The 115,343-nt window shown below is 56.8% G+C and carries 104 protein-coding genes, 3 tRNA genes, 1 pseudogene and 1 other annotated feature (2 of these 109 cut by a window edge); of the genes and pseudogenes, 55 read left to right on the forward strand and 53 right to left on the reverse strand.

From position 1 onward, the window contains the following. Both thiP and thiQ read left to right on the forward strand, forming a co-directional pair. Window positions 1-700, forward strand: partial view of a thiamine/thiamine pyrophosphate ABC transporter permease ThiP gene (gene thiP / locus PU624_RS19470; protein ID WP_283546272.1) — the end only. It extends 908 nt beyond the left edge of the window; the window shows 700 of its 1,608 coding nt (coding positions 909-1,608); the start codon falls outside the window, past its left edge; its stop codon occupies window positions 698-700. Continuing rightward, entirely contained in the window at window positions 687-1,388 is a 702-nt protein-coding gene (gene thiQ, locus PU624_RS19475) for a thiamine ABC transporter ATP-binding protein ThiQ (RefSeq protein WP_283546273.1), read from the forward strand. The genes thiP and thiQ overlap by 14 nt, the downstream gene beginning before the upstream one ends. Window positions 1,389-1,391: 3 nt before the next feature. Here thiQ and PU624_RS19480 read toward each other — a convergent pair whose 3' ends face one another. Further along, on the reverse strand, window positions 1,392-2,156 hold the full coding sequence (locus PU624_RS19480) for a DedA family protein (RefSeq protein ID WP_283546274.1): 765 nt from the start codon (window positions 2,154-2,156) through the stop codon (window positions 1,392-1,394). Window positions 2,157-2,325: 169 nt separating this feature from the next. On the opposite strand from PU624_RS19480, the gene polB reads away from it, so the two are divergent. The 3 genes from polB to rluA all read left to right on the forward strand — a co-directional run bounded on the left by polB (window position 2,326) and on the right by rluA (window position 8,439). Continuing rightward, on the forward strand, window positions 2,326-4,686 hold the full coding sequence (gene polB / locus PU624_RS19485; protein WP_283548033.1) for a DNA polymerase II: 2,361 nt from the start codon (window positions 2,326-2,328) through the stop codon (window positions 4,684-4,686). Between the two features lie 152 nt (window positions 4,687-4,838). Further along, on the forward strand, window positions 4,839-7,745 hold the full coding sequence (gene rapA, locus PU624_RS19490; RefSeq protein ID WP_283546275.1) for an RNA polymerase-associated protein RapA: 2,907 nt from the start codon (window positions 4,839-4,841) through the stop codon (window positions 7,743-7,745). Between the two features lie 40 nt (window positions 7,746-7,785). After that, the gene (gene rluA / locus PU624_RS19495; RefSeq protein ID WP_283546276.1) at window positions 7,786-8,439 is read left to right on the forward strand and encodes a bifunctional tRNA pseudouridine(32) synthase/23S rRNA pseudouridine(746) synthase RluA; all 654 of its coding nucleotides are present in this window, start codon (window positions 7,786-7,788) and stop codon (window positions 8,437-8,439) included. A gap of 63 nt (window positions 8,440-8,502) precedes the next feature. Here the strand turns inward: rluA and djlA are convergent, their stop codons facing one another. Continuing rightward, window positions 8,503-9,312, reverse strand: coding sequence for a co-chaperone DjlA (djlA, locus tag PU624_RS19500; protein WP_283546277.1), 810 nt, complete (start codon window positions 9,310-9,312; stop codon window positions 8,503-8,505). Between the two features lie 182 nt (window positions 9,313-9,494). Here djlA and lptD point away from each other — a divergent pair, with 182 nt between their 5' ends. Genes lptD through apaH form a run of 6 tightly spaced genes read left to right on the forward strand, consistent with a single transcriptional unit; the run spans window position 9,495 to window position 16,305 of the window. Next, a complete protein-coding gene (gene lptD / locus PU624_RS19505; protein WP_283546278.1) occupies window positions 9,495-11,867 on the forward strand; it encodes an LPS assembly protein LptD in 2,373 nt (790 codons plus the stop codon). Between the two features lie 54 nt (window positions 11,868-11,921). Next, window positions 11,922-13,217 carry a peptidylprolyl isomerase SurA gene (gene surA / locus PU624_RS19510; protein ID WP_283546279.1) on the forward strand — a complete coding sequence of 432 codons (1,296 nt, stop codon included), beginning with the start codon at window positions 11,922-11,924 and terminating at the stop codon, window positions 13,215-13,217. Continuing rightward, a complete protein-coding gene (gene pdxA, locus PU624_RS19515; protein WP_283546280.1) occupies window positions 13,207-14,199 on the forward strand; it encodes a 4-hydroxythreonine-4-phosphate dehydrogenase PdxA in 993 nt (330 codons plus the stop codon). The genes surA and pdxA overlap by 11 nt, the downstream gene beginning before the upstream one ends. After that, the gene (gene rsmA, locus PU624_RS19520) at window positions 14,192-15,013 is read left to right on the forward strand and encodes a 16S rRNA (adenine(1518)-N(6)/adenine(1519)-N(6))-dimethyltransferase RsmA (protein WP_003854805.1); all 822 of its coding nucleotides are present in this window, start codon (window positions 14,192-14,194) and stop codon (window positions 15,011-15,013) included. Before pdxA ends, rsmA begins: the two co-directional genes overlap by 8 nt. A 3-nt stretch (window positions 15,014-15,016) precedes the next feature. Further along, a complete protein-coding gene (gene apaG / locus PU624_RS19525) occupies window positions 15,017-15,394 on the forward strand; it encodes a Co2+/Mg2+ efflux facilitator ApaG/CorD (protein ID WP_283546281.1) in 378 nt (125 codons plus the stop codon). A gap of 53 nt (window positions 15,395-15,447) precedes the next feature. Next, window positions 15,448-16,305 (forward strand): bis(5'-nucleosyl)-tetraphosphatase (symmetrical) ApaH, encoded by an 858-nt coding sequence (gene apaH / locus PU624_RS19530; protein WP_283546282.1) that lies wholly within the window; start codon window positions 15,448-15,450, stop codon window positions 16,303-16,305. A 34-nt stretch (window positions 16,306-16,339) separates the two neighbouring features. Here apaH and PU624_RS19535 read toward each other — a convergent pair whose 3' ends face one another. The 5 genes from PU624_RS19535 to carA form a co-directional block, all read right to left on the reverse strand. Next, a complete protein-coding gene (locus PU624_RS19535; protein WP_283546283.1) occupies window positions 16,340-18,223 on the reverse strand; it encodes a PhoX family protein in 1,884 nt (627 codons plus the stop codon). Window positions 18,224-18,313: 90 nt separating this feature from the next. After that, the gene (gene folA, locus PU624_RS19540) at window positions 18,314-18,796 is read right to left on the reverse strand and encodes a type 3 dihydrofolate reductase (RefSeq protein WP_283546284.1); all 483 of its coding nucleotides are present in this window, start codon (window positions 18,794-18,796) and stop codon (window positions 18,314-18,316) included. 233 nt (window positions 18,797-19,029) lie between these two features. After that, the gene (locus tag PU624_RS19545; RefSeq protein WP_283546285.1) at window positions 19,030-20,169 is read right to left on the reverse strand and encodes a porin; all 1,140 of its coding nucleotides are present in this window, start codon (window positions 20,167-20,169) and stop codon (window positions 19,030-19,032) included. Between the two features lie 253 nt (window positions 20,170-20,422). Next, entirely contained in the window at window positions 20,423-23,650 is a 3,228-nt protein-coding gene (gene carB, locus PU624_RS19550; RefSeq protein ID WP_283546286.1) for a carbamoyl-phosphate synthase large subunit, read from the reverse strand. Between the two features lie 14 nt (window positions 23,651-23,664). Next, the gene (gene carA, locus PU624_RS19555; RefSeq protein WP_283546287.1) at window positions 23,665-24,813 is read right to left on the reverse strand and encodes a glutamine-hydrolyzing carbamoyl-phosphate synthase small subunit; all 1,149 of its coding nucleotides are present in this window, start codon (window positions 24,811-24,813) and stop codon (window positions 23,665-23,667) included. A 115-nt stretch (window positions 24,814-24,928) separates the two neighbouring features. On the opposite strand from carA, the gene PU624_RS19560 reads away from it, so the two are divergent. After that, on the forward strand, window positions 24,929-25,096 hold the full coding sequence (locus PU624_RS19560; protein WP_283546288.1) for a hypothetical protein: 168 nt from the start codon (window positions 24,929-24,931) through the stop codon (window positions 25,094-25,096). Window positions 25,097-25,282: 186 nt separating this feature from the next. Here PU624_RS19560 and dapB read toward each other — a convergent pair whose 3' ends face one another. The 6 genes from dapB to ribF all read right to left on the reverse strand — a co-directional run bounded on the left by dapB (window position 25,283) and on the right by ribF (window position 32,010). Beyond that, window positions 25,283-26,098: a 4-hydroxy-tetrahydrodipicolinate reductase gene (gene dapB / locus PU624_RS19565; RefSeq protein WP_283546289.1), complete on the reverse strand. Its 816-nt coding sequence runs from the start codon at window positions 26,096-26,098 to the stop codon at window positions 25,283-25,285. Window positions 26,099-26,320: 222 nt separating this feature from the next. Beyond that, window positions 26,321-27,274, reverse strand: coding sequence for a 4-hydroxy-3-methylbut-2-enyl diphosphate reductase (gene ispH / locus PU624_RS19570; protein WP_003854823.1), 954 nt, complete (start codon window positions 27,272-27,274; stop codon window positions 26,321-26,323). Continuing rightward, complete coding sequence (gene fkpB / locus PU624_RS19575; protein WP_283546290.1) at window positions 27,255-27,725, reverse strand: FKBP-type peptidyl-prolyl cis-trans isomerase; 471 nt, start codon at window positions 27,723-27,725, stop codon at window positions 27,255-27,257. Before fkpB ends, ispH begins: the two co-directional genes overlap by 20 nt. Window positions 27,726-27,728: 3 nt before the next feature. After that, window positions 27,729-28,235 (reverse strand): signal peptidase II, encoded by a 507-nt coding sequence (lspA, locus tag PU624_RS19580; protein ID WP_090964192.1) that lies wholly within the window; start codon window positions 28,233-28,235, stop codon window positions 27,729-27,731. After that, window positions 28,235-31,051: an isoleucine--tRNA ligase gene (gene ileS / locus PU624_RS19585; RefSeq protein WP_283546291.1), complete on the reverse strand. Its 2,817-nt coding sequence runs from the start codon at window positions 31,049-31,051 to the stop codon at window positions 28,235-28,237. Before ileS ends, lspA begins: the two co-directional genes overlap by 1 nt. A gap of 29 nt (window positions 31,052-31,080) precedes the next feature. Continuing rightward, complete coding sequence (gene ribF / locus PU624_RS19590; protein ID WP_283546292.1) at window positions 31,081-32,010, reverse strand: bifunctional riboflavin kinase/FAD synthetase; 930 nt, start codon at window positions 32,008-32,010, stop codon at window positions 31,081-31,083. Between the two features lie 306 nt (window positions 32,011-32,316). Here ribF and rpsT point away from each other — a divergent pair, with 306 nt between their 5' ends. Further along, the gene (rpsT, locus tag PU624_RS19595; protein WP_008925553.1) at window positions 32,317-32,580 is read left to right on the forward strand and encodes a 30S ribosomal protein S20; all 264 of its coding nucleotides are present in this window, start codon (window positions 32,317-32,319) and stop codon (window positions 32,578-32,580) included. A gap of 36 nt (window positions 32,581-32,616) precedes the next feature. Here rpsT and nhaR read toward each other — a convergent pair whose 3' ends face one another. The 4 genes from nhaR to dnaK form a co-directional block, all read right to left on the reverse strand. Further along, on the reverse strand, window positions 32,617-33,525 hold the full coding sequence (nhaR, locus tag PU624_RS19600) for a transcriptional activator NhaR (protein WP_283546293.1): 909 nt from the start codon (window positions 33,523-33,525) through the stop codon (window positions 32,617-32,619). 8 nt (window positions 33,526-33,533) lie between these two features. Then, a complete protein-coding gene (nhaA, locus tag PU624_RS19605) occupies window positions 33,534-34,706 on the reverse strand; it encodes a Na+/H+ antiporter NhaA (RefSeq protein WP_283546294.1) in 1,173 nt (390 codons plus the stop codon). Window positions 34,707-34,870: 164 nt separating this feature from the next. Further along, the gene (dnaJ, locus tag PU624_RS19610) at window positions 34,871-36,016 is read right to left on the reverse strand and encodes a molecular chaperone DnaJ (protein WP_283546295.1); all 1,146 of its coding nucleotides are present in this window, start codon (window positions 36,014-36,016) and stop codon (window positions 34,871-34,873) included. Between the two features lie 104 nt (window positions 36,017-36,120). Beyond that, the gene (dnaK, locus tag PU624_RS19615; RefSeq protein WP_031593939.1) at window positions 36,121-38,031 is read right to left on the reverse strand and encodes a molecular chaperone DnaK; all 1,911 of its coding nucleotides are present in this window, start codon (window positions 38,029-38,031) and stop codon (window positions 36,121-36,123) included. Between the two features lie 301 nt (window positions 38,032-38,332). Between dnaK and satP the strand changes: the two genes are divergently transcribed. After that, the gene (satP, locus tag PU624_RS19620; RefSeq protein WP_283546296.1) at window positions 38,333-38,902 is read left to right on the forward strand and encodes an acetate uptake transporter; all 570 of its coding nucleotides are present in this window, start codon (window positions 38,333-38,335) and stop codon (window positions 38,900-38,902) included. A 54-nt stretch (window positions 38,903-38,956) separates the two neighbouring features. Here satP and PU624_RS19625 read toward each other — a convergent pair whose 3' ends face one another. The 3 genes from PU624_RS19625 to tal form a co-directional block, all read right to left on the reverse strand. Continuing rightward, entirely contained in the window at window positions 38,957-40,264 is a 1,308-nt protein-coding gene (locus PU624_RS19625) for an MFS transporter (RefSeq protein ID WP_283546297.1), read from the reverse strand. A gap of 106 nt (window positions 40,265-40,370) precedes the next feature. Further along, window positions 40,371-40,958, reverse strand: coding sequence for a molybdopterin adenylyltransferase (mog, locus tag PU624_RS19630; RefSeq protein ID WP_283546298.1), 588 nt, complete (start codon window positions 40,956-40,958; stop codon window positions 40,371-40,373). Between the two features lie 125 nt (window positions 40,959-41,083). Further along, on the reverse strand, window positions 41,084-42,037 hold the full coding sequence (gene tal, locus PU624_RS19635; protein ID WP_013356716.1) for a transaldolase: 954 nt from the start codon (window positions 42,035-42,037) through the stop codon (window positions 41,084-41,086). A gap of 209 nt (window positions 42,038-42,246) precedes the next feature. Here tal and yaaA point away from each other — a divergent pair, with 209 nt between their 5' ends. Further along, a complete protein-coding gene (gene yaaA / locus PU624_RS19640) occupies window positions 42,247-43,020 on the forward strand; it encodes a peroxide stress protein YaaA (RefSeq protein WP_283546299.1) in 774 nt (257 codons plus the stop codon). 67 nt (window positions 43,021-43,087) lie between these two features. On the opposite strand, the gene thrC is transcribed toward yaaA, so the two are convergent. From thrC to PU624_RS19665, 5 genes are all read right to left on the reverse strand, one after another. Further along, entirely contained in the window at window positions 43,088-44,371 is a 1,284-nt protein-coding gene (thrC, locus tag PU624_RS19645; protein WP_283546300.1) for a threonine synthase, read from the reverse strand. Between the two features lie 3 nt (window positions 44,372-44,374). Further along, window positions 44,375-45,304, reverse strand: coding sequence for a homoserine kinase (gene thrB / locus PU624_RS19650; protein ID WP_283546301.1), 930 nt, complete (start codon window positions 45,302-45,304; stop codon window positions 44,375-44,377). 2 nt (window positions 45,305-45,306) lie between these two features. Continuing rightward, the gene (gene thrA, locus PU624_RS19655) at window positions 45,307-47,769 is read right to left on the reverse strand and encodes a bifunctional aspartate kinase/homoserine dehydrogenase I (RefSeq protein WP_283546302.1); all 2,463 of its coding nucleotides are present in this window, start codon (window positions 47,767-47,769) and stop codon (window positions 45,307-45,309) included. Window positions 47,770-47,795: 26 nt separating this feature from the next. Continuing rightward, window positions 47,796-47,914: a sequence feature (Thr leader region), on the reverse strand. After that, window positions 47,853-47,921: a thr operon leader peptide gene (gene thrL, locus PU624_RS19660; protein ID WP_090964490.1), complete on the reverse strand. Its 69-nt coding sequence runs from the start codon at window positions 47,919-47,921 to the stop codon at window positions 47,853-47,855. (Overlaps the previous feature by 62 nt.) 188 nt (window positions 47,922-48,109) lie before the next feature. Next, window positions 48,110-48,814: a tRNA/rRNA methyltransferase gene (locus PU624_RS19665; protein ID WP_283546303.1), complete on the reverse strand. Its 705-nt coding sequence runs from the start codon at window positions 48,812-48,814 to the stop codon at window positions 48,110-48,112. A 608-nt stretch (window positions 48,815-49,422) separates the two neighbouring features. Here PU624_RS19665 and arcA point away from each other — a divergent pair. Beyond that, window positions 49,423-50,139, forward strand: a complete 717-nt coding sequence (arcA, locus tag PU624_RS19670) for a two-component system response regulator ArcA (RefSeq protein WP_283546304.1) — start codon at window positions 49,423-49,425, stop codon at window positions 50,137-50,139. 72 nt (window positions 50,140-50,211) lie between these two features. On the opposite strand, the gene creA is transcribed toward arcA, so the two are convergent. Next, window positions 50,212-50,685: a protein CreA gene (gene creA, locus PU624_RS19675; protein WP_090964162.1), complete on the reverse strand. Its 474-nt coding sequence runs from the start codon at window positions 50,683-50,685 to the stop codon at window positions 50,212-50,214. 193 nt (window positions 50,686-50,878) lie between these two features. Between creA and robA the strand changes: the two genes are divergently transcribed. Then, entirely contained in the window at window positions 50,879-51,763 is an 885-nt protein-coding gene (gene robA / locus PU624_RS19680; RefSeq protein ID WP_283546305.1) for an MDR efflux pump AcrAB transcriptional activator RobA, read from the forward strand. A 40-nt stretch (window positions 51,764-51,803) separates the two neighbouring features. Here robA and gpmB read toward each other — a convergent pair whose 3' ends face one another. Further along, window positions 51,804-52,451 carry a 2,3-diphosphoglycerate-dependent phosphoglycerate mutase GpmB gene (gene gpmB / locus PU624_RS19685; protein ID WP_283546306.1) on the reverse strand — a complete coding sequence of 216 codons (648 nt, stop codon included), beginning with the start codon at window positions 52,449-52,451 and terminating at the stop codon, window positions 51,804-51,806. Window positions 52,452-52,580: 129 nt separating this feature from the next. On the opposite strand from gpmB, the gene yjjX reads away from it, so the two are divergent. Then, entirely contained in the window at window positions 52,581-53,099 is a 519-nt protein-coding gene (gene yjjX / locus PU624_RS19690) for an inosine/xanthosine triphosphatase (RefSeq protein WP_283546307.1), read from the forward strand. Here yjjX and trpR read toward each other — a convergent pair whose 3' ends face one another. After that, window positions 53,100-53,420 (reverse strand): trp operon repressor, encoded by a 321-nt coding sequence (trpR, locus tag PU624_RS19695; protein ID WP_283546308.1) that lies wholly within the window; start codon window positions 53,418-53,420, stop codon window positions 53,100-53,102. 45 nt (window positions 53,421-53,465) lie between these two features. Then, a complete protein-coding gene (gene sltY / locus PU624_RS19700) occupies window positions 53,466-55,385 on the reverse strand; it encodes a murein transglycosylase (RefSeq protein WP_283546309.1) in 1,920 nt (639 codons plus the stop codon). 269 nt (window positions 55,386-55,654) lie between these two features. On the opposite strand from sltY, the gene atzF reads away from it, so the two are divergent. The 8 genes from atzF to urtE all read left to right on the forward strand — a co-directional run bounded on the left by atzF (window position 55,655) and on the right by urtE (window position 67,302). Next, window positions 55,655-57,451 (forward strand): allophanate hydrolase, encoded by a 1,797-nt coding sequence (atzF, locus tag PU624_RS19705; RefSeq protein WP_283546310.1) that lies wholly within the window; start codon window positions 55,655-55,657, stop codon window positions 57,449-57,451. 2 nt (window positions 57,452-57,453) lie between these two features. Continuing rightward, complete coding sequence (uca, locus tag PU624_RS19710) at window positions 57,454-61,071, forward strand: urea carboxylase (RefSeq protein ID WP_283546311.1); 3,618 nt, start codon at window positions 57,454-57,456, stop codon at window positions 61,069-61,071. Window positions 61,072-61,080: 9 nt separating this feature from the next. Beyond that, the gene (locus tag PU624_RS19715) at window positions 61,081-61,782 is read left to right on the forward strand and encodes a GntR family transcriptional regulator (protein ID WP_283546312.1); all 702 of its coding nucleotides are present in this window, start codon (window positions 61,081-61,083) and stop codon (window positions 61,780-61,782) included. Between the two features lie 27 nt (window positions 61,783-61,809). Further along, window positions 61,810-63,078, forward strand: a complete 1,269-nt coding sequence (urtA, locus tag PU624_RS19720) for an urea ABC transporter substrate-binding protein (RefSeq protein WP_283548034.1) — start codon at window positions 61,810-61,812, stop codon at window positions 63,076-63,078. A gap of 97 nt (window positions 63,079-63,175) precedes the next feature. After that, window positions 63,176-64,741, forward strand: coding sequence for an urea ABC transporter permease subunit UrtB (urtB, locus tag PU624_RS19725; RefSeq protein ID WP_283546313.1), 1,566 nt, complete (start codon window positions 63,176-63,178; stop codon window positions 64,739-64,741). Beyond that, window positions 64,741-65,814, forward strand: a complete 1,074-nt coding sequence (urtC, locus tag PU624_RS19730) for an urea ABC transporter permease subunit UrtC (protein WP_283546314.1) — start codon at window positions 64,741-64,743, stop codon at window positions 65,812-65,814. The genes urtB and urtC overlap by 1 nt, the downstream gene beginning before the upstream one ends. Further along, on the forward strand, window positions 65,811-66,602 hold the full coding sequence (gene urtD, locus PU624_RS19735) for an urea ABC transporter ATP-binding protein UrtD (RefSeq protein WP_283546315.1): 792 nt from the start codon (window positions 65,811-65,813) through the stop codon (window positions 66,600-66,602). The genes urtC and urtD overlap by 4 nt, the downstream gene beginning before the upstream one ends. Window position 66,603: 1 nt before the next feature. Then, on the forward strand, window positions 66,604-67,302 hold the full coding sequence (urtE, locus tag PU624_RS19740) for an urea ABC transporter ATP-binding subunit UrtE (protein ID WP_283546316.1): 699 nt from the start codon (window positions 66,604-66,606) through the stop codon (window positions 67,300-67,302). Window positions 67,303-67,309: 7 nt separating this feature from the next. Here the strand turns inward: urtE and PU624_RS19745 are convergent, their stop codons facing one another. The 3 genes from PU624_RS19745 to rbsK are packed head-to-tail and all read right to left on the reverse strand — an operon-like array spanning window position 67,310 to window position 70,572. Beyond that, on the reverse strand, window positions 67,310-68,323 hold the full coding sequence (locus PU624_RS19745) for an aldose 1-epimerase family protein (protein ID WP_283546317.1): 1,014 nt from the start codon (window positions 68,321-68,323) through the stop codon (window positions 67,310-67,312). Then, window positions 68,320-69,645, reverse strand: a complete 1,326-nt coding sequence (gene fucP, locus PU624_RS19750) for an L-fucose:H+ symporter permease (protein WP_283546318.1) — start codon at window positions 69,643-69,645, stop codon at window positions 68,320-68,322. The genes PU624_RS19745 and fucP overlap by 4 nt, the downstream gene beginning before the upstream one ends. Window positions 69,646-69,654: 9 nt before the next feature. After that, a complete protein-coding gene (gene rbsK, locus PU624_RS19755; RefSeq protein WP_283546319.1) occupies window positions 69,655-70,572 on the reverse strand; it encodes a ribokinase in 918 nt (305 codons plus the stop codon). A 380-nt stretch (window positions 70,573-70,952) separates the two neighbouring features. Here rbsK and deoR point away from each other — a divergent pair, with 380 nt between their 5' ends. The 4 genes from deoR to PU624_RS19775 all read left to right on the forward strand — a co-directional run bounded on the left by deoR (window position 70,953) and on the right by PU624_RS19775 (window position 74,448). Further along, a complete protein-coding gene (gene deoR, locus PU624_RS19760) occupies window positions 70,953-71,717 on the forward strand; it encodes a DNA-binding transcriptional repressor DeoR (RefSeq protein WP_283548035.1) in 765 nt (254 codons plus the stop codon). A 190-nt stretch (window positions 71,718-71,907) separates the two neighbouring features. Beyond that, the gene (gene ettA / locus PU624_RS19765) at window positions 71,908-73,575 is read left to right on the forward strand and encodes an energy-dependent translational throttle protein EttA (protein WP_283546320.1); all 1,668 of its coding nucleotides are present in this window, start codon (window positions 71,908-71,910) and stop codon (window positions 73,573-73,575) included. A 63-nt stretch (window positions 73,576-73,638) separates the two neighbouring features. Beyond that, a complete protein-coding gene (locus tag PU624_RS19770; protein WP_283546321.1) occupies window positions 73,639-73,803 on the forward strand; it encodes a YhfG family protein in 165 nt (54 codons plus the stop codon). Window positions 73,804-73,815: 12 nt separating this feature from the next. Beyond that, a complete protein-coding gene (locus PU624_RS19775; protein ID WP_283546322.1) occupies window positions 73,816-74,448 on the forward strand; it encodes a Fic/DOC family protein in 633 nt (210 codons plus the stop codon). Here PU624_RS19775 and PU624_RS19780 read toward each other — a convergent pair. Beyond that, window positions 74,399-75,295 (reverse strand): LysR family transcriptional regulator, encoded by an 897-nt coding sequence (locus PU624_RS19780; RefSeq protein WP_283546323.1) that lies wholly within the window; start codon window positions 75,293-75,295, stop codon window positions 74,399-74,401. The genes PU624_RS19775 and PU624_RS19780 overlap by 50 nt on opposite strands. Before the next feature lie 95 nt (window positions 75,296-75,390). On the opposite strand from PU624_RS19780, the gene PU624_RS19785 reads away from it, so the two are divergent. Beyond that, window positions 75,391-76,392 (forward strand): zinc-binding alcohol dehydrogenase family protein, encoded by a 1,002-nt coding sequence (locus PU624_RS19785; RefSeq protein WP_161735974.1) that lies wholly within the window; start codon window positions 75,391-75,393, stop codon window positions 76,390-76,392. A gap of 45 nt (window positions 76,393-76,437) precedes the next feature. On the opposite strand, the gene nadR is transcribed toward PU624_RS19785, so the two are convergent. From nadR to serB, 3 genes are all read right to left on the reverse strand, one after another. After that, window positions 76,438-77,679, reverse strand: coding sequence for a multifunctional transcriptional regulator/nicotinamide-nucleotide adenylyltransferase/ribosylnicotinamide kinase NadR (gene nadR, locus PU624_RS19790; RefSeq protein ID WP_283546324.1), 1,242 nt, complete (start codon window positions 77,677-77,679; stop codon window positions 76,438-76,440). Between the two features lie 75 nt (window positions 77,680-77,754). Continuing rightward, entirely contained in the window at window positions 77,755-79,137 is a 1,383-nt protein-coding gene (gene radA / locus PU624_RS19795; RefSeq protein WP_003854897.1) for a DNA repair protein RadA, read from the reverse strand. Between the two features lie 13 nt (window positions 79,138-79,150). Further along, window positions 79,151-80,128: a phosphoserine phosphatase gene (gene serB / locus PU624_RS19800; RefSeq protein ID WP_283546325.1), complete on the reverse strand. Its 978-nt coding sequence runs from the start codon at window positions 80,126-80,128 to the stop codon at window positions 79,151-79,153. Window positions 80,129-80,235: 107 nt separating this feature from the next. Here serB and PU624_RS19805 point away from each other — a divergent pair, with 107 nt between their 5' ends. Beyond that, the gene (locus tag PU624_RS19805; protein WP_283546326.1) at window positions 80,236-80,886 is read left to right on the forward strand and encodes a YtjB family periplasmic protein; all 651 of its coding nucleotides are present in this window, start codon (window positions 80,236-80,238) and stop codon (window positions 80,884-80,886) included. 91 nt (window positions 80,887-80,977) lie between these two features. On the opposite strand, the gene yjjG is transcribed toward PU624_RS19805, so the two are convergent. Genes yjjG through PU624_RS19820 form a run of 3 tightly spaced genes read right to left on the reverse strand, consistent with a single transcriptional unit; the run spans window position 80,978 to window position 82,499 of the window. Continuing rightward, entirely contained in the window at window positions 80,978-81,658 is a 681-nt protein-coding gene (gene yjjG, locus PU624_RS19810; RefSeq protein WP_283546327.1) for a pyrimidine 5'-nucleotidase, read from the reverse strand. 18 nt (window positions 81,659-81,676) lie between these two features. After that, entirely contained in the window at window positions 81,677-82,117 is a 441-nt protein-coding gene (gene rimI / locus PU624_RS19815; protein WP_283546328.1) for a ribosomal protein S18-alanine N-acetyltransferase, read from the reverse strand. Then, entirely contained in the window at window positions 82,089-82,499 is a 411-nt protein-coding gene (locus PU624_RS19820; protein WP_283546329.1) for a DNA polymerase III subunit psi, read from the reverse strand. Before PU624_RS19820 ends, rimI begins: the two co-directional genes overlap by 29 nt. Window positions 82,500-82,605: 106 nt before the next feature. Between PU624_RS19820 and rsmC the strand changes: the two genes are divergently transcribed. The 4 genes from rsmC to PU624_RS19840 all read left to right on the forward strand — a co-directional run bounded on the left by rsmC (window position 82,606) and on the right by PU624_RS19840 (window position 84,107). Continuing rightward, window positions 82,606-83,637 carry a 16S rRNA (guanine(1207)-N(2))-methyltransferase RsmC gene (gene rsmC, locus PU624_RS19825; RefSeq protein ID WP_283546330.1) on the forward strand — a complete coding sequence of 344 codons (1,032 nt, stop codon included), beginning with the start codon at window positions 82,606-82,608 and terminating at the stop codon, window positions 83,635-83,637. Between the two features lie 151 nt (window positions 83,638-83,788). Beyond that, a tRNA-Leu gene (locus PU624_RS19830) sits at window positions 83,789-83,875 on the forward strand. Between the two features lie 30 nt (window positions 83,876-83,905). Next, window positions 83,906-83,992, forward strand: a tRNA-Leu gene (locus PU624_RS19835). Between the two features lie 28 nt (window positions 83,993-84,020). After that, a tRNA-Leu gene (locus PU624_RS19840) sits at window positions 84,021-84,107 on the forward strand. A 141-nt stretch (window positions 84,108-84,248) separates the two neighbouring features. Here PU624_RS19840 and PU624_RS19845 read toward each other — a convergent pair. Both PU624_RS19845 and PU624_RS19850 read right to left on the reverse strand, forming a co-directional pair. Then, window positions 84,249-84,533, reverse strand: a complete 285-nt coding sequence (locus tag PU624_RS19845; protein WP_283546331.1) for a DUF1435 domain-containing protein — start codon at window positions 84,531-84,533, stop codon at window positions 84,249-84,251. A 46-nt stretch (window positions 84,534-84,579) separates the two neighbouring features. Beyond that, window positions 84,580-84,753, reverse strand: a complete 174-nt coding sequence (locus PU624_RS19850) for a hypothetical protein (protein WP_283546332.1) — start codon at window positions 84,751-84,753, stop codon at window positions 84,580-84,582. An 11-nt stretch (window positions 84,754-84,764) separates the two neighbouring features. On the opposite strand from PU624_RS19850, the gene PU624_RS19855 reads away from it, so the two are divergent. From PU624_RS19855 to PU624_RS19865, 3 genes are all read left to right on the forward strand, one after another. Further along, the gene (locus PU624_RS19855; protein WP_283546333.1) at window positions 84,765-85,862 is read left to right on the forward strand and encodes a GGDEF domain-containing protein; all 1,098 of its coding nucleotides are present in this window, start codon (window positions 84,765-84,767) and stop codon (window positions 85,860-85,862) included. Window positions 85,863-86,046: 184 nt separating this feature from the next. Further along, window positions 86,047-86,841, forward strand: a complete 795-nt coding sequence (gene fhuF, locus PU624_RS19860) for a siderophore-iron reductase FhuF (RefSeq protein ID WP_283546334.1) — start codon at window positions 86,047-86,049, stop codon at window positions 86,839-86,841. A gap of 94 nt (window positions 86,842-86,935) precedes the next feature. Continuing rightward, window positions 86,936-87,400 (forward strand): YbaK/EbsC family protein, encoded by a 465-nt coding sequence (locus PU624_RS19865; protein ID WP_283548036.1) that lies wholly within the window; start codon window positions 86,936-86,938, stop codon window positions 87,398-87,400. A gap of 80 nt (window positions 87,401-87,480) precedes the next feature. Here the strand turns inward: PU624_RS19865 and PU624_RS19870 are convergent, their stop codons facing one another. The 3 genes from PU624_RS19870 to PU624_RS19880 form a co-directional block, all read right to left on the reverse strand. Continuing rightward, the gene (locus PU624_RS19870; protein WP_283546335.1) at window positions 87,481-88,467 is read right to left on the reverse strand and encodes a nucleoside hydrolase; all 987 of its coding nucleotides are present in this window, start codon (window positions 88,465-88,467) and stop codon (window positions 87,481-87,483) included. 11 nt (window positions 88,468-88,478) lie between these two features. Next, window positions 88,479-89,501 (reverse strand): LacI family DNA-binding transcriptional regulator, encoded by a 1,023-nt coding sequence (locus tag PU624_RS19875; RefSeq protein ID WP_283546336.1) that lies wholly within the window; start codon window positions 89,499-89,501, stop codon window positions 88,479-88,481. Between the two features lie 83 nt (window positions 89,502-89,584). Beyond that, the gene (locus PU624_RS19880) at window positions 89,585-90,973 is read right to left on the reverse strand and encodes an MFS transporter (protein WP_283546337.1); all 1,389 of its coding nucleotides are present in this window, start codon (window positions 90,971-90,973) and stop codon (window positions 89,585-89,587) included. A 583-nt stretch (window positions 90,974-91,556) separates the two neighbouring features. On the opposite strand from PU624_RS19880, the gene PU624_RS19885 reads away from it, so the two are divergent. Continuing rightward, a complete protein-coding gene (locus PU624_RS19885; RefSeq protein ID WP_283546338.1) occupies window positions 91,557-92,111 on the forward strand; it encodes a histidine phosphatase family protein in 555 nt (184 codons plus the stop codon). Here the strand turns inward: PU624_RS19885 and PU624_RS19890 are convergent. Then, window positions 92,093-93,058, reverse strand: coding sequence for a beta-propeller fold lactonase family protein (locus PU624_RS19890; RefSeq protein WP_283546339.1), 966 nt, complete (start codon window positions 93,056-93,058; stop codon window positions 92,093-92,095). The genes PU624_RS19885 and PU624_RS19890 overlap by 19 nt on opposite strands. Before the next feature lie 504 nt (window positions 93,059-93,562). Between PU624_RS19890 and PU624_RS19895 the strand changes: the two genes are divergently transcribed. Beyond that, on the forward strand, window positions 93,563-94,576 hold the full coding sequence (locus PU624_RS19895) for a glycosyltransferase family 32 protein (RefSeq protein WP_283546340.1): 1,014 nt from the start codon (window positions 93,563-93,565) through the stop codon (window positions 94,574-94,576). Here the strand turns inward: PU624_RS19895 and PU624_RS19900 are convergent. After that, window positions 94,553-95,470: a LysR family transcriptional regulator gene (locus PU624_RS19900; RefSeq protein ID WP_283548037.1), complete on the reverse strand. Its 918-nt coding sequence runs from the start codon at window positions 95,468-95,470 to the stop codon at window positions 94,553-94,555. The genes PU624_RS19895 and PU624_RS19900 overlap by 24 nt on opposite strands. A 102-nt stretch (window positions 95,471-95,572) precedes the next feature. Here PU624_RS19900 and PU624_RS19905 point away from each other — a divergent pair, with 102 nt between their 5' ends. The 3 genes from PU624_RS19905 (at window position 95,573) to PU624_RS19915 (ending at window position 99,153) form a co-directional block, all read left to right on the forward strand. Continuing rightward, the gene (locus tag PU624_RS19905) at window positions 95,573-95,962 is read left to right on the forward strand and encodes a tautomerase family protein (protein ID WP_283546341.1); all 390 of its coding nucleotides are present in this window, start codon (window positions 95,573-95,575) and stop codon (window positions 95,960-95,962) included. Between the two features lie 221 nt (window positions 95,963-96,183). Then, window positions 96,184-98,475 carry a phosphatidylglycerol--membrane-oligosaccharide glycerophosphotransferase gene (gene opgB, locus PU624_RS19910; protein WP_283546342.1) on the forward strand — a complete coding sequence of 764 codons (2,292 nt, stop codon included), beginning with the start codon at window positions 96,184-96,186 and terminating at the stop codon, window positions 98,473-98,475. A gap of 213 nt (window positions 98,476-98,688) precedes the next feature. Next, on the forward strand, window positions 98,689-99,153 hold the full coding sequence (locus tag PU624_RS19915) for a hypothetical protein (protein ID WP_283546343.1): 465 nt from the start codon (window positions 98,689-98,691) through the stop codon (window positions 99,151-99,153). A 13-nt stretch (window positions 99,154-99,166) separates the two neighbouring features. Here the strand turns inward: PU624_RS19915 and PU624_RS19920 are convergent, their stop codons facing one another. Further along, window positions 99,167-99,880: a GNAT family N-acetyltransferase gene (locus tag PU624_RS19920; protein WP_283546344.1), complete on the reverse strand. Its 714-nt coding sequence runs from the start codon at window positions 99,878-99,880 to the stop codon at window positions 99,167-99,169. Between the two features lie 100 nt (window positions 99,881-99,980). Between PU624_RS19920 and pdxR the strand changes: the two genes are divergently transcribed. Next, window positions 99,981-101,429 carry a MocR-like pyridoxine biosynthesis transcription factor PdxR gene (pdxR, locus tag PU624_RS19925; protein ID WP_283546345.1) on the forward strand — a complete coding sequence of 483 codons (1,449 nt, stop codon included), beginning with the start codon at window positions 99,981-99,983 and terminating at the stop codon, window positions 101,427-101,429. 5 nt (window positions 101,430-101,434) lie between these two features. Here the strand turns inward: pdxR and PU624_RS19930 are convergent, their stop codons facing one another. After that, a complete protein-coding gene (locus PU624_RS19930; RefSeq protein ID WP_283546346.1) occupies window positions 101,435-102,520 on the reverse strand; it encodes a LacI family DNA-binding transcriptional regulator in 1,086 nt (361 codons plus the stop codon). Between the two features lie 193 nt (window positions 102,521-102,713). Here PU624_RS19930 and PU624_RS19935 point away from each other — a divergent pair, with 193 nt between their 5' ends. The 4 genes from PU624_RS19935 to PU624_RS19950 all read left to right on the forward strand — a co-directional run bounded on the left by PU624_RS19935 (window position 102,714) and on the right by PU624_RS19950 (window position 106,280). Further along, the gene (locus PU624_RS19935; protein ID WP_283546347.1) at window positions 102,714-103,526 is read left to right on the forward strand and encodes an ABC transporter substrate-binding protein; all 813 of its coding nucleotides are present in this window, start codon (window positions 102,714-102,716) and stop codon (window positions 103,524-103,526) included. Between the two features lie 61 nt (window positions 103,527-103,587). Then, window positions 103,588-104,394 carry an amino acid ABC transporter permease gene (locus PU624_RS19940; RefSeq protein ID WP_283546348.1) on the forward strand — a complete coding sequence of 269 codons (807 nt, stop codon included), beginning with the start codon at window positions 103,588-103,590 and terminating at the stop codon, window positions 104,392-104,394. Next, entirely contained in the window at window positions 104,387-105,148 is a 762-nt protein-coding gene (locus tag PU624_RS19945; RefSeq protein WP_283546349.1) for an amino acid ABC transporter ATP-binding protein, read from the forward strand. Before PU624_RS19940 ends, PU624_RS19945 begins: the two co-directional genes overlap by 8 nt. 19 nt (window positions 105,149-105,167) lie before the next feature. Next, the gene (locus PU624_RS19950) at window positions 105,168-106,280 is read left to right on the forward strand and encodes an NAD(P)/FAD-dependent oxidoreductase (RefSeq protein WP_283546350.1); all 1,113 of its coding nucleotides are present in this window, start codon (window positions 105,168-105,170) and stop codon (window positions 106,278-106,280) included. Between the two features lie 45 nt (window positions 106,281-106,325). On the opposite strand, the gene PU624_RS19955 is transcribed toward PU624_RS19950, so the two are convergent. Together PU624_RS19955 and PU624_RS19960 are read right to left on the reverse strand one after the other, a co-directional pair. After that, on the reverse strand, window positions 106,326-106,841 hold the full coding sequence (locus tag PU624_RS19955) for an RcnB family protein (protein WP_283546351.1): 516 nt from the start codon (window positions 106,839-106,841) through the stop codon (window positions 106,326-106,328). Between the two features lie 132 nt (window positions 106,842-106,973). Then, complete coding sequence (locus tag PU624_RS19960; RefSeq protein WP_283546352.1) at window positions 106,974-108,227, reverse strand: serine hydrolase domain-containing protein; 1,254 nt, start codon at window positions 108,225-108,227, stop codon at window positions 106,974-106,976. Window positions 108,228-108,468: 241 nt separating this feature from the next. Here PU624_RS19960 and PU624_RS19965 point away from each other — a divergent pair, with 241 nt between their 5' ends. From PU624_RS19965 to PU624_RS19990, 6 genes and pseudogenes are all read left to right on the forward strand, one after another. Next, entirely contained in the window at window positions 108,469-109,137 is a 669-nt protein-coding gene (locus PU624_RS19965; protein ID WP_283546353.1) for a YecA/YgfB family protein, read from the forward strand. A gap of 336 nt (window positions 109,138-109,473) precedes the next feature. Beyond that, window positions 109,474-109,572, forward strand: a pseudogene (locus PU624_RS19970) (HTH domain-containing protein); the annotation flags it as partial. Between the two features lie 174 nt (window positions 109,573-109,746). Further along, a complete protein-coding gene (locus PU624_RS19975) occupies window positions 109,747-110,952 on the forward strand; it encodes a BglG family transcription antiterminator (RefSeq protein WP_283548038.1) in 1,206 nt (401 codons plus the stop codon). 15 nt (window positions 110,953-110,967) lie between these two features. Next, entirely contained in the window at window positions 110,968-111,441 is a 474-nt protein-coding gene (locus PU624_RS19980) for a PTS sugar transporter subunit IIA (RefSeq protein ID WP_283546354.1), read from the forward strand. 108 nt (window positions 111,442-111,549) lie between these two features. After that, complete coding sequence (locus PU624_RS19985; protein WP_283546355.1) at window positions 111,550-112,974, forward strand: PTS fructose transporter subunit IIC; 1,425 nt, start codon at window positions 111,550-111,552, stop codon at window positions 112,972-112,974. Window positions 112,975-112,979: 5 nt separating this feature from the next. Next, window positions 112,980-113,840, forward strand: a complete 861-nt coding sequence (locus tag PU624_RS19990) for a ketose-bisphosphate aldolase (RefSeq protein ID WP_283546356.1) — start codon at window positions 112,980-112,982, stop codon at window positions 113,838-113,840. Between the two features lie 127 nt (window positions 113,841-113,967). On the opposite strand, the gene PU624_RS19995 is transcribed toward PU624_RS19990, so the two are convergent. The 3 genes from PU624_RS19995 to PU624_RS20005 all read right to left on the reverse strand — a co-directional run. Beyond that, a complete protein-coding gene (locus PU624_RS19995; RefSeq protein ID WP_283546357.1) occupies window positions 113,968-114,243 on the reverse strand; it encodes a type II toxin-antitoxin system RelE/ParE family toxin in 276 nt (91 codons plus the stop codon). Window positions 114,244-114,246: 3 nt separating this feature from the next. Next, entirely contained in the window at window positions 114,247-114,495 is a 249-nt protein-coding gene (locus tag PU624_RS20000; RefSeq protein ID WP_283546358.1) for a CopG family ribbon-helix-helix protein, read from the reverse strand. 305 nt (window positions 114,496-114,800) lie between these two features. Continuing rightward, window positions 114,801-115,343, reverse strand: the 3' portion of a protein-coding gene (locus PU624_RS20005; protein WP_283546359.1) for a CDP-diacylglycerol pyrophosphatase. 276 nt of this gene lie beyond the right edge of the window; the window shows 543 of its 819 coding nt (coding positions 277-819); its start codon lies beyond the right edge, outside the window; the stop codon is at window positions 114,801-114,803.

Raw genomic sequence — 115,343 nt, forward strand, 5'->3', positions numbered from 1 at the left:
GCCCCCGCTGGCGGCAGTCATCGTTGATGGTCTGCACGGCGGACTGCGTGGCGCGCTGGCCCAGCCCGCCCTGTGGCAGGCCACCTTTACGTCATTGCGCATCGCCATCGGTGCCGGTCTGATCTGCGTGGTGCTGACCATGATGCTGCTGTGGAGCAGTCGCGAGCTGCGTCTGCGTCAGCGTCCGGTGGCGGCACAGTTAATCGACACCAGCGGCATGCTGATTCTGGCGATGCCTGGCATCGTGCTCGCCACCGGCTTTTTCCTGCTGTTCAACGCCACCATCGGGCTGCCCGATTCGGCTGAGGGGCTGGTGGTCTTTACCAACGCGCTGATCGCCATTCCCTATGCGCTGAAAGTGCTGGAAAACCCGATGCGGGATGTCGCAGAGCGCTACGGCAGACTCTGCGATTCACTGGAACTCCACGGCTGGAACCGGCTGCGGCTGATCGAGCTGCGGGCGCTGAAACGTCCGCTTGCCCAGGCGCTGGCCTTTGCCTGCGTGCTGTCGATTGGCGATTTCGGCGTGGTGGCGCTGTTTGGCAATGCCGACTTCCGCACACTGCCGTTCTACCTTTATCAGCAGATTGGCGCCTATCGCGGCGCAGATGGCGCGGTTACCGCCCTGCTGCTGCTGATGCTCTGCTTATTGCTGTTCACGCTAATGGAAAAATTACCGGGCCGCCATGCTGACTCTTGATAACCTCACTTACCTCTATCAGCATCTGCCGATGCGCTTCAGCCTCACAGCCACGCGCGGTGAGCGCATCGCGATTCTCGGCCCCAGCGGAGCCGGAAAAAGCACCCTGCTGAGTCTGATTGCCGGTTTTCTGCCGGTGAAACAGGGCACTCTGATGATTGACGGCCAGGTGCACACCCACAGCGTCCCGGCCAGACGACCGGTATCGATGCTGTTTCAGGAGAACAACCTGTTTCCGCACCTCAGCGTGCAGCAGAACATGGCGCTGGGGCTGCATCCGGGATTAAAACTCAGCGCTGAGCAGCGTCAGCAGCTGACCGCGCTGGCCGATCAGGTGGGATTAGGCGATCTGCTGACCCGTCTGCCCGGCGAGCTGTCGGGCGGACAGCGACAGCGCGTGGCGCTGGCACGTTGTCTGCTGCGTGACCGGCCGGTGCTGCTGCTGGATGAGCCTTTTTCTGCGCTGGACCCCGCGCTGCGCGGAGAGATGCTGCAACTGGTGCGTTCGGTGTGCGAAGCGCGCAGCATCACGCTGCTGATGGTGTCGCACAGTCTGGAAGATGCACAGCAGATTGCGCCGCGCAGCGTGGTGATTGTGGATGGACGGGTCTACTGGGATGGCGAAACCCGACAGCTGCTGTCGGGCGATACGCGGGAGGCCGAAGTGCTCGGCATCCCGCGTCGTTAAGCGTCAGGCGAAGAAAACCTGCCACAGCAGATGACGGAAAACGGGCATCATCGGATGGAACTGAATGCCGACAAACGCCGCGACGGCGATCACCAGCCCCAGCGGTCCTGCCCAGCGCAGGCGTTCAGGTGGCAGCCAGGCGGTCGCCCAGTCGCGGCTCTTGCCGCTGCGCCACCAGCGCCAGCATAACCACCCACCCAGCCAGATCAGCAGTGCTGCGCCGAGTAACAGCCATTTAAAGCTGCCGCCCTGCGCGGCCTTCGGCACATCGATCGCTACACCCGCCAGAATACCGGGCAGCAGATAGAGCGGCGGCCAGAGGATGCAGCCGATAAGGTTCGGCGGCAGGAACTTACGCACCGGCAGCTCCAGCATACCCGCCGCCAGCGGGATCAGCGGACGCGTAGGACCCACAAAGCGCCCGACCAGAATCGTAAACATGCTGTGCTGATGCAGGGCGTGCTCGGTTTTATCCAGCAGGCCTTTATACTTTTGCAGATACTTCCAGCGGTGCAGCGGCCCCTGGAATTTCCAGCCAATGCCATAGGAGACCCAGTCACCAATCAGGCAGCCCGCAAAGCCCGCTGCCCAGGCCGGGTAAAGGCCAAGCTCGCCACTGCCGATCAGCGCGCCCAGACTGGCCATCATCACTGTACCTGGCAGCAACAGCCCGACCAGCGCCAGCGACTCCAGAAACGTCACCAGCGCAACGGCAAACAGCGCCCATTCCAGGGACTGTGTAATCAGTTGTTGAATCCAGGCTTCCATAATCATCCTAAGTAAAAGCAGAAGGCTGGATTGTCCAGAGCCAGCCACACACCGTCAAGGCAAGAATTGTAGGACAATGTTGACAAAACGCAGCGGCGGGAACTGTATAAATATCCATGATATACTTAAGCAGTTTTCTCACCCCTGAATTGCTGAGTCCGGAGAACATCTGAATATGCCCCGCGCAGGTTTTCTGCTCACCCGCCACTGGCGCGACAGCCCGCATGGCACCGAAATTATCCTCTGGCTGGCCACCGATGCCGGCGCGCAGCGCGTGGTGCTGCCGGTGCAGGAGTCTGTCGCGTTTATTCCCGAGGAATTTCAGGCGCAGGTCAGCGAATTACTTAAAGATGAACGTCAGTTTCGGATTCAGTCGCTGGCGCTGAAAGATTTCCGCCGCCGCCCGGTTTTTGGCCTCTACTGCCCGCAGAATCGTCAGCTACAGCGCATCGAAAAACGGCTGCGCGAACAGGGCATCCCGGTCTATGAGGCAGATATCCGTCCGCCGGAGCGCTACCTGATGGAGCGTTTTATTACCGCACCGGTCTGGTTTGACGGCGAGCAGCGCGGCGACAGCGTGGTCAACGCGCGGCTCAAACCCCATCCCGACTATCGCCCGCCGCTGAAATGGGTCTCGCTGGACATTGAAACCACACAGCATGGCGAGCTCTACTGCATCGGGCTGGAGGGCTGCGGTCAGCGTCAGGTCTATATGCTCGGCCCCGCCAACGGTGATGCCAGCACGCTGGATTTCGAGCTGATCTATCTCGACAGCCGTCCTCAGCTGCTTGAAGCGCTGAACCAGTGGTTTGAGGAACATGACCCGGATGTCTTAATTGGCTGGAACGTGGTGCAGTTTGACCTGCGCGTTCTGCAAAAGCATGCCGATCGCTACGGTATCCCGCTTCGTCTTGGCCGCCAGCAGGCCGCGCTGGAGTGGCGTGAACATGGCTTCAAGCCCGGCGTTTTTTTCGCTCAGGCCAGTGGCCGGTTAATCATCGATGGCATCGACGCACTGAAATCGGCCTTCTGGGATTTCCCGTCGTTCAGCCTGGAGTCGGTGTCGCAACAGCTGCTGGGTGAAGGGAAAGCGATCGACAATCCGTGGCATCGCATGGAAGAGATTAACTGGCGCTTTGCCAACGATAAACCGGCGCTGGCACGCTACAACCTGAAAGACTGCGAGCTGGTGACGCGCATTTTTCACAAAACGGCGATTATGCCGTTTCTGCTGGAACGCGCGGCGGTCAATGGCCTGGCCGTCGATCGCCACGGCGGATCGGTGGCGGCCTTTGGTCATCTCTATATTCCGCGGATGCATCGCGCCGGGTTTGTCGCCCCGAACATGGGTGATGTGGCCCCGGAAGCCAGTCCGGGCGGCTATGTGATGGATTCGCGCCCCGGCCTGTATGACTCGGTGCTGGTGCTGGATTACAAAAGCCTCTATCCGTCTATTATCCGCACCTTCCTGATCGATCCAGTCGGTCTGGTTGAGGGACTGGCCCATCCGGATGATGCCGATTCGGTCGAGGGTTTCCGTGAAGCGCGTTTTTCACGGCACACGCACTGCCTGCCCGCGATTGTTGAGCAGATCTGGCTGGGCCGCGAAGCGGCGAAAAAGCAGAAAAACCAGCCGCTGTCCCAGGCGCTGAAGATCATCATGAACGCCTTTTACGGCGTGCTGGGCACCAGCGCCTGCCGCTTCTTCGATCCCCGTCTCGCCTCCTCGATTACCCTGCGCGGTCACGCCATCATGCAGCAGACCCGCACGCTGATTGAGGCGGAAGGTTATGACGTTATCTATGGCGACACCGACTCCACCTTTGTCTGGCTGAAGTCCGCCCACAGCGAAGAGCAGGCCGCCGCGATTGGTCAGCAGCTGGTGCAGAAAGTGAATGCCTGGTGGCGCGACCACCTGCAGCAGACTCACGGGCTGACCAGCGCGCTGGAACTGGAGTATGAAAACCACTTCTGCCGTTTCCTGATGCCGACGATTCGCGGCGCGGAACAGGGCAGCAAGAAACGCTATGCCGGATTGATTCGCGACGCCGACAGTGAACGCATGGTCTTCAAGGGACTGGAGTCGGTACGAACCGACTGGACGCCGCTGGCAAAAGAGTTTCAGCAGCAGCTCTATCATCGAATCTTCCACCGGGAGCCGTGGCAGGATTACATCCGCACCACCGTGGCGCAGCTGCTGGCAGGCGAACTCGACGATAAGCTGATCTATAAAAAGCGCCTGCGACGTCCGCTGAAGGAATATGAACGAAACGTGCCGCCGCACGTGCGCGCCGCCCGGCTGGCCGATGAGCAGAATCGTAAATTAAACCGGCCATTGCAGTATCAGAATGGTGGCCGGATTCGTTACGTCATTGCCACGGCAGGCCCTGAGCCACTGGAGGCACGCAGCACACCGCTGGACTATGACCACTATGTTACGAAGCAGCTTCAGCCGGTTGCAGAGGGGATTCTGCCCTTTGTTGAAGGGGACTTTGCTACACTTATTACCGGACAGCTGGGGCTTTTTTGACAGGTGACGAACGCCCTGCCATCCAGTACCATAGCGCCCTTCCTGAAACTCACCGCTCTTACACCCGCTCCAGACCTCGTTGTCTGGCGGTAACGCTATTGCCTGAGCTTTGGGAACACCTCTAAAAACGTTAAAATTCGAGCAAAAAATATATGGTTTTTACATTAGGTCAGCGCTGGATTAGTGATACGGAAAGTGAACTGGGACTGGGCACCGTGGTGGCGATCGATACCCGCATGATCACCCTGCTGTTTCCGGCCACGGGGGAAAACCGCCTCTACGCCCGCAACGATTCGCCTGTTACCCGCGTCATCTTTAATCCGGGTGATACCATCACCAGCCACGAAGGCTGGCAGATGCGCGTCGATGAAGTACGCAACGAAAATGACCTGATGACCTATATCGGTACCCGTCTGGATACCGAAGAAAGTGAAGTGATGCTGCGCGAAGTGATGCTCGACAGCAAGCTGGTGTTCAGTAAGCCGCAGGATCGTCTGTTTGCCGGCCAGCTCGACCGGATGGATCGTTTTGCCCTGCGCTTCCGCGCCCGTAAATACCAGAGTGAGCAGTACCGCCTGCCGATCAGCGGCTTACGCGGTATGCGCACCAACCTGATCCCTCACCAGCTGCATATCGCCCACGATGTGGGTCGTCGCCACGCGCCACGCGTGTTGCTGGCCGATGAAGTTGGCCTGGGTAAAACGATTGAAGCCGGGATGATCATCCAGCAGCAGCTGCTGGCAGGCCGTGCCGATCGCGTCCTGATCGTGGTGCCAGAAACCCTGCAGCACCAGTGGCTGGTCGAAATGCTGCGTCGCTTCAACCTGCGCTTTGCGCTGTTTGATGACGATCGTTATACCGAAGCGCAGCACGACAGCGATAACCCGTTTGAAACGGAGCAGCTGATTATCTGCTCACTCGACTTCGTGCGCCGCAACAAGCAGCGCCTTGAGATGCTGGCCGATGCCGAATGGGATCTGCTGGTCGTCGACGAAGCGCACCATCTGGCCTGGTCAGAAGGCGAGCCAAGCCGTGAATATCAGGTTATCGAACAGCTGGCTGAGAAAACCGCCGGCGTTCTGCTGCTGACCGCAACGCCGGAGCAGCTGGGCATGGAGAGTCATTTCGCCCGTCTGCGTCTGCTCGATCCTAATCGTTTCCATGACTTCGCGGCCTTTGTGGAAGAGCAGCAGCATTTCCGCCCAATAGCTGATGCCGTCACGGCGCTGCTGGCCGATAAAGCGATCTCCCAGGAGGAGATGAACCGGATCAACGATCTGGTCGGCGAGCAGGACATCGAGCCACTGCTGCAGGTTGCTAACAGCGACCGTGACGGCAAGCTGGAGGCGCGTCAGGAGCTGATCTCCATGCTGATGGATCGCCACGGCACCAGCCGCGTGCTGTTCCGTAACACCCGTAATGGGGTGAAAGGCTTCCCGAAACGCGAACTGCACCAGATCCGCCTGCCGCTGCCTGCGCAGTATCAGACGGCGATCAAAGTCTCCGGCATTATGGGTGCGCGCAAAAGCGCAGAAGAGCGGGCGCGTGACCTGCTCTATCCGGAGCAGATTTATCAGGAATTTGAAGGCGAAAGCGGCACCTGGTGGAACTTCGATCCGCGTGTGGAATGGCTGATGGGCTATCTCACCAGCAACCGTAAAGAGAAAGTGCTGGTAATCTGCGCCAAAGCCGCCACCGCGCTGCAGCTGGAGCAGGTACTGCGCGAGCGCGAAGGCATCCGCGCTGCCGTGTTCCACGAAGGGCTGTCGATCATTGAACGTGACCGTGCTGCCGCCTGGTTCGCCTCAGAAGAGAATGGCGCGCAGGTGCTGTTGTGCTCCGAAATCGGTTCTGAGGGCCGTAACTTCCAGTTTGCCAGCCGTCTGGTGATGTTCGACCTGCCGTTTAACCCGGACCTGCTGGAGCAGCGTATCGGTCGTCTGGATCGTATCGGTCAGGCGCACGATATTCAGATTCTGGTGCCGTGGCTGGAGCAGACCGCCCAGGCCGTGCTGCTGCGCTGGTATCACGAAGGGCTGGACGCGTTTGAACACACCTGCCCGACCGGCCGCACTATTTATGACAGCGTCCATTCGCAGCTGATCGGCTATCTGGCCGCGCCGGAAAACAGCGAAGGCTTCGATACGTTTATCACCGACTGCCGCAAACAGCACGACGCGCTGAAACTGCAGCTGGAACAGGGTCGCGATCGCCTGCTGGAGCTGAACTCCAACGGCGGTGAATCGGCTCAGCTGCTGGCGAATGCGATCAGCGAGCAGGATAACGACACCGGCCTGGTGAACTTCGCGCTTAACCTGTTTGATATCGTGGGTATCAACCAGGAAGATCGCAGCGATAACCTGATCGTGCTGACGCCTTCCGACCACATGCTGGTGCCCGATTTCCCTGGCCTGCCGGAAGATGGCTGCACCATCACCTTTAACCGCGAGCAGGCGCTGTCACGCGAAGATACCCAGTTCATTACCTGGGAACATCCGCTGATCCGCAACGGTCTGGATCTGATTCTGTCGGGTGATACCGGTAGCAGCGCCCTGTCACTGCTGAAGAACAAGGCGCTGCCGGTGGGAACGCTGCTGGTTGAGCTGATCTATGTGGTTGAAGCGCAGGCACCGAAACATCTGCAGCTGACCCGCTTCCTGCCGCCAACGCCAATCCGTCTGCTGATGGACACCAAAGGCACTAATCTGGCGGGCAAAGTGGAGTTCGAAAGCTTCAACCGTCAGCTGAATGCCGTTAACCGTCATACCGCCAGCAAACTGGTGAATGCGGTACAGCAGGATGTGCATGCGATTCTGACTCAGGGCGAACAGAGCGTCGTCAGCGAAGCGCGTGCGGTGATTGACGCGGCGCGTGCCGAAGCGAACGAGAAGCTGGGTGCAGAACTCTCGCGCCTGAATGCGCTGAAAGCCGTCAACCCGAACATCCGTGAAGATGAAATCGAAGCGCTGGAAAGCAACCGTGAACAGGTGCTGGAAAGTCTTGATGAGGCCAACTGGCGTCTCGACGCGCTGCGCCTGATTGTGGTGACACACCAGTAAGCTCAGGGGCCGCATGGCCCCTTAATTTTTGGAAAGCCCCATGGAACCTTACAATCCACCGCGTGAACCCTGGCTGCACATCCTTTATCAGGATGCGCACATCATGGTCGTGAATAAACCCAGCGGTCTGCTCTCGGTACCCGGTCGGCTGGACGAGCACAAAGACAGCGTGATGACGCGGATTCAGCGTGATTTTCCGCAGGCGGAATCTGTCCACCGGCTGGATATGGCGACCAGCGGCGTGATGGTGGTAGCACTGACCAAGGCGGCGGAACGCGAGCTGAAACGACAGTTTCGTGAGCGCGAGCCGTCCAAAACCTACGTGGCCTGCATCTGGGGTCATCCGGAGAAGGAAGAGGGGCTGGTTGATCTGCCGCTGATTTGCGACTGGCCAAACCGGCCGAAGCAGATGGTCTGCTTCGAGACCGGCAAAGCCGCGCAGACAGAGTATCAGGTGCTGGAGTATCGGGCGGATAATAGTGCACGTGTTTCGCTGAAACCGATTACCGGCCGCTCACACCAGCTGCGGGTGCATATGCTGGCGCTGGGCCATCCGATTCTGGGAGATAACTTCTATGCGCATCCGGAGGCCAAAGCGATGGCACCCCGTTTGTTGCTGCATGCGGAGTCACTGACCATAACCCATCCGGCATTTGCTAATGCCATGACGTTTCGTCAGCCTGCCGATTTTTAAGGTTTATTACAGGAGTGTCGCCGTGGCCTCCTCTGTTGCAGAAGAGGCCACAGGACCGGGTGATTACTTGAAGCCTTTCTCTTTGCGAATCAGATCGTACGCCGCCTGAATTTCCTGCGCTTTCTGCTTCGCCATCTCCATCATCTCTGGCGGCAGCCCTTTCGCCACCAGCTTGTCAGGATGATGCTCGCTCATGAGTTTACGGTAAGCGCGTTTGATCGTGGTGGCGTCATCGCTGCTCTTCACACCCAGCACGCTACAGGCATCTTCCAGCGTTGGGCCACGTTGCGCCTGCTGAAAACCGCCTGAACCGCGCTGACCGCCGCCAAACTGCTGGCCGCCTTCCATCATGCGCAGGAACTGATCGAACTGACCGCGCGAAATGCCCAGCTCTTCGGCAATCACATAGAGCACCTGGCGCTCGTTGGGATGCAGTGAACCGTCGGCAAAGGCCGCCTGAATCTGGATCTCCAGGAACATCCGGATGAGATCGAACCGGCCAAAGCAGGCGCTGCGCAGTTCACGCAGTTTACTGCGTAACGGGTAATCCGCCTGCTTGCCTTCGCGGAATGCGCGCTGAGCAGCCGTGCGGGAGTCACCGTGCAGCTGCATCCTTTCCATTAACAGCGAAGCAATCTGAATATCTGCTTCTGTGACGCGCCCTTTTGACTTGGTCAGATGGCCCATCACCTGAAAGGTAGTGCTGAAAAACAGTGTCTGTCGGGTCTGATTATTTGAGAAGTAAGCCTTGCCTTGTGCGCCGCGTACTTTGTCAATCATATGGCCAATGATCAAACCGATCACAATACCCCAAAAGCCTGCGCCGGAAAGTAATCCCACCGCCAGACCCATAACTTTTCCCCAGTAGCGCATAAACTCCTCAATTCGCCATGCTTGCGGCTGAAAATTGCATTATCATACCTGTCATTTATCTCAGCGCCTAACGGCAACGCTGACAGACCAGGATTAACACTGGCGCAACGCCGGGCAGTAAGTTAGTCTCTGACCCGATTGTCGGCATGATGCCAGTTTTCATGGAATTCTCGATACCGCGTATGAAAAAACATATACCTACCCTGCTGGCCACACTGATCGGCGCAGCCATTAGCCAGCAAGCCTTTGCCGACGATTTGATGTCGCAGTGTATGTTAGGCGTGCCGAGTTATAACCGCCCGCTGGTTAACGGCGATACCAACCAGATGCCTGTCACTATTCACTCCGACGCCGCTAAAGGGAACTATCCCAATGACGCGGTCTTTACCGGCAATGTGAATATTGAGCAGGGCAACAGCCGTATGCAGGCTGATGAAGTTCAGCTTCATCAGCGTCAGCAGGAAGGTCAGACCGCGCCAGTACGTACCGTCGATGCCCTGGGTAATGTGCACTACGATGACAACCAGGTCATCCTGAAAGGTCCGAAAGCCTGGTCAAACCTCAACAGCAAAGATACCAACGTCTGGAATGGTCAGTACCTGATGGTAGATCGTCAGGGACGCGGCACCGCCGATCAGATGAAGCTGCGCGGTGATAACCGCTACACCATTCTGGAAAACGGCACCTTTACCTCCTGTCTGCCCGGCTCCAACAGCTGGAGCGTGGTCGGTTCAGAAGTGATCCAGGATCGCGAAGAAGAAGTGGCGGAGATCTGGAACGCCCGCTTTAAGATCGGTTCGGTTCCGGTGTTCTACAGTCCCTATCTGCAGTTACCGATTGGCGATCGTCGTCGATCCGGTTTCCTGATCCCGAATGCAAAATATGGCAGCAACAACGGCTTTGAGTTCATGCTGCCTTATTACTGGAACATCGCGCCGCAGGCCGATGCGACCATCACGCCGCACTACATGAGTAAGCGCGGCATGCAGTTCCAGAACGAATTCCGTTATCTGACGACAGTGGGTGCCGGTCTGGTCGAATTCGACTACCTCGGCTCCGATAAACAGTACGATAACGACAAATCCGTACGCGGCATCGCCGAAAGTGCCAACTCCGATCGCTGGCTGTTCTACTGGCGTCATGCCGGTGTCTATGACCAGAACTGGCGTTTCAACGCGGACTACACCAAAGTCAGCGATCAGTACTACTTCAACGATCTCGACTCGAAGTACTACAGCTCGACCGATAACTATGCCACGCAGAAATTCAGCGTTGGCTATGCGGACACCAACTGGGACGCCACGCTTTCCACCAAAGATTTCCAGGTGTTTGGCAATAACACCAGCAATAACGTCTACCGCGCAATGCCGCAGCTGGATGTTAATCTCTATCAGAACGATATCGGTCCGTTTGATGGCCGGGTTTATGCCCAGGCGGTGAAATTCACCAACGTCAACAGCCGCTATCCTGAAGCGACCCGCTTACACGTTGAGCCAACGCTGAACCTGCCGCTGTCCAACGGCTGGGCCAGCCTGGATACCGAAGCGAAGTTCCTGGCGACCCACTATCAGCAGACTGACGTTGATTATTACAATAATAATCTGGCGAACCAAAACGGGAAAAGTGGCGAACTGGATGAGTCCGTGAACCGCACCCTGCCGCAGTTTAAAGTGGATGGTCGTCTGGTGTTTGACCGCGATATGGACTCTGCGGCGGGTTACACCCAGACGCTGGAACCGCGCGTGCAGTACCTTTATATCCCCTATCGCAACCAGAGCAATATCTATCCGTACGACTCAACGCAGCTGCAAACCGACTACACCGGTCTGTTCCGCGATCGGACTTATAGCGGCCTGGATCGCATCGCTTCCGCCAATGAAGTGGCAACCGGCGTCACCTCGCGTATTTATGATAACGATCTGGTTGAACGTTTTAACGTTTCTGTAGGTCAAATCTACTCGTTTACCCCTTCTCGTACTGGTGTGAATGAAACCAGTAAAGAAGATGATACCGGCAGCCTGATCTGGGCTGGCGATACATACTGGAAAATCAGCGATCGCTGGGGCGTCCGGGGTGGGCTGCAGTATGACACCAAACTCGACAACGTCTCCCAGGGCAACACCGTACTGGAATACCGTCGTGATGCCGACCGCATGGTGCAGCTGAGCTACCGTTACAGCAGCCCGGAATATGTGGCGACCGCGCTGAACGATAGCACCCTGGTGACTAATCCTATTTATAAAAATGGGATTTCACAGGTGGGTACTACGGCCAGCTGGCCGATTGCCGATGCATGGTCTGTGGTAGGCGCTTACTACTACGACACCCGCAACAGACGTCCGGCGTCGCAGCTGGTTGGCCTGCAATACAGCTCATGCTGTTACGCTGTCCGGGTCGGTTACGAGCGCAAAATTAACGGTTGGGAAAACAACGACAGTAAGTACGACAACCAAATCTCATTCAACATTGAGCTGCGTGGTCTGAGTCCGAACTATGGCTTAGGCACCAACGATATGCTGCGTCAGGGCATTATCCCTTACCAGCCTGCTTTCTGATGTTGTGATGTTTGACAGGCAATCCCGCAGTGCGGAACCAACAATGGATAAAGTATGAAGAACTGGAGAATGCTGATTCTTGGTGTGGCAATCAGTGCCAACACCGCGTTCGCAGCACCACAAGTCGTTGATAAAGTTGCAGCCGTGGTCAATAACGGCGTGGTTCTTGAGAGTGACGTGGACGGCATGATGAGCACCGTTAAATCTCAGGCCCAGCAGGCAGGTCAGCAGTTGCCGGATGATAAAACGTTGCGCCATCAGATTCTGGAACGTCAGATCATGGACAACATCATTCTGCAGATGGGTGATAAAGCGGGAATTCAGATCAGCGACGAGCAACTGGATCAGGCTATTCAGAACATCGCTGCGCAGAACAAGATGAGCCTTGATCAGCTGCGTAGCCGTCTGGCTTATGACGGTATGAACTACAGCGTGTATCGTTCTCAGATCCGTAAAGAGATGACCATTGCTGAAGTGCGCAACAACGAAGTCCGTCGTCGCGTGACTATTCTGCCGCAGGAAGTCGATACGCTTGCTGCTCAGATTGGCTCTCAGAACAGCCAGGGCACCGAGCTGAACGTCAGTCATATTCTGCTGCCGCTGCCGGAAAACCCGACGCAACAGCAGGTTGATGAACAGGAAACGCTGGCGAAACAGTTGGTTGGCGAACTGAAAAATGGCGCGGACTTCGGCAAGATGGCCGTGACCTACTCTGCCGACTCCCAGGCGCTGAAAGGCGGCAACATGGGCTGGGGTAAAATTGAAGAGTTACCGACCCTGTTTGCTCAGGCACTGTCGAGCGCCAAAAAAGGCGATATCGTCGGTCCGATCCGCTCGGGTGTAGGCTTCCACATTCTGAAAGTGAACGACCTGCGTGGCGAGAGCAAAAATGTCTCGGTCACCGAAGTCCATTCGCGTCACATCCTGCTGAAGCCCTCGCCGATTCTGACAGACGAGCAGGCACGTGCACAGCTGGAGCAGATTGCTAACGATATCCGCAGTGGCAAAACCACCTTTGCGGCGGCGGCTAAACAGTACTCTGATGACCCGGGTTCAGCGAACCAGGGCGGCGACCTCGGCTGGACCTCTCCGGAAGTCTTTGATCCGGCCTTCCGTGATGCGCTGCTGCGCCTGAAAAAAGGCCAGACCAGCCAGCCGGTTCACTCCTCTTTCGGCTGGCATCTGATCCAGTTGCTGGATACCCGCCAGGTGGATAAAACCGATGCGGCCCAGAAAGAGCGCGCTTACCGTATGCTGTTTAACCGTAAGTTCGCGGAAGAAGCACAGACCTGGATGCAGGAACAACGCGCCAGCGCCTACGTGAAGATTCTGGATGGCAATGCGCAGTAATGCCCGTGTGGTGATCACGCCCGGCGAACCTGCCGGGATTGGTCCCGATCTTACCGTTCAGCTGGCCCAGCAGTCGTGGCCGGTTGAACTGGTGGTCTGCGCCTCGCCTGCTCTGTTACAGCAGCGTGCGGCGCAACTTGGTCTGCCGCTGACGCTGCGCCCTTACCAGCCTGGCGCAGCAGCCGAGCCGCAGCAGGCGGGTACGCTGACAGTCCTGCCCGTTGAAACGGCAGCGCCGGTCACGCCCGGTGAGCTGTGCGTCGCCAACAGCGACTATGTGCTGGCCACGCTGGCGCGCGCCTGTGATGGGTGTCTCGACGGTGAATTCGCCGCCCTGATTACCGGCCCGGTGCACAAAGGCGTCATCAACGATGCCGGCATCGCCTTTACCGGCCATACCGAATTCTTCGCCGATCGCGCAGGCGGGCATCGTGTTGTTATGATGCTGGCGACGGAAGAGTTACGCGTCGCGCTGGCTACCACCCATCTGCCGCTAAAAGATGTCCCCGCTGCGGTGACCCGCGACTGTCTGCATGAAGTGATCACGATTCTTCATCGCGATCTGCAGCAGAAGTTTGCCATTGCCGAGCCGCATATTTACGTCTGTGGTCTTAACCCTCATGCGGGCGAAAGCGGCCACATGGGTCGCGAAGAGATCGAGACCATCACACCAGCACTCAATGAACTGCGTCAGCAGGGCATTAACCTGACCGGCCCGCTGCCTGCGGATACCCTTTTCCAGCCTAAATATCTGCAATATGCCGATGCGGTGCTGGCGATGTATCACGACCAGGGTCTGCCGGTACTCAAATTTCAGGGGTTTGGCCGGGCGGTTAATATCACCCTGGGCCTGCCCTTTATCCGGACTTCAGTTGACCACGGCACCGCGCTTGAACTCGCCGGTCTGGGTCAGGCTGAACCGGGCAGCTTCATCACGGCGCTTAACCTCGCCATCACTATGATCAAGAGCAGTAATGAATAATCGCGTCCATCAGGGGCACTACGCCCGTAAACGTTTCGGGCAGAACTTCCTGAACGATCAGTACATTATCGACAGCATTGTCTCCGCCATCCATCCACAGCGCGATGAAGCGCTGGTAGAGATCGGTCCAGGCCTGGGTGCCTTGACCGAGCCGGTAGGTGAACGCCTCGATAAATTAACGGTGATAGAACTGGACCGCGATCTCGCTGCGCGTCTGGAAACGCATCCGTTCCTTGGCCCGAAACTGACTATCTTCCAGCAGGATGCCATGACCTTCGACTTCGCCGCACTGGCGCAGGAGAGAGGCCAGCCGCTGCGGGTATTCGGTAACCTGCCCTACAATATTTCGACCCCGCTGATGTTCCACCTTTTCAGCTATACTGGTTCGATCAAAGATATGCACTTCATGCTGCAGAAAGAAGTGGTCAATCGTCTGGTCGCCGGTCCGGGTAACAAGACCTACGGTCGTCTGACGGTGATGGCGCAGTACTACTGCCAGATCATTCCGGTGCTGGAAGTGCCTCCGCACTCCTTTACGCCGCCACCGAAAGTGGATTCTGCCGTGGTGCGTCTGGTGCCGTATGCCGAGCCACCGTATCCGGTCAGCGATGTGCGTATCCTGAGCCGCATTACGACTGAAGCGTTTGGCCAGCGTCGTAAAACGCTGCGCAACAGCCTGAGCCACATGGTGGCTGCCGGTGCACTGGAAGAGTTATCCATAGATCCAACCCTGCGTGCCGAGAACGTCTCCGTCGCGCAATATTGTCAGCTGGCAAACTGGCTGGCGAATCATCAGGGAAAATCGCAGGAGTAAGTCATGAGTGAAACGGCCCGCGTCTCCGTCCATGTGCAAAGCCAGTACGTTGCCTCACAATCCTCACCGGATGATGATCGCTACGTCTTCGCCTATACCATTACGATTCGCAATCTGGGCCGTTCCGCAGTGCAACTGCTGGGGCGTTACTGGCTGATTACCAACGGTAACGGCCGGGAAACGGAAGTTCAGGGTGAAGGCGTGGTCGGTGAACAGCCGCTTATTACGCCAGGCAATGAATTTCAGTACACCAGCGGTGCCGTGATTGAAACACCGATGGGCACCATGCAGGGACACTATGTGATGGTCGACGAACAGGGTGACACCTTTAACGTCGAGATCCCGGTGTTCCGCCTCGCCATTCAGACCCACATTCATTGATTTACACGCTTTTTGCCCGTTAACCCGGGCACCTTCCTGATGGATAAAACGTTATGAGCACATACCTGATTGGCGACGTTCACGGCTGCTACGATGAATTACGTGCCTTGCTGCAACAGGTCGATTTCAATCCTGAGCAGGATACGCTGTGGCTGACCGGCGACTTAGTGGCGCGCGGTCCGGGCTCACTTGATGTCCTGCAATACGTGAAATCGCTGGGCGACGCGGTGCGTCTGGTGCTGGGCAATCACGATTTACATCTGCTGGCGGTCTACGCTGGCATCAGCCGTAACAAGCCGAAAGATCGCCTGACACCGCTATTGGAAGCAGACGATGCGGATGAGCTGATCAACTGGCTGCGTCGTCAGCCGCTGTTACAGGTTGATGAAGAGAAAAAGCTGGTGATGGGACACGCCGGTATCACGCCGCAGTGGGATATCGAGACCGCGAAAAAGTGTGCGCGTGAAGTTGAAGCAGTGCTCGCCAGCGACAGCTATCCGCTGTTCCTGGATGCCATGTATGGCGACATGCCGAACAACTGGAGTGAAGATCTGACCGGCCTGGCACGTCTGCGCTTCAGCACCAACGCCCTGACCCGCATGCGTTACTGCTTCCCCAACGGCCAGCTGGACATGATCTGTAAAGATGCCCCTGAATCCGCCCTTCCGCCGCTGAAACCCTGGTTTAACATTGAAGGCCCGGTCGCACGTGACTACACCATCGTGTTTGGTCACTGGGCGTCGCTGGAAGGCAAAGGGACACCAGAGGGCATTATCGGTCTGGATACCGGCTGCTGCTGGGGCGGAACGCTGACCCTGCTGCACTGGGAAACGCAGCGCTATGTGGTGCAGCCTTCCAATCGCGAAAAAGCGCTGGCCTCCAGCGAAAGTCTGGCACCGCCCGCGCTATAACGGTGATGCTGGCCATCAAGGCCAGCATCCTGTTTTATGCGCCGATAATGCCGCCATCTTCGCGGGTGATCATTATCACCGATGACCGTGGACGCGGGCTGTTATTGGGGAAGTGCGAATCACCCTCTTCGCCGGGATGCTGCACGTTCACGAACAGCGTTTTGTAATCCGGCGTGAAGGTGATGCCGGTCAGCTCGCACGATTTGGGGCCAACCATAAACCGGCGGATCTCTCCGCTATCCGGATCCCCCACCAGCATCTGATTGTTCCCCTGTCCCTGATAATCCTCTTTGTTACTGTATTTGCCGTCGGTCAGGATCCATAACCGCCCATGCGCATCAAACCCCAGACCATCCGGGCTGTTAAAGGTGTTCTCAGCGGTGATGTTCGGTGTGCCGCGATAGATCCCCTCAGGATGCGCAATCGGGTTGCCGCACAACGCATAGATATCCCACTCAAATGTCTGCGCAGTGGCATCGCCCTTCTCATCCCAGCGGATAATCTGGCCGTAGATATTTTTAGGTCGTGGGTTTGCCGCATCGACCGGCATGCCTTCATTGCCACGTTTGTTATTGTTGGTCAGCGTGCAGTAAGCACGGCCATCATGCGGGTTAACGGCAATCCACTCCGGCCGGTCCATCCGTGTGGCGTTCACCACATCGGCCGCTGCACGCGCATTAATCAGGATATCGGCCTGACTGTTAAACCCCTTTTCAGCGGTCAGTCCATTTTCGCCCCACTTCAGCGCCAGCCAGCGGCCGGTGCCTTTCAGCGGTGTGCCCTGTGCATCGCCGTTGAACTGCGCCACATAGAGCGTGCCCTTATCCAGCAGTCCGTGATTAGCATTGGCATCATCCGGGATGACCCTGTCGTCTGAGACATATTTATAGATATACTCGCCGCGCTCATCATCACCCATGTAAACCACCAGCTGACCGGTTTTAGCGACCGTCACGGCGGCATTCTCGTGCTTGAAGCGGCCTAAAGCGGTGCGTTTGACCGGGATGGAGTGAGGATCGAAGGGATCGATTTCGACAATCCAGCCGTGGCGGTTAAATTCGTTGGGATTTTTTGCGATATCGAAGCGGGGATCAAAGTCGGCCCAGTTGCGCTCCGGCTCGGCGGCATTCAGGGTATAGCGCTTCTGCTGTGGGGTTGGCGTAAAGTCCGCCTGATGGGTGCCAAAATAGGTGTCGTAGTTCTCTTCACAGGTGAGATAAGTGCCCCACGGCGTTTTACCGTTGGCGCAGTTACCAAAGGTGCCCAGGACATGCATTCCCTGTGGATCGGCGGCGGTCTGCAGTGCTTTATCACCCGCTGCCGGGCCGGAAAAACGCATGGGGGTCGTGGCGGTAATGCGGCGGTTGTAGTCAGAGGGACGGACCACCTGCCAGCGATTGTCGTCGCCCCGCTTCACTTCAACGATGGAGATGCCGTGCGCCGCCTGCGACTTTTTCACATCTTCCAGACTGGTCGCTTTGCTGCCGCCGTGGGCGAACAGCGTCGGCTCATTCACGTATTCATTGTTAATCGCCATCACGCCACGCTGGTCATTGATCGCGAAGAAGCTCATCCCATCGTTGTTGTCACCGAACTGCTTTTCCTGATCTTCCGCGCTGTTGTTGCCGTGCGGATCAAAGGCGACGGCGCCATTCACCAGCGGATCACCCCAGGAGATCAGCACATCGGCGCGATAGCCGGGGGCGACCACAACCTCATCGGCGGTTGACGCGGCAATCGCCTGAAAGCCCAGCAGCGGACTCCCCGCGGGCTTCTCCAGCGCCAGTGCGCTTCCTGAAAGCGTGAGGCCGCCGCTGAGAAAGCCGGTCAGCCCGATAGCGCCGGAACCGGCGAGGAATTTACGACGCAGTGGATCACGCAGGCGGTCAGTGCTTAATGCGGAGAGTTCGGTTTTCATTATTGATTGCTTCCTTTATGACGATCCCAGAAAAGAAGCAATGCTAATGAACAGAGATGACAGCCAGGTTACAACCTGGCAGAGGGAGCGTTAGCGACGGCGGTCGAGGATCTCAAAGCAGTAGCTGTGGGAGTTGTGCTCGTCAGCGTCGTGAAACTCGCTGAACGTGGACTGCCACTCATCCGGCTCGTAGTCCGGGAACTGCGTATCACCTTCAACTTCCGCATCAATGTGCGTCAGATAGAGACGATCGGCACGCTTCAGCATCTGTTCATAGACGCGTCCACCGCCAATCACCATGATCTCTTCAGCATCACCGGCTGCCTGTATCGCCTCATCCAGAGAGGTGACCCAGGTGACGCCTTCCGCGGTGCCCGGCTTGCTGCTGACCACGATGTTCAGTCGGCCAGGTAACGGACGACCAATGGATTCAAAGGTCAGTCGACCCATGATGACCGGTTTCTTCAGCGTATTGCGTTTGAACCACGCCAGATCTGCAGGCAGGTCCCACGGCATGGCGTTCTCCATTCCAATAATGCGATCTGCTGCTAATGCCGCGATAAGACTAATCATGTTAACCACTCACTGAAAAAAATTGGCGCCATGATACGTAAAGGTGAAACTTTCGTCGATAGGGGGAAAGGTCTATTTGCGTAAAGCTTTTCATGATGCCGTTTTTCACGGCCTGTGCAGCGTTTTTCACCGCGTAATCGCGTCAGTTTGCCGCAGCGCGCCAGCGATTGGCCTCAGGCTGGCACAAAAGCGTGCGCAAAAGAAAACGGCTCCCGGAGGAGCCGTCAGGGTTATCAGAAGTCGTAGCGCAGACGCACCAGATTCATATCACCCAGGTTATCAGTGCTGGAGGTGAACACATGTTCGTAATCAACACGGAAACCGTAGTCGAGGAACAGCGTCACACCCAGACCGTTGTCGATGCGCTGGTAATCGCGACCCGTCATGACCTCAATGCGGTCGCCCATAACATAAGGCTGCACCGCTTTCAGACCATACTGCGCCACCGGAATTTTGTAACCGGCGAAATATTCGATGCCCCACGCATCGCCAGCAAAGTAGTCATGCACATCTTTGCGTTTGGTGGTCATGAAGTTCTGATACCAGCCACCACCGGCTGACAGCGTCCAGTTGCCTGGTGTCCAGCTCAGTGCGGTGCCGTAGATGTTCTGGTCGTAATCGCGGCTGTCGCCATTGTTCGGATTACGCATCGCCGCGCGGGTGTAGTTCCACGCCGTGCCCCAGCTCAGATCGTCAGTGATGTGGTAATCCACACCCAGCGAGCCGCCGCCTTTGCGCTTATAGCGCAGGCCGTTGCCTGGCAGATATTCATTATCGTCGAACAGATACGAAGCGTAGATATCCGCATCGCCGAAGGTGTTTTTATACTTCAGCTGCTTACGTGAACGGTAAGATCCGTCATAGTCGCCGTTGATTCCGTTGCCCGGTGCCTGGCCGATCATGTCGTAATCCCAGATATCGGTTTTGGCGCCCACGGTGTCGTAATAAACGCTGTTCTGCTGACCAAAGGTAAGCTGACCCCAGGTTTTGCTTTTCAGACCGGTGTAAAGCTGGCGACGCGAGGTGTTATTGGCACCATCGGCATAATGACGATCCCAGCTGAAGACCGCCGGGACGTTAACGCCCAGCTCGTAGTAGCTGATCCAGCTGACGTCATCAAACAGGTAGTAGTCCGCGCCGAAACGGAAACGGGTGCCGCCATCGAAACCGTCGCGCTTGTAGGATTTGTCATCCACGCCGGTCTGATGATTGACCTGAGCACGAATGCTGCCGCCAACAGTAAAGTTAAGGCGGCTAAGTGGATCGCCTGCCTGCGGATCCTGTTTTAACAGAGTCACTTCCGCCTGGCTGGCGAAAGGAAGAATAGCCATCAGTGCAGCCACTGCACTCAGAGAAAAAGTACGCATTTTCATTTTATATTTATGTCCTGATACGCTCCAGTGATGAGCGGCAGGCATAGTACTGGCGAAAAATCCGTACAGGAAGTGTTTATATTATAAATTTGTGCGAACCGGCCTCATCCGCACCCAAAGCTAAAAAATTAAGCCAAATCAGTGACTTTAACGCAAATGCCAGACTAACCAGCGACATGACTTTCGGATTATCGCCAATGAGCGGGCAAAAAAAAACGGCTCCCGGAGGAGCCGTTTTTCACGTGACATCGCCTTACATAGCCTTTATCTGGGCATGCATTTCCTGAACGGAGATAACCTGTTCCGTCGGGTCAGCATTCAGCGCCATTGCAGTCGCGAAGCCGCCATTCAGCGTGGTGTCGTAGTGCACTTTATACTGCAGTGCGCTGCGGCGAATCAGCTTCGAATCTTCAATCGCCTGACGACCCGCCGTGGTATTGACGATGTAGCTATACTCGCCATTCTTCAGACGGTCCTGAATGTGCGGACGACCCTCATGCACCTTGTTAACCAGGCGCGGATTAATGCCCGCTTCGCCCAGCACAACCGCCGTGCCGTGAGTCGCATCCAGTTCGAAACCAAACTTCTGCAGCTTAGCAGCCAGGTCGACGATACGTTTCTTATCGCCTTCACGCACCGACAGCAGCGCACGACCCGACTTCTTCATGTTGCTCTGTGCGCCCAGCATCGCTTTGGAGAATGCCTCTGCGAACGTACGGCCCACGCCCATGACTTCACCGGTAGAGCGCATTTCTGGCCCCAGAATCGGGTCAACGCCCTGAAACTTGTTGAACGGCAGCACCACTTCTTTAACAGAGTAGTAAGGCGGAATCACCTCTTCAGTGACGCCCTGCTCTGCCAGCGTTTTACCAGCCATCACGCGCGCGGCCACTTTCGCCAGCGGTACACCGGTCGCTTTTGAGACGAACGGAACGGTACGCGCCGCACGTGGGTTCACTTCGATCAGGTAGACTTCGTTGTCTTTCACCGCGAACTGGACGTTCATCAGACCGCGAACGTTCAGCTCGAATGCCAGCTTTTCGACCTGCTGGCGCATCACATTCTGAATCTCCTGATTCAGGGTGTAGGCCGGCAGTGAACAGGCGGAGTCACCGGAGTGAACGCCAGCCTGCTCGATGTGTTCCATGATGCCACCAATCAGCACACGCTCACCGTCGCAAATCGCATCCACATCCACTTCAACCGCATCATCCAGGAAGCGATCCAGCAGCACCGGTGCATCGTTGGAAACCGACACCGCCGTCTGGAAGTAGCGCTTCAGGTCGATCTCGTCGTAGACGATCTCCATGGCACGGCCACCCAGCACATAAGAAGGACGCACTACCAGCGGATAGCCCAGGCCAGCGGCTTTCTCAACGGCCTGCTCCAGCGTAGCGACTGTGGCGTTGGCCGGTTGTTTCAGGTTCAGGCGATCAACCGCCTGCTGGAAACGTTCACGGTCTTCAGCACGGTCAATCGAGTCCGGGCTGGTGCCGATAACCGGTACGCCTGCGGCTTCCAGCGCACGCGCCAGTTTCAGCGGGGTCTGGCCGCCATACTGCACGATCACGCCTTTTGGCTGCTCGATGCGCACAATCTCCAGCACATCTTCCAGCGTGACCGGCTCGAAGTAGAGACGATCGGAGGTGTCGTAATCGGTCGAGACGGTTTCCGGGTTACAGTTGACCATGATGGTCTGGTAACCATCTTCACGTAGCGCCAGGGCGGCGTGAACGCAGCAGTAATCGAATTCGATACCCTGACCAATACGGTTAGGTCCACCACCCAGAATCATGATTTTTTCGCGATCCTGACTTGGGTTGGCTTCGCACTCCTCTTCATACGTGGAGTACATATAGGCAGTATCCGTCGCGAATTCTGCGGCGCAGGTATCTACACGCTTATAAACCGGGTGCAGGTTAAACTGCTGACGCAGCTTGCGGATTTCGCTCTCTGCCACACCCGCCAGCGTCGCCAGCCGTGCATCGGCAAAGCCTTTACGCTTCAGCGTGCGCAGGAAGTTTGCGTCCAGGCTGTTCACGCCTTCGCGGGCCACCTGATCTTCCAGTTTCACCAGCTCTTCAATCTGCACCAGGAACCAGCGATCCACATTGGTCAGATTGAACACGCCATCTACTGACATGCCGGCACGGAAAGCGTCTGCGATGTACCAGATACGGTCGGAACCGGCATCTTTCAGCTCGCGACGGATGCGGGTTAACGCTTCCGGGTCGTCGAGATGCACTTTTGGGTCGAAGCCGTTAGCACCCACTTCCAGGCCACGCAGCGCTTTCTGCATGGACTCCTGGAATGTACGGCCAATCGCCATCACTTCACCGACTGATTTCATCTGCGTCGTCAGGCGATCGTTAGCTCCGGCAAATTTTTCGAAGTTGAAACGTGGGATCTTGGTAACGACGTAGTCGATTGACGGCTCAAACGAGGCCGGTGTTAAACCGCCGGTGATATCGTTCATCAGCTCGTCGAGGGTATAGCCGACTGCCAGCTTGGCCGCGACTTTAGCAATCGGGAAGCCGGTCGCTTTTGACGCCAGCGCCGAGGAGCGCGACACACGTGGGTTCATCTCGATAACAATCAGACGGCCATCTTTCGGGTTAACCGAGAACTGCACGTTGGAGCCGCCAGTCTCAACACCGATCTCACGCAGTACCGCCAGCGAGGCGTTACGCATGATCTGATACTCTTTGTCGGTCAGCGTCTGAGCAGGCGCAACCGTGATGGAGTCACCGGTGTGAATCCCCATTGCGTCGAAGTTTTCGATTGAGCAGACGATGATGCAGTTGTCGTTTTTATCGCGCACCACTTCCATCTCATACTCTTTCCAGCCAATCAGCGACTCATCAATCAGCAGCTCATTAGTCGGAGAGAGGTCGAGACCGCGTTCGCAAATCTCTTCAAACTCTTCACGGTTATAGGCGATGCCGCCACCGGTGCCGCCCATGGTAAAGGAGGGACGGATGATGCACGGGAAGCCAACATCTTCTGCCACGGCCAGCGCTTCTTCCATGGTGTGCGCAATGCCGGAGCGCGCGGTATCCAGACCGATACTTTTCATCGCCACGTCGAAACGACGACGATCTTCTGCTTTGTCGATCGCATCAGCGGTCGCGCCGATCATGGTGACGCCAAACTCTTCCAGCACGCCATGACGTTCCAGCTCCAGCGCACAGTTCAGCGCTGTCTGGCCGCCCATCGTGGGCAGTACCGCATCCGGGCGCTCTTTTTCGATGATTTTGCGCACCACTTCCCAGTGAATCGGCTCGATGTAGGTCGCATCGGCCATTTCCGGGTCGGTCATGATCGTCGCCGGGTTGGAGTTCACCAGAATGACGCGGTAACCCTCTTCACGCAGCGCTTTACACGCCTGCGCACCGGAATAGTCAAATTCGCAGGCCTGGCCGATCACAATCGGACCGGCACCAAGAATCAGGATGGATTTTAGGTCTGTACGTTTTGGCATGAATTAGCTCCTGATTACTTCGCTTGCAGACGGAATGCGTCAATCAATTCAATAAAGTGGTCAAACAGCGGCGCAGCATCACCCGGGCCCGGACTGGCTTCCGGGTGTCCCTGGAAGCTGAATGCAGGCTTGTCAGTGCGATGAATGCCCTGCACGGTTTTATCGAACAACGAAATGTGGGTCACACGCAGGTTCGCGGGCAGATTGTTCTCATCGACCGCAAAACCGTGGTTCTGCGCGGTGATCATCACGCGGTTGTTTTCGAGATCTTTCACCGGATGGTTACCGCCGTGGTGGCCGAGCTTCATCTTCACGGTCTTCGCACCACTGGCCAGCGCCAGCAGCTGATGACCCAGGCAGATACCGAATACCGGAATCTCTGTCTTCAGGAAGGACTGAATCGCGCTGATGGCGTAGTCGCACGGCTCCGGGTCACCGGGACCGTTGGAGAGGAAAATGCCATCCGGATTCAGCTTCAGAACCTCTTCGGCCGGTGTCTGTGCCGGAACCACGGTCAGACGACAGCCACGATCGACCAGCATGCGCAGGATGTTGCGCTTGGCGCCGTAATCGTAAGCCACCACATGGTAAGGCAGCGACTCCGCAGTGGCCTGCTCTGGCAGACCCGCGTCCAGCGTCCAGCTGCCCTGCTGCCAGCTGTAAGTCTCCGTGGTGCAGACCTCTTTCGCCAGATCCATTCCTTTCAGTCCCGGGAACGCCTGGGCTTTTTGCAGCGCCAGCGCGGCATCCGGATTGTCGCCGGCAATAATGCAGCCGTTCTGCGCCCCTTTTTCACGCAGCAGGCGCGTCAGCTTGCGGGTATCAATATCGGCAATCGCCACAATGTTGTTGCGCTGCAGGTAGGCGGATAAGCCCTCTTCACTACGGAAGTTGCTGGCAATCAGCGGCAGGTCACGAATAACGAGGCCCTGCGCATGAATCTGGCTGGATTCTTCGTCGGCGGCGTTGGCACCGACATTACCGATATGGGGATAAGTGAGAGTAACGATTTGGCGGGAATAGGAAGGATCAGTGAGGATTTCTTGATAACCGGTCATTGAAGTGTTGAAAACGACTTCTCCCACTGCCGATCCTGTTGCCCCGATGGCCCGACCGTGGAATTGGGTTCCGTCTTCCAGAACCAGAATTGCTGACTTGATCAAAACATCCTCCAGGGAATAAACAGTCAATATATCTGCATATTAATTCAAAATAGCCGCCTGAATCAATGCAAAAACCGCCTGAATTGTCGATTTTTGGCAAATTGCGCGCATTCTAATGATCGCCCTGGTCATTGTCTACCCTGAAGCGGTATTTTTTCATGCTTATCTGCCTTATGAGGAAAAAAACGGGCATAAGCGGCAAAAAGAGGGGAAAACTCGGCGGAATAATCGTTTGCCAGGCAGCGTAAAAACGAAACCGGCGCAGCAGGACCTTTATTTTTGACCAAATGGTCAAAAATGGCGTTCTGACGGGCTGACAAACCCGAAAAACCTGTAAAAATAAGCATCAGAGAGGAGTTTTAAATCAGAATGGCATTTTTCAGATAAAATTAAGGGCAATGAAAACATTGCCCCTTTTCAATCAAGTGATTAGCGATTGAAATAACCACATCACGATGGTTCACAACACTCACAACATCGACAAATCCAGCACATCCCGCATATCAAAAAGGCCAGATTTCTTATCTTTCAGCCATAACGCTGACTTAACCGCACCATTTGCAAAGGTCATACGGCTTGAAGCCTTGTGGGTAATCTCCACCCGCTCGCCGATATCTGCAAACATCGCCGTATGCTCACCCACGATGTCACCCGCGCGTACTGTCGCAAAACCGATGGTCTGCGGCTGGCGTTCACCGGTGTGGCCTTCACGCGTATAAACCGCATGCTCATCCAGTTTCCACTGCATTGCGTCGGCTATCGCCTCACCCATCGCCAGCGCGGTGCCAGAGGGCGCATCCACTTTATGGCGGTGGTGAGCTTCAACGATCTCAATATCCGCGTATTCACCCATCACTTTGGCAGCCTTCTCAAGCAGCTTCAGCACCAGGTTAACTCCCACGCTGAAGTTAGCCGCGAACACAATGGCGATATCTTCCGCCGCCGCGCGAATGGCCGCTTTGCCTGCCTCATCAAAACCGGTGGTGCCAATCACCATCGCTTTGCTGTACTCACGGCAGATCGCCATATACTCCAGCGTGCCTTCCGGGCGGGTGAAATCGATCAGCACATCAAAGTCGTTAATCACCGCGCGTAAATCGTCTGCGATGATGATGCCATTCTTCCCGATGCCCGCTAATTCACCAGCGTCGCTGCCGGTCAGCGATGAGCCCGGACGGGCCAGTGCCGCCCCCAGTTCAACGCCTTCTGCCTGCTGCGTCGCCTGAATCAGATTACGGCCCATTCGGCCCGGCGCGCCCACAATAGCAATGCGGATAGTGCTCATATTTATTCATTCCTAAAACAAAACTATGCATCCAAAGCGTCATCAGGTTAACGAGGAGTTAACAGTCACGCCACTATTAATCCGTGATAATAAGAATTTTATGCCAGCCGCCCGTGATTATCAGTAAAAGCAATCATCGCAGCAAACCAGGGCATTTCTGACAGACTAAAAAAACAAAAAAGGCCGAACAGAGTCGGCCTTTTTATCAGTCATATCGAAGCGTTACTGCACGTTGCGCACGTCAACGCGCAGTTCTTTAGGCACTTCGAAGACAATATTCTCTTCACGGCCAATCAGCTCAATCGCCGCTTCGCCGCCCAGCTCACGCAGCCGCTGGATCACCTGCTGCACCAGAATATCGGGGGCTGAGGCACCGGCGGTAACGCCGATACAGGCCACGCCTTTTACCCACTCTTCCTGAATATCATCAGCAGAGTCGATCAGCTTCGCCAGCTTACCGGCACGCTGTGCCAGTTCGGCCAGACGGTTGGAGTTGGAGGAGTTCTTCGACCCCACCACCAGCACCACTTCCGCATCTTTCGCCAGCGTACGAACGGCTTCCTGACGGTTGGTGGTGGCGTAGCAGATATCATCTTTACGCGGCCCGATGATCGCCGGGAAACGCTGACGCAGGGCATCAATGATGTCAGAGGTGTCATCCACCGACAGCGTAGTCTGCGTCATGAAGCTCAGATTGTTTTCGTCTTTGACGGTCAGTCTGAAGACATCTTCCGGTGACTCCACCAGATACATGCCGCCATTAGGGTTGTTGTACTGCCCCATGGTGCCTTCAACTTCCGGATGCCCTGCATGACCAATCAGTATCGCCTCCACGCCCTTACGGCTGGCACGCGCCACTTCCATATGTACTTTGGTCACCAGCGGACAGGTGGCGTCGAACAGCATCGTCAGATTGCGCGCTTTAGCTTCGGCACGTACGGCCTGTGAAACGCCGTGCGCGGAGAAGATCAGAATCGCGTTATCCGGCACTTCGCTGATCTCTTCGATGAAGATAGCGCCCCGCTCACGCAGGCTGTTCACCACGTAGCGGTTATGCACCACTTCGTGACGGACGTAGATAGGCGCGCCATACATCTCCAGCGCGCGCTCGACAATACTGATGGCGCGATCAACGCCAGCGCAGAAACCGCGCGGATTAGCTAACAGGATTTGCATCGTTCGCCTCCAGTGCCGGATCAATTTCCAGCACCTCTACATCAAACTGAATACGACGACCTGCCAGCGGGTGGTTGAAATCCACGGTGATTGAGTCACCGGAGACTTCACGGATCACGCCTGGCATTTCACTGCCGCCCATGCCGCTGAACAGCATGATGGCACCCACTTCCGGTTCACCGGCATCGATAAAGTCCCGACGCGAGAAATACTGGATCAGGTCAGGGCTGACGCCGCCAAAAGCATCTTCCGGCTCAAGGGTGAACTGCTTAGTCTCACCCGCTGTCAGCCCCAGCAGTGCCTCCTCAAGTGCCGCAGAGAGGCTGCCATCACCGAGACGGAACAGCGCGGGCTTGCCGTTTGCACGGGTCGATTCCGCCGTCGAGCCATCTTCCAGCTTCAGCGTAAAATGCACCAACACCGCGCTTTCGCGCTGTACGGACTCAGTCATCACTTACCCTTTCTGTTTAGCCTGTTTGCCGTTCGGGCTGAAAAAGCCCTCCAGCACCACCAGTGCGGCACCAATACAGATGCCGCAGTCAGCGATATTAAATGTAGCGAAGTGCCAGTTACCGACATAGAAATCGATAAAATCGACCACAAAGCCATGATATGAGCGATCGAACAGATTGCCGATCGCGCCGCCAATGATCAGGGCATAGGCGATGTTAGCCATCTTCTGACTGGCATGATTGCGATACATCATCACCATCAGAGAGATCACGATAGCCAGCGCAATACCGGCAAAGAACCAGCGCTGCCAGCCGCCTTTGTCTGCCAGGAAACTGAACGCCGCGCCATAGTTATGCGCGTAGAACAGATTCAGATAAGGCATCAGCGGCTGGGTTTCATGCAGCATCATGTTGTTCATCACCCACTGCTTACTGGCGAAGTCGACAACAATCACCACCAGCACCAGCCACAGCCAGCGCAATCCGGTTGATAAAATAGGTTTACGCATCAGGCAAATTCACGCTGTTCGCCGTCACCGGCTACGTTAGTGTAACAACGACCACAGACCTCAGCATGCTCAGGATTCTGTCCGACGTCGGTAGTGTAATGCCAGCAGCGCTGACATTTCTCGCCTTCCGCCTTGTGCAGCGCGATTTTCAGACCTTTCAGCCCTTCACTCTGCTGCGCTTCGTCGTTCGCCAGAGCGTAATCCGCCACCTGTGCGCCAGAGGTCAGCAGCACAAAGCGCAGTTCATTGCCCAGCGCCTGCAGTTTCGCGGCCAGCTCCGGATCGGCATACAGCGTGACCGTTGCTTCCAGTGCGCCACCGATGCGTTTATCCGCACGCGCCTGCTCGATAACCTTGTTCACTTCGCCACGCACTTTCAGCAGCTCAGCCCAGTAGGCGTCATTCAGCGCTTCATCTTCCGCCAGGCCAAACAGACCCTGATACCACTCTTCGGTGAAGACATACTGCGCACGTTCGCCTGGCAGGTAGCCCCAGATCTCATCCGCGGTAAAGGACATGATCGGTGCCATCCAGCGTACCAGCGCTTCGACGATGTGCCACAGCGCGGTCTGGCAGCTGCGACGTGCCAGGCCATCGCCTTTCGCGGTGTACTGACGATCCTTGATGATGTCGAGATAGAAGCTGCCCATCTCAATCGAGCAGAACTGCATCAGACGCTGGATCACTTCATGGAAATCGTAGTTCTCATAAGAGGCGACGATATCGGCCTGTGCCGCCTGGGCACGACCCACTGCCCAGCGATCCACCACGATCATCTCTTCCGGTTTCACCAGGTCGGTGGCCGGGTTGAAGCCGCTGAGGTTAGCCAGCAGGAAACGTGCGGTGTTACGGATACGGCGATAGGCATCGGCGGAGCGTTTGAGGATCTCATCGGAGACCGCCATTTCACCCGAGTAATCGGTTGAGGCCACCCACAGACGCAGAATATCAGCGCCCAGTTTGTTCATCACATCCTGCGGCGCGACCGTGTTGCCGATTGATTTCGACATCTTGCGGCCCTGACCATCCACGGTGAAACCGTGTGTCAGTACCTGACGGTAAGGCGCTTTGCCCTTCATCGCCGTAGAGATCATCAGCGAGGACATAAACCAGCCACGATGCTGATCGGATCCTTCCAGATAGAGGTCAGGCGCATGTCCGCCAAATTCCGGACGCGCATCAACCACGGAATAACTGGTTGAACCGGAGTCAAACCAGACATCCAGCGTATCCGGCACTTTGACGTAATGATCGGCGTCGTCGCCCATCAGCTCGCGCGGGTCGAGATCCCACCAGGCCTGGATGCCTTCCTGCTCAACGCGCTGCGCCACTTTCTCCATCAGCGCCAGCGTGTCCGGGTGCAGCTCTTCGCTCTCTTTGTGAACGAACAGCGCCATCGGTACGCCCCACGTACGCTGACGGGAGATACACCAGTCAGGACGGTTCGCCACCATCGATTCGATACGCGCCTGGCCCCAGTCCGGGATCCACTGCACGCCTTTGATCTCTTTCAGCGACTGCGCACGCAATCCTTTCTGATCCATGCTGATGAACCACTGCGGCGTAGCGCGGAAGATGATCGGCGTTTTATGACGCCAGCAGTGCGGGTAGCTGTGCAGCAGTTTCTCAACGTGCAGCAGCGCGCCTTTCTCTTTAAGCAGCTCAACGATCATGTCGTTGGCTTTAAAGACGTTGACCCCATCCAGCGTCGGCCAGGTGCCTGGCAGATAGGTGCCATCCGGTCCGACCGGGTTAGCCGTTTCAATGCCATATTTCTGACCGATGACATAGTCATCCGGGCCGTGGCCTGGTGCGGTGTGAACTGCACCGGTACCCGCGTCCAGCGTCACGTGATCGCCCAGTACCACCAGCGACTCCAGCGCCAGGAACGGATGCTGGAACTTCTGCAGCTCCAGCGCTGCGCCCTGACATTCGCCCAGTACCTGCCATTCGCTGACACCGGCGCGCTTCATGACGCTTTCCACCAGCTCTTTCGCCAGGATCAGGGCGCGGCCCTCGATCTGGATCAGCTGATACTCAAATTCAGGATGCAGGGAGATGGCGCGGTTAGCCGGTAATGTCCACGGCGTCGTCGTCCAGATCACCAGTGAAATCGGGCCATTGACCTGTGCCACGCCAAACGCCTGACGCACCGCGTCGGCATCGACAGCGTTAAACATCACATCAATCGATGGAGAGGTTTTGTCGTAATACTCGACTTCCGCTTCTGCCAGGGCAGAACGGCAATCCAGGCACCAGTGCACCGGCTTCGCGCCTTTGTGCAGGTGGCCGTTGCCGATGATTTTACCCAGCGCACGAATGATGTTGGCTTCGGTGCCGAAATCCATAGTCAGGTAAGGACGATCCCAGTCGCCCAGCACGCCCAGACGGATAAAGTCCGCCTTCTGGCCTTCAACCTGTTCAGCGGCGTATTTACGGCACGCTGCACGGAATTCGGCGGCGGTGACTTTCTCGCCTGGCTTGCCGATCATCTGCTCAACTTTGTGTTCGATCGGCAGACCGTGACAGTCCCAGCCCGGCACATACGGCGAGTCATAACCCGCCATGCCTTTCGACTTAACGATAATGTCTTTCAGAATCTTGTTAACGGAGTGACCAATATGAATGCTGCCGTTCGCATACGGAGGGCCATCATGCAGGATAAAGGTTTTTTTCCCTTTTTTGGCTTCGCGGATGATGCCGTACAGGTTGTCGGCATACCAGCGTTGCAACATTCCCGGTTCGCGTTTGGCCAGATCGCCACGCATCGGGAATCCCGTTTCCGGCAAATTCAGGGTAGATTTATAGTCACTCATCAGATTCTCGATTCCGTTTTTCGCTCAGGTTAAAGCAGCCCAAAGAACTGCCGGGCCGTTACCACATCGTTCGCAATTTGTTCTTTCAACGCCTCCAGTGAGGCAAAGCGCTGCTCGTTTCGTATTTTCTGTTTCAGCACCACATCAATGTGACGACCATAGAGATCCATATTGATGTCGAGCAGGTGAACTTCAAGCTGCTGGCGTAAACCTTTTACGGTCGGACGGGTGCCGATATTGGCGACACCCGGCAGTGGCTCGGGCGTCAGACCCTGTACTTCCACCGCATAAACCCCTTTCACCGGCGTGACGCTGCGGCGTAAAGGAAGGTTCGCAGTGGGGAAACCCAGCGTGCGTCCCAGTGCATCACCGTGCACGACGCGGCCGGAAATAGTGAAAGGATGACCTAACAGCGACTCCGCCAGCGCTAAATCATCGGCAGCCAGCGCCTGACGCACGGCGGTGCTGCTGATTCGCTTACCGCCATCACAGAAGGTTTCGGTGCTGACGACCTCAAAGCCATACTCCGCACCGGCTTTCTGTAATAACAGGAAATCCCCCTGGCGACCAGCGCCGAAGCGGAAATCATCGCCGACTGCAAGGTACTTTACGTCCAGCTTGTCGACTAACAGGTCACTGATAAAACGCTGGGCGGACAAGGCCGCAAAGCGACGATCAAACCGCACGCACAACACTTTATCGACGCCGGCTTCCGCCATGTAGCGCAGCTTTTCACGCAGGCGTGTCAGGCGAGCCGGGGCTTTATCACCGGCAAACAGCTCCAGCGGCTGTGGCTCAAACACCATGACCACGACCGGCAGATTACGCTTACGTCCCTCTTCACACAGTCGCGACATCAGCGCCTGATGACCACGGTGCACGCCATCGAAATTACCAATGGTCAGAACGCAGCCGCGATGCTGCTCGTTAAGATTATGAATACCGCGGATAAACTTCATGGCTGGCCCAAACCGGTGGAAATCGGCGGATTATACCCTTGAAAGCGACTCAGGTTAACCCGTCAGCACGCCTTTCATGCTTTAGGCGCTGCATTTCCTGTTGCAGATGCGCATGTTAAGAATTTTGTCGCGAAATACTGTATTCAGCGAGGGGAAGCTGGTAGAATCTTGCGCCATCAAATACGTAACCGAGTGCTGCTCTTAGAGCGACGCTTATTTGCACAAATCCATTGACAAAATCAGGTTAGAAGGGCATAGTCCTCGGCCTTTGATTTGTCTCTATAGAACACATTTGGGAGTTGGACCTTGGCTAATATCAAATCAGCTAAGAAACGCGCCGTAACATCTGAGAAACGCCGCAAGCATAACGCTAGCCGCCGCTCAATGATGCGTACCTTCGTTAAGAAAGTATACGCGGCGATCGCTTCAGGCGACAAAGCTGCTGCGCAGAACGCATTCAATGAAATGCAACCACTCGTGGATCGTCAGGCCGCTAAAGGTCTGATCCACAAAAACAAAGCTGCACGTTATAAATCTAACCTGACTGCACAGATCAACAAACTGGCTTAATCGCCTGTTGTTAATCGCTTTGTTGAAAAAGCCGGCTTACGCCGGTTTTTTTTCGTCTGTACTCTGGCGGGGAAAGAGTCCGCTGAAGTCTGCGTGACAGAGCCGCTGCACCGCCGGATGCTGAATCATCCGCTCCGCGAAGAGGATGTGATATTCCTCTGACACCGCATCAAGCCGCCCGACTTCATAAATGCCGTCCTGCTTACTAATTTCCAGCGCAGGCGCCACAAAAATCGCATTCTGCCGCGCACCAAACGCCTTCATCAGTGCCGCATCATCAAACTCACCGAGAATCTCCACCTGCAGCCCCTGGGCCGTAATCCAGTTGAGGATTTTGCGCCCCAGCATGGAGCGACGGCCCGGAATCAGGAGTGGTCGCGTCTCAAGGCAGGCCGGAAAAGAGCGATCGGTGAGCAGTTGTTTGGACCAGAAACTGATCGGGCACTCCCCCAGCTTTACCGAAAACAGCCCTTCCTGTTGGGTGGGATCGATGGAGCAGTCAGAGATAATCATATCCAGCTTATGCTGACTGAGCTGCTCCAGCAGCAGCTCGTGGGTCGATTCAAAACAGCGCAGATGAATCTTCTCCTCTGCCACCACCGCGGTTTCCAGCACCTTGCTGACCAGCTGCTTAGAGAGCGCATCTGCCACACCAACATCCAGCAGCAGATGGGACTCCTTGCGGTAGTTAACGATATCCAGCATCTCCTGACCCAGCATAAACATGCGGTCAGCGTAGCGGAACACCAGCTGACCCAGTTCGGTCGGCACCAGCCCCCTTCCCTGACGCCGGAACAGCTTGCCCTGCAGGCGCTCCTCAAGTGCCTTAATTTGCCCTGTAATGGTCTGTGGCGTCAGCGAGAGGGCCTCTGCGGCACCCGCAATGGATCCCGCGCGGCAGGCGTGCCAGAAGTAGTAGAGATGATTGTAATTAATATGCGCCATAGGGTGCTCTACGCCGGACGCTGTTTCAGACGCCAGCCAAGGATCACATAGCCCAGCACCGCCGACAGAATCGAGCCTGACAGAATTCCCAGCTTCGCCAGGGTCATCAGTTCAGCACTGATATCGCCATAGGCCAGCGAGGCGATAAATATCGACATAGTGAAACCAATGCCGCACAGCACGCCCACCGCCGCGATATCTCTGATATCGGTGTTTTCCGGCAGCCGGGCTAAGCCGGTTTTGTCTGCCAGCCAGCAAAACAGCGTGATGCCCAGTGGCTTACCGATCAACAGCCCGGCCATGATGCCCAGCGGCAGCAGCGAGAAGAGGCTGCCGAACGAGACCCCCGTCAGCGACACCCCGGCATTGGCAAAGGCAAACAGCGGCAGGATGACCCAGCGCACCCAGGGATGCAGCGCATGCTCAAGATGAATCGCCGGAGAGTGTCCCTCTTTCTTCGCCAGCGGGATCAGGAAGCCGACCACCACACCCGCCAGCGTCGCATGAACCCCCGACTTCAGCACCGCCACCCACAGCACCAGCCCCACCAGCAGATAGAGACCGGTGTTTCGCACGTTGAGCAGGTTCATCAGCGCCAGCACGGCAATGGCGGCAGCGGCAACGCCCAGTGAGGCCATCGAAAGGTGATGCGTGTAGAACAGCGCGATAATGATGATGGCGCCAAGATCGTCGATGATCGCCAGCGCCATCAGGAAAATCTTCAGCGCGGGCGGCACGCGGCTGCCCAGCAGCGCCAGAATCCCCAGCGCAAAGGCGATATCGGTGGCGGTCGGGATCGCCCATCCGCTGCGGGTGCTGAGATCGGCCCCGTTAAACAGCAGGAAGATAAGCGCCGGAGCCATCATGCCACCCAGCGCCGCGATCAACGGGAACAGCGCCTGTTCACGTTTCGCCAGCGCCCCCATCACCAGTTCGCGTTTGACCTCCAGCCCTACCATCAGGAAGAACAGTGCCATCAGCGCATCGTTGATCCACAGCAGCAGGTCTTTACTGATATCGAGAGTGCCAAAGCGGAATTCCACCGGAATGGCCAGCAGATCGCGATAGCCCTGTTGCGTGGCGTCGTTGTTGGCCAGCAGCATCGCCAGTGCGGCAGCGATAATCAGCACCACACCGCCGGTGGCGTCGCTTTCAAGGAGTTTTTTTAGTCTGATGTTCACACGCGTTATCCTTTTCCAGAGGTCAATCAAAGTGCCTAAGAGTACCGGGAATAACAGTTCGAAAAAAACAGTTTATTTAGCGGGAATCCTTCGGAAATAACGAAGCGTGAAGTTCAGGCAAAAAAAAGCCAGCGGCTGAGCGCTGGCTTTTCAGGCGGATGAACTTAACGGGTTAAGTCATCGAAGAATTTTTTCACGCCATCAAAGAAGCTCTTGGAGCGCGGGCTGTTATGCTCGCCGCTTGGGCCGCCAAAACTCTCTTCCAGTTCACGCAGCAGCGCTTTCTGTTTCTCATTCAGGCTGACCGGGGTTTCCACCACGACGCGACATAACAGGTCGCCGACCGCGCCGCCACGCACAGATTTGACGCCACGACCACGCATGCGGAACAGCTTGCCGGTCTGGGTTTCTGACGGCACTTTCAGCTTCACGCGACCATCCAGTGTCGGCACTTCAATCTCACCGCCCAGCGCCGCCATCGCAAAGTTTATCGGCACTTCACAGTAGAGGTTGTTCTCTTCACGCTCGAAGATCGGGTGTTTCTTCACCGATACCTGAACGTAGAGATCGCCGGCTGGTGCGCCCTGCTCGCCCGCTTCGCCTTCGCCACTCAGACGAATGCGATCGCCGGTGTCCACCCCTGCCGGGATTTTCACTGACAGCGTTTTCGACTTCTCAACGCGGCCATGACCATGACAGGCGTTGCACGGATCTTTAATCACCGAGCCACGACCATGACAGGTCGGACAGGCCTGCTGAACGGTGAAGAAGCCCTGGCGCATCTGCACCTGGCCCGCACCGTGACAGGTTGAACAGGTTTGTGGCTGCGTGCCCGCTTTCGCGCCGCTGCCGTGGCAGACATCACACTCTTCCAGCGTTGGAATGCGGATCTCTTTGGTCACGCCGCGTACCGCTTCTTCCAGCGACAGCTCCATGTTGTAGCGTAAATCGGCGCCACGGGATGCGCGCTGACGGCGTCCACCACCAAAGATGTCACCGAACACGTCGCCAAAGATATCGCTGAAGTCTGCACCGCCGCCGCCAAAGCCGCCGCCGCCGAATCCACCGCCACCCATGCCGCCCTGTTCAAAGGCTGCATGACCATACTGATCGTAAGCTGCACGCTTCTGCGCATCGGTCAGGATTTCGTACGCTTCCTTGACCTCTTTAAATTTCGCTTCGGCGTCTTTATCACCGGGATTTCGGTCCGGGTGAAATTTCATTGCCAGGCGTTTGTAAGCCTTTTTGATTTCACGCTCGTCCGCGGATTTGGCGACGCCTAAAATCTCGTAGTAATCACTCTTCGCCATGTTTATTTAGCCCTTAACATGATCGCACGGGCGTGGAGAGATCTCCTACGCCCGTGCTGGTTTCAACAGCTGTCAGGCCAGCCGTCGCGCCCGGTCAGGGGCAATTATTTCTTATTGTCTTTCACTTCTTCGAATTCAGCATCGACAACGTCGTCATCTTTCTTCGCTGACGCGTCACCGGCATCCGCTGCACCCGCCTGAGACTGCTGTGCTGCTTCCATCAGTTTGCCGGACACTTCCATCAGCGCCTGCATTTTGGCGTCGATTTCAGCTTTGTCTTCGCCTCTCAGCGCAGTTTCCAGCGCGGCCAGAGCGGCTTCGATTGGCGCTTTATCATCCGCTGACAGTTTGTCGCCTGCTTCATCCAGCTGCTTACGCGTGCTGTGGGCAATCTGGTCACCCTGGTTACGCGTCTGTACCAGCTCTTCGAACTTGCGGTCAGATTCAGCATTCGCTTCTGCATCACGCACCATTTTCTGGATCTCTTCATCGCTCAGACCTGAAGAGGCTTTGATGGTGATTTTCTGCTCTTTACCGCTGTTCTTGTCTTTCGCAGACACGTGCAGGATACCATCCGCATCGATGTCGAAGGTGACTTCGATCTGCGGCAGACCGCGTGGCGCGTTCTGGATACCGTCGAGGTTGAACTGGCCCAGTGACTTGTTGTCATTGGCGCGCTTACGCTCACCCTGCAGCACGTGAATGGTCACGGCTGACTGGTTATCTTCAGCCGTCGAGAAGACCTGGCTGTGCTTGGTTGGGATCGTGGTGTTCTTGCTGATCAGCGAAGTCATCACGCCACCCATGGTTTCGATACCCAGTGACAGTGGGGTAACGTCCAGCAGCAGCACGTCTTTCACGTCGCCACCAAGTACACCACCCTGAACCGCAGCACCGACAGCAACGGCTTCGTCCGGGTTCACGTCTTTACGTGGCTCTTTACCGAAGAACTCAGTTACTTTGGCCTGAACCAGTGGCATACGAGTCTGACCACCGACCAGGATAACGTCGTTGATGTCTGATACAGACAGGCCCGCATCCTGCAGCGCAACTTTCAGAGGCGCGATAGAGCGTGCAACCAGATCTTCAACCAGTGACTCCAGTTTAGAGCGGGTCACTTTGATGTTCAGGTGCTTAGGACCCGTCGCATCTGCCGTGATGTATGGCAGGTTAACGTCGGTCTGCTGTGCAGAAGAAAGTTCGATTTTCGCTTTCTCTGCCGCTTCTTTCAGACGCTGCATCGCCAGTGGATCGTTGTGCAGATCGATGCCCTGGTCTTTCTTGAACTCAGCAACCAGATAGTTAATCAGGCGGCTATCGAAGTCTTCACCACCCAGGTGGGTATCACCGTTGGTCGCCAGAACTTCAAAGGTTTTTTCGCCGTCAACTTCGTCGATCTCAATGATTGAGATATCGAAGGTACCGCCGCCCAGGTCATAAACCGCGATGGTGCGGTTGCCCTGGCCTTTATCCAGACCGTATGCCAGTGCAGCAGCAGTCGGTTCGTTAATGATACGTTTGACTTCCAGACCTGCGATACGGCCGGCATCTTTAGTCGCCTGACGCTGCGCATCGTTGAAGTAGGCCGGTACGGTAATAACCGCTTCAGTCACTGGCTCACCGAGGTAATCTTCGGCGGTTTTTTTCATTTTCTTCAGCACTTCAGCAGAGATCTGCGGTGGTGCCATTCTCTGACCTTTCACTTCCAGCCATGCGTCGCCGTTGTCAGCGCCGGTGATTTTATACGGCATGATTTTAATATCACGCTGTACTTCTTCGTCCTGGAAGCGACGACCGATCAGACGCTTAATTGCGAACAGGGTATTCTGCGGGTTGGTCACTGCCTGACGTTTAGCCGGTTGACCGACCAGAATTTCGCCATCCTGTGTATACGCAATAATTGAAGGCGTGGTGCGATCGCCCTCGGCATTTTCCAGCACGCGTGCTTTAGTGCCATCCATGATCGCAACACAAGAGTTGGTTGTACCCAGGTCAATACCAATAATCTTACCCATCTAAACATCTCCCACTTAAATTCGTTGCCAATTTGGGTTGTGAACCTTTTATGTGGGCGGGTTGTTTGCATTCAACTGCCAGCACATGCTTTTTTTCCAACGTTCACAACGCTCGATGACAAGTAAATGGGGCCGCTTCGATGCGCATCAAGGGCTAAACCAAAAAAAATTTTTTAACTCTGGCCCTGCCGGGATCAAAGAACGCGGACAGAACGCTGAATATGATGCGCGGGTCCGTTCCCCTCAGGGAGTGAGGCGGCATCCTTTTCTTTCATCAATAATCATTTACTGCCGAGGAACTATGGCAAATTCAACACTGGCTAACCCTGCCCCGCTGGGACTCATGGGATTTGGCATGACAACGATTCTGCTGAACCTGCACAACACAGGCATGTTCGAAATGGACGTGGCGATTTTAGCCATGGGGATTTTTTATGGTGGGATTGCGCAGGTGCTGGCCGGCCTGCTGGAGTTCATCAGGAATAATACCTTTGGACTGACGGCTTTTACCTCTTACGGCATGTTCTGGTTGAGCTTCGTCGCGATCCTGCTGTTACCGGAACTCGGCCTGGCGAAAGCGCCTGACGAACGCTTTCTGGGCACCTGGCTGGCACTGTGGGGCATCTTCACGCTGTTTATGTTTGTCGGCACGCTGAAAGGGGCGCGGATGCTGCAGTTTGTTTTCGGCTCGCTTACCCTGCTGTTTCTGCTGCTGGCCGTGGCGCATCTCATGCCCCTGCCCGCGCTGGTCCCGATCGCGGGCTGGGTCGGGATCGTCTGTGGTGCCAGCGCCTGCTATCTGGCGATGGGTGAAGTGCTGAATGGAACGTTTGGCCGTACCCTTCTGCCGATTGGTGCAAAAGCGCATTAAGCCGGCCTTTACGCCTGAAAAAAAGACGCGGAGCCTGGCTTCGCGTCATTCCCTTTACAACGATTTAATCCCCTGATGCAGGCCCGGCTCGTGGCTGACATCACGCCGCAGCCAGATCCCCGTCAGTAACCCCACCAGCGCCAGCGCCATTACATACCAGCACGGTGCCATCACTGAGACATTCATCAGCAGCGACACAAAGATCGGTGTCAGCCCGCCAAAGATCGCATAGGAGAGGTTGTAGGAGAATGAGAGTCCGGTAAAACGCACTTCTGCCGGAAAGGCGCGCACCATGACAAACGGCACGATGCCGACGACCCCGACGCTGAGCCCCGCCACGCCATAGAGCAGGAAGAGGTGCTGCGGATAGAGGGCGCTCAGGTGATAAAACTGCCAGCTACAGATCGCCAGCAGCACGCTGCCGACACACAGGGTACGACCGGCACCAAAGCGATCGGCAGCGAGTCCGGCAATAATGCAGCCAATGCAGAGCATCACGGTGGCGATGCTGTTGGCCTGCAGGGTCAGCGCGGGCGCAATGCCCTGCTGCTTCTGCAGCCAGACAGGCGACATCAGGATCACCACGACGATGCAGGCAGAGAGCAGCCAGGTCAGCAGCATGGAAATCACAATCGACTTTTTATGCTCCGCCAGGACGGTCTTCAGTGGCAGGGTTTCAGCCAGCGCTTTACGCTGCTGCATCTCAATAAAGACCGGGGTTTCATGCAGCCAGCGGCGCAGGAACATCGCAATCAGCCCAAACACGCCGCCCAGGAAGAATGGAATACGCCAGCCGCCATCATGAATCGCCTGCTGCGACATCGAGGTATTGATCAGCGTTGCCACCAGTGACCCCAGTAAAATGCCGATGGTCAGCCCGGCCGTCAGCGTGCCACAGGCGATGCCGATACGTTTGTAAGGCACGTGCTCCGCGACAAACACCCAGGCACCCGGCACTTCCCCGCCAATCGCCGCACCCTGCAACATCCGCATCAGCAGCATCAGCAATGGCGCGGCAATGCCAATCGTCTGCCAGGTGGGTAAAGCGCCCATCATCAGCGTCGGCAGCGCCATCAGCAGAATGCTCAGGCTGAACATCTTTTTGCGTCCGAGTTTGTCGCCAAAATGCGCCATCACGATGCCGCCCAGCGGACGCGCCAGATAGCCTGCGGCAAAAATGGCAAACGTCTGCAACTGACGCAGCCATTCCGGGATATCTGAGGGGAAGAAGAGTTCGCCAATCACGGTGGCGAAGAAGACAAAGATAATGAAGTCGTAAAATTCCAGCGCGCCGCCCAGCGCGGCCAGCGCCAGGGTTTTGTAATCCTTACCGGTCAGACGCTGCGTATGAGTCGGATTCATAATATTCCAGAGGCAAAAGAGACATGGTTGTAAAGATACCCTTACTATATCGTCAATCTTTTGCCACACCAGCAAGGCTATAGCTTATGCCTGAAATGGGGAATATTTAGTTATTTATCTCACGTATCGCGCTTTTAGGCCGAAATGCTGCTACCACATCGGGATGCGTTTCGACGTAAGGCCCTTCCAGCAGCTGTAAACAATAAGGTACAGAGGCGAAGATGCCGTGCACTTTTACCTTGCCCTGCTCATCCTTCAGCCCCTCCAGCGTCTCTTTGATCGACTTCGGCTGACCGGGCAGATTGAGAATCAGCGACTGTTTGCGGATCACCCCGACCTGACGCGACAGAATCGCGGTCGGCACGAACTGCAGGCTGATCTGGCGCATCTGCTCACCAAAGCCGGGCATTTCCCGATCGGCAACGGCTAAGGTGGCATCGGGCGTAACGTCGCGTCGGGCCGGACCGGTGCCGCCGGTGGTTAACACCAGATGGCAAAAACGTTCATCGACCAGCTCGCAAATCGCGTGTTCAATCATCGGCTGCTCGTCGGGCACCAGACGGGACTCAATCTCAAACGGGCTGCTGATTGCGCGACTCAGCCAGCTCTCCAGCGCGGGAATACCCTCATCCTGATAGATGCCGTTCGCGGCGCGATCCGAGACCGAGATCAGGCCAATGCGTAATGTATTCATGATTAGCTTCGCTGTGATTTACCGCGGTGCGGTGGAGTAAAAGGGGAATAGCAGAGAGGATAATATAAAGTGAAAGGGTCGGAAAAGGGAAAACCGTGGCAGCCTGCGCCGCCACGGTCAGCCGATTACAGCAGTTCTGCCAGCATCTTCTCAAGTTTGCCCTGATCAACGGCAAAATTGCGGATACCTTCAGCCAGCTTGGCAACGGCCATTGGATCCTGGTTGTGCTGCCACAGGAACTCAGACTCGGTCATGCGGGCCGGACGCGCTTTAACTTCGCCGCTGTAGCTCAGTTTACGCTCCAGGGTGCCTTCGCTCTCTGCCAGCTCTTTCAGCAACGCAGGAGAGATAGTCAGACGGTCACAGCCAGCCAGCTCAATGATTTCGCCGACGTTACGGAAGCTCGCGCCCATTACCACGGTTTCATAGCCGTGCTGCTTGTAGTAGTTGTAGATTTCAGAAACAGAAACCACGCCTGGATCTTCGTGCGCGGCATACTCTTTCTTGTCGGTGTTGGCTTTGTACCAGTCGAGGATACGGCCAACAAACGGAGAGATCAGGAACACGCCCGCTTCGGCACAGGCACGCGCCTGAGCAAAGGAGAACAGCAGCGTCAGGTTACAGTTGATCCCCTCTTTTTCCAGCTGCTCTGCAGCACGGATGCCCTGCCAGGTAGAGGCCAGTTTAATCAGGATGCGGTCATTGCTGATACCGGCATCGTTGTAGAGTTTGATCAGGCTGCGGGCTTTAGCGATGCTGCCTTCAGTGTCGTAAGAGAGACGCGCATCGACTTCAGTCGAGATACGGCCTGGGATCAGTTTCAGGATTTCCAGACCAATGTTTACGGCCAGCTTGTCAGAAACCAGCTGCAGCTGCTCTTCTTTGTTGCTGCTCTGCTCACGCGCCCAGCCGATCGCTTCATCGATCAGTTTACGGTATTCAGGGATTTGTGCGGCGTTGAGAATCAGAGAAGGGTTGGTGGTGGCGTCCTGCGGCTGATACAGCTTCATGGCTGCAATATCACCGGTGTCGGCGACTACGGTAGTAAGCTGACGCAGGGAGGTAAGTTTGTCCGTCATGTTCTTTTCTCTTAGTTAACTGTCAGTGTGAAAAAAGGCTGTTGGGATAATATCACGCGGCAACGGTGGCGCAAGGTCAGGGAATGCCGTTTACGATAGCGGGAACAAATAGGTGTGATTCGTCATTCTTTCCGGCTTTTTTGGTACACTGCGAAGCCTGATAAGCCGCCAATACCCTGTTAAACCAGGCATTAACCGAGGAAGCAACTATGTTGATGGTGATCTCTCCCGCCAAAACGCTGGATTATGAAAGTCCGCTGGCGACAACGCGTTTCACCCAGCCTGCGCTGTTAGAAAAGTCACAACAGCTGATTGAGATTGCGCGCGATCTGTCACCTGCCAGCATCGCCTCGTTAATGGGCATCAGCGACAAACTGGCGCACCTCAATGCCGATCGGTTTAACAGCTGGCACCCCGACTTTTCACCGCAGAATGCCCGTCAGGCCATCCTGGCGTTTAAAGGTGATGTCTACACCGGTCTGCAGGCCGAAACCTTCAGCGATCAGGATTTCGACTTTGCACAGCAGCACCTGCGCATGTTGTCAGGTCTGTATGGCGTACTGCGTCCGCTCGATCTCATGCAGCCTTACCGGCTGGAGATGGGCATTCGCCTGGCAAATCCGGCGGGTAAAGATCTCTACACCTTCTGGGGCGATCTCATCACGGATACGCTGAATGCCGCACTGGCGGAACAGGGTGATGAGGTGCTGATCAATCTCGCCTCGGACGAATATTTCAGAGCGGTGAAGCCGAAGAAACTGCAGGCACAGCTGATTAAGCCCGTGTTCCTCGATGAGAAGAACGGCAGCTATAAAGTGATTAGCTTCTATGCCAAAAAGGCGCGTGGATTGATGAGTCGCTATGTGATTCAGCAGCGCCTGACAAAGCCGGAACAGCTTAAGGCGTTTGATGTGGATGGCTATCGTTTTGATGGGGCCAGCAGTAGCGAGAGCGAGCTGGTCTTTAAGCGCGCGGAGCAGTAACGCCCCCGCACGCTGTGCTTTTCACATCACAGACAGGCTTCCCGCAACCGGGAAGCCTTTCACAGCACTACTTCAGCAGGAACGCCCGCAGCGAGGCGAAGTCACCCTTCATCTGATGCGACAGCAGCGGCAGATCGGCGCGCTCCGCTAACTCCGGCGGCAGCGTCAGGGTCTGCTCAAGAATCGCTTCCACGCTTTCACGGAATTTCGCCGGATGCGCCGTGCCGAGGAACAGACCATACTCGCCTTCCTGCAGCTGATCGCGCAGCAGACGCCAGGCGATGGCGGCATGAGGCTCGGAAACGTAGCCAGTCTCTGCCAGTTCACGCATGGCGGCACGCGTGGTCTCATCAGAAACAGCACCACAGGCCAGATCGGTTAAGCGCCAGGTTTTACGGCGGAACAGCTCTTCCACACGTGGCCAGTTGTTCGGCTGGCTGACATCCATCGCGTTCGACAGCGTTGAAACCGTCTGGTTTGGCTGCCATTCGCCGTTGCCGAGGAAGCGCGGCACCGTATCGTTGGCGTTGGTGGCGGCGATAAAGCGTTTGATCGGCAGGCCCAGTGATTTCGCCAGCAGACCCGCCGTCAAATCACCAAAGTTGCCGCTCGGCACAGAGACCACCAGCTGATTGCGTTTTTCCTGTGGCAGCTGTGCGACCGCTTCAAAGTAGTAGCAGATCTGCGCCAGCAGGCGGCTGATGTTGATGGAGTTAGCCGAGTTCAGACCAATCGTCTTTTTCAGTTCTTCATCATCAAACGCCTGTTTCACCAGCGACTGACAGGCATCGAAATCGCCGTCGATCGCGATGGTTTCGATGTTGCCGCCCAGGGTGCAGAAGAGTTTCTCCTGCAGCGGACTGATTTTGCCCTGTGGATAGAGGATCACCACGCGCACGTTCTTCATGCCGTAGAACGCGTGCGCCACGGCCGCACCGGTGTCACCGGAGGTCGCGGTCAGAATGGTGATCTGCTCATCTGAGCCTGAAACATACGACAGCATCTGCGCCATAAAACGGCCGCCGAAATCTTTAAACGCCAGCGTCGGACCGTGGAACAGCTCCAGACAGGCGATATCTTCGCTGACGGCTTTCACCGGGGCCGGGAAGGCAAAAGCGGCTTTAACACGCTCATGCAGCTGCTGGGCCGGAATCTCGTCACCAATGAACGCGGAGAGAATTTTGCTGCTGCGGCTGACAAAATCCATCTCCAGCATCGCGTCGATGTCGGTCAGTTCAAACTCTGGCAGTTCCAGCGGAAAGAACAGACCCTGCTGTGACCCCAGACCCTGTTTCACCGCCTGGGCGAAGCTGACCTGCTCGTTGTGATCCTTCAGATTGTAGAGTTTCATGCGTTATCCCAATTGTCGTGCGCCAGCCGTGTCGAGACGGCAGATATGGACGAAGCCTTCATCATTCTGCAGATAGTGCTGGCTCAGCCAGTCAGCCATCCGCTGTGCCGTTTCCATCTGATTGCAAACGGCGAAAAGTGTCGGACCAGAGCCGGAGATACCGCACGCCAGTGCGCCAATATCTTTAGCGGCCTGCCGCGCCTCAGCGAAGCCTGGCAGCAGCCGGGTCCGGTAAGGTTCGGCAATCACATCCTGCATAAGTTTAGCTGCCAGCTGCGGCTGACGCGTATGACAGGCGTGAATGAAGCCGGCCAGCAAACGGCCATGCTTGATGCAGTCCTCTTTGCGGTACTGCGCCGGTAAAATGGCGCGCGCTTCTGCGGTGGACACTTTAATGCCCGGATAGGCCATCACCCACAGCCAGTCGTCAAAGCCCGGCACCGCCTGGCTGATGATGTCATTCTCCTGCAGCATCAGTTGAATGCCACCGAGGAAGCAGGGGGCGACATTATCATAATGTACGCTGCCGGAGATCCGCCCTTCCAGCTCGCCCATCAGCGTCAGTAACGTGCTGTCGCTGAGCGGCTTACCGCAGAACTCGTTCATCGCCATTAAACCGGCCACCACCGAGCAGGCGCTGGAACCCAGCCCGGAACCGATGGGCATATTCTTCTCCAGGGTCATCGCCACCGGAATCTCTTTGCCCACCGCCTCGCAGAAAAGCTGCCAGCACTGATACACGATATTCTCTTTAGGATCGGCGGGCAGCTTACTGACAAAACGTCCGGCGTTGGTCAGTGAAAACTGCTCTGCCGCTTCCACGGAGACGCAGTCACCCAGCAGGGAGCCATCAACCGGCGATACCGCCGCGCCCAGCACATCGAAGCCGACGCTGACGTTACCTATCGAGGCCGGTGCGTAAATTTTTACCATGATTAAACTCCCAACTTCCATGACAGCGTACGCAGCAGGTCGGCAAAGACACCGGCCGCTGTGACATCATTTCCTGCACCGTATCCGCGCAGCACCAGCGGAATCGGCTGATAGTAGCGGCTGTAAAACGCCAGGGCGTTCTCGCCGTTCTTCACTTTATAGAGCGGATCGTTGCCGTCAACGGCGTCGATCTTCACTTTGCAGATGCCGCCCTCTTCAATCACGCCAACGTAGCGCAGGACTTTGCCCTCATTCTGCGCCTGTGCAACGCGGTCGGCAAAGGCGTTATCCAGCTCGGGCAGACGCTGCATAAACTGCTCAACATCCTGGATTTCGGTCAGGCTGGCAGGCAGCAGCGGCTCGATCTCAATGTCGCTCAGCTCCAGCTGATGGCCCGCTTCACGCGCCAGGATCAGCAGCTTACGCGCCACATCGGTGCCAGCGAGATCGTCACGCGGATCGGGTTCGGTGAAGCCCATCTCACGCGCCATATTCGTGGCCTGCGACAGCGAAACCCCTTCATCCAGCTTGCCAAAGATGAACGACAGCGAGCCAGAAAGGATACCGGAGAAACGCAGCAGTTCATCACCCGCGTTCATCAGGTTCTGCAGGTTTTCGATGACCGGCAGTCCGGCCCCGACGTTGGTATCATAAAGGAATTTACGCCGTGATTTGGCGGCAGCGGCGCGCATCTGCTGATAGTAATTCCAGGAAGAGGTGTTGGCCTTTTTGTTCGGCGTCACCACGTGGAAGCCTTCGCTGAGGAAATCCGCATACTGATCGGCGACCGCCTGGCTGGAAGTACAATCCACAATCACCGGATTGAGCAGATGATACTCTTTCACCAGACGGGTCAGACGGCCCAGATTAAACGGCTCTTTGGCTTCGTCTAATGCCGACTGCCAGTTGCTTAAATCGATGCCGTGGACGTGGGTTAACAGTGCATGCGAATTAGCGATGCCGCAGACCCGCAGGTCGATATGCTTTTTCTTCAGCCACGCCTGCTGACGATGCAACTGATCCAGCAGCGCACCACCGACCCCGCCGACGCCGACGACAAACACTTCGATCACCTGATCGGTGGCGAACAGCATCTGATGCACCACGCGCACGCCGGTGATCACTTCGTCATTGTTCACCACGACCGAGATAGAGCGCTCGGAGGAGCCCTGTGCAATCGCCACGATATTGATATTGGCACGCGCCAGCGCTGAAAAGAATTTCGCTGAGATGCCGCGCAGGGTGCGCATGCCATCGCCCACTACCGAGATTACCGCCAGGTTTTCAATGATATCCAGCGGATCCAGCAGGCCATCTTTCAGCTCCAGATAGAACTCTTCTTCCAGCACATGACGCGCCCGCGCCAGCTCGCTCTGCGGCACGCAGAAACTGATGCTGTATTCGGAAGAGGATTGGGTGATCAGCACGACCGAGATGCCGGTGCGCGACATCGCCGCAAAGACTCTGGCCGCCATCCCGACCATCCCTTTCATGCCGGGACCGGAAACGTTGACCATCGCCATGTTATTCAGGTTGGTGATGCCTTTTACCGGGCTCTCATCCTGCTCGCCTTCGGCACCAATCAGGGTGCCGGGTGCCTGCGGATTAGCGGTATTTTTGATCAGGCAAGGGATCTGGAACTGGGCGATAGGCGCGATGGTGCGGGGATGCAGTACTTTGGCACCGAAATAGGAGAGCTCCATCGCCTCCTGATAGGACATCGACTTCAGCAGACGCGCATCCGGCACCTGACGCGGATCGCAGGTGTAGACGCCATCCACATCGGTCCAGATTTCACAGCAGTCGGCGCGCAGACAGGCGGCCAGCACGGCGGCTGAATAGTCTGAACCGTTGCGGCCCAGTACCACCAGCTCGCCACGCTCGTTACCGGCCGTGAAGCCCGCCATCAGGATCATGTTCTGCGGCGGGATCTGGCTCGCTTCGATGCGGCGGGTTGATTCAGCGATATCGACAGTAGATTCGAGGTAGTGGCCAATCGCCAGCAGCTTCTCCACCGGATCGATCACGCTGACCTCATGGCCGCGCGCCTGCAGCAGCGCTTCCATGATCGCAATCGAGAGCTTCTCACCGCGACAGATAATCGCCGCGTTAACGCTGTCCGGGCACTGTCCCAGCAGGCTGATGCCGTGCAGCACCTGCTTCAGCTGTGCAAACTCCAGGTCAACGCGGGTTTTCAGTCGATCAAATTCAAAGCCCGGCTGTGCGTCAGCCAGTCCCTGCAGCAGCGCGCTGAAGATGCGTTCGGCGTCGCTGATATTCGGCAGAGCATCCTGACCACTGATGGTTTTTTCAATCATCGCCACCAGATGGTTAGTGATCTTTGCTGGCGCAGAGAGCACGGTTGCAACCTGTCCTTGTTGCGCATTACTTTCCAGAATGTCAGCGACGCGAAGAAAACGCTCCGCATTCGCTACCGAGGTCCCGCCGAATTTCAGCACTCGCATGATATAAACTCTCCTGAATTTAAGCCGAAAAAAAAGCCCGCACTGGTTAGGTGCGGGCTTTTTTTCTGTTTTTCCTGTATGCGTCAGCCCGCACCGTTACCTGGGGTAATGGTGGTGGTAATAATTGTGGTGTTCAGGCTGATTTTACGCATTTAGATTTATTTTCTGTCTGTTTTTGTCTGTCCGTCTTGCTTCCAGAAGTAAAGCAAAGCGCACGTTAAGTCAACCCGATTTGTCCGGCGGACAGATTTCAACCACTGCGCACAGCCACCGGTGAAACCGTGAAACGGTGTTCGATCGTTTGCGATGCAGAAATTCCCTGCGATCTGTTGCTATAAAATCAGCTTTTTGCCGAGGATTTATCTGTGAGTTTTTTTTCAATATCGTGCAGCAGACGATGCAGCATCGCACTGTCGCGCTGTTCCAGCAGACCCACCCGCTGATCGATCCAGTCTGACAGCTTCTCATCATCACTGACGTCGAGTTGCGCCAGCAGCTGATGGAATCGCTGACGCAGTGCCTGCAACTGCTGCCCGTCGGCGGCGGACGCTGTTGGCGCTTCCACCTGATTCAGCTTCGACAGCTGATAGCAGTAAACCATGACCGCCTGACCGAGATTCAGTGACGGATAGTCATTCGCCATCGGGATGCCGGTCAGCAGGTCGACCTGCTCCAGCTCTTCATTGGTCAGCCCGCTATCTTCGCGGCCAAACACCAGCGCCATACTGTTGACCCACTGGCGCTTCTCCAGCAGTTGCGTTTCAACCTGCTCCGGTGTGGCGTAGTAGCGAAACTTTGCCCGGCTGCGCGCGGTCGTCGCCACCGAAAAATCGATATCCGCTAACGCATCAGCCAGGGTTGCAAAGGTCTGAACGTTATCGAGGATCTCACCAGCGCCATGCGCCACCCGACGCGCAGCAGGATCCTGCCAGGCGTCGCTGGCAACGATACGCAGCTGGCTGAATCCCATGGTTTTCATGGCACGCGCCGCAGCGCCGATATTTTCTGGCCGCGCAGGCGAGACGAGAATCAGGGGAAAAAGCATATTTAATCCATTGGTTCATTTACATAACGCCATATTAACATGGCTGTTAATAATTCAGCCGCCACAAGGTAATAAGAAAATCGCGTGTTAACGATGTTAAACCGGTTAAAAGTCGTGGCCCGAAACTTTTTATCGCCGAAACCAGCCTTATTAAAGAAAACGCTATTAAGTCATTCAACTTCAATGAGATAGAATGTGATTTCCAGCGGGTTTTATTTTGGCCCGACTGAGTAAAAAATGTAACGAAAATGATGCTTTTTGTGAGCTAACCAGGCAATCTGCGAGAAGTTTTTCACAAAAGTGTTAACGTGCTACAATTGCATTTGATATAAGTCAACGAAGCGTTGTTTTTATGCTTATCGGTTGTAGTTGGTGCTGTTAGGTTGCTGTTAATACAGTTAGGATATGCGCCATTATCATTAACGCCCGGGGCATGCAATTTTCATCCTGACTGGCTGAGCTAATACTGTTGTTGACGTTGATAGATGGCTTATCAAAATATGATTTCGTACAACGGTTCAGCGCGGCCCGCCGCTCTCGATGATGGAGAACGCCATACCGCTGTACGCCCTGTTTTCAATTTGTTGACAAATTTTAGGTAGCTAAACATGCAGACCCCGCACATTCTTATCGTTGAAGACGAACTGGTCACGCGTAATACCCTCAAAAGTATTTTTGAGGCGGAAGGTTATGTGGTGTATGAAGCGACTGATGGTGCTGAAATGCATCAGGTGCTGACCGACAATGACGTTAACCTGGTCATCATGGACATCAACCTGCCCGGTAAAAACGGCCTGTTGCTGGCCCGTGAACTGCGTGAGCAGGCCAATGTTGCTCTGATGTTCCTGACCGGCCGTGACAACGAAGTCGATAAAATTCTTGGTCTGGAAATTGGCGCCGACGACTACATCACCAAACCGTTTAATCCGCGTGAGCTGACGATTCGTGCCCGTAACCTGCTGTCGCGCACCATGAATCTGGCGATGCCAGGTGAAGAGCGCCGTCAGGTAGAAAGCTACAAATTCAATGGCTGGGAGCTGGATATCAACAGCCGCTCACTGATCAATCCAAACGGCGAGCATTACAAACTGCCTCGCAGTGAGTTCCGCGCCATGCTGCACTTCTGCGAAAATCCGGGCAAAATTCAGACCCGTGCCGATCTGCTGAAGAAAATGACCGGCCGCGATCTTAAGCCACACGATCGTACCGTCGATGTCACCATCCGTCGTATCCGTAAGCATTTCGAATCCACGCCGGACACGCCAGAGATCATCGCCACCATTCATGGTGAAGGTTATCGCTTCTGCGGCGACCTGCACGACTAAGCCGTGCCCGATGCAGCAAATAAAAAAACGCCCCTGCGGGCGTTTTTTTTTGTGCTCAGTATGACGACAGCATTAGTGCCACGGCATAATCGGCACGGCGCTGAGCGCATTTTTCGGAGAGCCATCGACCACTTTATCGGAGTAGGTCAGGTAAACCAGAGCGTTGCGCTTTTTGTCGAAGAAGCGTACAACCTGCAGCTTCTTGAAGATCAGAGAGGTGCGCTGGCGGAATACCACCTCACCCTCTGCTTTGCCCTGCGCAATTTTATCACTCAGTTCCACCGGCCCCACCTGCTGACAGGAAATCGCGGCATCAGAGGTATCCTCTGCCAGACCCAGTCCGCCTTTAATACCCCCGGTTTTCGCCCGGCTGATATAACAGGTTACATTTTTAACGTCCGGGTCATCGAAAGCTTCAACGACAATTTTATGGTCAGGCCCGAATATCTTGAACACCGTATCAACAGAGCCAATCTGTTCGGCAAAGAGCGGGCTGGAAAAGGTCAGCGTGGTCAGCGCAGCGATCATGAGACGACTTATTGTCATGGAGTTACCATTGCAAATGGAATAGATGAGAATGTAATGTACTGTTAATTGAATCAATGACCAAACCAAAACGGGTTTCAGCCCGTACTGATTTAGCACAACCTTCCCCGAGAAACGTCCCGCGTCTTTTGAGCAATGAGTGCTAATATTCTTCGAATGCTTTAGCTGTACCACCAGAGTATGAGGATGTTTTATGGACCAAGCCGGTATCATTCGCGATTTGCTTGTCTGGCTGGAGAGCCATCTGGATCAACCCCTTTCACTGGACAACGTTGCCCAGAAAGCCGGTTACTCTAAATGGCATTTACAGAGGATGTTCAAAGACGTGACCGGACACGCAATCGGCGCCTATATCCGTGCCCGTCGTCTGTCTAAGGCCGCCGTGGCGCTGCGCCTGACCAGCCGCCCGATTCTGGACATCGCACTTCAGTATCGTTTTGATTCACAACAGACTTTTACTCGCGCATTCAAGAAACAGTTTGCTCAGACACCGGCCTGGTATCGTCGCTCTTCCGACTGGAACTCCTTCGGTATTCGTCCCCCGATTCGTCTGGATAATGAGACACAGCCGGAACCGGCTTATGTCACCCTGCCGGAAACGGTACTGGTGGGACAGACCCAGAGCTACACCTGTATTCTGGAGCAGATTTCCAGCTACCGCGACGAAATGCGTCTGCACTTCTGGAAGCAGTTCCTGCTGGAAACGGACACGGTGCCGCCGGTGCTGTATGGCCTGCATCAGGTGCGAGCCAGCCAGGAAAAAGAGGATGAGCAGGAGATTCTCTACACCACGGCAGTACCGGCTGACAGCGCGGTCAATCTGCATTCCGGCCAGAACGTTATTCTGGAAGCGGGCGATTACGTGCAGTTCACCTATACCGGTCCGCGCGTCGATCTGCAGGAATTTATCCTGCTGCTCTACGGCACCTGCATGCCAACGCTGGGACTGACCCGCCGTGAGGGACAGGATATCGAACGCTTTTATACCCATGGTGGTAAAAAACGCAGTGAGCCGCCGACTGAGATCCGTTGCGAATATCTGATTCCGATTCGCCGTCAGCAGGCCGAAGCCAGCTAAGTGTCAGACTGCCGTCATCGCGACGGCAGTCTGAGTGCAATCAGCGTTGCAGCTCGTCGAGCGAGGGCGCATCCAGATGGGAAATATCTCCCGCCATCTCCACAATCCAGCCTTTTGCCAGCCAGGCACTCTCCTGATAATCCACCCGTGAGAGTGAGCAGTTGCGCAGACGCAGGCGACGTTCCGCATAGGCGGGCAGACCCAGAATCGTGCTGACCAGCGACCCCAGCGCCATGCCGTGACTGACCAGCAGCGGACGACTTCCGGCAGGCAGATCGAGACAGGCATTCAGCGCGGCGTGCATGCGCGTTGCCATCTCCGTCATCGACTCCCCTTCAGGAATGCGGCCGCCTTCGGTGCCGTTGACCAGCGTGGCGCGCCACGCCTCTTCTTCCGCCGTTAAGCCATCCAGCGGACGCTTCTCAAGCACACCCATATTCAGCTCACGCAACCGCGCATCCAGCGTGACTGAGCAACCGCAGGCATCCGCGATAATCTCGGCGGTGCGACGCGTGCGCCCCAGATCGCTGGCAATAATATGCGTGATGCCCAGATGTTTCACGCGCTCACCCACCTGCCAGGCTTGTTGCTCACCTTTTTCCGTCAGCGGACTGTCGGACTGACCCTGAATGCGGCGTTCCGCATTCCATACCGTTTCACCGTGACGAACAAGATAGACCTGTAACATGTTAGTTTCCGTTATACTGCGACAAAAATCGCTTTAGGCACTGTCCCATCAGGCGTCCTTGTTGCAGGCAGTCCGGACACAGATAGCGCGATGGGCCAGGCTCTTAATCACCTGAGGGTTCAATCAATTATGTACCATGTTGTCGCAGCCACAACCAACCCAGCGAAGATTAACGCGATTGCTCAGGCTTTCAGCGACGTTTTCGGCGAGGGATCCTGCCATATTGAAGGGGTCGGGGTCGATAGCGGCGTTGCAGCACAACCGTTAACCCATCTCGAAACGCGAACTGGCGCACGTCAGCGCGTGATGAATGCCCGGCAGGTCCGGCCTGAAGCGGCGTTTTGGGTGGCCATTGAGGCGGGCATCGAAGATGACAGCGCATTTGCCTGGATGGTGGTGGAAAATCAGAAGCAGCGCGGCGAATCGCGTTCGGCCAGTTTTACCCTGCCGCCGGTGGTGCTGGCGGGTCTGCGCGAGGGCCGCGAACTCGGCGATGAGATGGCGCGGTTAACCGGCATCGACAATATCAAACACAAGGGTGGCGCAATCGGGGCGTTCACCAACGGCCTGCTCACCCGCTCCAGTGTCTATCATCAGGCACTGATTCTGGCGCTCTGCCCGTTCGTCCATCCGCTCTATCAGCAGTAATCAGGCGCGTCCCAGACGCGCTTCCAGCCACCGTTTCAGCTCCGGCGGCGCCTCTTTCAGGCTGTTAGAGCCACGGGTAATCGTCGCAATGCCCACGCCGAGCTCATTTTTAAGCTCACGCTGGCTCATCTCGCCGTTCATTAACTCTTCGATAATTCGCAGACGGGTGCCAAACGCTTCCCGCTCATCGGGCGTCATCATCAGTTGCATCAGGGGCAGCGCATGGCCATCAGCAAAGGCCTGCTGCATCAGCACGACAAAGCGCTGCCAGCTATCTTCTGCCAGATGCGCATCGGTAGAGGGGGAATCAGAATGGGTCATGAAGAGGCTTCCGTACTCACTAAAGAGTACGGAAGCTTAGCACAGCTAGTAACGGCGATTCCACTCAGCATCTGACAGGATCTTGTCAGGCTTGCCCATGAAGTGGCGATAGTAGGCGTCATACGCCAGCACACTCTTCACGTAACCGCGCGTTTCAGAGAACGGAATGGTCTCAATAAACGCCACGGCGTCGAGATTGCCCGCACTGGTTTTCAGCCAGCTACGCACCCGGCCAGGACCGGCGTTGTAGGCCGCAGAGGCGAAAATCCGGTTCTGGTTGAACTGCTGATAGACATACTCCAGATACTGCGTACCGATCTGGATATTGGTCTCCGGATCAAGCAGCTGGCTGGTATTGCTGTAGCCAGGAATGTTGTACATCTTCACGGTATGCGCCGCCGTGGCAGGCATAATCTGCATCAGACCGCTGGCACCGACCGGGGAACGCGCTTTCGGGTTCCAGGCGCTCTCCTGACGCGAAATCGCCATCGCATAGCTTGGCGGGATCTGCTTCACCTCGGTATTGCGTTCATAAACGCTCCGCCACGCCAGCGGGAAACGCTCTTTCAGGCTGTCCCACATTTTAGCGGTGATCGTCGCCTGCACGCTGAGATCCCACCAGTCCTGCTCATTGGCGTAACGCGCCAGCATCTGCTGCTGCGTGTGCGTCCGGCTGCCGATCAGATTGCTCCACTCGCTGCGGGCCAGGTTATCCAGTCCCCAGTACATCAGCTCGCGAACGCGGGCCAGTTCCGGTCCCTGGATAGTCGCGCTGTCAGGCTTCGGCGCTTCATCAATCTGCAACGGGTAGTCAACGCCCAGTCGCTGGGCCGCCACCATCGGATAGAAACCGCGCTCCTTCATCAGCTTGCGCAGGATCTCTTCGGCTTCCTCTTTGCGGTCTTTTTCAAACAGCAGATCGGCCTGCCAGTACTGCCACTCATCTTTCTCTTTGGCTTCCAGCGGCAGACGGGCGATCCAGGTGTTCAGGCCGCGTCGGTCATGCTGAGAGAGCGCCAGTCGCACCCGGCGTTCCACCAGCGCGGTAGATTCACTGTTCATCACCACCGCATCGCGCCAGCGCGACTGCTCAGAGGTGAGATCGCTGCCCATCATCCGCCAGACCACAATCTCCTTCAGCGCCTGCTCATCTTCCGGCCCCATCTTCTGCGCCCGGACCAGAATCGGAATCAGGCTGCGGGCATTTTCCATGTCCTGCCGTGCCACACGCGTAAAGGCGTAAATCGTGGCCTGACGGGTGAAGTCGGTTGGCCCGACGGCGCTGGCAAAGGAGCTGACCGTTAACGGGTCCTGCTGCAGGGTCTGTATCGCGTCAGACATGGTCTGATAATCGGCAGGCAGCGTTTTCGCCAGATAGCTCACCAGACTGTCATTGCCGGCTTTCATCGCCAGCCGGATACGTTCCAGGATAGTAATGGGCGATATCTGACCGGAAGCCTGCCAGACCGAGAAGAGCTTATCGCAGTCCGCGGGCAATGCCGTGCCGCGCAGCCAGATCTGTTTCGCGCCATCAAACGCGGCCTGCTGCTGCCCGGTGGCCCATTTGGCGTAATACCAGTTACAGCGCGCCTGCACCGGTTTGGGTTCGGTCGGGCTGAAGTTCAGCACGCCCTGCCAGTCCTGCCGGTAAGCCAGCACATTGATAAAGCGGGTACTGAGCGATCGCGCCGGTGGCAACGTCGGATACTGGCGAATAAAGTTCTGCACCGCCAGGGTGGTCTCCTGATCGAGATCCTGAGCCAGCAGGCGATACTGCAGATAAGGATAGAGCGGATAGTCCTGTAGCGTGGGCAACAGCTGATCCACGGTAGCCATCTGGTTACTGTCCCAGGCCTGTTTAATTTGTTGATAACGTTGCCGTTGTTGATCAAGCGAATCGGCCCATGCGCTGCTGGCCGAACCGACCAGGCAGATCCCTATCATCCAGTTACGCCACTTCACCACGTAAATCTCCTCTGTTGCTGGGGCCGGCGAGTTGCCAGACAGTCTTCATGCTAACCGGGCCACCGGACTCTTGCCATGTTCTTCACAAAATTTACGCACACAGACATTAAACGCACCGTCATTGCTCAGCGTGCGCGCCGTGATTGTGCAAATTATCATCAGAAAATCTTATCACTGAACGTATTAAACAGTTGAATCATCGCGTTAAAAAAGTGGCACAGCCTTTGCTCTGTTGAATTCCATCTTGTATACCAGCTGGAATTCTTCTTATGACTTCAACCCTCGGCCTGACGCTTCCCGCCTGGCAGCAGCGCTATCAGCAGGCGCCGCAACAGATTAGTTCGCTGCTGAGCGCCCACCTGGCGGCTCTCGATACGCACGATAATGCCTGGATCTATCTGGCGACCCCGGAACAGTTAGCGGCACAGATTGAACCGCTGCTGGCGGACTATCAGCGCGATCCCGGCTCACTGCCGCTGTTTGGTGTCCCCTTCGCCGTTAAAGACAACATCGATGTGGCGGGCTGGCCGACCAGCGCCGCCTGCCCGGCCTTTACCTATACCGCCAGCGAAGATGCGGTCGCCGTCGCCCGGCTGAAAGCCGCTGGTGCCGTCGTCATTGGCAAAACCAACCTCGATCAGTTCGCGACCGGTCTGGTGGGCACCCGCTCGCCGTTTGGCGCGGTCAGTAACACCTTTGACGCTGATTATGTCAGCGGCGGCTCCAGCTCCGGCTCGGCATCAGTGCTGGCGCGCGGGCTGGTCGCCTTTTCACTCGGCACCGATACCGCCGGTTCGGGCCGCGTGCCGGCGGGCTTCAACAATATTGTCGGACTGAAGCCAACCAAGGGCTGGTTCTCTGCACGCGGCGTGGTGCCGGCCTGCCGCCTCAACGACACCATTTCGGTGTTTGCCCTGACGGCAGAAGATGCGTTCAGCGTCGCCAGCGTCATCGGTGGCTACGATGCCGGTGACGCCTATTCGCGCATCAATCCGCGCACCGCCCCGGCTAGCCTGCCGGTTCATCCCCATTTTGCTGTCCCGGCGAATCCGGAGTTCTTTGATGATGCCGCCGCCGAAGCGGCCTGGGATCAGGCACTGGAAGCGCTGCAGGCGGGCGGCGCGACGCTGCACCCCATCGACTTCACCCCATTCCGGAAGCTGGCTGAACAGCTCTATTACGGCGCCTGGGTCGCCGAACGCACGGCGGCGGTGGGCGCTATGCTCGATCGTCCGGCGGAGATGGACCCGGTCGTGTATGAGATCGTTGCAAGCGGCCTGAAATACAGCGCGGTTGATGCCTGGAAAGCCGAATATCTGCGCGCCGAACTGACGCGCCAGATTCAGGAGACGCTGGCAAAGTTTGATGCGCTGGTGGTGCCAACCTCGCCCACCATCCACACCCTGGAAGAGATGAAGCAGGAGCCGATTCACTTCAACTCGCAGTTCGGCACCTACACCAACTTCACAAATCTCGCCGACCTCTCTGCCCTGGCGCTGCCCGCGCCGTTCCGCAACGACGATCTTCCGGCAGGCATCACGCTGATTGCACCGGCCTGGCACGATCGGGCGCTGGCGGAGTTTGGCATTCGCTGGCAGCAGCAGCTCGCTCTGCCGCTGGGCGCGACCGGTCAGCCCTGCCCGGCCCGTCGCGCCACGCTGCCTGCCTCACCTGACCACGTCCGGCTGGCGGTGGTCGGTGCGCATCTCACCGGGATGCCGCTTAATTTCCAGCTCACCGAACGCAATGCCGTCTGGGTTGAAGAGACAAAGACCGCACCACACTACCGCCTCTTCGCCCTGCTGGAGGGCGCGATCAAAAAGCCCGGCCTGATGCGTGATGACCAGGGAGCGGCGATCACCGTGGAGCTGTGGGATATCCCGCTGGCGCGCTTTGGCGAGTTTGTAGCGGAGATCCCTGCACCGCTGGGCATTGGCAGCCTGACACTGGCCGATGGCCGGGTGGTTAAAGGCTTTATCTGCGAAGGCTCAGCGCTGAAGACCGCGCTGGAAATCACTGAAACGGGCGGCTGGCGCAACTGGCTGGCATCACAGGGGAGTCACTGATCATGTTTACCACCGTACTGATTGCCAACCGCGGCGAAATTGCCTGTCGCGCCATCCGCACCCTGAAGCGCCTCGGCGTGAAAAGCGTCGCGGTCTATTCCGACGCTGACCGCAACGCGCAGCACGTTAAGCAGGCGGATATCGCTATCGCGCTGGGCGGCGAGAAAGCCAGCGACAGCTATCTCCGCATCGACAAAATCCTGGCCGCGGCTCAGCAGAGCGGCGCGCAGGCGATCTGGCCCGGCTATGGCTTTCTGTCGGAAAGTCAGCTATTTGCCGAAGCCTGCGACGCGGCGGGCATCGCCTTTATCGGCCCCACCGCGCAGCAGATTGGTGAGTTCGGCCTGAAGCACCGCGCCCGTGAGCTGGCAGCCAGTGCGGGTGTCCCGATGACACCAGGCACACCGCTGCTTGCTTCGCTGGAAGAGGCGCTGCAGGCAGCCGATAAGATTGGCTATCCGGTGATGCTGAAAAGCACGGCGGGCGGCGGTGGCATTGGCCTGACGCGCTGCGCCGACGCCGACGCACTCGCCAGCGCCTGGGAGAGCGTGCGCCGTCTTGGCGAGCAGTTCTTCAGTGATGCAGGCGTGTTTCTGGAGCGCTGTATCGATCGCGCCCGCCACGTTGAGGTGCAGATTTTTGGTGACGGTAAAGGCACCGTGGTGGCGCTGGGCGAGCGTGACTGCTCACTGCAGCGCCGCAATCAGAAGGTGGTGGAAGAGACGCCTGCGCCCGGCCTGTCGCAGGCCACGCGTGATGCCCTGCTCGCCTCGGCAGTGCGGCTCGGCGAGCGGGTGAACTACCGCAGCGCAGGCACCGTGGAGTATATCTACGACGTCAGCCAGCAGGCCTTTTACTTTCTGGAAGTGAACACCCGCCTGCAGGTGGAGCACCCGGTCACCGAATGCGTCACCGGACTCGATCTGGTGGAGTGCATGTTGCAGGTGGCGGCGGGCGATGCGGTGGACTGGTCACGTCTGCAGCAGGCTCCGCAGGGCGCGGCCATTGAAGTGCGGCTCTACGCGGAAGATCCGCTGAAGAACTTTCAGCCCAGCCCCGGCCTGTTAACCGGCGTCACCTTCCCGGACGGCGTGCGTGTCGACAGCGGAATCGAAACCGGCAGCGAGGTCTCCAGCTTCTACGACCCGATGATCGCCAAGCTGATTGTCCATGCCGACACCCGCGATGCGGCGCTGGAAAAACTTCACCATGCGCTGGATGCGACTCAGCTGCATGGCATCGCCACCAACCTCGACTATCTGCGCCAGATTACCTCCAGCGACGCGTTTCGCAGTGGCAATGTCTGGACGCGCTATCTCGACAGCGTCGTCCCTGCCGCCTCCGTGGTGGAAGTGCTGCAACCCGGCACCTTCAGTTCGGTTCAGGACTATCCGGGCCGCCTCGGCTACTGGGATATCGGCGTACCGCCTTCCGGCCCGATGGATGACTTCGCGTTCCGGCTGGCTAACCGCATCGTGGGTAACCACGAGGCCGCCGCAGGCCTGGAATTTACCCTGCAGGGACCGACGCTGCGTTTCCACTGTGATGCTATTGTGGCGCTGACCGGCGCGGACTGCGGCGCCACGCTTGAGGGCGAACCGGTCAGCTACTGGCAGCCGCTGACGGTGAAGGCGGGACAGACACTGGCACTAGGACGCGCCCGGCAGGGCTGCCGCAGCTATCTGGCGGTGCGCAACGGCTTCGACGTGCCGGAGTATCTGGGCAGCCGCAGCACCTTTTCGCTGGGACAGTTTGGCGGTCACGCCGGTCGTACTCTGCGGGTTGCCGATATGCTGGCGATCTCCCGGCCTGAACGGGCAGCCTGCACTACGCCTGCCCCGGTCAGCGCCCCACAGCCGCTCGATGCGGCGCTGATTCCGCACTACGGCACCGAATGGCGCATTGGCGTGCTCTATGGCCCGCACGGCGCGCCGGACTTCTTCACCCAGGCCGCCATCGACGAATTCTTTGCCAGCGACTGGCAGGTGCACTACAACTCCAACCGCCTCGGCGTGCGGCTGGTCGGCCCGAAACCGACCTGGACCCGCGCCAACGGCGGCGAAGCGGGCCTGCATCCCTCTAACGTTCACGACTGTGAATATGCTATCGGCGCGGTCAATTTCACCGGCGACTTCCCGGTGATTCTGACGCATGACGGCCCGAGCCTCGGCGGCTTTGTCTGTCCGGTGACCATCGCCAAAGCCGAGCTGTGGAAAGTGGGCCAGGTCAAACCTGGCGACACCATCCGCTTCCACCCGATTACGGCAGACGATGCGCTGGCGCGGGAAAAAGCGCAGATGCATCTGATTGAAACCCTGCGGCCGGAACATCCACCGACCTTTGCCGTGCCGTCGCTGGCCGAAACCGCCCACGGCTCCGCCACCATTCTGGCCGCCATTGAGGCTACCGGCAGCACGCCGAAAGTGGTCTATCGCCAGGCGGGCGACAAATATGTGCTGATTGAGTATGGCGACAACGTGCTGGATCTGGCGCTGCGTCTGCGCGTGCACCTGCTGATGAATGCGCTGACGGCGCAGGCGGAGCCAGGTGTGGAGGAGCTGTCGCCGGGTGTGCGCTCACTGCAGGTGCGCTACGACAGCCGCATTATTCAGCAGTCCGCTCTGATGTCGCTGCTGCTGACGCTGGAAGCGACACTGGGCGATGTCAGCACGCTGAAAGTCCCGTCGCGCGTGGTGTGGATGCCGATGGCGTTTGAAGACAGCGCCACCCTGGGCGCGGTCAGCCGCTATCAGGAGACGGTGCGTGCCAGCGCGCCCTGGCTGCCGAACAACGTGGACTTCATCCAGCGTATTAACGGCTTAAGCAGCCGCGATGAGGTGCGCGACACCCTGCTCGACGCCAGCTATCTGGTGCTGGGGCTGGGCGATGTCTACCTCGGCGCGCCCTGCGCCGTCCCGATCGATCCGCGCCATCGCCTGCTGAGTTCCAAATACAGTCCGGCACGTACCTTTACTGCCGAAGGCACCGTCGGCATCGGCGGCATGTACATGTGCATCTACGGCATGGATTCGCCCGGCGGTTATCAGCTGGTGGGCCGCACGCTGCCCATCTGGAACACCTTCCTGAAAAATCCGCAGTTCGCGGCCGATGCGCCGTGGCTGCTGCGCTTCTTCGATCAGGTACGCTTCTACCCGGTGAGTGAAACCGAACTTAACCAGCTGCGCGAAGATTTCCGTGAAGGGCGCGCCAGCCTGCGTATTGAAGAAACACAGTTTGATTTTGCCGCCCACCAGCAGTTCCTCGCCGACCACGCCGCTGAGATTGCCGCGTTCCGCCAGCGCCAGGCCACCGCCTTTGAACAGGAAGTGCAGCTCTGGGCGCAGGAAGAACAGAACGCACCGGCGGCGGATGAGGCGCAGGCCAGCGTCAGTGAAGAGGAGGAAGCCGGGCTGGCGGTGCAGGCGGATCTCAATGGCAACATCTGGAAAGTGCTGGTACAGCCGGGCGACGAGGTCAGCGCCGGACAGACGCTGATTATCGTCGAGGCGATGAAGATGGAGCTGGCGATTGTCGCGCCCCAGGCTGGTCGGGTGACGCGTATCGCCTGTCAGGCGGGCCGGCCGGTCAGCCCTGGCGATAACCTGCTGTGGCTGGAATAAGGAGCGCCGATGACAACCCAACCTCAATCCCCTAAAGCGCGCCCGGAAGCGCTGGCCGAACGGGTCTATCAGGCGCTGAAGGCCGATATCTTCGCCTTTCGCCTGATGCCGGGCGACCGGTTCAGTGAAAGCGAAATTGCCGGACGGATGGCGGTCAGCCGCACGCCGGTGCGCCAGGCGCTGTTCCGGCTGGAGCGCGAAGGCTTTGTCGAAGTGTGGTTCCGCAGCGGCTGGCAGATTAAAAACTTCGATTTCGCCTGGTTCGAATCGCTGTATGACCTGCGCACGGTGCTGGAGTGCGAGGCGGTAAAACGCCTCTGCGCCCTGCCCGCGCCGCAGTGTGCCGCACTGTTAAATGAACTCAACCAGTTCTGGTGCGAGGCGGAGGCGCTCACCGAAGGTCTGGTGGTGTCACAGCATGACGAAGCGTTTCACATGACGCTGGTCGCGGCCGCAGGCAACCCGGAGATGGCGCGCATTCACGCCGAACTCACCGAGAAGATCCGCATTATTCGCCGGCTCGACTTCACCCGCGATGACCGCATCTGTGCGACCTATCAGGAACATGCCGAAATTTTACAGGCGATTTTCCAGCAGCAGACAGGCGAGGCGCAACGCATCCTGACCGATCACATCGCCGTCAGTAAGGCGGAGGTCAGGAAGATCACCCTGCACCGCCTCCAGCAGGCCCGGCTCCAGCTCACCGAATAACATAACAACCACTCAGGGGTTTAAATGATGAAAAGACGTTCGTTGATCAAAGCTTTCGCCCTCTCCGCTACCGTTGTCAGTATGGGGTTTGCCTGGAGTGCGCAGGCGGCTGACACCATCAAGGTGGGGATCATGCATTCGCTCTCCGGCACCATGGCGATTTCTGAAACGCCGCTGAAAGATGTGGCGCTGATGACCATAGATGAAATTAACGCCAAAGGCGGCGTGCTGGGGAAAAAGCTGGAGCCGGTGGTGGTCGATCCTGCCTCTAACTGGCCGCTGTTTGCCGAAAAAGCGCGGCAGCTGCTGACGCAGGATAAAGCGGCGGTGGTGTTTGGCTGCTGGACTTCGGTGTCGCGCAAATCGGTGCTGCCGGTGTTTGAAGAGCTGAACGGCCTGCTGTTCTATCCGGTGCAGTATGAAGGGGAAGAGATGTCACCTAACGTCTTCTACACCGGTGCGGCGCCTAACCAGCAGGCGATTCCGGCCGTGGAATACCTGATGAGCGAAGATGGCGGCAGCGCGAAACGCTTCTTCCTGCTGGGCACCGACTACGTCTATCCGCGCACCACCAACAAAATCCTGCGCGCCTTCCTGCACAGCAAAGGCGTGGCCGACAAAGATATCGAAGAGGTCTACACGCCGTTTGGTTACAGCGACTACCAGACCATCGTTTCCAACATCAAAAAATTCGCGGCTGGTGGTAAAACGGCGGTGGTTTCGACCATCAACGGCGACTCCAACGTGCCGTTCTACAAAGAGCTGGCTAACCAGGGCATCAAAGCCACGGACATTCCGGTGGTCGCCTTCTCCGTAGGCGAAGAGGAGCTGCGCGGTATCGACACCAAACCGCTGGTGGGTCAGTTAGCGGCCTGGAACTATTTCGAGTCGATCGATAATCCGACCAACGCGAAATTCGTCGCCGATTATCGCGCATATGCCAAAGCACACAACCTGCCGAACGCCGCCACCGTCGTCACTAACGACCCGATGGAAGCGACTTATGTCGGCATTCATATGTGGGCGCAGGCGGTAGAAAAAGCGGGCACGACCGATGTGGACAAGGTGCGCGCGGCGATGGCCGGTCAGACCTTTAAAGCGCCGGATGGCTTTACCCTGACCATGGACCAGACCAACCACCATCTGCATAAGCCGGTCATGATTGGCGAAGTGGAAGAGAACGGCCAGTTCAGCGTGGTGTGGCAGACCGATAAGCCGGTGCGTGCGCAGCCGTGGAGCCCGTACATTGCCGGTAATGACAAGAAGCCCGATTACCCGGTGAAGACCGCGCAGTAATCGCGCGTTGCTGATGAGACAGCGTCACCCGCTGTGAAGCGGCAGCACGGCAGTTCATCCCACTGCCGTGCTGACCTCCCCAAACGAGGCTCCCTTTATGAATCTATGTCGCTGCTTTTTCAGCCTGCTCCTGCTGATGCCGCTGTTTGCCAGCGCCGGACCGGCGGCGGACTTTGCTGCCGCCAGCCGCAGCCAGCAGGCCACGCTGCTGCAACAGTGGGCCGCCGCGCCGGACAGTCATCGCCTGCCGCTGCTGGAAGCACTGAATGCCGAAACCGTGGTCATCGACCAGAACAAACAGCCGTTCAGCCAGCAGGGTTCAACGCTGCAGCCGCTGGATATGGTGGCAAAGCCCACGGGTAATCTGAAAAAGCTTTTTATGAACAATCGCCTGCGCGTGCTGGTTAACAACGCGCTGGCTGCCCACCAGCTGGTGAGCAGTGATGCCACCCTGCGTCTGCGCGCGGCGCAGCAGTTGCAAAATGAGGGTGCTGCCGACCAGTTGCCACTGCTGGAACAGCGCCTGGCCGCCGAACAGGACAGCCGCGTTCACGCCGCATTAGCGCTGGCGCTGGCGAATCTGCAACTGGCGGATGGCGAGCCGATGGTGCGCCTGCGGGCGGTGAAGCTGCTGGGCGAGTCCAGCGATCCCAACACCCAGGCCAGTCTGCAACGCCTGACCCAGCCCGCGAATGAGCCGGACGCCACGGTGCGGGCAGCCGCGGCGGAGAGCCTGCAACAGATTCAGAAGCGGCTGATGTGGGGCGATCTGCTGGGACAGGCGTTTAGCGGCCTGTCACTGGGCTCCATCCTGCTGCTGGCCGCGCTGGGCCTGGCGATCACCTATGGCCTGCTGGGGGTGATCAACATGGCGCACGGTGAAATGCTGATGCTCGGCGCGTACGCCACCTGGTGGGTTCAGAGCCTGTTTCAGCAGTTTGCACCGGACTATTTAGCCTGGTATCCACTGCTGGCGCTGCCGGTCGCCTTTATGGTTACTGCCGCCATCGGCATGGCGCTGGAGCGCACCATCATCCGTCATCTCTATGGCCGTCCGCTGGAAACGCTGCTCGCCACCTGGGGGATCAGCCTGATGCTGATCCAGCTGGTGCGGGTGCTGTTCGGGGCGCAAAACCTGGAGGTGGCGAATCCGTCATGGCTCTCGGGTGGCTTACAGCTGCTGCCTAATCTGGTGCTGCCGTGGAACCGCATCGCGGTGATCCTGTTTGTGGTATTTGTGCTGGCGCTTACCTGGCTGCTGCTTAACCGGACCCGCCTTGGCATGAACGTGCGCGCCGTGACGCAGAATCGCGCGATGGCAGAGTGCTGTGGCGTGCCGACCGGCCGCGTCGATATGCTGGCGTTTGGCCTTGGCTCGGGCATTGCCGGGCTGGGCGGTGTCGCGCTGTCGCAGCTCGGTAACGTCGGACCGGAGCTGGGTCAGGGCTACATCATCGACTCGTTCCTGGTGGTGGTGCTGGGTGGCGTCGGCCAGCTGGCGGGTACCGTGGTGGCCGCGTTCAGCCTGGGCATTCTGAACAAAGTGCTGGAGCCGCAGATTGGCGCGGTGCTGGGTAAAATCCTGATTCTGGTGATTATCGTGCTGTTTATTCAGAAACGTCCGCAGGGCCTGTTTGCGGTTAAAGGAAGGGTGACTGACTGATGACGCAACCCATCACACTTCGCGTGGCGCGCACGGCGCCGCGCCTGACGATCAGCATCGGCCTGGCGATCACCCTGGCGTTACTGGTGATGCCGTTTCTGGCGCTGCTGCCCGCCACGCATCCGCTGGCGATCTCCACCTATACCCTGACGCTGGTCGGCAAAATCCTCTGCTATGCGGTGGTCGCGGTAGCGCTCGATCTGGTGTGGGGCTATGCCGGATTGCTGTCGCTGGGTCACGGCCTGTTCTTTGCACTGGGCGGTTACACCATGGGCATGTATCTGATGCGCCAGGCCGCCGGTGAGGGCCTGCCCGCCTTTATGTCCTTTCTCTCCTGGCGTGAGCTGCCCTGGTTCTGGACCGGCACGGAATACTTCGCCTGGGCGCTCTGCCTGAGCATGCTGGTGCCGGGCCTGCTGGCGCTGGTGTTTGGCTTCTTCGCCTTTCGCTCGAAGATCAAAGGCGTCTACTTCTCCATCATGACTCAGGCGCTGACCTACGCCGGGATGCTGCTCTTCTTCCGCAACGAAACCGGTTTTGGCGGCAACAATGGCTTTACCGGCTTTACCACCCTGCTCGGCTTTTCGGTGACGGCGACCGGAACCCGCATCGGGCTGTTTATCGCCACGGTATTACTGCTGTTACTGAGCCTGGTAATCGGCTTCGCCCTGGCGCGCAGCAAATTTGGCCGGGTGCTGACCGCCGTACGGGATGCCGAAAACCGTCTGATGTTCTGTGGTTACGACCCGCGCGGCTTCAAGCTGTTTGTCTGGACGGTCTCCGCCGTGCTGTGTGGCCTGGCCGGGGCGCTCTATGTGCCGCAGGTCGGCATTATCAATCCGGGGGAGATGTCACCCGCCAACTCGATTGAAGCGGCGATCTGGGTCGCGCTGGGTGGCCGCGGCACGCTGATAGGCCCGCTGCTGGGCGCCGCGATTGTTAATGGCGCACGCAGCTTCTTCACCGTCGCCTTCCCTGAATACTGGCTCTTCTTCCTGGGACTGATGTTTATTCTGGTGACGCTGTTTCTGCCGCACGGCGTGATTGGCCTGCTGCGCCGGAGGAAAAAATGAGTGATGCCCTGTTTACCCAACCCCAGCTCGCGGATCGCCACCGGGCGCAGCGCGATCCGGTGCTGCAACTGGAGAAAATCAGCGTGTCGTTTGACGGCTTCCGGGCGCTGACCGATCTTTCGCTGCAGATCGGCGTCGGTGAACTGCGCTGCGTGATCGGCCCCAACGGCGCGGGGAAAACCACGCTGATGGATGTGATCACCGGCAAAACCCGGCCCGACGCCGGCCGGGTGATCTACGACCAGAACAGCGATCTGACCCGTCTCTCACCCGTTGAGATCGCCCGCGCCGGCATTGGCCGTAAGTTCCAGAAGCCCACGGTGTTTGAGGCGTTAACCGTGTTCGAGAATCTGGAGATCGCGCTCAAAGCCGATAAGTCGGTCTGGGCCAGCCTGCGCGCCCGCCTCAGCAGCGAACAGCACGATCGGATTGATGAGGTGCTGAAACTGCTGCGGCTGGGCGGCGAACGCCAGCGACGCGCGGGCCTGTTGTCGCACGGCCAGAAGCAGTTTCTGGAGATCGGCATGCTGCTGGTGCAGGAGCCGCATCTGCTGCTGCTGGATGAACCGGCCGCAGGCATGACCGACGCTGAGACGGACTACACCGCCGAGCTGTTCCGCAGCCTGGCGGGCAAACATTCACTGATGGTGGTGGAGCATGACATGGGCTTTGTCGAGACCATCGCCGATCATGTCACCGTGCTGCATCAGGGACAGGTTCTGGCCGAGGGTTCGCTGCGCGAGGTTCAGGCTAATGAGCAGGTTATCGACGTTTATCTGGGGCGCTGAAATGTTACAGGTTACTGAACTGAATCAATATTATGGCGGCAGTCACATTCTGCGCGGCCTGTCATTTGAGGTGAAGATTGGCGAAATCACCTGTCTGCTGGGGCGCAATGGCGTGGGGAAAACTACGTTGCTGAAGTGCCTGATGGGGCTGATTCCGGCGAAGTCAGGCGAGATTCAGTGGCAGCAGCAGCGAATGAATGGTCGCAAGCCGCACCAGCGGGTGCAGGCGGGTATCGCCTATGTGCCACAGGGGCGGGAAATCTTTCCGCGTCTGACGGTGGAAGAGAACCTGCTGATGGGGCTGTCACGCTTTCCGGCTGCGCAGGCGCGTGAAGTACCGGAGGAGATTTATCAGCTCTTTCCGGTGCTGCTGGCGATGAAGTCACGCCGGGGCGGCGATCTCTCTGGCGGTCAGCAGCAGCAGCTGGCGATTGGCCGTGCGCTGGCCTGTCGGCCCCTGCTGTTGATCCTTGATGAACCGACCGAAGGGATCCAGCCCTCGGTGATCAAAGAGATCGGCGCAGTGATCCGTCAGCTGGCGCAGCGCGGCGATATGGCGATCCTGCTGGTGGAGCAGTTTTATGACTTCGCAGCGGAGCTGGCGGACAGCTATCTGGTAATGTCGCGCGGTGAGATCGTGCAGCGTGGCCGCGGCGACACCATGGAAGCAGAGGGTGTGCGCGGCCTGGTGGCGATTTAAACCCGGCTCAGAGCAGGCCGGTCTCGACGGAGAAGTGGCGCTGTTCACCGCTCGCCAGGGTGATCAGCGTACCGGCCTGCTGCGCGGCAAGAAAACCCTCTGGCCGACAGGTGGCGGGCAGAATGTAGGCCGCCACCTGCTGATCGTGGTTATGCAGCAGCCAGCGGGTCGCGTGCGGAAACTGCGCGGTAGAGAAGCGCGTCATCAGCACATAGCCCTGCGGCGAATGCAGCTCAAACTGTACCTCATCACCATACTGCGGCAGATCGTCCGCGAAGAAGACGATCTCCGGATCGCAGAGCTGCGGCTGATTGAGCTGCTGTAACGCCTGCGGATCGCGCGCCAGCTGATCCGTGTAATCCCGCCAGGCGGGCGTGGGTCGCAGGTGCGCCGGGATCGAGCGACGCAGCTGGAATGCCTCTTCGGGGATCGACTGCCGGAACCGTCCCTGATCGACCCATGCGCTGTTGAGGTGACACATATACTGCAACGGCATCGGCGCACCGGCGAGATTAGTCACCGTCATCTCTATCGTCAGACGGGGCCGATCGGCCTGAAGGCGGACGGCAGGGGCCGCAAGATAGTGATGGCCGAAGCCTTTAACATATTCACACTCCCCTTCCAGCGACAGCGTCTGATCCTCCAGCACCAGCCAGGCGCTATCCATGCGGGCGCAGGCCATTTCACCGTGCAGCGGATGATCGTCCTCTGGCGCCGGACAGCCGTTAGCCAGCAGACCCGAATGAAATGCAAAGCAGCCATAGGTGTCGATGATCGAATGTGCGGGCAGCGGCTGTTTAAAACTGTGGCCCATGGTCAGGTTATGATCGTCAAACTGCACGTCCCAGATCATCTGTCCGAGAAACGGCAGCACGGTCACGCTGCCGCGCCGGTTGTGAATCCGCACCGCCTCAATGCCCGCCGGATAGCGAAACAGCTCAACCCGGAAGTCCTCGCTCTCTAACAGCACCCAGGGCGTGGCGTGAAACAGGTCACGCGCTAAGGGTAAACGGGTTTTCATGGTAACTCCCCCACCAGACGACCGGCGGCAACCGGCTGTTTTTTATGGCGCAGTTCGCCATAGAAGTAGAATCCGACCCAGGCGAAACAGAGCAGCGAAACGCCAAACGCCAGCTGCATTGAGCCCAGAGTGTCAGACACCAGCCCCTGCAGCGCCGGGACAAAGGCCGCGCCGACAATCGCCATCACGATAAACGCGCCTGCCACTTCGGTGTATTTATTCTCGACCGTCGCCAGCGTACCGGCGTAGATCGTTGCCCAGCAGGGGCCAAACAGCACGCTGACAAACACGGCGGCGTAGACGGCGGTAAAGTCCGGCACCAGCATCACATAGGCCAGCGTCAGCACGCCCAGCACCGAATAGGCGATCAGCACTTTCTCGGCACGGAAGCGGGTCATCAGGAAGTTCGCCACGAACTTGCCGATAAAGAAGCAGACAAAGCTGTAGATCATAAAGTCAGAGGCGTGACGCTCATTGGCCGCCCCCAGCGTCAGCGCCAGACGAATGGTAAACGACCAGACCGCCACCTGCATGCCGACATAGAGGAACTGGGTCACAATTCCGCGTTTAAAATGACGATTAGCGGCCAGATAGCGGAAAGTCTCGCCCAGCGATGGCCGGGATTTTTCATTACTCTCAGGTTTGCAGCGCGGATAGCGGGTGAACATAAACAGCAGCATCACCACCACCAGCACCATGACCAGATATTTGTAGGGTTCCAGCGTGTGTTCCAGCATCGTCAGGCGGAAGGCATGCGCCTGCTCTGCCGTCATCGTCGCCATCTGACTTTCCAGGCTGTCGCCGTCCTGGAACACCAGATATTTACCCAGCACGATCCCCATCAGCGCACCAATCGGGTAGAAGGTCTGGCTGACGTTGAGGCGCAGCGTGGCATGGTCGCGATGGCCAATCATCGAACTGTAGGTATTGGCCGCAGTTTCCAGGAAGCTCAGGCCGATGGCGATGGCAAAGATCGCCGCGAGGAACATGGTGTAGGTCGCCATGTGCGAAGCGGGATAGAAAGCGATACAGCCAGCAATGTAGAGCGCCAGGCCAGTCATAATCGCCATCTTGTAACTGGTTTTGCGGATCACCAGCGAGGCGGGGATCGCAATCAGAAAATAGCCGCCATAAAAGGCGCTCTGCACCAGCGCACTGGCAAAGTCGCTCAGGGCGAACACGCTTTTAAACTGGGTGATCAGAATATCGTTGAGACTCGCCGCACAGCCCCAGAGCGGAAAGAGGCACGACAGCAGAATGAACGGGAACAGCGGCGTTTTATTCAGATAGCCATCAGATTGCTGAACAATTTTCTGTTGCATAGCAGAACCTCAGTTACGGTTGAGAAAACGCTGGAAAGCCCCGGCGTCGGGATAAGCACACTGCGTGCCGCGCCCGGTGACGCTGCAGGCGGCATAAGCAGAAGCCTGCGTCATGGCGGCGGCCACATCGCCGGTTTTCACCAGCAGATACGCAAAACAGCCGATAAAGGCATCACCCGCACCGCTGGTATCGACCGCCTGAACCGGCGTCGCAGCCACGCGATGCACCTGGTCGCCGCTCATCCAGACCGATCCCCGGCCGCCCAGCGTGATGATCAGATTTTTAAGGCCGCGCTTCAGCAGCGACTGTCCGGCGAGGATCACCTCTTCATCGGTGCTGACCGGCAGGCCGGTGAGGATCTCCAGCTCGGTTTCGTTGGGCATAAAGAAATCGCATTTGCAGGCGTAGTGAATATCGAGCGTGGGGACAGCCGGTGCCGGATTCAGGATCACGTTGATCTGATGCTGGCGGGCAAAATCGATGGCGTAATAGACCGTCTCCAGCGGGATCTCCAGCTGCAGGATGATCAGTTCACAGGCTTTCAGCGCCTCTGCCGCGTCGTCGATATCGGCGGGTTTCAGCTGCTGGTTGGCGCCTTTGATAATCAGAATGCGGTTCTGCGACTGGTCATCGACAAAAATCGGTGCCACGCCGCTGGAGGTGCCCGGTGCGGTGGTGACAAAGCGCGTGTCCACGCCCTGCTGCTGTAAATTAGCCACGGTGTTGGGGGCAAAGAGATCGTCGCCGACCTTGCTGACCATCATCACCCTGCCACCCATTTTCGCCGCCGCAACCGCCTGGTTAGCGCCTTTACCGCCGCAGCCAATGGCAAAGTCGGGTGCTTCAAGGGTTTCGCCCGCTTTCGGCAGGCTGTTGGTATAGGTAATCAGATCGACCATATTTGAGCCGATGACCGCAATTGTCATGAAAAATCTCCCGGATGTTTTTCACACTTTAAATGTTATTAAAGTAACAATAACCTTTCTTAAAGGTTAAATATGTGACAAAAACCACATCCTGAAGCGGCGAGCACTGGCGGGAAACGGCATGGGCGGGGATTTAAAGTGTTACTATTATAACAAGATAACATCATGGACCGTGGCGGCTGAGAGAAAGGATCGCCTGTAGAGATGGGGCGGGATCACCGCACGGTGGAGGTTTGCGGCCTTTACAGATTGCGGGTAAGATTGACTGCCAGCCTGGCGGATGAGACGCAACTCATTCAAATCTGTGAGGTTTGTCGCGTATTGACGTCGATTCCGGCGTTCTTGCTCCGCACTGCAGGATAGGTAACAGAGAAATGACCATGGAAACCCGGCGCGACGAACGCATTCACAAGCTGACGCAGGCGCTGAAACGCACCGACAAACTGCATCTGAAAGATGCGGCCCAGCTGCTGGGTGTCTCAGAGATGACGGTTCGCCGTGATTTAACCGAGCCAGGTTCCAGCGTGGTCCTGCTGGGTGGCTATATCGTCAGCGACCCGAAAAGTCATGCCGGCCACTATTTTGTCAGCGATCAGCATGGGCAGAATGCCGCCAGAAAGCAGCGCCTGGCGCAGGCGGCGGCCAGCCTGATCACCGAGAACGATACGGTCTTCTTCGATTGCGGCACCACCCTGCCCTATATCGTTGATGCTATCCCTGACACGCTGTCATTCACCGCCATCTGCTGCGCCATGAATACCTTTCTGACCCTGAAAGAGAAACCGGCCTGTAACGTCATCCTCAGCGGCGGTGAGTTTCATGCCGACAATGCGCTGTTTACGCCGATTGGCGTGCATACCATCCTTGACGATCTCTGTCCGACGCTGGCCTTTATCTCGGCGGCGGGCATCGACAAAGATCAGGGGGCGACCTGCTACAACACCAATGAACTGATGATGAAACATCACGCCATGCTGCGCGCCCGAAAGTCGGTGCTGGTGGCGGACAGCAGTAAATATGGCAAAGTGCTGCCCGCCCGTATCGCCGGGCTGCAGCGCTTTGATCTGCTGGTGAGTGACAGCGCGCCCGATCAGGCGTTGCAGACCTGGCTGGCACAGCAGGCGATACCGCTGCGCCTGCCCTGAGGCCTGCCTTTGCCCGAGTGTCTGGCCCTGCCAGCGATTGAGCGCGGAAATCAGACAGTTATCCCACATAGTGTCCGGCATCACGTCCTTCAGGGCATTATTCGCCGCCCCCCGGCTGGGATTAAACGGTGAAAAAGGCTAAACTTCGACATCATTCCAACGACCAACAGACCCAGAGGCTCAACCCAACGTGGCTCAATTCGTCTATAGCATGCATCGCGTCGGCAAAGTGGTTCCGCCGAAGCGACATATCCTGAAAAACATCTCCCTCAGCTTCTTCCCTGGCGCAAAAATCGGCGTACTCGGTCTGAATGGCGCGGGTAAATCTACCCTGCTGCGCATCATGGCCGGCATCGATAAAGATATCGAAGGGGAAGCGCGTCCACAGCCAGGCATCAAGATTGGCTACCTGCCGCAGGAGCCGCAGCTTAACCTTGAACACACCGTGCGTGAGTCGGTTGAAGAAGCGCTGTCAGAAGTGGTTGGCGCACTGAAGCGTCTCGACGAAGTCTATGCGCTTTATGCCGAAGAGGGTGCAGATTTCGACAAGCTGGCCGCTGAGCAGGGCCGTCTGGAAGAAATCATCCAGGCGCATGATGGTCACAACCTGAATACTCAGCTGGAACGTGCTGCCGATGCGCTGCGCCTGCCAGACTGGGACGCAAAAATCGCTACCCTTTCTGGTGGTGAACGTCGCCGCGTTGCCCTGTGCCGTCTGCTGCTGGAAAAACCAGACATGCTGCTGCTGGACGAACCGACGAACCACCTGGACGCCGAATCTGTCGCCTGGCTGGAGCGCTTCCTGCATGACTTCGAAGGCACCGTCGTGGCGATTACGCATGACCGTTACTTCCTGGATAACGTGGCAGGCTGGATTCTGGAACTTGACCGCGGTGAGGGTATTCCGTGGGAAGGCAACTACTCCTCCTGGCTGGAGCAGAAAGATGCGCGTCTGGCGCAGGAAGCCTCTTCTGAAGCCGCTCGTCGTAAGTCGATTGAGAAAGAGCTGGAGTGGGTTCGCAAAGGACCAAAAGGCCAGCAGTCTAAAGGCAAAGCCCGTCTGGCACGCTTTGAAGAGCTGAACAACACGGACTACCAGAAGCGTAACGAAACCAACGAACTGTTCATTCCACCAGGTGCCCGTCTGGGTGACAAAGTGCTGGAAGTCAGCAATCTGCGTAAGTCCTATGGCGACCGTGTATTGATTGACGATCTCTCGTTCTCGGTGCCAAAAGGCGCGATTGTCGGGATTATCGGTCCGAACGGCGCGGGTAAATCGACGCTGTTCCGCATAATGTCAGGTCAGGAACAGCCTGACTCCGGCAGCATCGTGCTGGGTGAGACCGTTAAGCTGGCCTCAGTCGATCAGTTCCGCGACAGCATGGATAATTCCAAAACCGTGTGGGAAGAAGTTTCCGGCGGTCAGGACATCATGCGTATCGGCAACACCGAGATGCCAAGCCGCGCCTATGTTGGCCGCTTTAACTTTAAAGGCGTCGATCAGGGCAAACGCGTGGGCGAACTGTCAGGTGGTGAGCGTGGTCGTCTGCACCTCGCGAAGCTGCTGCAGGTTGGCGGCAACATGCTGCTGCTCGATGAGCCAACCAACGACCTGGACATTGAAACCCTGCGCGCGCTGGAAAACGCCCTGCTGGAGTTCCCGGGCTGTGCGATGGTGATCTCGCATGACCGCTGGTTCCTGGACCGTATCGCGACGCACATTCTGGATTACCAGGATGAAGGCAATATCGAATTCTTCGAAGGTAACTTTACCGAATATGAAGAGTACAAGAAGCGTACCCTCGGCGCCGACGCGCTGGAGCCGAAACGCATCAAGTACAAGCGTATGACGAAGTAATCGTGTCAGAGGAGGCTCAGGCCTCCTCTCACTTCACCTGTTACGTTTTGAGGTCTGAACGCAATGAAGAAAAAAGCTGATCGGCCAGTAGCTAAAAAAGCGGAAGCGATTTATGAAGCGACTAAAGTCGCGAACTTTGCCGCAAGTTCACTGCTTGAAGGGATACGTATCTCGACAGATGCTGAATTTTCGACCCTGGAACAGGTTCGACGCCGCTATAAGCAGTAACAGGAGCCGAACGTGAATCGTTATCTTGTCTGGCGAGATCACTACTGCTATCCCGATTCAGATGTTCTGATGAATCGTTACGATATCCGCGATCAAACCCTGCTCGATCAGGCTGAGCGTGATGTTACCGCGCTGACCATTTACACCATTAAGCTCTCTCATCCCCCGTTTTCTCTCCAGTCTCTGTGCCACATTCATTACTGCCTGTTTAACGAGCTATATAGCTGGGCGGGAAAAGTGCGCGATATCTCAATCAGCAAAGGACAGACCCGATTTTGCCAGCCGACTTTTATTGTGAGTGAAGCGGAGAAATTATTTGCAAAACTGGCCTGCGAAAGATGGCTGAAGCAGGCTGACCATGAATCTTTTTGTCATCAGGTTGCCTGGTATTACTGCGAGTTCAACATTCTCCATCCCTTTCGGGAAGGAAATGGTCGGGCATTACGCATTCTGTTCGAACATATTATTCTTAATGCGGGCTATCAGGTGAGCTGGGAAGGCCTGAGCGCCAGCGACTGGTTAGCGGCAAATATTGCGGGTTACCAGAGTGGCCCGGAAAAAATGGCGGCACTGTTCCTGCGCCACATTGTGCCGCTCAGCGATAAAACTCCCGGAATACCGGTGACTGCAGGGCGAACTCAATAAAGCGCGCCAGCGCAGGCGAATTGAGTTTACGGCCTGGATAAACCAGCCACAGCTCATTCCCCTCGATCTCCCATTCCGGCAGCACCGGCACCAGCCGGGGATCCGCCATCGCCCCATCGGTCAGAAAGTGCGGCAGCAGGGTAATGCCCGCATCGCCCAGCGCAGATTCGCGTGCATAGAGTAAATTGTCGGTCAGATGGCCTGGCGGCAGCAGCCAGCGGTAGAACTCGTCATCGCGCTGCAACACCCATTCATTCCAGGCGCGATGCGCAATACAGCGGTGGGCCGAGAGCTGATGTGGATGAAGCAAGGGTGGATGCTGATTAAGATAGTGCTGTGAAGCGACCAGCAGTCGCGGGCAGTTGCCTATCCGGCGGCCAATCAGCGAGGACTCCTGCGGCTGACCGGTGCGCAGCGCCACATCGAAGCCCTCCTGCACCAGATCGCGCATCTCATCGGAGATCGAGACATCCAGCGTCACATCAGGATAGAGGCGTAAAAACTCCGCGTTACAGCGCGCCAGCAGCGTCGCGCCGATCCCTGCCGGGCTGGTGATGCGCAGACGCCCGCTGGGGTTTTCCCGCAGGCTGGCAATCGCCTGATCGGCGCGTTCACTGGCCTGCATCATCTCCTGACAATGCAGCAGATAGCGCTCCCCGGCAAAGGTCAGGTTAAGCTGGCGGGTGGTGCGGTTCAGCAGACGAATCCCCAGCCGCTGTTCCAGCTGGCTGATGCGCTGACTGACACTCGATTTGGGCAGACCTGCGCGTTCCGCCGCACCGGTAAAGCTGCCGCACTCCGCCACCAGCGCAAACAGCGCCATATCCTGCCACTGACGAAATGCCATTGTTCACCTCAGACGAACACTCTATGAAAGATTGTCCATCTTATCACCAGTAAAATCAGGTTCTACACTTAAGTCACTTACAAAGGAGAACCTTTATGTCTATTCGCGCTATCGCAGTTAATCCGGAAAACCCTGAAAACTTCACCGAAATTTTCCCTGAAACCCCAACGCCAGGTGAGTATGACCTGCGGGTTGAAGTCAAAGCCGCATCGGTCAACCCGGTCGATACCAAGGTTCACAAAGGGGCGAAGAAGAATGGCTTACAGCAGCCACGCATCCTCGGCTGGGATGCCAGCGGCGTCGTGCTGGAAGTGGGCAGCTCAGTCAGCAACTTTAAGCCTGGCGATGAAGTCTTCTATGCGGGTGACCTGACGCGTCCCGGCAGTAACAGCACCGAGCAACTGGTGGATTCACGCATCACCGGTCACAAGCCTGAGAGCCTGGACTGGGCGCAGTCAGCCGCGATCCCGCTGACGGCCCTGACCGCCTGGGAAGGATTGTTTGAGCGACTGAATCTTGAGACGGCAACGGAAGATCAGACCCTGCTGATCGTCGGCGGCGCGGGTGGTGTCGGATCGCTGGCGATCCCACTGGCGAAGCTGCGCAGCAAAGTGAAGATCATTGCGACGGCCTCGCGTGAAGATTCCGCCCAGTGGTGCCGCGATCGCGGAGCCGATCTGGTGATCAACTACAAAGATATGATCGGTGAGCTGGAAAAACAGGGCATTAAGCAGGTCGATTATATCTTCTGCCTGAATGATACCGATGGTCACTGGGAGACGATGGCGAAGCTGATTGCCCCACAAGGCCATATCTGCACCATCGTGGAAAACGAACATCCGCTGTCGATGGATCAGCTGAAGCTGAAGAGTGCTGCCCTGCACTTCGAGCTGATGTATACCCGCAGCATGTTCAACACGCCGGATATGGCGCGTCAGGGCGAGATTCTGGATGCGGTATCGGCGTTGCTGGATGAAGGTAAGCTGCAAACCACACTGAGCGAGACGCTGCACGGTCTGAGCGTTGAGACCTTAACCGCCGCCCATCAGCGCGTGCTGGAAGGCCACATGCGCGGCAAAGTGGTGATGGTCTATTAATGCACTGACCCGGCTGCCATCCGGCAGACCGGGTCACAGCATGCTTTACGGCTGGGCGTTTTTCTCGCCCAGCATCGCTTTGACCAGCTCAATGCAGCGCAGGAAACGCGCGTCATAATCATCTTCCTGCACGTGCAGGAATTCGATGTTGTTTTCACGCAGCATCGTCACCAGCATCGACTGAAACTCCCGTCGATCCACTGAACTGCCCAGGCTGCGCAATCCATCCGCGACCCAGGGCACGTTGTTCTCCAGCAGAATCACCAGATCAAAACGATATTCATCGATCAGGGCCTGCACAAAGGGGTGTTCACGCCCTTCATACTTGAGACAAAACGCCTGCGTAGTCACAAAGTCGGTGTCGATAAACGCCACTTTATTGGCATATTTGACGGCGAAATCGATGTACTGCGCCTGACCCAGCGCGATCTTGTCGTAATCAGAATATTGCAGCGCCATTTCGTCACCGCCCAGGTGGGAGAAGACATAGTCGCGGCCATATTCCCAGGCACTGGTGGTGTTGAAGATGTTGGCGAGTTTATTCACCAGCGTCGATTTACCGCTCGATTCTCCGCCGAGGATCGCCACGGTGCGCACAAAGAACGGTTTCACTTCAGTGGGAATGTAATCCCAGAAGCGGAACGGATCCTGACGAATCTGCGCGCCGCTGATGCTCATAAAGGATCGGCTGGGATCGACCAGCACGGTCTGAATGCCAAGATGCTGCTGATACATCTCCGCATCCGGCGCTTCGCTGGTGTAGATGCAGTCCGGTGCAATGCCGTGCTCACTGAGAAACGCGCTGACGCCTTTACTCCAGACATCCCAGCCATGCGGATAGGGCTCGATCCCCTCTTCATCAAAGGCGTGAATGCGGATATTTTTCTGATATTTAAAGGTCTGCAGCAGCCAGCGCAGGCGATCGCTGACCGTGGGCTGCTGTGACATCGCGCTGTTCTCAAACAGTTCGCGATCGCGCGGCTCGTCATAACCCATGATGATATGCAGCTCATCGACCTGGCTACAGGCGCGCTGAATCAGATAGATATGGCCGGTGTGCAGCGGATAGAATTTACCAAAGACCACGCCCACCGTTTTATCGCGGCGCGGAAACTCCAGTCCCAGAAACCGGTGCAGTGCCTCCAGCTTTTGCGCGCTGGGGCTTTTAATTTTGGCATTGAGCAACTGGCTCAGATAGCCTTTGGTCATGCCGCTGGCATCAGCGACCTGTTGCAGCGTATGGCCCTGCTGGCGGATAGCCGTTTTCAGATAATCAAACGACGACATGTCGTGCCTCCTGCATCAATGCGGTTAAGGTGGGCGCGGCCTGCCCGCGACTCAGGCAGACAGGCCGCAGACGCATTACAGATCGTCCAGAATCGCCAGCGCATCGGCCAGCTTCTTCGCGCTGAAAACCTGCATCCCGGCAATCGGTTTTTTCGGTGCATTTCCTGCCGGTACAATGGCGCGTTTGAAGCCATGCTTCGCGGCTTCAGAGATGCGCTCCTGACCGCTGGGCACCGGACGGATCTCACCGGCCAGCCCCACTTCGCCGAAGATCACCAGATCCTGCGGCAACGGACGATCGCGCAGGCTCGATACCATCGACAGCATCAGCGCCAGATCCGCACTGGTTTCGGTAACTTTAACGCCGCCGACCACGTTGACGAACACATCCTGGTCCGCCATCTGCAATCCGCCGTGACGATGTAAAACGGCCAGCAGAATCGCCAGGCGGTTCTGCTCCAGACCCACCGCCACGCGGCGCGGATTGCCCATCATCGAGTGATCGACCAGCGCCTGAATCTCCACCAGCAGCGGACGCGTCCCCTCCCACAGCACCATAACCGAGCTGCCCGAGGTGACCTCTTCGCCACGCGACAGGAAGATAGCGGATGGGTTGCTGACTTCACGCATGCCCTGCTCGGTCATGGCAAAGACACCCAGCTCATTGACCGCGCCAAAGCGGTTCTTATGACTGCGCAGCGTGCGGAAGCGGGAATCGGCATCGCCATCCAGCAGGACTGAGCAGTCGATACAGTGCTCCAGCACCTTCGGCCCGGCCAGCGATCCATCTTTAGTGACGTGACCGACCATGATGATCGCCACACCGCGCGTTTTGGCGAAGCGCGTCAGGTAAGCGGCGGTTTCACGCACCTGAGCGACGCTGCCCGGCGATGACTGGATCTCCGCCATGTGCATCACCTGGATCGAGTCGATCACCATCAGTTGCGGCTGCTCCTGCTCGGCGATCAGGCAGATCTGCTCAATGCTGGTTTCCGACAGCATATTCACATTTTCGGTGGGTAATCCCAGACGATGGGCACGCATTGCCACCTGTTGCAGGGACTCTTCACCGGTGACGTAAAGGGTTTTCATGCCCTCTGACAACCGGCACATCACCTGCAGCAGCAGCGTGGATTTGCCCGCGCCAGGACTGCCGCCAATCAGAATGGCGCTGCCCGGCACCACCCCGCCGCCCAGTACCCGGTCAAACTCTTTGAAGCTGGTGGAGAAGCGCGGTAACGCCTCCAGGCTGATTTCAGAGAGCTTCTGCACCCGGCTGGTTCCGGCGCTGCCGGCATAGCCACTCAGACGCTCGTTACGCGCAGCGGCGGGCGAGGCGGCAATGCGCACCTCGGTGATGGTGTTCCAGGCGTGGCAGGCGCTGCATTGCCCCTGCCAGCGTGGGTAATCTGCGCCACATTCGTTACAGACAAATGCGCGTTTTGCCGCTTTGGCCAAATCAATACCTCAGTTAACGCTCTTCGTGGATCAGGCTGCCGGTGAGGATGCAGAACACCCCCATTAAATCGGCGTGGCGAATGGTGACCGCGGTCTGCTCATTCACCTTAGGTTTAGCATGGAACGCAATGCCCAGCGCTGAGGCTTTGATCATCAGCAGGTCATTGGCACCATCGCCGATCGCCACCGTCTGTTCCGGCGCGATGTCAAAACGCTGCGCCAGCTTCTTCAGGGTATCGGCTTTGTATTGCGCGTCGACTACCGGACCCAGCACGTTGCCGGTCAGTTTGCCGTCGCGAATTTCAAGTTCATTGGCCACCACCGCCGAAAGATGCAGCCTGTCGCGCAGATAGTCGGCGTAGTAGGTAAAGCCGCCGGACGCGATGGCAATCTGCCAGCCCAGCGCCTGCAGCTTCTGCGTCAGCGTCGTTAAGCCTGGCATTAATGGCAGAGCATCACGCACCTGTTTCAGAATATTGGCGTCCGCGCCCTGCAGCGTGGCGACGCGCTGACGCAGGCTGGCGGTGAAGTCGAGTTCGCCGCGCATCGCGCGTTCCGTCACTTCCGCCACCTGCTCGCCGCAGCCCGCCAGTTTAGCGATCTCGTCGATGCATTCGATCTGAATCGCGGTGGAGTCCATATCCATCACCAGCAGGCCTGGCGTTTTGAGATGCGGGATTTTGCCCAGCGGAGCCACGTCCAGCCCGGCATCGTGCGCCAGTCTGGTGGCAAACGGCGTCAGCGATCCTGCCAGGCGAATCACCTGATACTCATCGACGTTCCAGGCGCTGACGATCACCATCGCCGCACCCAGCTGGTGCTGGTAATCGGTCAGCCGTTGCTTATCCAGCCCGCGGCCATACAGCAGCCAGCCGGTGCGGCCAGCGCGATAATCCAGCGGCATCACTTCATCACCGCTAAGAGAAAGGGGCAAACCCGGCCAGAGGGAGACATCGGCGGGAAGATCGCACCAGGTTAAACGATTTGGCATCAGAGCTCCTGTAGGGACAACAAAACCACGCAAGAGGCTACCTTGTCTGCGCCGCTTCTGGCAACATAATCTCCAGGCTTTCTGTTGTGATATGACCCGGATGATTAATGGCTAAAACCGCACTGAAATTTCGCTTACATCGTACCGTGATCGTTCTTATCTCGATGGCGCTGCTGGTCGTGCTGATGCAGGGCGCATCCTGGTTCAGCCTTGGGCATCAGGCGGCGCGCTCTGAACAGGTCGAGGAGCTGGCGCATACGCTGACCAGCCAGGTGGCGTTTAGTCTTAAGCCGTTGATGGACAACAGTGAAAATAACCGTACTCAGATAGAAGCCATTCTTAATCAGATGACGGCTAACAGCCGTATTCTGGATGCGTCAGTGTATGACGGCGACGGCAGCCTGGTGGCGCACAGCGGTGAAAACATCAATGTGCGCGATCGGCTGGCGCTCGATGGTCAGCGCGCGGGCAGCTATTTCAATCATCAGATTGTGCAGCCGCTGGCCGGAAACGATGGCCCGCTGGGCTTTTTACGCGTAACGCTGGATACCCATGTGCTGGTCACCGACTCGCATCAGGTCGATAACACCACCAATATTCTGCGTCTGATGATGCTGCTGGCGCTGGCGATCGGCATTATTCTCTCCCGTACCCTGCTGCGCCACCGCCGCACCCGCTGGCAGCAGTCGCCGTTCCTGCTCACCGCCAGCACCCCGGTGAAAGAGGATCGGGATGAGGACGACGAGAAGAAAGAGTAGCGCGCCTGCGCTGCGGTAACGATAAAACGAGAAAGGCCCGCTGTGCGGGCCTTTTTTATGGGAAAGTCGCGGATTTGCGAGGCAGCTTCCATCAGCCGATCAGCAGCGCTTCCAGCTCACCCAGCGATTTGACCTGCCAGGTCGGCCTGATGTGTTCCGGCAGCGGCCGGGTGCCATGATCGAGCCAGCAGGTTTTCAGGCCAGCGTTCATGCCGCCCAGAATATCGGACTCTGGCGTATCCCCCACCATCAGCACCCGCTGACGATCCGGATTGCCCATCAGATCCAGCGCGTAATCAAAGATCTCTTTCGCCGGTTTTGGCAAGCCAACCTGCTCAGAGATCACCAGTGCCGAGAAGTAATCGCGGAAACCGGTGCGTTCCAACCGCGTCTGCTGCAGCGCGGTAAAGCCGTTGGTAATGATCCCCATCTTTACCTTGCCATGCAGCTGATTCATCAGGCTGACCGCACCCGGCAGCGGCGTGCAGATCTCGCCCATCGCGCTGAGGAAGCCGCTGTTAAGAATCTCTGGCGCCACGCTGAGCTTTTCGCTCCAGTGGTTGAAGCGCTGAGTCTGCAGCTGTAACGCTGAGATGGTGCCGTTCTGATAATCGACCCACAACGGCTTGTTGATCGCCTGATAATCGCTGTAATCCTGGTCGGTGAACTGCACATCATAACCGGCGAACAGGCGCTGCAAACCGGCATAGGCGTCGAAATGAAAAAGGGTATCGTCCGCATCAAACAGGATGCAGTCCCAGTTATCTGACATTAAAGCTCCTTAACACCACTACGGCGTCAGGGCCATGAGAATGGCATCTTCACGGCCGCTGGCGGTGGGATAATAATTGGGGCGACGACTGACCTGATTGAATCCAAGCTGCTCATAGAGCGCGATGGCGGGCAGGTTCGAGGCCCGCACTTCCAGCCACAGCGTCAGCACGTTGCGTTTGATCAACTCATCGATCAGATGCTGCAACAACTGGCGACCAAATCCCCGGCGCTGAAAGGCAGGATCGACCGCGATGTTAAACAGCGAGGCTTCGTCCAGCACCACCTGAGTAATGGCAAAAGCGACCATTTTGCCGTCAACGTCGAGACGTAAATTGATAAAGCGCTCGCCCTGATTGCTGGCAAACGTCTTTTCACTCCAGGGAAACGCGTGACTACGACACTCAATGGCGAAAGCCTGCGCCAGATCGTCAGGGGTGAGTAAAGAGATGGCTGTCATGGTTACACATCTGTTGCCAGAGCGCGCGTTTGGCGACGCCGCTGCTGATCAGTTCATTTAAAGAGGCGCTGGTTAATGCCACGCCATTGAAAGTCTGGTCGCTCTCCACCCCGAGCAGCCAGCCCGCGCAGTTCAGCGTCTCCGGCAGCATTTGCAGCTGATCCGGCGTCACGGTCATTACCTGAGCGGGTTGCAGATTAAGCGCATGCAGCACGTCGCGCATCAGCGGTTCATGCAGACCGGGAGGCGCGTCAGCGACAATAATTAACTGCGTGTCCGGTGCCAGCGTGACGGCAATTTCGCCCTGAAGCACGCGCGGGCGGCGCAGTTGGTACTGCGTAATTCCCATTTGCTGTAAAAGCCAGTCGCGCCTGGACGTCATGGTGTTACCTGTTCTGCTGCCTGAATGCGACGCTATGCTAGCAAACCCATCGAACATGCGCCAACAAACCACTATAATCCCCGCTCAGATCTTACAGGAGCCCTACATGTCTGCTTTTACCCCGGCCAGCGAAGTCATTCTGCGCCACAGTGATGAATTTACCGCCCGCCATGTTTTATTTGCTGGCGATCTGCAGGATGACCTGCCCGCTCAGCTGGAAACCGCCTCGTCGCGCGTTCACACCCAGCAATATCATCACTGGCAAAACCTCAGCCGCCGTATGGGCGAGCAGGCGCGTTACGGAATGATTGCGCAGCCGGAAGATGTGCAGGGATGCGATACCCTGGTCTACTTCTGGACCAAGAATAAGCCGGAAGTGCAGTTCCAGCTGCAGAACCTGCTCTCATTGCTGCCGGTTGGCTGCGACGTGTTCGTGGTGGGTGAAAACCGCAGCGGCGTCCGCAGTGCCGAAGGCATGATGGAGTCGTGGGTGAAGCTGGAGAAGATTGACAGCGCGCGTCGCTGTGGTCTCTACCATGGTCGCCTCGACAAACAGCCTGAGTTCGATGCCAGCAGCTTTGGTCATCAGTATGAGCTGGATGGTCTGACGATTCACACTCTGCCTGGCGTCTTTAGCCGTGACGGTCTGGACACCGGCAGCGCCCTGCTGCTGTCGACCTTTACCCCGCACACCAAAGGTAAAGTGCTGGATATGGGCTGTGGCGCGGGCGTGATTGCCGCCTCGCTGCCTGCCCGTTCGCCTAAAGTGCGTCTGTGGCTGTGCGACGTACACGCCGCGGCCCTGGAAGCGAGTAAATTGACGCTGGCTGCAAATGGCATTGAGGGTGAAGTCTTCGCCAGTAACGTCTTCTCGGACGTGACCGGTCGTTTCGACATGATTATCTCTAACCCGCCGTTCCATGAAGGCACCCAGACCAGCCTGGACGCCGCACAGGCGCTGATCCGGGGTGCGGTCAAGCACCTGAACACCGGTGGCGAACTGCGCATCGTTGCGAATACCTTCCTGCCTTATCCGCAGGCGCTGGATGAAGCCTTCGGCAGCCACGAAGTTATCGCACAGACCGGTCGCTTCAAAGTTTACCGCGCCGTCTATGGCCGTGGTGCCAAAACGCGCTAAGGGATTTTGCCGCCGTTAACCGCGTTGCCGGGCTGAAAACGTTGCTTTTTACAGCGATCGTTTCAGCCCGACGAAATAGTTGTTGACGCAAAGAGTAAAATCTCTAGAATGCGCCTCCGTGGTTGTAACATTCTCAAGGTGTTACGGGTATGCGAAGGTGGCGGAATTGGTAGACGCGCTAGCTTCAGGTGTTAGTGTCCTAACGGACGTGAGGGTTCAAGTCCCTCTCTTCGCACCAAAATCACATGTTTCATATCGCGAGCACTGCGCGAAGGTGGCGGAATTGGTAGACGCGCTAGCTTCAGGTGTTAGTGTCTTAACGGACGTGAGGGTTCAAGTCCCTCTCTTCGCACCATTGCGGTGATATGAACAGACAACTCGATGCGAAGGTGGCGGAATTGGTAGACGCGCTAGCTTCAGGTGTTAGTGTCTTAACGGACGTGAGGGTTCAAGTCCCTCTCTTCGCACCAACGTTGTCATCCTCAGGTTTTTCCCGCTCGCCTCTTCTGCTCCCAGTGCAGATTCGTTTTATCCCCTGCTCAGTTTAGTTCTCCGGTTTTTTTACGTTTTGTAGTCTCTTCAGCCTTACTCCAGAATTATCCCTATCCCGCTTAAATCAGATGAAAATTCACAGAGTCTGCCGCCAGTCCACCCGCTAACGCCAGACACGATGGCAGCAGCATATAGTGGCGCAGACGCTGGTTAAAAAGCATCACCATAGTCAGCAGCAGCGCAACCATCATTACCAGTCGCCACTGGCTGAAGCTCGGTTCCCATAAGGCGAACAACGGCAGCGCGATGCACGGCAGCAATACCCCCCACGCACTATCCAGTTTTTTACCCAGCGCCCAGCTGACGCCCCACAGGCCGCAGGCCGCGATAATCGCAATTCCCATGACGCCAACCTCAAATGATAAGCATTCCCATTATCATATAGCAGTTTTACATGCCTTGCAGCCTGTTTTTGTCACGCCCGGCAACGAAGATGACAGACCAGTTGGAAAATGCTAGATTGCGGCCGATAACACCTTTAATAACAGCACCAGCAATAATTTGCTCACTGTCTGGCATAACCTGGTTTTGCCGGCTTGCGCTTTGGTATTTCAGGGTCGTCACGAGTATTTATAATGAAATTACAATCATATGAAGAACTGAAACAGAGTAAATACCGGCTTTCAGTGATGCTTTTTCTGTTTTTAAATATCGCGGTTTCGCTATTTTATCTTCTGCCAATAATGAGCACTGAGACAAGCGATACCACCCTGCCGGTAATTTGCGTGGCGGCGTTTAGCGGCGTCATGTTGATTACCCATTTAATCTTGCCTAAAGTAAAACTCCCCATTTTAAATCCTGTGGCGCTGGTACTGGGCGCGCTCTGGGCCTGGCACATTAATTACCGCTTTCATCAGGTATTCTATTTTGACGGCGGCTTTCTTATTATCAGTTTGATCAGTGTGTTATTTATCAGTGCCATCGCCTTAAGCGATTATCTGGGGGCTTTTTGTCTGCATGTCGCCCCGCCGGTGCTTACCGTGTTGATGCTCGACAATGCACAGCATCTGCCGCTGATTCTGCTGACGATTACCCTGCCGCTGATTGGTTTCTCACTCCAGCATCTGATGCGCCGTCGTGCCGACAACTTTACCCTGCGTCTGATGCATCAGCTTTATGAAGAAAAAGAGACCTTCAGCGATCTCAGCATGCTCGACCCGCTGACCGGCCTTTATAATCGCCGTGGCCTGAAGAACCGGCTCGATAATATTCTGGAAAACCACGCTGGCAGTCACTATGTGCTGCTGCTGGATATCGATCACTTCAAGGCCTACAACGATAATTATGGGCATGCGATGGGCGACCAGGCGCTGGCGCGGGTCTCTGTGGCGATTCGTGATGCGGTGCGGTCGCGCGATGTCGTCACCCGCTATGGTGGCGAAGAGTTTCTGGTGCTGATGACCAATGTGAACGGCTCCATCGCCATGAAACTGGCCGAGCGGATCCGTCAGTATGTGCTGGATTTAGAAATCCCCCACCTTTTCAATGAGACCGTGTCCACTCACGTCACTATCAGCGCCGGTATCGCGCCTATCTACGATAATGAATTTGATCTGGCGGTCGCCAATGCCGACAGCGCCTTGTATGTGGCTAAAAATCAGGGCCGGAATACCATTCTCGCCTGGGAAGATTTACCCCGAAAACAGCATCAGACCGTCAGCGAACATGCCTGATTCAGCCTGACGTGGTCGATTATAACCCGTGCTAAGCCCGGTTCTGTGCTGCTCTGTCTGCGCTTAAAACGGATCTTAACGCCCGCCATTTCCCCGCCAGCAGCGACGATTTTTTACGCGACTTGTAGAGTTAATCAATAACGATTATCATTTGCTTTCTTATCTACACTTTTCGCGAGTCGTCATGGCAACCGTTTCAGCTCAGGAACAGCGTTTCAACGCTCAGTCGATGATCTTCCGGCAGAATGACCGTCCACTGGCGGAAAGTCTGCACGACCGACTGCAACAACAACGCAGTTATCTGCTTGATTCCACGAAATTTAGCCAGCCCGCTCCGCGTGATACGCTGACGCTCGCCGCCTGGTCACAATCAGCGGCTTTTGCCCCGCTTATTCAGCGTTACAGCGATTATCTCTATCGCGATCATCCTGATGCAGTGCGTGAAGCGAAACCGGTGCTGTCACTCTGGGCGCAATGGTATTTTGGCCTGCTGCTGCCACCGCTGATCATGGCGCTGTTGCAGGAGTCGCGCGCGCTTGACTGCTCGCCAGAGCATATTCGTGTCGGATTTCATGAGAATGGTCATCCGGCCACGTTCTGGATTGATGTGCAGGAGGATGAAGAAGCCCGCTATCTTAACCCTCAGCAGCGTATTGATCGGCTGATTCAGCAGCATCTGATCCCGGTGGTGAAGGGTATTACGCAGCATGGTGATATTAATGCCCGACTCATCTGGAACAACATGGGCTACTCGTTCCAGTGGTTCCTCGGTGAGCTGAAGAGCCAGATCGATGAGACGCTGGTGCTGCAACTGGAGCAGGCGCTGTTCTTCAACCAGCGACTGCTGGATGGCAGCGAAAACCCCCTCTACCGCACCATGATCCCGCGTAACGGCGAACTGGTCCGTCGCAGCTGTTGCCAGCGTTATCGCATCCCGGATGTCGAACAATGCGGCAACTGTACCCTGAGCGGCAGCTAAACAGACTTAATTACAATGAATTCTCCGTTTATCTCGTTTACAGGCACTGAGGCTTGTGGCAATTTTTACGCCTTCGATCAGCCTGGAGAGAATGATGAGTCTGGAGTCCGTGCGCCAGTTCTTTGCCGAACACGCCCCTGAAATTGAAATTATTGAACTGGCAGAAAGCACTGCAACGGTCGGAATGGCTGCGCGCGCCCATGGCGTAACGCCTGGAGAGATTGCGAAAACCCTGTCACTGAAAGTGAAAAACGACGTGGTGCTGATTGTGACACGCGGCGATGCCCGGCTGGACAATCGCAAGCTGAAAGCGGCGCTGGGCGCGAAAGCGCGGATGCTGAGTGTTGACGAGGTGATTAACTGGACCGGCCATCCGGTGGGCGGCGTCTGTCCGTTCGGTCTGGAGAATCCGCTGACCGTTTATTGTGATGTCTCACTGCGCAGTTTCGACGAAGTGTTACCCGCCGCGGGCGCTATCCATAGCGCCGTCCGCATCTCGCCAAAGCAGATGGCTGAACTGACTAACGCCCGCTGGATCGACGTGTGCGAAGCCATTTAATGCTTTGCCGTTGATCGCCATCGCCGCATCACGGAAACCGATCCGGCGTCGCCAGGCGGGCGGGTCATTCGCCCGCGGCATCAGGATTTCAGGCGCTTGAATGCCTCTTCGATGATCGACAACAGCACCGTGTTATCGACACGATGCAACACATGTACCGATGCCCCGCACTGCTCAGGCACCCCGACAGAGAGACGAAGCGGCTGACGATAGCGCCAGCTTTTGCCGCGCGTAGCGCCGGGCCGCAGCTCAATATCCACCCGGTAATCGGTGCCTGACGCGACGCGCTGATTCAGCAGCCAGGCGACCACCATCGCATCGTGGATCCAGCATCCCGCCAGCTGACGGGTCTCCATCGAATAGTCGATCCACGGACGCAGCGTTTCGCGCACAAAATCAGCCAGCGGATGATCAACGGCGGTAAGGCGGGTTAAATCCTGCTGGGTCAGCAGCGTCTGGGTGGTGACATCCATCGGTACCAGCGTCACGGCAGCACCGCTGTGCAACACCTGATGCGCCGCCTCCGGATCCAGGCCAAAATTGGTGTCCTTGATATAATCATCCAGCGTAAACACGCCACCCATAATCACAATTTCCGCCACAGAGTCTGCCATAGCGGGATAGCGCTGCATCGCCAGCGCCACATTTGTCAGCGGGCCAATCGCCACCAGGGTAATCTCGCCCGGATTGTCGCAAATCAGTTTGCCGATAGCGTCCGCAGCATCAAAGGCATCCGCCGGGATAGCCGCAGGCTGACGCACACCCTGCCACAGTTTACCCAGGGCCAGCTGATTGACCCGGTTATCCAGCGTTTCGCGCCACGGCGCAGGATCTTCCTGCAGCGCCTGCGTCGCACCCTGCACAACCGGAACAGATAATCCCAGACGGACGATCAGATCTTTGGCGACGCGCGCGCCTACTTCACAGGGCGTGTTACCCGCCACGGTGGTGATTAATTCCAGCGACAGTGCAGGTGAAGCTAAGGCCAGCGCAATCGCCAGTCCGTCATCGGTGTTGGCACCCGCGATACCGTTGCCGGGATCGCAGTCAATAATGATTCTTTTCATATTGTTATAAGTTAACTCTGGCTTTGCGGCTGGCAGCCGCAGGATTCACCGATTTCAAGATAGTGTGGAAACTCCTTCAGTTGCGCTTCGCTCTCTCCCTCTTTCAACATCTGAATCGCAGAGCGGGCCATTTCACGCAGTGGCTGGCGCACGGTGGTTAATGTCGGGACATGAAACGATGAATGATTGGTCCCGTTAAAACAGACCAGCGCCACATCCTGCGGAACGCGGATCTGATGCTCAGAAAAGGCGCGAAGCGCGCCAATCGCCTGACCTTCGTTGCTGGTAAACAGCGCGCGTGGCACACAACCCCGGGCGATCATAACCTGTGCCGCCTCGTAGCCGCCCTGTGGGGTGTAGCTGGCGGGGAACATCAGCGATTCATCAATCGGCAGGCCGCGATCCTGCATCGCATCCCGCCAGCCCTGAATACGATCCTGTGCGTTGAGCATATCGACCGGGCCGCTGATGATGCCGACCTGCTGATATCCGTGACTCAGCAGATGCGCCGTCACCTGCCAGGCGGCCTGGCGCTCATTCACCCGCAGCATGTTAACGCCTGGCTGTGGCTCAACCCGCTCCAGCATGACCAGTGGCGTACCGCTGGCTTTAATCAAATCAATGTAAGGATGGCGATCGACGCTGTTATAAAACAGCCCATCTACCTGTCGGTTAAGCAGCCCCTGAATCAACTCCAGTTCGCGCTTGCGGTCATCACCGGCGTCACCCAGCAGCATGACGTGCCCGTGATTCATCGACTCCTGCAATAACACGTGCGCCATGGAGGCCACAAAAGGATTGCCGATGTTGGGCACGACTAGTCCAAAGGTTTTGGTGTTACCGGACGCCAGCGCGCGGGCTGCGGCATTGGGCCGGTAGCCGGTCGCTTTAATCGCCTCCAGTACCCGCTGACGCGTTGCATCGGCGACAGGACGAGGTCCGTTATTAATGACATAACTGACGACTGCCACTGAGGTGCCTGCCGCTTTCGCAACTTCACTGCGGGTCACTTTTCCCGTTAACGACTTAGGCACATCATGTTCCTCCATAAAAAACAGGCCGCTTTACACGGCCTGCTGCTTGTCGCTCTCCTGGCAGATGGCATCCTCAGGTCAATCTAGATGGCATCTTCAGGCAGATTGAGATTCCGCCCTCGTGTCTCAGGCGCGACAAAGGTGGTAAAGAATCCAATGGCGGCCATTGCCGAGAAATAGACCGCAATCGGCCACCAGTGACCGGTATAAGAAAGCATAGCAGCGGCAATAAGCGGTGCGGTGCCGCCGGACAAAATCGAGCCCAGTTCTTTAGCCACCGCCATTTTGGTATAGCGATGGTGAACGCCGAACATCTCCACGCCCCATGCCGCCTGCACCCCAAAAATACCCAGTGACGCCAGCGCCATACCCACCACGATGACCGGGATCACCAGCATCGGTTCACGCGTGTCCAGCAGCGTAAAGGCAGGCCAGGCGTAGAACATCAGTAACAGACAGAAGACGCGATAAACGATCCGGCGACCAAAACGGTCAGAGAGCCAGCCCGCTAACGGAATGATCAGAAAACCCAGCAGCGAGGCAAGGAACACGGCGGTCGTCGGTACGGACTTATCCACCATCAGCACTTTAGCGACGTAACCGACAATGAAGCCCTGCGACAGATAGGAAGGACCATTTTCGCCGATACGCAGGCCAACCATGGTCCAGAAGGCGCGGGTACGCTGGAAGAAAGGCCGCTGATCGACTACCGGGTCAGCCAGCACGCCGGCACGCTCCGCTTCCATTTCCGCTTTTTTTCGCTCAAACACCGGCGTTTCACGCAGATGACGGCGAATCCACAGCGCAACCAGGGCAATCAGGGCACTGCTGAGGAAGGGAATACGCCAGCCCCACTCCAGCAGGCTCTGCTGATCCATCTGCACCACCAGCAGCCAGACCAGCGAGGCCAGCAGCGTGCCGCTGTTGGAACCCAGCGCAATCACGGAAGAGACCAGTCCGCGACGCTCTGTCGGCGCATATTCGCCCAGCATCACCGTGCCCCCCGATAACTCCGCACCCGCGCCGAAACCCTGCGTAAAGCGCAGCAGCACCAGACAGGCAGGTGCCCAGACGCCAATAGAGGCATAGCTGGGGATTAAGCCGATAAACGTGGTGGAAGCGCCCATCAGAATGATGGTGGAGATCATCACGACCTTTCGGCCTTTGCGGTCGCCGAGCCAGCCGAAAAAGAGTGCGCCGATGGGCCGGGCAACAAAGCCGACTGACCAGGTAGCAAAGCTGGAGAGCAGTGCCATGGCCGGGGTGGATTCCGGAAAGAAGACGTCGCCGAAGATGATACCGGCAGCCAGGCCGTAGAGCGCGAAATCCGCGTACTCCATTGCCGTTCCGAGCCAGCATGAGAAAGTGGCGCGCCAGAAATCTTTGCGGCCTGAAGAGGTGTTAAACCGCTCATCGGCGGCTGAAGTGGATGACAGTGATGCCTGCTGCTTAACGGAATTTTGTGCCGTCATAACCCTATCCCTGAATGAGTACGCAGATCGGTAAACGCCCGTCCATGGGTCAATTCCCTGATAAAAGCGGAACTCCCGCGGTGGCGACGTTCAGTTGACTAACCATGATGAAAGGTTAAAGGATTCCCTGGTGTTGGAATCTTGTTCTTCACCCCATTTCGCCGATGTATTTTTCATCGGTCGCTTAAACTGAGCGAATGTAACTTAACAATCAATGGAGCCTACTGTGCATCGGGCACCGTGAGCAATCACTGGGGCCCTAGTGTATCTACGCGCGTAGATAAATCAATAGATTCTGACGAAAATTGTTAGAAAAACTTCACTATCACATTCCGTCATCACACATTTTTAGCGCAAATTCAGCCAGTTAACAGCATCATGTCGCACAAAAAAAAGTCACCCACATCGCTAAGTTACCATTTTCGCTAATCATTAAGCGTTATAAGAGGAGCAAAGATCCTTTCATCGCGTTCTGTTGTCGCACAGGTCGGTTACCTGCAGATGACACATCCTGTTTATTCTGAAAAGTCGCGGTAAGCGTGGACAATGCGTTACCCTGACAAAAAGGGCGGACAGAGATGCTATGAAAATTATTCTGATGCGACACGGTAAACCTGACCACCAGGCGGCGGGTCGTCAGAGCGTGCAGGCAATGGCTGACTGGTGTGAAGCCTACGATCTGTCACAGGTCAGTGACGGACCGCCGCCGCGCAGCATCGACATTGCCCGTCAGGCCACGTTTATTGTCTGCAGTCCCCTGCCCCGCGCGCAATCCTCCCTGAGCCAGCTTGGTCTGCAGCCCCATGAGGTTGATGCGCTGTTCAGCGAAGTCGCCGTACCGCTGCTGCGAACCGGCGCGGTCCAGCTGCCGACCGTGTGCTGGCTGGCCCTGTTGCGGCTGTTATGGTTCTGCGGTTATGCGGGCGACGCGGAGTCGCTGCAACATGCGCGCAGCCGCGCCTCGGCGGCGGCAGAGAAGCTAATCGAACACTCACAGCGAGGCACGGTGCTGCTGCTGGGCCACGGCATCATGAATAAGATGATTGCGCGCGAATTACGTAAGCGCGGCTGGCAGGCGGAGAAGCACGCCAGCAGCCGCCACTGGAGTAGTGCGATCTATCATCGTCCGTTTATCTGACCGATCGGAAAATAGCCCAGCACTTCACAGCCTGTTCCGACACGCGGCGTGGCGATGACTTTACGCTGCGCCAGATCGATCACACTCAGCGTGCCATCATCCTGATTGGCAATCAGTAGCTGTTGCCTGTCTGGTGTGAAGCAGCCATCCATCGGCATATTGCCCACGCTGATATCACCCAGCGGATTCAGCAGATCGTCAAACAGCGTCACCAGCGGTTCCTGATCCCCTATCGCCACCAGCTGTTCTCCATCGGCGCTGAAGCGCACCACCTGACAGGGCTGCTGATGACCCGGCAACGTGATGCGCTGGCGAATACGGTGGCTCTGGCGATCGATCAGATAGAGCAACGGTGCGTCAGCGGCACTGGCGACCAGATAAGGATGTTTCGGTGAGGCAGCGATGCCTGCAATCGGGCCGGGCAGCAGGATGGTATCGATCACCCGTCCCTCTGCTTCACAGAGATCCACCACCGTGATAGTGGCATCCTCTTCGTTATCGGTGAACAGCTTACGACCGCTGGGTGACAGCGTCAGGCGATGCGCGTTGTGAGAGGGAATCGGGATAATTTTTTCTACTTTATCGGTCTGCGGATCGATCACCGCCACGGCGGCACTCTGCTCACAGCAGAGATAGACTTTGCCATCGCGGCCCAGCTGTCCACTGTGGGGTGCCCGCAGCGGCGACAGATCGATAAAACCGCTGATCTCGCGACGCTGTAAATCAATGACCGCCACTTTATGCCCCGGATGGGGGTTATTACCATGAACGCCGTCGCCATAAATGGGCACATAGGCCTTACCCCAGGGGGCCAGCATCAGAAGTTCATGCGGCCGCGGTGGAAACGCGTTCAGTTCCCGCTCGACCGCGAAGGTTTCCGGATTAAGAAACAGGACGCGATTGCCCTGCTTATCGACCGCCAGTAAACCGTAAGCTTCACTCTGCATGCGCGCTCCTTTCTCAGTAAGTTCTTCTTAAGCGTAGACAATGCTCTTCAGGCTGTCTGATTCCGCGGATTGATGAGCCGGGCTTACGCCACATATTAAGCACAATATTCACCACTGCCAGGGTCCATGCCGCACGCTCACCCACAGGCTTAGCCTGATATTCAGATATTCCTTAATAACGCCTTCCGCCGCATTTAAATAAATGATTAACAGTGGCGATATTATTATTTCCATAACGTGACCGGATTATTTCCGTATTATCCTAAAGTCGAAAAAAGACATAGCTAATGTGTAAATAATGTTTTATTAAAAAGGTGCAGTGCAATTAAACAGCCGTGAGGAAACTTCCGCGCGCTAACCCACTGCGTCGCCACCAGGGAAAACTATTCATTAATTCCCGCACTCATCGGGATTGCAGCCACGATGCAATCCCGGCCGTTCCCGCCTCTGGCGGAACGCGCAGAGCCTGCACTATGACGGGAAAATAAAAATAACAGGTGTACCATGACTTCACATCGCCAGGGTCCAGCGCATAAAATCTGGTGTAACTGGAAAAGAATAGCGTTCAGTAGCCAGATGTTATGGAATAAGAAACAACAGAGTCTCTGTCAGGCTCCGGAATATGATCCGGGGCAGGAAGATAATGTCGTATTAATCGCGCAGCAGAAAGATCTGCCAGACATTCCAAAAATTGTCTGGATGGTCTGGCATCACGATCATCTGCCGAAGTCGATGGCGCTGAATATCAGTAAAATCCGGCGGGACAACCCCGACCACCAGGTTTATCTGATCACGCAGCGCACCCTGTCGCAGTGGCTGCCGGAACTCAGTTTTATCTCTTCCGATCTGACGCTGGCACATAAAAGTGAAATCATTCGACTGGAGCTGATTCACCGGTATGGTGGCATTGGCATCGACTGCAGCACGCTGCTGTTTGAAGATCTCGCCTGGGTGCATCGCGTTCACGAAGCGCGGTCAATGGATCTCATCGGTTATTACCGCGAGCAATCGACGATGAACCTGCTTGCGCCCGTTACAGAGAGCTGGTTTCTTGCCGCACCGCCGCAAAACCCGTTTATTCGCGAATGGCTGAAACAGCTGGCGCCGGTTAAAAACGTCGGTATCCGCAACTATTTCCATGAACTGAAGAAGCGTGATGATTTTTCGCTGATTGTGCAGAATATGGATAATCCGTCGCGTCAGCTTCTGTCGCTGGCGCAGCAGGTTGCGATGCGCGAATACCGGCGGGCCAATCTCTATCTGCGCAAAGGCGAAGCCAGTGCCTGGTATTATCAGCGCCTTCACGCCGACAGCAGCAGCGCCTTTGCGCAGTCTGTAATGTTCCATCAGCGACCACAGACGCCGCCTCCGATTATTAAATTAACCGGCAACGAGCGGCTGCATCTCGACTTCAATCTGCGGCTCGGTTTGTATAACCGCAGCAGCCTGATTGGCGAGATGATGCAGACCACGCCGCCTGCGCTGGCATTGCCATCAGCGGTCAAAGCGCGCGCGTAGCCAGTGCGTAAAGATGGTGACCGCGCGTGGCACCTGCGCCGCCCAGGGTCGGACGATCCACAGTCGGGCGGCAAAGGCTTCGACCGGCTGCCACTCGGGCAGGACCTGCTGCAATGACCCCGATTTCAGCGCCTCACGGGCGCTGAAATCGGGCAGCATGGCGATCCCCAGTCCCTGCAGGGCCGCATCGCGTATCGACTCACTGTTGTTAGTGGCAAAGCTGCCCTGAATCCGCACCTGCACCTGTTCACTATCCGCTGCGGTCACAAATCGCCAGCGCGGAGATTCGACGCCGCGTGGGTAGTAAAGACAGTTATGCTGCACCAGATCCTGCGGCGTGTGCGGTACGCCCTGAATGCTGAGATAGGCAGGTGAGGCCACCAGCAACGTCCGGGTGTCGCACAGCGGCAGCGCCACGTGCGTTTCCGGTAGCGTGTCACTGTGTCGAATCGCCAGATCAAATCCCTCACTGCTCAGCGATACGATACGGTCGGTCACGTCCAGTTGCAGACGCACCTGCGGATAGTCACGCAGAAACTCACCGATAATCGGCACCAGTTGCTGCCGGGCAAACGCCACCGGTGCGGTAATGCGCACCAGACCACGCACCGGCCCGGCGGTATCGCGTACGCTGAAAAAGCTCTGTTCGATACGGGCAAATGGCTCGCGTAACTCCTCGACCAGCTTCTCACCCGCTGAGGTCAGTCGCACGCTGCGCGTGGTGCGCTGGACCAGCAACACGCCCGCCATCTCCTCCAGCTCTTTGATTTTCTGACTCATCGCTGCCTTGCTGACGTCGAGCCGCTCTGCTGCGCGGGTAAAACTGCCCTGCTCAGCCAGTACGGTCAGCCAGTGCAGATGATCCCATAGCGCATCCGTTTTCATCTCTTTCATCATTATTGTTCACTATAGTGAATAATCATTTCAGGCTACGCGCTTTTTCCCGCCGGATAAAGCCTTCACCATAGGGTCATTAATCACTGTGAGGAATTCGCTATGCCACTGCTGCAATTTGATGTTATCCAGGGTCGTTCAGAATCAGAGCTGCGTACACTGCTGGATGCGGCACACCGTGCCGTACTCACCGCCTTTAACGTGCCTGAACGCGATCGCTACCAGATTGTTCAGGAAAACAAGCGTTACCAGATGGTGTTTCAGGATACGGGGCTGGGATTCACCCGCAGCGACAATCTGGTGATGGTGCGGGTCTATACCAGTCCCCGCAGCAGTGAACAGAAACAGCGGTTTATGGCGGAGCTGGCGCGGGAGCTGCGGGAGCATTGTGGTGTGCAGGGCAACGATTTAATGATCAGCTTTATCACCAACGACAAAGGTGACTGGAGTTTTGCCGACGGCGAAGCACAATATCTCACCGGCAAACTCTGAAAAAGGCCCGGACTTCTGCTCTGCTGACGGTGCGCGCCAGCCACCGTCACGCCTGATAACCTCCCTTCAGAAATGACAATAAACCAATCTGCTTATCACTGCACAAATCAGGCCGGATATGTTGCAGCAGGATGACAGCCAATATAGATTGTCGAAAAACCATCCCCCGAAGATGGCCGGTTGTGTGACGCCTCGCGCAACCCTGAAAAGAGGATTTCCCGTTGTCCGAATTGGTGTCCGTCGCATTGTTTCTGGCCGCTATTGCAATTTATTCCTGTAAAGCCGGGCGTAACAAATTCTGGTTTGTTGTTGTTCTTATCCTGCTGGTGCTTTTCGTTGTGCTGAACGCCACCCTCTATGCCAGCAACTATTTTACCGGTGACGGCATCAATGATGCGGTGCTCTATACCCTGACCAATAGCCTGACCGGTGCGGGCGTCAGTAAATATGTGGTGCCTGCGATTGGGCTGATCATCGTGCTGTTTCTGCTGTTCTGCCTGCTGTCGTGGATTCTGCGTCGGCGTAAGCGTCCCCATCATATGGGCTGGTCACTGCTGGCGGCGGCCTGCGCACTCGGCTCAGTGCAGACCACCCCGGCCTTTCGCCAGGTCGCGACGCTGATCGTGTCGCATACCCAGCTGGCGGATTCTGATTTCGACAACTTCTATAAAGTGCCGCGTAATCGCATAGAGCAACCGCACCTCAACGTGGTTTACATCTATGGAGAGAGCTTAGAGCGCACCTATTTCGATCCCATAGCCTTTCCCGGCTTAGCGCCGGAACTGAGCCGGCAGAAAGAGCAGAGCATCGACTTCAGCGAAACCGAACAGCTGCCCGGCACCGATTACACCATCGCAGGCATGGTCGCTTCACAGTGCGGCATTCCGCTGTTTGCTCCGTTTGACGGCAATGCGTCGGCGTCGCTCTCCAGCTTTTATCCGCAGAACGTCTGTCTGGGCGACATCCTGAAAAACTCCGGCTACCAGAACTGGTTTATTCAGGGCGCCGATCTGCGTTTTGCCGGTAAAGATGTCTTCCTGAAATCGCACGGTTTCGACCCCGAAAACCTTTACGGTTCGCAGGAGCTGAAAAGCCGTGTTGCCGATCCCACTTACCGCAATAACTGGGGCTATTACGACGATACGGTGCTGGATGAAGTTTTTGAGAAGTATCAGGAACTCTCTCAGGCCGGTAAACCTTTTGCGCTGTTTACGCTGACCGTCGACACCCATCATCCAGACGGGTTTATCTCGCGGAGTTGCGATCGCCGGAGCTACAGTATTGATGGCAAACCGAATCAGTCATTCAGTGCGGTCGCCTGCTCGCAGGAGCACGTGGCGCGCCTGATTACACGCATTAAGGCGTCGCCGTGGTTTAAAAACACCGTGATTGTGGTGAGCTCCGATCATCTGGCGATGAATAACACGGCACATCCGTGGCTGGTCAAACAGCCCCGTCGCAATCTGTTCATGGTGATCCGTGGCGATAAACCGCAGGCGGAACTGATGGAGGCGAAGCGCAGCACGCTGGATAACGGCGCCACGCTGCTGGATATTCTCGGCGGTGACAACGCGATTGGCCTGGGCCGCAGCAGCCTCTCCTCGCTGTCACTCTCCACCCAGTTTGAAGATATGAAGAGTAAGGTGACGAGCTGGAAACCCGACATCATCCAGCTGTGGAACTTCCCGAAGAAAATAGACAACTTCACGGTGGATCAGGCGAAGAATACATTCAGCTTCTCAGGGACCACCTTTAAACTGCCGATTCTGTTCCGTATCAGTGATAAGCATGTGGAGCCGATGCCGGAAGGGGAATATTCAGCCCCGCTGCGCTATCAGCTGGCAGATTTTGCCTCCGCCGATAAATTCCTCTGGGTGGACCGCTGTTTCAAAATGGCACGCCTCTGGCAACCGTCGCTGGCGCTCTCCGGCGATTTCTGTGTGGCGACGGGCCAGCTTGGCGGTACGCCGTCGGTGACGCACGTCGACACACCGCAATGGAAAGGCAAAGTGCAGTTACCGGACGGCGCCGTCAGCGATGCGCGTTACCAGCAGAACCTGGCGCAGATCCGTATTGAAGATAACAACATTCGCTACAGCGCCGACAGCTTCCGGCTCGACGTGCCTGGCGCGCCGGAGAGTGTCAAAAGCTTCAGCGGCATCTCACGGCCAGAGAACTGGGGGCGCTGGTCTAATGCCAATCTCGCGCCAGAGGTGCATATCGATTACGTCGATCCGCTGCCCGCGAAATTCGATCTGGTGATCACTGCGCGCGCGTATGGCCCTAACGCACATCGGGCGATTCCGGTCCGGGTCGGCGACCAGCAGCAACTGCTGTCTCTGGGTGAAGAGATATCGACACATACCCTGCATTTCGACAATCCTGGCGCCAGCCATCGTCTGGTCATTGCCCCCCCTGAGCCGCAGCTGAGTAATACCGGCAATATTACCGGTCAGGATCCGCGCAAACTGGGCATCGGCATGGTTGAAATTAAAATCGTGCCACAGCCCTGACGCCCGCTTTTTCACCGCCCACCTCTGCGGATGACCGCAGAGGGAACTCATCCTCCCACCCTGCATGTTGCGAGCCAACTTCCACTCTGCTGCACGTTACCTGTTGTACTAATGATATTTTCCGGCAAGGCGCGCAAAATATAATCGACAGAGTGGTGATGCGCTTTTTGCCTGTCATGATGACGTTATCGCCGAAGTACACAGGGAGGTGTCATGATGACAAGCATAATGATGAGTAACCACAAAGCCTATAAAGCTCTGCAACAGGCAGGGATCGACGATCAACAAGCGGAGGCGATGGTGGAGATCTTTAGCGATATGCAGCAGAGGCAGCCGGGGGCACAGGTCGGGAAGCAACTCGGTCAGCTCAGGACCAAAGTCGACCAGATAGACGATCGACTCGGGCACCTCATTACAAAAGTTAATCAGATCGACGAGCGGCTGGGCCATGTTGAAAGAAAAATCGACAAGCTGGCCATCCGGTTTACTCACCAGGAAAACAAGGTGGATAAGATGGAAGTTATGCTCAGTGAAATGAATTACCGACTGACTGGTGCTGTCGACAGCCTCAGAGGTGACGTTTTGACTCTGACCACCGATATGCGCTGGATCAAACGGTTATCTATCCTCATGACAACTGCCTTGCTGGCAGCGGTCATGAAAGATATTTTACTGTGATCCCATCACCCGATCAGGCTCTGTCGCGCAGCGCCTCCAGCTTCTCGCGCTGCCGACCGTCGGCGGTAAAGTTATCCTCCGCCAGCCAGCGCTGCAGACCCTTTTTCACCAGCGGCCATTCGCTGTCGATAATCGAGAACCAGCTGGTATCACGCGAACGCCCTTTGTAGATAATCGCCTGGCGGAAATCACCTTCATAACGGAAACCGAGACGGGCCGCCGCCTTTCGGGAAGGGGCATTACAGCTGTCACATTTCCATTCATAACGGCGATAACCCAGCGTTTCAAAAGCGTAACGCATCAGCAAAAAATGCGCTTCCGTCGCCATACGGGTCTGCTTCAGCCGGGGTGAAAACGTGACATGCCCGACCTCCATCACGCCGTGTTCAGGCTGGATGCGCATTAACGACAGGCTGCCTGCCGCCTGCTCCGTAGCCAGATCGATCACGGCGAAGTGCAGCGGGTCGCGGCTGGCCTCCAGCTGCTTTGCATAATCCTGAAACGCCTGCCGGTCATCAAACGGCCCCATAAACATATAGGTCCAGTCACGCCCATCCTCAGCCAGCGACCACGCTTCAAACAGGGCATCGCTATGCCGTGCCACGCTGTAGGGCTCCAGCCGGCACGCCTGCCCGGTGAAAATCTGATGCTGCGGTAATGGACGGGGTTGCCAGTCGGGTAAAGAGTGACCGACCGGCTGACCGAATTGATTCAGGTGTTGTGACATATCGCCTCCCGGCTGCAGATGATATCCGCAGATTGCCACTATCATGGTGGGTTAAAAAGTACCACAATCATGGAAAATGATAGATCCACGGGAGCCGACGATGAAGCCAGAGATCCCCCCTTTGCTGCTGGCACCATTGATACCCGCCGCCGGGACGACGCTGCAGCAGCAACTCTATCAGCGGATAAAGCAGGGCATTTTGCAAGGTCAGCTTGCCGCTGGTGCGATGTTACCGGCGACACGGCAGCTGGCAGTTGAGCTGCAGGTGTCGCGGAACACCGTACTTAACGTCTGGACCCAGCTGCAGGCTGAGGGCTATCTGATGAGCGATCGACAGGGTAGCCGCGTCAGCTCACTGGCTTTGCCTGCCGGGCAGGCGGATGACGACACGCTAGCCAGCTGGCCGCTGGCAAAACGGATTGAGCCCTTTCACCGAAGCCAGTGGATCGACACCGGCTCATTGCCGCTGCGACCTGGCATACCCGCCCTGAACCATTTCCCGATGGCAGCATGGCGCCGGGCGCTGAGTCAGGTAATGAGTCACCCGCCACCGCAGCTACTCGGCTATGGCGATCCCTTTGGCGAAGCAGAATTGCGGGCCGTACTGGCGCAACAGTTGCGTATCACGCGCGGTGTACGTTGTGACCCCGGACAGATTGTGATTACTGAAGGTGTGCAGCAGGCGTTAACGCTGTGTGTCGCCCTGCTGAGTAATCCGGGCGATCATGGCTGGATTGAGGAGCCGGGTTATCGCAATGCCAAATCGGCTCTGCAGGCCGGGGAGCTTAACGTTGTCCCGGTCCGCACCGATGAACAGGGAATGGCCCCGGAGCCGGGACACTGGAAACAGACTCCGCCCCGTCTGATTTATACGACACCTACCCATCAGTATCCCACTGGCGTCGTCATGAGTGCGGCCCGGCGTCTGGCGCTGATTGCCGCTGCACAGCAGCACCAGGCCTGGATTATTGAAGATGATTATGATGGCGACTTCCATTACCACGGCGAGCCCATTATGGCGATGCAGGGCATGACCGAGAATGCCCCGGTTATCTATCTCGGCTCATTCAGCAAGACGCTGTTCCCTGCGCTGCGTATCGGTTTTATGGTGCTGCCCGCGCCGCTGGTCAGCCGTCTGCGACCGGCACTGCATCAGATCCTGCGCGGCGGAAACCGGCTGGAGCAACAGGCGTTGGCTCGTTTTATTCTCAATGGGGATTATCGCCGCCATCTGGGCAAAATGCGTCGTCTCTATCGTCAGAGACAGGCATTGCTGCGAACTGAACTGCAGCGCGCTGCGGGTGAGGCGATTCCGTTGCTGGGCGGTGACAGCGGTATGCATCTGGTGCTGCCGCTCGATCTTGATCGGGACGACGTCGCTATCACCCGCACACTGCTTCAGGCGGGCTACGCGCCCACGGCCCTCTCGACCTTCTATCTGAGCGAACCGGTACAGCAGGGCCTGGTTATTGGCTATGGCAACTGCAGCGACACGCAAATGACCGCAGCGACGCGCCAGCTAAGTCGCCTGCTCGGCTGGCCCGGATAACTCAATCATTCCGCGCTGATGAGGCTGGCCGGTGCAGCTATCGACTGGCGGATCATCAGACGGGCATCAAAGCGCGGCATCGGTCCGACGGCTTCGCCGCGTATTTCCGCAATCAGGCGTCGTGCCGCTTCACGCCCCATCTCATACACCGGTTGCGCCACCACCGTCAGCGGCGGCGTGACAATCTCACTCCACGGAAAATTGTCATACATCACAAATGAGAGATCGTCAGGGATTCGCAGTCCGCGCTGCGTCACTTCGCGCAGCAGCCACATCGCGACCACGCTGTCAGAGGCCACCAGCGCCGTGGGCGGCTGCGGACGCTGCCACAGCTCAGCCACGATACGGGCAATCTCCGCTTCATCCAGCGCGTTCACTTTCACCAGCGCCGGATCAAATTCCACACCCGCGGCGGCAAAAGCCTGCATCATGCCGCCAACGCGCTGGGCGACCGGCGTCAGGCCAAAATCGCCTGGCGTGCTGTAGTCGGTTGCCAGTGCCATGCTGGTGATATAGGCAATCTGGTGATGGCCTGCCTCCAGTAACCGTGAAGTCGCTTCTGCAGCAACGTCAGTAAATTCGCAGCAGATCGCCTCCACATCAAGGTCAGTCACTGCGCGATCAAATAATTTCAGCGCTCTGCTCTCTTCCAGCACCTGAGTCAGGTGACTATTGAGATGGAACTCTGAACAACAGGGCGCAACGATAATACCGTCGACCCGCTTTTCCAGCATCACGCGCACCGCATCCTGCTCAGCCTGTAGTTTTTCATCGCTATTACTGAGCAGCAGATGGTAACCGGCCGAGCGCGCCACATCCGCCATGCCGCGCAGCGCCAGGCCAAAATGGGGGTTTTCGATATCGCCGACAATCACCCCAATGGTATTGGAGCGTCCGGTGTTCATGCTGCGGGCCAGGGCGTTCAGACGATAGCCCAGCGCGGCGGCCGCGCTATTGACCCGCTCCTGCACCTCATCACTCACCGCCCCATAGCCTCCCAGCGCGCGCGCCGCCTGAGCTTTGGAGACTTTTGCTGCACGTGCCACATCTGCCACGGTAGGCGCTTTCGATTGTCGTTTCTGACTCGTCATAATTATTTTGAATCACAGGTTGATGACAGGAATATTGACGCCGAAAAAAGGCTGTGCTTAAACTCATTGTAACTCCTTGAGACCGGTCTCACAATGCCCACGTCTTAAGGTGCCACCTGTGTTGAGACCGGTCTCAATTATAATCGCTGGCTCAACAGTCTCTGATGTTTAAACCTGCAAAAACGGATGAGCTATGAAATCGCAAACCACCCTGGGCAAACTGCTCGGCACCACGCTCGCACTCTGTTCACTTTCGTTCTGTACGCTGGCTGCCAGCGATAATAATCCTTATGGGCTGATCGAACCGGGTCAGCTACGCGTCGCCAGCGTCGGCGACTCCAAACCCTACACCTTCACGGATGCCAGCGGCCAGTTCACCGGTTTCGACGTCGAATTCTTCAGAGATGTCGCCCACCGTATCGGGATCGATAAGGTCGATTTTATTGGTCAGGACTTCTCGGCCATCATGCCAGCCGTGGCCAACGGTCAGTATGACGCGGCAGTGGCGGCTATCGGCATCACCCCGGCGCGGGAAAAGACGGTCGACTTTTCGACCGGCTATCTGGCGGGATTTCTCACCGTTCTCACCCGCTCTGACAGTGGCGTGAAGGATGTCGCCAGCCTGGCAAAACGCCGGCTTGGCGTTGTCCAGGGCACGCTGCAGGAGAGCTATGCCGTCGAACATTTCCCCCAGACCGATCTGGTTCGCTTCCCGGATAACAACAGCGCTGTCTCCGCGCTGAACAACGGCACGCTCGACGCCATCTTCCTCGACTACGAGGCGGCCAAAAGCTACGCCGAACGCTTCAAGCTGGTCTCTGCCGCCGACATCCCTTCGTTTGAGGCACCGGCTGGCATTGCCATTGCTAAAGGCAAACCCGCCTTCAAGGCTGCGCTGGACAAGGCCATCAAAGCCGCCATGCAGGATGGCACCTGGAAACGACTTTATGAGAAGTGGTTCCCCGGATCGCCAATGCCCAAACAGTATCTGCCTGGCGGCCAGTAAAGACGCGGACGTTCGCGTCCTGAGTTAACCGGGGGAAACCCCGCCCTGAATGGAGACGGCGATGGACTTGCTCACGATTCTTTCCCGCACCTTCTTTGATTTTCCATCCATGATGGAAGTGCTGCCGCAGATGCTGACCACCGGGCTGGTCAATACGGTCATTATCTCGCTGGCGGCAACGCTGCTCGGCACGCTGTTTGGCCTTCTGCTGGCGCTGATGGGCATCTCGCCCTCACGCTGGATTCGGCTGCCTGCCCGGCTCTATACCGATCTGTTTCGCGGTCTGCCTTCGATTCTGACCATCCTTCTGATTGGTCAGGGCCTGGCGCGTTTCAGCTATCAGCTGTTCGGTCCGACGCCCTACCCGCTGGGGATCTTTGCCCTTAGCCTGATCGCCAGCGCTTATATGGGCGAGATTTTCCGCGCGGGGATTCAGAGTGTGGAACGCGGCCAGATGGAAGCCTGCCGCGCGCTGGGAATGAGTTATGGCCGGGCGATGCGACTGGTGGTGATCCCGCAGGGGATCCGCCGTGTGCTGCCCGCCATCGTTAACCAGTTCATCGCCATCATCAAAGACTCCTCGCTGGTCTACCTGCTGGGCCTGATGACCCAGCAGCGGGAACTGTTCCGTGTGGGTCAGGATGCGGCGGTGCTCACCGGTAACCTGTCTCCCCTGATGCTGGCCGGACTGTTCTATCTGATCATCACTGTGCCGCTGACGCACATGGTCAACTATGTCGATGTGCGCTATCGCACCGGTCGCCGTCGCCTGACGGCTCCGCAAAGCGGCTTAAAAGAGGTGGATGAAGTCAGGCAGCCCAGCGTCGCACTGGTCACACATCCCCGCATCGGAGGCAACCATGAATAACCTGAACAGCAACCCTGCCGCGACCTGGCACGGTGCCAGCCTGGAGCTGCGCGATCTGACGCTGGCCTATGGCCCGATTGAAGTGCTGCTTAAGGTCTCGCTGCGGGTCGCGCCTGGCAGCACTACCTGCATCATCGGGCCATCCGGCTCGGGTAAATCGACGCTGCTGCGCGGTATTAACCGCCTGCATGAACCGCAATCCGGGGATGTTTTACTGGCTGACCGATCCGTGCTGCACGACAAACCTGATGCGCTGCGGCTGCGGATTGGCATGGTGTTTCAGCACTTCAATCTCTTCCCCGATCACAGCGCGCTGGAGAATGTGGCACTCGCCCCGTGGCGGGTCAAAGGCCTGCCTAAGGCACAGGCGATGGCAATTGCGCGTAAGCGGCTGGAAGAGGTCGGTCTGGGACAGCGCGCGGACCACCGGCCACGCGATCTCTCCGGTGGCCAGCAGCAACGGGTCGCGATCGCCCGTGCGCTGGCGATGGATCCCGAAGTCATGCTGTTTGATGAGGCGACCTCTGCGCTCGATCCCGAACTGGTGAAAGGTGTCCTGACGCTGATGGCGGATCTCTGTCGTCGCGGCATGACAATGGTGGTGGTGACACATGAAATGGGCTTTGCGCGCAAAGTGGCGGATCAGGTGGTGTTTATGGACGAAGGCGAGATTGTTGAAGTCGGGCCACCAGGCGCCATTTTTGATGCACCGCAGTCACCGCGACTGCAACGTTTTCTCTCTGAAGTGCTGTAACTGAGTAAGGAACCTGATAATGGCAGTAAAAAATGAAATGAAAGTCGTGGTACTGGGTGGTGGCGTCATCGGTGTCTCGACGGCGCTGGAGCTGACCAGACGGGGTGCGGCGGTCACGCTGGTGACCGAAGGCGCGCTCTGCTCCGGCGCATCGGGACGTTCGCTGTCGTGGCTTAACTCTGCGGGTGAACGCTCCCGGCCCTATCACGCACTGCGCATGGCGGGCATCGATCGCTATCGCACCCTGTTTGCTCAGCATCCTGACCTCGACTGGCTGCGTTTTGATGGCGGAGTCTGCTGGTTCAGCGACGATGAGGCCGGAACGCAGGCGCGGCATGCCTATGAAAAAGCACATGGTTACGACTCGCAGCTCATGACCGCGGATAACGTGGCACTGGCAGATGCGACGATCGATCCCGATGCGCTGCCGTCACAGGCGATATTTAATGCCGGTGAAGGCTGGGTCAGCCTGCCACAGCTGACCGATTATCTGGTGAATCAGTTCCGGGCGCACGGGGGTGAAGTGATAGAACACGCCGGTAAAGCCAGTGTGATCACCGAGGATGGCCGGGCCTGCGGCATCCGCAGTGAGCTGGGTGAACTGCGGGCCGATGTGGTGGTGGTCGCCTGCGGCCCCTGGACACCGGATGTGGTTGCGCCACTGGGCGTGACGATCCCCAACGGATCGCCCGTCTCCATGCTGGTGATCACGGAGCCGAGCAGACATGAACTCAAAGCGGTGCTGAACACGCCCCGCGCCGCTATCCGGCCCAACCCTGGCAACCGTTACGCCCTGGATCATGACTGGTACGAAGAGGATATCCGGCAGCTGGCCGGAGGCGATTATCAGATTGATAAGCAGGTCGTGGCAAAGCTGGCTGAGGAAGCAAGCCGCCTGTTGCGTGGCAACGAGTCGCTCAGCGTCGAGAGCTGGAAAATTGGCCTGAAGCCGATTCCCGGTGATGGCGATCCGGTGCTGGGCCAGCTGCAGAAGGTGCCGGGCTGTTATGTGGCGTTCACACATTCGGGTGCAACGCTGGCGCTGATTGTCGGGGAATTACTGGCGGATGAGATCGTAAGCGGCGAGAAGCATCCGATGCTGGCAAGCTTTGGTGCGGAGCGTTTCAGCTAAAAAAAAGCCGGTCATCACGACCGGCTTTTTTATTTATCCACGGAATCAGCCACGGAAGAAGATATCGCCCGATTTACCCATGACAATTTTGCCGGTGTCATTGGTAATCAGGATGTAGTTGGCGTTGATATAAGCCCAGTGGGTATCTGCCTGCGGAGCGGGCAGATTACGCTTTTGCCACTCAGTGATGGTGTAGGTTTTATCGGTGTATTTCTCTGGCACGATGTCACCGATTTTGTACTCTTTGTAGTCGATGATGATGGTGCTGAGTTCGTAATTAGGGCGCGAGCCATTAGACGGTGCCGGAGAAGTCGGCGTCGTCGGCGTAATGCCATCATTAGATTGTGAGCTGGTCTGTGGCTGGTTTTGCGCGGCACCGGCATCCGGCTGAACGCTGCCCGTATCAGGCGTAGCGGGCTGGGCACCAGGAGTCGCGGGCTGAATCTGCGGCGGTGGCGGAACGGTATCCGTTGCTTCGCCAGCGGCCTGTACACCGGGGATCAGGCTCAGCGAGCCAACCAGTAATCCCATTGATAAAAGAACACGTTGAGTCCTGCGCATAATGATTTCCACGTTGAATTTTGACAGTCAGGCTAAAGACAATTTTTATCGCACTTCAGTTCCGGTGTGCTGACGCTATGTGTAAGGAAAAACAGCGCTATTCACTTTACTGCACACAGCTCAGGTAACGGATCACTGTGCGACCACTTTATCCTGAGTTGCCAGATCGACCAACAACGCAATGCCTAAATAGTTGCTCCAGTTAAAGCCGTTCTGCAGCACCACAATCGCATTGCCGTGACGTTTATCGTAGCCGATAAAACTGGCGTAGCCGCCAATATAACCCACCTGATAGGTGATCTGCTGCCCTTCGATGGTGTCGGTAACCCAGGCGATATTCTGCGCCTGCGCGCCTTGCTGATACCAGGGCCGGTTCACCGCCGCAAAAGCCCGATCCCGCGCCGTATCACCGGTGGTATTGAGGTGCGCACGCAGATAAGCACTCAGATCGCGCGCATTACTGTAAAGACTGGCCGCGGCCACCATGTTGCCATGAAAATGCCAGTCTGGCGTCAGCGTACCACGGCGGATGAATTTCGGCTGATCGCCGGCATGGCCGAGGGCACGCAGCGGATAACCCGGCAGCGTTTCCGGCTCAAAACTGCTCTGATTCATCTTTAACGGCGTAAAGATCAGCTGTGACGCGAGTGTCTGAATGTCCTGATGAAAACGGGTGCGCACGATAAAACCGAGCAGCGCATAGCCGAGGTTTGAGTAGTGTGGCATGCGTACCGCGGGTACTGAGAAATCCGCCAGATAACTCAGCAGCTTGTCGCTGTCGAGATTGCCATAGAAGTTCTCGCCCGTGTCCAGATAACGAACGAACTGCAGCAGCATCGGCAAATCCATATCCTGACGCGGCAGACCTGAGGTATGCGTCACAAGTTGCAGCAGCGTGATGCGCCGTGCGTCGGCGCTAAGGTGAACGTCCGCGGGCAGCAGATCCGCCAGGGTATCGCTCCAGTGCAGCCTGCCCTGTTCTACCAGCTGGATAATCACTTCTGCCGTCACGCCTTTACTCAGCGAGCCCAGCGCAAACAGGGTATCGGGCGTGATCGGATAGCGATGCACCCGATCCGTAACGCCGAAAGGGTAATAACGGGTCGGGCCGCCGCGATGAATGACCGCGATACTGATGCCAGGCACCTGCTTCTGCTGCATGTAATGCTGCACTATGTCATCGACATTTTCGTGAAAGGTGGCGTGCGTCAGATAAACGCGATCGCCGACCGGCGCGGAAGTTTGCGACAGGGTACCGCAGCCCGTCAGCAGAAAGATCACGGCTGGCAGGATGCGCGTCATGAATCTGCCGCTCCACTGACCAACCTGGGTCATCAGTCTGAGGAATAGCGCAACAGCCCGGCTGCCGGAAAATCCATTTTTCATTTAATAATCATCAGGTTAATTTTATTTAACACGCAGCAGGCTCAATATAGCGCAAAAATGTACCATAAAGTGCTGCAGGCTATCGCTTGTACAACGGGGTCAAAGTGGTGTTAAACGCGGTTTAACCACGGCGTGTTGCCCGAAGATGGTTAGCTGTGTTGCGGCCCACAAGGGTGTACACTGCTGCGGTTTTACGGCTCAACGCCGCGCTGAAATTTTGAAATGCCCGGGAGGCAACCGCATGAAAGAAGGCCCACTGTCCGAAAAAGAGCTGCAATGGCTGGAAGATATGCTGGAAAAATATGGCAGCGAAGCGTCGATTATTGATGTCTCCGAGCTGGATGGCCTGCTGACTGCTGTCCTCTCCGGCCCTGTCACCGTTGAACCCAGCCAGTGGCTGGTTGCCCTGTGGGGTGGCGAGAAGCAGATTCCAAAATGGAGCAACGAACGTGAAATGACGCGCTTTATGTCGCTCTGCTTCCAGCATATGAATGATGTGGCTGACCGCTTATCTGAATTCCCGGAGCAGTTCGAACCGCTGTTTGGCATCCGCGAGATGGAAGGTCTGGAATTTACCGTGGTGGAAGAGTGGTGCTTCGGTTACATGCGCGGTGTCGCGCTGACCGACTGGTCTGCCCTGCCTGCGGATCTGCAGCCTGCGCTGGATGCTATCGCCCTGCACGGCGTGGAAGAGAACCTCGAAAAGATTGACACCATGACGCCGGACGAGATGGAAGCCAGTATTGAGGCGATCCGCCCTGCTGCGCTGGCGCTGCACGATCACTGGATCTCCCAGCCGGAAGCGATTCCTGTGCCACAGAAGCCTGTCTCGGCAGAGAAACTGCCTGGTCGCAACGATCCCTGCCCGTGCGGCAGCGGCAAGAAATATAAGCAGTGCTGTCTGCATTGATCTGATGCTCAGCCGCCATTTGCCGGGTGGATGTTACGCCCGGCATGTTTGATCCCAACAGATTATGCTCATAGCAATCGGTGCAGCGTCTCCAGTCTGGTCACTTCCGATTCACCCACAAAACCGCCCACTCTTCTCTCTCATATTGCTTTCCCGTCATTCCCGATAATTTCATAAATTTACTTTCAGGTGGTCAGTCTGACCGTCCGGTTGTGGCCATGTTTTAATATTTACATGGCATAGTGCCTTTGCTTAGATGATAACTGACAAGGTGAATCACTGATTAAGCGGAACCTTATGATGATGAAGGCGCTGACTGAGCGGCAACTGACAATTATGCGACAGCTTATTTCTCATAACAGTTATGTGAGCCTGCACTCTATTTCAGAAAAAACAGCCATCACCACCCGAACCTTACGCCGCGACATCGCGGATATTAATGAAAAACTTTCTGACCAGGGAATCAATCTCAGCGGGAAAAGTGGGAGAGGGATCACAATTAAATTCGCTGATGCGCAGTCAGAAATAGCCGCGCGCCGGATTTTCTCAACCGAAGTGGATGATTTCAGCAGTAACTTCCGGATGCTGAAAATAGCGTCTGATTTATTAATGTTGTCACCCAAAAGTTCATCGATCAGCGAACTGGCGGATAAATATTTTATCAGTCGCGCTTCAATAGTGAATGATTTAAAAACATTGGAAGCCTGGTTACATCAGTTTGATTTAACCTTATTAAAAAGTCGTGTCGGCACCAGCATAAAAGGCAGTGACCAGAATATTCGCATGGCGATGAAAGCGCTGGTATTAAAATCGATTTATAACCGTCAGGACATGATGGAAAGCCGCCTGGATGAAAGCACACTACAGGAGCTTTCAGAGAAGTTTGGTCAGCAGGCTGTCCATTTTACCCTGCAATTAATTAATTTTATTGAACAACAGCTGCAATACACGATTAGCGATCCTTACTACATCAATTTATTTACCCATATTCTGGTGCTGATCCACCGGAGTCACTCGCCGATGTACAAGACAGACGCCCGCGCGGTGACCATGAGCCGGGTCAGCGACCATCACGCCTGGCAGGTTTCGCTGGCGGTGATAGAACGCATCGAGACCGCTTACAATACGATACTGGTGGCCGAAGAGTCACACTCCATCTATCAATATCTGGTCTCTTCCGGCAAGGCGGGCGGCGAGACGCCACAGCACGATGACTCGCTGATATCCGAACGTGAAACCCGCTTTGCGGAGGCGCTGATTGCCCGTGTAGCCCAGCGCATCAACATTGAGATCACCACCGACCGGAACCTGCAGGCTTCGCTGTCCTCGCATATCAAGCCGATGCTGAACCGCCTGAGATATCACATCCGGATTAAAAATCCGCTGCTGCATGATATCCAGACCGAGCTGGGAACGGTGTTCGCCGCCGTCAAAGCGGTCATCAGCCAGCTGACGCAGGAGTACAGCCTGGATGAGATCAGTGATGATGAGGTGGCGTACCTGACGGTGCATATTCAGGCCGCCATCGAAAACAGCATCAAGGTAAAACGGGTACTGCTGGTCTGCTCAAGCGGTCTGGGCACCTCGCAGCTACTTTACGGACGGATTATCCGCGCCTTTCCTGACTGGAAGATTATCGACATCGTGCCAGGGAAAAACATCGCAGATTCTTTGAAACGACATGAGTGTGACGTAGTGATCTCCACCATCCGGCTGGAGCCGCTGGAAAAACCGGTGGTCTATGTCTCGGCCCTGTTTTCGGCGAAAGATATCGCAAGAGTAACGGAATGTCTGGTATCGAATTCGATTAATTAATAATGGAGAATCAAGATGACTACAGCCGTGGCTATTAATGAAGTCCTGACAGAAGAATGTATTATTCTCAATGTCGATTGCCAGACGAAAGAGCAGATTATTTCTCAGCTGACCGATCTGCTCTGCCAGACCGGCGCGGTCACCGATAAATCCGCATTTCTGAACGATGTTTATCTGCGTGAAGAATTAGGCTCCACCGGTTTTGAAAATCACATTGCTATTCCGCACGGCAAATCTGCTGCCGTAGCCAAAACCCGGATTGCCGTAGGCCGTTTACGTCGGGATATTCCGTGGGAGACCATCGATGGCACCAAAGTCCGGCTGGTTATTCTCTTCGCGGTAAAAGAGTCCGATAAAGATGTCGGCCATATTAAAATGCTCGCCAAAATATCCATTGCGTTAGGTGATGAAGATGTGGTCGAGCAATTACTGAATGTGCAACACCGCGAAGAGATGTTTCATCTGTTGTTATCCCGCTCGGGAGCCTGAATAAACCGGAGATATCTATGAAATAAAAAACTAAAGGAGGTATTCCAGGTTGTAGCCATCCCTTCAGACCGAAAAACATAAATATAAAATTTTCACTGGAGAACGTTTATGAACATCATTGCCATTACCGCCTGTCCTACAGGTGTCGCCCACACCTACCTTGCCGAAAGTAATTTAAAAAAAGCGGCTAAAAAACTGGGCCTGAATGTATTAGTCGAAACCCAGGGCGCAATCGAAAGCGAATATATTTTCAGCGACGACGATATTCATCAGGCCGACGTAGTATTAATCGCCGCAGATAAGAAAGTTGAGATGGCGCGCTTCCAGCACAAAAACGTGATCGAGGTCCCCGTCACCCGTGCCGCAAAAGACGCTGAAGGTCTGTTAAGCGCCATTGTGAACGGTGAACTGGCGCCCAGGCTGGTCGATTCTGCCCCACAGAACAATGCGTCTGAACCGGCTAACAGTGCCCGCGAGGCGTCAGGTTCCCGTTCCTGGATCTCAGAGATTTATGTGCACCTGATCACCGGTGTGAACCTGATGATCCCGTTTGTGGTGGCTGGCGGCATTCTGATCGCCCTGAGTTTTTCATTCGGAATTACGGCGGCCACACCAGGGGACGCTAATTTCAGCCCGATAGCGAAGATGCTTTCGGACATCGGTGGCGGTTCTGCCTTTGCCCTGATGCTGCCGATTCTTGCGCTGGGGATCAGCCAGTCCATCAGCGGCAAAGCGGGCATCGTGGCGGGCGCGGTGGGCGGGATGATGGCGATCCACACCGGCTCCGGCTTCCTTGGCGCGCTGATTGCCGGCTTCCTGGCCGGATACATCACGCTGCTCATCACCAACCATATTCACCTGCCCAAAGCGGTCGCCGGGTTAAAACCGATTTTAATTGTGCCGCTGCTGAGCGTGCTACTGACCGGCGCACTGATGGTGCTGCTGATTGGTGAGCCAATCAAAATGCTGCTCGGCTGGCTGACCGCCTTCCTCACTTCGCTGGGTAACACCAACGCGGCGATCCTTGGTCTGCTGTTCGGCATGATGGTGGCGTTTGATATGGGCGGCCCGCTGAATAAAACCGTCTGTATGTTTGCGATTGGCCTGATGTCGAGCGGGATTTACGGACCGATTGCGGCCTGCATGGCGGCGGGCATGGTGCCGCCGCTGGGCATCGCGCTGGCGACCACCCTCTTCCGCCGCAAGTTTACCGAGCAGGAGCGCGAGACCGGCAAGGTCACCTACATCCTCGGCCTCTCATTCATTACCGAAGGCGCGATCCCTTACGCGGTTGCCGATCCGCTGCGCGTCATCCCGGCCATTGTGGCGGGTTCCGGATTAGCGGGCGCCCTGTCGATGATGCTGGGCTGCGCTTCCCGCGCTCCACACGGCGGCATTTTCGTCATCTTCATTCCTAACGTGATCAGCAACGTCATGGGTTATCTGTTTGCGATTGCCGCAGGCAGTTTGCTGACGGCGCTCATTCTGTTGTTCCTGAAAAAAGATATCTCCGTTCCTGCAAAACAAGGATAAAACCTATGCTTTACAACATGAAAGATCTGCTCAGCGTTGCCCAGCGTCATCAGTTTGGTGTGGGCGCGTTCAACATCGCCAGCGCAGAGTTTGCACGCGTGGCGGTTGAGACTGCCGAGCGACTGGATTCCCCGCTGATTCTGGAGATTCATCCTGAAGAGATGGCGTTTACCGGCCCGGAATTCATCGGCTATCTGCGGACGCTGGCGATTCAGGCGCGTGTGCCGGTGGTGATCCATCTGGACCACGGCCGCACGCTGGAAGAGGTGATGAAGGCGATCTACGCCGGTTTTACCTCGGTGATGATTGACGCCTCGTCTCACCCTTTTGAGCAGAACATTGCGCTGACGAAAAAGATTGTCGAGATAGCGCACACGATTAATGTTTCTGTGGAAGCAGAGCTGGGCACCATTGGTGTGGCGGAAGGCAGCGGCGAAGGCGGCAGTAACGAGATTCTCTATACCGATCCGCAGCAGGCCGGGACCTTTGTCCGCGAGACCGGCACCGACACGCTGGCGGTCGCTATCGGTACCTCGCATGGCCTCTACCCCAAAGGGAAGCAGCCGAAGCTGGATATCGAGCGCCTGCAGCAGATCCGTAAGGTGGTCGATATCCCGCTGGTCCTGCATGGCGGTTCGGGCAATAAAGACAGCGAGGTCGCGGAGTCGATCCGTTATGGCGTCGGGAAAATTAATATCTCCAGCGACATGAAGAAGGCGTTCTTCGTGGCGCTGGAACAGGAGCTGAAACAGGGCGGACACGAGCCTAATGCCTTGTTTGTTAAACCGATGAAGGCGGCGAGTGAAGTGGTCGCGGCGAAGATGGCGCTGTTTAATTCGGTGGGAAAAGCGGGGCTGTATCGGTAAGGGGTTGTGTGGTGGATGGCTGGGAGTTGAAGCTGGGAAAGGCACTGATGGATCAGTGTCTTTTTTGGGTTTTGAGAAGTGAGCTTTAAATAAGTATCAGGTCAGTAAGCAACAGCCATCGTCAGGCTCATCGCTCTTCTTTTGTATGCCACAGATCCACGATGTAGATGGCATTATCACGAAGTTCGTAGTGAATCTCGTAGTCATCCAGTATCACCTTTCGAACTTCCCGAGGTTCATATCGAACCTGCTGTATGCCGATTGCTGGGTGTGCCTTGAGGCCAGCACTGCCGGTTATCACGCGGTCTAAGACATCATCAGCATGCTGGCGGCTGTACTGAAGAGCAAAACGGTAGATGCGTTCCAGGTCATCCTGAGCTTTAAGCGTCCAGTAAATTTCCATTTATCAGCTTTTCTTTAAACGATCACCAAATTCAACAAGGTCCGAGTGACTTACTACACGCCCGGCATCTACATCGGCAAGACCAGCCTGAATGCTGTGATGACGCCGTTCCCTTTCAGCCAGCATAGTGGTCAACGCTTCCTTGATGATCCAGCTTTTAGAACGATCCAGCTCCACAGCCAGATTTTCTACAGCATCAGCCAGCTCGGTGGGTATCTGTGCGCTAATGGTCTTTTTTGTAAGAGAACCCATAAGGATTACCTCGGTTAATAACAGTTAATAACTTCTATTAAGTCTAGCATGGGGTTCTTTATAAAAACATCAGATCGCATTTTGAGGGCAGCATCCTGAGGCTGGCTTTGCCTTTCTGGTCACCTAAGGACTGGTCTCATAAATCACTACGAGATCTCACTATACCGGGAGGACATGAACCTGATTCAATGTTTACGAAACCGATGCACGGGCGATCGTCCTCGTCAGCCAGGTTCCTGCTATCAGAGGGTTTGATTGCACCAAAGTGGCTGGGTCGGTGGAGGATTCAGTGTGATGAGGTTTGTTTACTCGTCGGCTGAAACGTCAGCTGGGGACGCTGAGAGAATAGCGCAGCGTTTATCCAGTAGAGACTCAACGGACGCCCGGTTGCCCTTATCCCAGCCGCGCCGGGTGGTTAGCAGGATAAACCCTTTTTCTCCCGAGAACGTCGCCGGAATAAGCGCCACACCAGACTTTGCCAGCTGCGGTGGCGACAGATGGAAATAGTGCGCCACTGAGGAAACTGGATAGATCCCCATCGCCGACGGCTGCATAACGCGACGGGCATAGTAGGTGTGGTTCAGCAAACGGTCGGGCAAGGGTCGCCAGTCATTATGAATAAAGGGGCGCTCGGCCTGAAGCTGGCGATAGACATCTTCCCGCAGGCAGGTCAGATGAATATGCAGTTGATTCTGGCTGCGGCCATAAGCGGAATTCAGCGCCATGCCGAGCCGATCCTCAGGCACTTCAGCACCATAGGCCGCCATAAGACGATAACGCATTAACCAGGCGTAGCCGAAATAATCGGGACCTCCGGGACGCGACAGCGCAATGCTCTCAATGCCGGA

Source organism: Pantoea sp. Lij88 (assembly GCF_030062155.1).
Classification (GTDB): Bacteria; Pseudomonadota; Gammaproteobacteria; order Enterobacterales; family Enterobacteriaceae; genus Pantoea.

What these genes read in the sequence shown, in the direction of transcription:
- dapB (WP_283546289.1), bottom strand. Translation starts at nt 26,098, where the DNA reads ATGAGCACTATCCGCATTGCTATTGTGGGCGCGCCGGGCCGAATGGGC.
- PU624_RS19995 (WP_283546357.1), bottom strand. Translation starts at nt 114,243, where the DNA reads ATGGAAATTTACTGGACGCTTAAAGCTCAGGATGACCTGGAACGCATC.
- PU624_RS19780 (WP_283546323.1), bottom strand. Translation starts at nt 75,295, where the DNA reads ATGGCATTTCGTCAGTGGCAGGATATGGCGCTGTTTGCGCTGGTGGCG.
- yaaA (WP_283546299.1), top strand. Translation starts at nt 42,247, where the DNA reads ATGTTGATGGTGATCTCTCCCGCCAAAACGCTGGATTATGAAAGTCCG.
- PU624_RS19865 (WP_283548036.1), top strand. Translation starts at nt 86,936, where the DNA reads ATGAGTCTGGAGTCCGTGCGCCAGTTCTTTGCCGAACACGCCCCTGAA.
- PU624_RS19715 (WP_283546312.1), top strand. Translation starts at nt 61,081, where the DNA reads ATGACAACCCAACCTCAATCCCCTAAAGCGCGCCCGGAAGCGCTGGCC.
- fucP (WP_283546318.1), bottom strand. Translation starts at nt 69,645, where the DNA reads ATGCAACAGAAAATTGTTCAGCAATCTGATGGCTATCTGAATAAAACG.
- arcA (WP_283546304.1), top strand. Translation starts at nt 49,423, where the DNA reads ATGCAGACCCCGCACATTCTTATCGTTGAAGACGAACTGGTCACGCGT.
- fhuF (WP_283546334.1), top strand. Translation starts at nt 86,047, where the DNA reads ATGGCAACCGTTTCAGCTCAGGAACAGCGTTTCAACGCTCAGTCGATG.
- rimI (WP_283546328.1), bottom strand. Translation starts at nt 82,117, where the DNA reads ATGACAGCCATCTCTTTACTCACCCCTGACGATCTGGCGCAGGCTTTC.
- PU624_RS19985 (WP_283546355.1), top strand. Translation starts at nt 111,550, where the DNA reads ATGAACATCATTGCCATTACCGCCTGTCCTACAGGTGTCGCCCACACC.
- PU624_RS19560 (WP_283546288.1), top strand. Translation starts at nt 24,929, where the DNA reads ATGATCGCCCTGGTCATTGTCTACCCTGAAGCGGTATTTTTTCATGCT.
- urtB (WP_283546313.1), top strand. Translation starts at nt 63,176, where the DNA reads ATGAATCTATGTCGCTGCTTTTTCAGCCTGCTCCTGCTGATGCCGCTG.
- rsmA (WP_003854805.1), top strand. Translation starts at nt 14,192, where the DNA reads ATGAATAATCGCGTCCATCAGGGGCACTACGCCCGTAAACGTTTCGGG.
- PU624_RS19960 (WP_283546352.1), bottom strand. Translation starts at nt 108,227, where the DNA reads ATGAAAAATGGATTTTCCGGCAGCCGGGCTGTTGCGCTATTCCTCAGA.
- rapA (WP_283546275.1), top strand. Translation starts at nt 4,839, where the DNA reads ATGGTTTTTACATTAGGTCAGCGCTGGATTAGTGATACGGAAAGTGAA.
- fkpB (WP_283546290.1), bottom strand. Translation starts at nt 27,725, where the DNA reads ATGACTGAGTCCGTACAGCGCGAAAGCGCGGTGTTGGTGCATTTTACG.
- pdxR (WP_283546345.1), top strand. Translation starts at nt 99,981, where the DNA reads ATGAAGCCAGAGATCCCCCCTTTGCTGCTGGCACCATTGATACCCGCC.
- rluA (WP_283546276.1), top strand. Translation starts at nt 7,786, where the DNA reads ATGGAACCTTACAATCCACCGCGTGAACCCTGGCTGCACATCCTTTAT.
- PU624_RS20000 (WP_283546358.1), bottom strand. Translation starts at nt 114,495, where the DNA reads ATGGGTTCTCTTACAAAAAAGACCATTAGCGCACAGATACCCACCGAG.
- PU624_RS19665 (WP_283546303.1), bottom strand. Translation starts at nt 48,814, where the DNA reads ATGCTTTTTCCCCTGATTCTCGTCTCGCCTGCGCGGCCAGAAAATATC.
- PU624_RS19930 (WP_283546346.1), bottom strand. Translation starts at nt 102,520, where the DNA reads ATGACGAGTCAGAAACGACAATCGAAAGCGCCTACCGTGGCAGATGTG.
- PU624_RS19905 (WP_283546341.1), top strand. Translation starts at nt 95,573, where the DNA reads ATGCCACTGCTGCAATTTGATGTTATCCAGGGTCGTTCAGAATCAGAG.
- PU624_RS19855 (WP_283546333.1), top strand. Translation starts at nt 84,765, where the DNA reads ATGAAATTACAATCATATGAAGAACTGAAACAGAGTAAATACCGGCTT.
- PU624_RS19480 (WP_283546274.1), bottom strand. Translation starts at nt 2,156, where the DNA reads ATGGAAGCCTGGATTCAACAACTGATTACACAGTCCCTGGAATGGGCG.
- PU624_RS19820 (WP_283546329.1), bottom strand. Translation starts at nt 82,499, where the DNA reads ATGACGTCCAGGCGCGACTGGCTTTTACAGCAAATGGGAATTACGCAG.
- thrC (WP_283546300.1), bottom strand. Translation starts at nt 44,371, where the DNA reads ATGAAACTCTACAATCTGAAGGATCACAACGAGCAGGTCAGCTTCGCC.
- gpmB (WP_283546306.1), bottom strand. Translation starts at nt 52,451, where the DNA reads ATGTTACAGGTCTATCTTGTTCGTCACGGTGAAACGGTATGGAATGCG.
- PU624_RS19945 (WP_283546349.1), top strand. Translation starts at nt 104,387, where the DNA reads ATGAATAACCTGAACAGCAACCCTGCCGCGACCTGGCACGGTGCCAGC.
- PU624_RS19880 (WP_283546337.1), bottom strand. Translation starts at nt 90,973, where the DNA reads ATGACGGCACAAAATTCCGTTAAGCAGCAGGCATCACTGTCATCCACT.
- PU624_RS19915 (WP_283546343.1), top strand. Translation starts at nt 98,689, where the DNA reads ATGATGACAAGCATAATGATGAGTAACCACAAAGCCTATAAAGCTCTG.
- PU624_RS19895 (WP_283546340.1), top strand. Translation starts at nt 93,563, where the DNA reads ATGACTTCACATCGCCAGGGTCCAGCGCATAAAATCTGGTGTAACTGG.
- tal (WP_013356716.1), bottom strand. Translation starts at nt 42,037, where the DNA reads ATGACGGACAAACTTACCTCCCTGCGTCAGCTTACTACCGTAGTCGCC.
- PU624_RS19900 (WP_283548037.1), bottom strand. Translation starts at nt 95,470, where the DNA reads ATGAAAGAGATGAAAACGGATGCGCTATGGGATCATCTGCACTGGCTG.
- PU624_RS19535 (WP_283546283.1), bottom strand. Translation starts at nt 18,223, where the DNA reads ATGAAAACCGAACTCTCCGCATTAAGCACTGACCGCCTGCGTGATCCA.
- yjjG (WP_283546327.1), bottom strand. Translation starts at nt 81,658, where the DNA reads ATGTCAGATAACTGGGACTGCATCCTGTTTGATGCGGACGATACCCTT.
- PU624_RS19975 (WP_283548038.1), top strand. Translation starts at nt 109,747, where the DNA reads ATGTTGTCACCCAAAAGTTCATCGATCAGCGAACTGGCGGATAAATAT.
- nadR (WP_283546324.1), bottom strand. Translation starts at nt 77,679, where the DNA reads ATGTCGTCGTTTGATTATCTGAAAACGGCTATCCGCCAGCAGGGCCAT.
- PU624_RS19885 (WP_283546338.1), top strand. Translation starts at nt 91,557, where the DNA reads ATGAAAATTATTCTGATGCGACACGGTAAACCTGACCACCAGGCGGCG.
- serB (WP_283546325.1), bottom strand. Translation starts at nt 80,128, where the DNA reads ATGCCAAATCGTTTAACCTGGTGCGATCTTCCCGCCGATGTCTCCCTC.
- thiQ (WP_283546273.1), top strand. Translation starts at nt 687, where the DNA reads ATGCTGACTCTTGATAACCTCACTTACCTCTATCAGCATCTGCCGATG.
- dnaK (WP_031593939.1), bottom strand. Translation starts at nt 38,031, where the DNA reads ATGGGTAAGATTATTGGTATTGACCTGGGTACAACCAACTCTTGTGTT.
- PU624_RS19920 (WP_283546344.1), bottom strand. Translation starts at nt 99,880, where the DNA reads ATGTCACAACACCTGAATCAATTCGGTCAGCCGGTCGGTCACTCTTTA.
- PU624_RS19770 (WP_283546321.1), top strand. Translation starts at nt 73,639, where the DNA reads ATGAAGAAAAAAGCTGATCGGCCAGTAGCTAAAAAAGCGGAAGCGATT.
- urtA (WP_283548034.1), top strand. Translation starts at nt 61,810, where the DNA reads ATGAAAAGACGTTCGTTGATCAAAGCTTTCGCCCTCTCCGCTACCGTT.
- yjjX (WP_283546307.1), top strand. Translation starts at nt 52,581, where the DNA reads ATGTACCATGTTGTCGCAGCCACAACCAACCCAGCGAAGATTAACGCG.
- PU624_RS19870 (WP_283546335.1), bottom strand. Translation starts at nt 88,467, where the DNA reads ATGAAAAGAATCATTATTGACTGCGATCCCGGCAACGGTATCGCGGGT.
- folA (WP_283546284.1), bottom strand. Translation starts at nt 18,796, where the DNA reads ATGATTAGTCTTATCGCGGCATTAGCAGCAGATCGCATTATTGGAATG.
- lptD (WP_283546278.1), top strand. Translation starts at nt 9,495, where the DNA reads ATGAAAAAACATATACCTACCCTGCTGGCCACACTGATCGGCGCAGCC.
- uca (WP_283546311.1), top strand. Translation starts at nt 57,454, where the DNA reads ATGTTTACCACCGTACTGATTGCCAACCGCGGCGAAATTGCCTGTCGC.
- PU624_RS19545 (WP_283546285.1), bottom strand. Translation starts at nt 20,169, where the DNA reads ATGAAAATGCGTACTTTTTCTCTGAGTGCAGTGGCTGCACTGATGGCT.
- PU624_RS19955 (WP_283546351.1), bottom strand. Translation starts at nt 106,841, where the DNA reads ATGCGCAGGACTCAACGTGTTCTTTTATCAATGGGATTACTGGTTGGC.
- pdxA (WP_283546280.1), top strand. Translation starts at nt 13,207, where the DNA reads ATGCGCAGTAATGCCCGTGTGGTGATCACGCCCGGCGAACCTGCCGGG.
- thrA (WP_283546302.1), bottom strand. Translation starts at nt 47,769, where the DNA reads ATGCGAGTGCTGAAATTCGGCGGGACCTCGGTAGCGAATGCGGAGCGT.
- PU624_RS19935 (WP_283546347.1), top strand. Translation starts at nt 102,714, where the DNA reads ATGAAATCGCAAACCACCCTGGGCAAACTGCTCGGCACCACGCTCGCA.
- creA (WP_090964162.1), bottom strand. Translation starts at nt 50,685, where the DNA reads ATGACAATAAGTCGTCTCATGATCGCTGCGCTGACCACGCTGACCTTT.
- PU624_RS19845 (WP_283546331.1), bottom strand. Translation starts at nt 84,533, where the DNA reads ATGGGAATTGCGATTATCGCGGCCTGCGGCCTGTGGGGCGTCAGCTGG.
- nhaR (WP_283546293.1), bottom strand. Translation starts at nt 33,525, where the DNA reads ATGGCGCATATTAATTACAATCATCTCTACTACTTCTGGCACGCCTGC.
- deoR (WP_283548035.1), top strand. Translation starts at nt 70,953, where the DNA reads ATGGAAACCCGGCGCGACGAACGCATTCACAAGCTGACGCAGGCGCTG.
- lspA (WP_090964192.1), bottom strand. Translation starts at nt 28,235, where the DNA reads ATGCGTAAACCTATTTTATCAACCGGATTGCGCTGGCTGTGGCTGGTG.
- robA (WP_283546305.1), top strand. Translation starts at nt 50,879, where the DNA reads ATGGACCAAGCCGGTATCATTCGCGATTTGCTTGTCTGGCTGGAGAGC.
- ileS (WP_283546291.1), bottom strand. Translation starts at nt 31,051, where the DNA reads ATGAGTGACTATAAATCTACCCTGAATTTGCCGGAAACGGGATTCCCG.
- PU624_RS19940 (WP_283546348.1), top strand. Translation starts at nt 103,588, where the DNA reads ATGGACTTGCTCACGATTCTTTCCCGCACCTTCTTTGATTTTCCATCC.
- PU624_RS19625 (WP_283546297.1), bottom strand. Translation starts at nt 40,264, where the DNA reads ATGAATCCGACTCATACGCAGCGTCTGACCGGTAAGGATTACAAAACC.
- PU624_RS19785 (WP_161735974.1), top strand. Translation starts at nt 75,391, where the DNA reads ATGTCTATTCGCGCTATCGCAGTTAATCCGGAAAACCCTGAAAACTTC.
- PU624_RS19980 (WP_283546354.1), top strand. Translation starts at nt 110,968, where the DNA reads ATGACTACAGCCGTGGCTATTAATGAAGTCCTGACAGAAGAATGTATT.
- atzF (WP_283546310.1), top strand. Translation starts at nt 55,655, where the DNA reads ATGACTTCAACCCTCGGCCTGACGCTTCCCGCCTGGCAGCAGCGCTAT.
- trpR (WP_283546308.1), bottom strand. Translation starts at nt 53,420, where the DNA reads ATGACCCATTCTGATTCCCCCTCTACCGATGCGCATCTGGCAGAAGAT.
- ribF (WP_283546292.1), bottom strand. Translation starts at nt 32,010, where the DNA reads ATGAAGTTTATCCGCGGTATTCATAATCTTAACGAGCAGCATCGCGGC.
- urtC (WP_283546314.1), top strand. Translation starts at nt 64,741, where the DNA reads ATGACGCAACCCATCACACTTCGCGTGGCGCGCACGGCGCCGCGCCTG.
- dnaJ (WP_283546295.1), bottom strand. Translation starts at nt 36,016, where the DNA reads ATGGCGAAGAGTGATTACTACGAGATTTTAGGCGTCGCCAAATCCGCG.
- ispH (WP_003854823.1), bottom strand. Translation starts at nt 27,274, where the DNA reads ATGCAAATCCTGTTAGCTAATCCGCGCGGTTTCTGCGCTGGCGTTGAT.
- urtE (WP_283546316.1), top strand. Translation starts at nt 66,604, where the DNA reads ATGTTACAGGTTACTGAACTGAATCAATATTATGGCGGCAGTCACATT.
- PU624_RS19745 (WP_283546317.1), bottom strand. Translation starts at nt 68,323, where the DNA reads ATGAAAACCCGTTTACCCTTAGCGCGTGACCTGTTTCACGCCACGCCC.
- carB (WP_283546286.1), bottom strand. Translation starts at nt 23,650, where the DNA reads ATGCCAAAACGTACAGACCTAAAATCCATCCTGATTCTTGGTGCCGGT.
- rsmC (WP_283546330.1), top strand. Translation starts at nt 82,606, where the DNA reads ATGTCTGCTTTTACCCCGGCCAGCGAAGTCATTCTGCGCCACAGTGAT.
- satP (WP_283546296.1), top strand. Translation starts at nt 38,333, where the DNA reads ATGGCAAATTCAACACTGGCTAACCCTGCCCCGCTGGGACTCATGGGA.
- PU624_RS19990 (WP_283546356.1), top strand. Translation starts at nt 112,980, where the DNA reads ATGCTTTACAACATGAAAGATCTGCTCAGCGTTGCCCAGCGTCATCAG.
- apaG (WP_283546281.1), top strand. Translation starts at nt 15,017, where the DNA reads ATGAGTGAAACGGCCCGCGTCTCCGTCCATGTGCAAAGCCAGTACGTT.
- mog (WP_283546298.1), bottom strand. Translation starts at nt 40,958, where the DNA reads ATGAATACATTACGCATTGGCCTGATCTCGGTCTCGGATCGCGCCGCG.
- PU624_RS19890 (WP_283546339.1), bottom strand. Translation starts at nt 93,058, where the DNA reads ATGCAGAGTGAAGCTTACGGTTTACTGGCGGTCGATAAGCAGGGCAAT.
- thrB (WP_283546301.1), bottom strand. Translation starts at nt 45,304, where the DNA reads ATGGTAAAAATTTACGCACCGGCCTCGATAGGTAACGTCAGCGTCGGC.
- PU624_RS19950 (WP_283546350.1), top strand. Translation starts at nt 105,168, where the DNA reads ATGGCAGTAAAAAATGAAATGAAAGTCGTGGTACTGGGTGGTGGCGTC.
- djlA (WP_283546277.1), bottom strand. Translation starts at nt 9,312, where the DNA reads ATGCGCTACTGGGGAAAAGTTATGGGTCTGGCGGTGGGATTACTTTCC.
- PU624_RS19965 (WP_283546353.1), top strand. Translation starts at nt 108,469, where the DNA reads ATGAAAGAAGGCCCACTGTCCGAAAAAGAGCTGCAATGGCTGGAAGAT.
- PU624_RS19805 (WP_283546326.1), top strand. Translation starts at nt 80,236, where the DNA reads ATGGCTAAAACCGCACTGAAATTTCGCTTACATCGTACCGTGATCGTT.
- apaH (WP_283546282.1), top strand. Translation starts at nt 15,448, where the DNA reads ATGAGCACATACCTGATTGGCGACGTTCACGGCTGCTACGATGAATTA.
- surA (WP_283546279.1), top strand. Translation starts at nt 11,922, where the DNA reads ATGAAGAACTGGAGAATGCTGATTCTTGGTGTGGCAATCAGTGCCAAC.
- rbsK (WP_283546319.1), bottom strand. Translation starts at nt 70,572, where the DNA reads ATGACAATTGCGGTCATCGGCTCAAATATGGTCGATCTGATTACCTAT.
- urtD (WP_283546315.1), top strand. Translation starts at nt 65,811, where the DNA reads ATGAGTGATGCCCTGTTTACCCAACCCCAGCTCGCGGATCGCCACCGG.